Source organism: Allobosea sp. 05T439 (assembly GCF_056396005.1).
Genome location: NZ_JBFTKP010000004.1, coordinates 112,988 through 228,330 on the forward strand (window position 1 = coordinate 112,988; position 115,343 = coordinate 228,330).

A 115,343-nucleotide genomic window follows, 5' to 3' on the forward strand; every position below is an offset into this window, starting at 1 on the left:
CCGGCGCACCCTACCTGCTGCCTTGGCGGCGCCTTACATCGGAACAGTCGTGACATGACAGCCCCTGACTACATTCGTGCGCTCCTGCGCGCTCATCTCGCCGATCCAGCCTCGCAATGGAATCTCGGCACCTTTGGCGCCATCGCCGAGTTCATGCGCGATTCGAACGAACCCGTTCAGCTGACTGATAAGACTCATCTCCTTGCGGCCACGACTGCGCGCGGCGGCATTGGCTTTCGCAATCTGACCGGCGTGACGCCCTTCGCATCGGAATCCGCGACCGGCCAGGGCTGGAGCCACCGCCTCGCGCTCTGCCTGCCCGAGACCGCCTGCGCGATGAGCCGGCGCACGGTTCTGACCGAGCTCGGCCCCGACGGCGACGCGCTGCGCGAGCAGGATCGCGAGGGCCTTCTCTTCGACATGGGCCTCGATACCCTGCAGGTCGACATCTGCATCCGAACCAGCACCCCGGGGCTGATCGCAGCCTTGCGCGCCGCATGCGGCCGCCCGCTTTTCGAGGCCGGCAACACCACCATGGCCGCCATCGTCGCAGCCGGGCCGCATCGCGTCTTCATCACCCGTTTCGGCCGTTGTGAAGTCTACCAGCCAATCCCCCCGGCAGACGGCAAGAGCCCCGAGGGGCCGCATACCCATGTCCTGCCCAAGCTGATGCGCTCCGGCCGGACGCATGCCGCCACCGAGCTCGTACCGGCAGGCCTCGTGCCCTGTGCTCATCTCGTGCCGGCGCATCCGGTCAAGGATGCGATGGGCCGGCCGACACCGTTCTATGCGACGGCCCAGAAGCAGTTCCAGGACCTGCTGATGCGCTATGGCGATGTCGAACTGGTCCGGTTGAAGGAGAGCGTGCTCGCGGCCATTGCCGCAGGAGCCGCCCCCTCCACCGTTCCCGCCCCACAGGATCGGTTTGCGCGTCACGCCGTGCGGGCGACATTGCGCCAACTCGCGGCGTCCGGCGAGCGCCTGCCCGGGCTCTCCGCCTGGATCTCCGCTCATGATGAGCGGCGTGTGGATGATGCTGGGGCGGATGATCCTGGCGCGGACGACGCCGCCGATGCCTATGGCCATGCGAACTGAGGGGCCGAAGCATCCCTCAGCCGGGCGCCCCCTCGGCCCCAATCTCCTGGTCGCTCCGGTGCGGGAGGAGAGTGAGACGGAGCGCGAACTCTAGCTGCCCGCTCATCCCGGTGGCTGGGATGACCGGCACGACGGCAAGCATGTCGAAGGGGCCGGGCGCCTCGCTTCGATGCGCTTCGGACAGGAGCGGAACGTGCTCCCGCCCCCGAGGTCAGCCTCGCGCGCCGGAGAGGATGATGCGCGATCCCTCGCGGTCGACGCGTTCGAGGCGCTGACGGAACCCGCCGGTGCCGGTCTCGAACGAACGGGTCCGCTGCTCCGTCGCCGGCTGCGCCAGATTCCGGCCCAGCATCGTCTGAGCCGGTGAAAGGCCGAGCAGGCCGAGCACGGTGGGGCCGATATCGATGATGCCGCAGGCGCGGTCATCCTTCGTCCCGGACTCAAAGCCGCCACCGCGGACGGCCAGGACGGTGTTGAGTTCGTGCCGGTTGAGCCCGCCATGCATGCCGCCGCCAACCGGCACATCGAACTTGGTCAGGAGCCCGAGCCCGGGATTGCCATAGCTGTCGGGCTCGTCGCCGGAGCGCAGGACATAGATGAGATCGGGCTGGCGCGCGTGATCGAGATCGACCAGCGAGAGCGCAAAACTTCCCTCGACCTCGCCCTCGACCTCGTTGCGGGCCTTCGCGAAGAGCATGCCCAGGAAGTCCTGCTCCCGGAGCCAGGCGGCAATCGCGTCGCGCCGGGCCGCTCCTCCCTCGAGGATGCGGATTTCCCCCATATTGCCGCCCGTCATCGAGAAGCAGGCGCCGGCCAGCGTGCGCTCGGCGGCACGGCGACCGGCATGGCCTTGCCCACGCAGCAACTCGGAGAGAGCGAGCTCGCCCTTGGTCGAGATCTGGCCGTGATCCGAGGCCGCGACGACGGCATAGCGCTCGGCATCGGGCTGCCCCTCGATCCATTCAAGCAGCCTGCCGAAGGCGGCATCGACATGTCTGAGTACCGCAAGCGTCTCGGGCGAGCCGAGAAAGCGGTAATGGAAGGAGGTGTCGGGCTCATTGAACCAGATCAGCGCGACGTCGGGCTTCATCTCGGCCAGCACATGCTCGCGCAGCACCCGTTCCGCGTAATCGATTTCCTCGAAGCGGGGCAGGCTGCGCGGCGGCAGCGCCCCGAAGCGCGCGACGACTTCGTCCACCGCGTCCGGCGTCTGGCTGTGCTCGCGCCCGAGGATCGAGAAGGTCCAGTGGCCGTTGGCCCTGGCACGCGGATTGATCAGATAGGCAGAGCCGGCCGAACCGGTATGGACCACGGCGAGCCGTTTGCCGGCCTTCGCCAGCACATCGCCGAAGCTCTCGGCCTCGACCAGGCCTCCACCGGTCGCAGCCTCCGCCAGTGCGATATCGTCGGCGCGGCTCATGTCGAGCGCGTGCTCGCGGGTCACCTCAGGGAACAGGAAGGCGTTGCCGACGACGCCGTGCACCTTTGGCGGCGCACCCGTTGCGATCGACGTGGTGGCCACGCGCGTCATCGACGGAAAGACGCTGCGCGCCTCGCGGAACCAGGTGCCCTGCCCTGTGAAACGCGCCAGGTTCGGCATCAGCTCGGGCGTGATGAAGTCCGGGCGCAGGCCATCGAAGACGCCGATGACGACGCGGGCGGCTGCAGCCTTGGCGGGTTTGCTCATGCGCTCTTCCTCAGGCCGCTGGTCAGCGCCTGCATCGCAAGCGCCCGTGTTGCAGCCACGCACTCATCGGCGGCGTACCAGAAACGCGGATTGAGCTCGATGTTGAAGAGGACACCGTCCGGGAAGACACAGGCCTCCATGAGCTCCTGCCAGGGAATGTCGCCCCAGCCGACCGGCAGATGCAGGTCGCCGTGTCCGAAGGCAAGCTTCTCGCTCAGGCTGTAGGTCTCGATCGCATCAGCCCGGCCGAAGGAATCGTGCACATGCAGATGCTTGGCGAGAGGGGCAAGCGCCTTGATCTCGCTGAGATAGTCGCCGCCGAAATAGCCTGTGCGCAGGTAGGAATGGCTGAAATCGAGCGTCGCCCAGACATGGGAGTGGCCGATCTCGACGAGTTCCTCGGCGAGCCGCGACGGCATCGAGGCGTGCATCCTGCCGTGGTGGCCACCGAACATGGTCTCGACGCAAAGCAGGAGCTCGAGCTCGCGCGCCACATCCCCGGCCCTCGACAGCCATTCGCGCTGGCGGTCATAGGCAGCCTCGACCACCTCGCCGGGCTGGGCCGGCATGACCCCGGAATGCATGACGTAATGCACGGCGCCGACCTCGGCCGCGATCTCCAGCGAGGCTTTCAGCACCTCGAAATGGCGCGGCAGGCGGGCCGGATCATCGAAGAAATTGATCGCCAGCGGACCATGCGCGGAATAGGCGAGCTTGCGCCCGGCACAGGCTCGCTTGAGCAGATCGAGATGCGGACGGCGGATGCGCCCCCCGATGATCAGGTCCATGTCGAAGATCGGCAATTCCGTGGACTCGACCCCGAGCGTCTCGACCTTGTCGAGGATCGCCGCGAAATCGGAGAGGTCGCTCTTGGGGCGCGGAGCCGTGATGCCGAAACCGCGGACGCCATTGGGATGCATGTTGTCTCTCCAGGATCAGCGCAGGGTCGGATCGAGCCGGTCGCGCAGCCAGTCGCCGACGAGACTCACCGCCAGCGTCGTCAGCACGATGGTGCAGGCTGGCGCGAGCATGATCCAGGGGGCACGGGTCAGATATTCGCGACCATAGCCGACCATATTGCCGAGGCTGGTCATCGGAGGCTGCACGCCGAGCCCTAGGAAGGAGAGCCCGCTCTCGAGCAGGATGACTTCAGGAAAGGTCAGCGTCATCGAGACGATCAGCGTCGAGGCGATATTCGGCAGGATATGGCGCAGGTAGACGCGTGCCGGGCTTGCCCCGATCTGGCGCACAGCCCMGGCATAGCCCTGCGCCCCTGCCGAGATCGCCAGGCCGCGCGAGATGCGGGCATAGCGCTCCCAGCCGTAGAGCCCCATCAGCCCGATGAAGAGCGGCAGCGCATTGCCGAAAAAGGCAAGCACCGACAACGYAAGGATCAGGAAGGGCATCGCCGCCTGGAAATCGGCCAGCATCAGCACGAACTGCTCGACCCAGCCGCGGAAATGCGCGGCGAGAAAGCCCATCACCGTGCCGAACACCGCCGAGATCACGGTCGCCCCGAAGGCGACCAGCAGCGAGATGCGGATCGAAATGATCAGGCGCGAGAGCACGTCGCGGCCGAGTTCGTCCGTGCCGAGCCAGTGCAGCACATGGCCGGGCGGCGAAAGCCGATTGCGCAGATCGTAGGCCGTGAAACGATAGGGCGTGATCCAGTCCGCCGTCAGCGCCACGATCAGGATGAAGCCGATCCAGATCAGCCCGAACCAGACCAGCAGCGGGATGCGGTTCTTCGGTTGCGGGGCAGTCTTGTCGACGGAGGTAGGGGTGGCGCCGGTGGCTGTGATATCGGCCATCTCAATGCCCTCCCGCCTTGGCGCCGCTGCGCAGGCGTGGATCGAGCACACCGTAGAGCAGATCGACGATCAGATTGGCGCTGACCATGGTGATCGCGACCAGCAGGAGGATGCACTGCACGATGGCAAGATCGCGGTTGGCGACCGACACCACCAGCAGCCGCCCGACGCCCGGCCATGAGAACACGCTCTCGACCACCACTGCGCCGGCGATCAGGCTGCCGACCATGAAGCCGACGATGGTGACGGTCGGGACTGCGGCGTTGGGCAGCGCGTGGCCGCGCACTACGGCAGGCCACGGCACGCCCTTGGCGCTGGCCGTGCGGATATAGGACTGGCCGAGCACCTCGAGCATGGCGCTGCGGGTGAAGCGGGCAAGCACTGCGGCGCCGCCAATGCCGAGCGTCAACACCGGCAGGATGGCGTGGCGCCAGCTCTCCTGGCCGCCGGAGGGCAGCCATCCGAGCTGGACCGAGAAGATCAGCACCAGAACCAGGCCGAGCACGAAGCTCGGCACCGTGAAGCCCGCGACCGCCGTGACCATGACGATGCGGTCGATCAGGCTGTCGCGATGCAGGGAGGCATAGATGCCGGCGGGGATGCCGATGCCGAGCTTGAGCGCAAGCGCCGGCAGGGTCAGCGCCAGCGTGGCCGGAATGCGCTCGGCGACGAGTTCGAGAGCCGGCCGGCCGTCGCGCATCGACTGGCCAAGCTCACCCTGCCCAATCGCCGAGAAATAGCGCAGATATTGCAGCCAGATCGGATCATCGAGGCCCCAGGCCTTGCGGAAGGCGGCAATGGCCTCGGGCGGCGCATCCACGCTCATGATGATCAGCGCCGGATCGCCCGAAAGCCTGAGCACGACAAAGGCGAAAGTAACGACGAGGGCAACGGTCAGCGCCGCGCGCCCGAGACGCAGAAAGAAGAAACGCAGCATCAGCTCGCCGCCTTCAGGAAGTTGGCCTGGTCATGCGCGACATGGCAGGCAGCAAGCCGGCCGTCCGGCATCGGCTTCAGCAACGGGCTCTCGACCTTGCAGCGCTCGCGCGCCGCATGGCAGCGTGGGTGGAAGGCGCATCCCGAGGGGCGCGCCGCAGGATTCGGCGGGTCGCCCTGCAGCACGATTCGGGGGCGCGTGCGGCGGCCGGGCACCGGCGCGGCCGAGACCAGGGCCTCGGTATAGGGATGTGCCGGATTGGAGAGCAGCAGATCGGCCTCGCCCTCTTCGACGATCCGGCCGAGATACATCACCGCGACGCGATGGCTGACCTGCCTGACCACTTTGAGATCGTGACTGATGAAGAGCAGACCGAGGCCGAGTTCCTGCTGGATATCGACCAGGAGATTGATCACCTGGGCCTGGATGGAGACGTCGAGCGCCGAGACCGGCTCGTCGCAGACCAGGAGGTCCGGCTTGGTGGCAAGCGYGCGGGCGATGACAGCGCGCTGGCGCTGCCCTCCGGAGAGTTCATGCGGGTAGCGCCGGCCCTGGTCGGCGCGCAGGCCGACCGATTGCAGCAACGCGAAGGCCAGCGCCTCACGCTCCTTCGGCTCGCCGAGCCCATGCACGTCGAAGGGCTCGCGCACCTGTTCGACGATCTGGAGACGCCGGTCGAGCGCGCCCAGCGGGTCCTGGTAGATCATCTGCATGCGCGCGCGCATCTGGCGCCAGGCCAAGGTGTCCGTGGCCGGCATCGGAGCGCCGTTGAACAGAACATCCCCCGCGTCGGGCTTCTCGAGCCCGAGCGCGAGCCGGCCCGTGGTCGATTTGCCGGAGCCGGATTCACCGACGAGGCCAAGCGTCCGGCCACGCTCGACCGTCAGCGAGACGCCGTCGACGGCGCGCACCTCGATAGATCGGCCCAGCAGGCCTTTGCGCATGCCGTAGCAGCGCGCGACATTTCTCGTCTGAAGCAAGGGAGCGCTCATGCGTAGACCGGCTTCCGCGGACGGACAGGTTCCGCTTGAAGCGCCTTGATGCAGGCCGCAAAGCGTCCCGGCGCCTTCCAGGCCAGCGGTGGCACGCCTGCGTCGCAGGCCTCGCCCCGCCGTGGGCAACGTGGCGCGAAGGCGCAGCCGGGTGGCAGGTTCCAAGGCTCGGGCACATTGCCCTCGATCGGGTCGAGCCTGCGGCGCACGCCTTCCAGCGGCGGCAGCGCCGCGATCAAGCCCTGCGTGTAGGGATGCAGCGGCTCGTCGAACAGCGACTGAGCCTCGGCGGTCTCGATGATCCGCCCGGCATACATCACGCAGACCCGGTCGCAGGTCTGCGATATCACGCCGAGATCATGGCTGATCAGCACGAGCGCCATGTCGGTCTCGCGCCGGATCTTGGTCAACAGCTCGAGGATCTGCGCCTGGATGGTGGCATCGAGCGCCGTGGTCGGTTCGTCGGCCACGAGCAGGTCGGGTTTGCCGGCGAGCGCCATGGCGATCATTACGCGCTGGTTCTGGCCACCCGAGAGCTCATGCGGGAACGCGTCGAGGCGGCGCGCCGCGTCTGGAATCCCGACGAGATCGAACAGGCGTTTCGCCTCCGCCCTGATCGCCGCACCCGAGAGGCCGCCATGCAGCGCCAGGGCCTCGCCCACCTGCTTGCCGAGGCGAAGGACCGGGTTGAGCGCGCTCGCCGGATCCTGGAAGATCATGGCAATGCGCCCACCACGCACCGTGTCCAGCACGTCCGGTTCGGCGTCGATCAGTTCCGTGCTGCCCAGCCTGACATTGCCGGAGACGCTCGCCTTCTTCGGCAGCAGGCCGAGGGCTGCCAGCCAGGTCACCGATTTGCCGCAGCCGGACTCGCCGACCAGGCCGACCGCCTCGCCGCGTGCGACCGAGAGATCGATGCCGTGCAACACCTTCACGCCGTCGAAGGCGACCGTCAGTCCATTGATCTCGACCAGCGGGTCAGCGACGCTGCCGAACCTGTCCAACATCGTGCTCACGAGCGGATCCCGCCCCAATTGCGCGCCCTGAAATCCATGACGAAGGCCTGTGCCGCCTTCCACTGGATATCCCGGCGCTTCGCCGTGAAATTCGCTGTCTGGTGCAGCACGGTATAGGCGGGGTCCTCACGCTCGCAGATTTCCAGGATGCGGCGGAACATCGCCTTGCGCCTGGCACGGTCGGTCGAAGTTTCAAGCTCGTCGGACAGCTTGCCCATCTCGTCGTTGCGCCATTCGCCAATCTGCCATTGCTGGCCGGTCGGGCCGTGCTGGGCGGTGATCGAGGCGACAGGATCGTTGAAGGCGGCGCTGTTCGACCAGTCGCGTACCGCCCGCGTCGGCCCCTTTGCCAGAACCTGCGGGAAGTTCTCCTTGCTTTCGATTTCGACGTTCAGGCCGATCTCGCGCCAGCTCTCGATCAGCACCTGCGCCGTTGAAACCTGGCCGGTATAGTAATTGTTGAGCAGCCGGTAAGGAATCGTGTCGCCCTTGTAGCCCGACTGCTTCACCAGTTCGCGGGCGAGTTTGGGATCGAAGGCCGGGACCGCCCAATCGGCGATGAACATGTCGCCGTAGAACTCCCATTGCAGGCCCTTGGGCACGCGGGTGCGCCCGCCCCAGAGCGCATCGACGATGGTCTGGCGGTCGATGGCATGGGTCATGGCCCGACGCACCAGCGGGTTCTCGAGCTGCGGGTGCGTCTTGTCGAAGGTCGTCAGGCGGTGATTGGCGATCAGGCCGCCGAGCACCTCATGACGCGGGTTCTTCTCGATCTCGCTGATCTGGTCAGGCGGGATATCGCAGGCAAAGTCATACTCGCCCGAACGCAGACCGTTGATGCGGGACGCCGTTTCCGGCACCTCGACAAACCGGATCTGCCTAAGCGGCGGCCGGCCGCCCCAGTAGGCGTCATGCGCGACGAGCGTCAGCGACTGGTCCGGCTTGAACTCGGCGATCCCATAGGGCCCTGTGCCGACGGGCTTGCGCGCCCAGTCGAGCCAGCTTCCAGCCTCGGCAAAGGCCTTGCGCGAGACGATGATGCCGACATTGCGCGAGATACGGCCTTCGAGCGTCACGTCGGGTGTCTTGTTGACGAAGCGAACGGTCTGCGGATCGACGATCTCGATTTTCTCGAAGCCCGGGAAGGCTCGCCTCGCCACCGCCACCACCTCGGCGGGCGGCTGCTTGCCGGCGGCGCCGGCAGTCACCGAACCGAATAGCCCGGCCGAGCCCGCCTGCCCCGCTCCGCCCCACATCCGTTCGGAGCCGAAGGAGAAGGCGACGTCCTCGGCAGTCATGGTCTCGCCATTATGAAACGTCACGCCCTGGCGTAGCGTCAGCTCGACGGTGCGGTCGTCGATGCGGCGCCAGGCCGTGGCGAGGCCCGGCCGGAGCGACAGGTCGCCGGCCCAGTCGGTATCGATCAGGCTCTCGGCATAGCTGTAGAAGGTGCGAGTGCCGACATTGGACTGCTCGCGCAGCGTTTCCAACGTGTTGGAATTGGCGATCTTCTGGACCGCGATGGTGATCGAGGGCCGGTTATCGGCCTGCGCGATCGCGAAGCGCGGCAGGATCAGGGCACCAGTCGAGGCCGCGCCGAGGCCAAGCGCATGGCGGCGTGTCAGATGGGTCAAGGAACCCTCCAGAAGTCATCGGAAACAGAAAACGGCGCGCCCTTTCGGGGCGCGCCGCGATAAGACTGCGTTCAGCTCCGGCCGCCCCAGTTCTCGGCGCGGAAATCCATGGCGAAGGCCGGCGAGGCCTTCCAGGCCAGTGCCTTGGGCTTGGCCGTGAAGGTCGCGTTCTGGTGCAGCACCGTATAGGCCGGGTCCTCGCGCTCCGCGATTTCCAGCATGCGGCGGAACGCAGCCTTGCGGCGGGCGCGGTCGGTCGAGGTTTCGAGTTCGACCGAGAGCGTGTTCATCTCGTCATTGCGCCATTCGCCGGCCTGCTGCTGCTGGCCGTTTGGACCGTGCTGGGCGACGATCGAGGAGACGGGATCGTTGAAGGGCGCCGAATTCGACCAGTCGCGTACCGCCCGGGTCGGCGTGCGCTCGAGAATCTGCTGCCAGTTCTCCTTGACCTGGATTTCGACGTTGAGCCCCGCCTCTTTCCACATCTCGACCAGGACCTGCGCCGTGGCAGTCTGGTTGGTGTAGTAGTTGTTGAGCAGCCGATAGGGGATCGGATCGCCCTTGTAGCCGGACTGCTTGACCAGCTCGCGCGCCAGCTTCAGATCGAAGGCCGGCACCGCCCAATCGGCGTGGTACATCTCGCCATAATAGGGCCATTGCAGCCCCTTCGGCACGACGGTACGGCCGGCCCAAAGCGATTCGACGATCGCCTGCCGGTCGATCGAATGTGTCATGGCGCGGCGAACCAGCGGATTTTGCAGCTGCGCATGGTTCTTGTCGAACACCGTCAGGCGGTGATTGAGGATGGTCCCGCCCTGTACCTCGAAGGCGGGATTCTTCTCGATCTGCGAGATCTGGTCCGGCGGGATATCGCAGGCGAACTGGTACTGGCCGGAGAGCAGCCCGTTGATGCGGGACGCCGTCTCCGGCACCTCGACAAAACGGATCGACTTCAGCGGCGGGCGGCCACCCCAGTACTCGTCATGGGCCTCGAGCAACAGCGAGACGTCCGGGCGATACTCGGCGATCCGGTAGGGGCCTGTCGTGACCGGCCTGGTCGCCCAGTCGCTATAGGTCTTCGCCTCTTCGAAGGCGCGACGATTCATGATCTCGCTGCCATAGCGCGAGATGCGGCCCTCCATCGTCACGTCGGGCGTGCCGTTGACGAAGCGCACCGTGTATTTGTCGACGATCTCGATGCCGAGCAGAGCCGGCCAGGAGCGGCGCGCCACCGCCGGCACTTCCGCCGGCAGTTCCTTGTTGGCGCGGCCACCACCCACGACGAAGTCGACCGAGATCGTCTTGCCTTGCGACGGCTGCGTGTCGCCGAACATGCGCTGTTTGCTGAAGGAGAACGCGACGTCCTCCGCCGTCAGCTCATCGCCGTTATGGAACTTCACGCCGCGGCGCAGCTTGAGCTCGACGGTCTTGTCGTCGATGCGCTTCCACTCGGTGGCAAGACCGGGAACCGTCTCGAGATTGCCGAGCCAGTTGCGGCCGATCAGCCCCTCCCAGATCGACGAGAAGAAGACACGCTCACCGACATTGGACTGCTCGCGCAGCACGTCGAGCGTGTTGGAATTGGCGATCTTCTGCACTGCGATGGTGATCGAGGGCCGGTTATCGGCCTGCGCGATCGCAAAGCGCGGCAGAATGAGGGCCGAGCCGCCGAGCGCTATTGCGCCGCGACGCGTGAAGGAACCGACCATTGTTCATCTCCTGAGGGGGTGGCGTTGGGAGCGCGCTCCTCGAGCCCGCGCGGGCCGGAGCGGAAATGGGTCAGGGTCCGGTCGGCATGGATCAGCCGCCAGGACAGCGCCTTCTGGGCATAGTCGCGCACCAGGGCGTCATAGGCCGGGTCCTCGGCCAGATTGACGAACTGGTGCGGATCCTTGGCGAGGTCGAAGAAGAGCGGCGGCAGCGCGGCGAAATGGACGTATTTGTAGTGCTCGTCCTGGATCACGCAGAGGCTGGACTGATCCATGTGGAGGCCCAGCACCTGCTCCGGCTGGGAGTAGTGCACGTCGCGGAAATCGTATTCGTAGTGCAGCTCGCTGCGCCAATCCGCCGGCCGTCCCTCGCTGAGGAACGGCATCACCGAGCGCCCGTCGCAGGCGCGCGGCGCCTCGCCGCCGAGCCAGTCGAGAATGGTCGGCATCACGTCGACACTCTCGGTGAAGGAGGCCTCGATCGCACCGCGACGCTCATCCGCTCCGCGCGGGTCCTTCACCACCAACGGAATGCGGAAGCTCTCGTCGTTGAAGCCGATCTTGCCGAGCAGGTGGTGGTCGCCGAGCTGCTCGCCATGATCGCTGGTGAAGACGATGAACGTGTCGTCCCACTGCCCKGTCTCGTCGAGATAGGCGAAAACCCGGCCGAGGCAGTCGTCGATCTCGGTGATCAGGCCGCAATAGGTCGCCCGCATCTGGCGGATTTCAGCCTCGTCCAAGGTCGCGCCCGAGCCTTCTGCGCCGTGGAAGAAGGAGCCGCGCTTGATCGAGTCGATGTAGAACTTGGTCAGCGGATGCTGAGCCGCCTCGGCTTCCGGTGATTCCGCCCGCACCAACCCGGGCATATCCTCCGGGCGGTACATCGCGTGATAGGGCGCCGGCGCAACGAAGGGCGGATGCGGACGATAATAGCCGAGATGCAGGAAGAACGGCCGGCCGGCGCGCCCCTTCAGATAGGTCAGCGCGCGTTCGGTGAAGAAGGTCGAGTCGGAGAATTCCTTGGGGATGCGCGACGGCTTGTCGGTCGCGCCCGGCACCGAGTCCTCGCCCTCCGGCAGCCAGATATCCTCGCGCTTTTCCGGCAGTTCGAAGCCGTTCTGCGCCACCCAGCCGAAATAGCCGTCCATATTGGGCTCGAAGGCGCCGACCGAACGGAAACCGTCCATCAGGTCGCCGAGCACGAGGAAGCGCGGGTCGTTCTTCGAGGTCGCACGCGGGTCGGGCGTCGTCGTGGTGTAGCCGATCAGCGCAGGATCATAGCCGATGGCGCGCAGCGCCTTGCCGAGATTGAAATGGCGCTGGTCGAGCGGCACCGTGTTCTGCACGGCGCGGTGGTTCATCAGGTAGAGGCCGGTGAGCAGGCTGGCCCGGGCCGGACCGCAAGGCACGCAGGCCGTGACATGGTTGCGGAAGGTCACGCCCTCCGCGCAAAGGCGATCGAGATTCGGCGTCTTCAGGAAGGGATCGCGCCCCTCGGCCCGCATCAGATGCGGTATGAAATCGGCGCGCCATTGGTCGACGACGATCAGGAGAACATTCTGGCGTTTCATTCTCGGCAATCCAGCTGTGAGGCCGCCTGCCTAGGTCGCCTGGATGACGCCGGGATGACTGTTGGATGAAAGCCAGGGCAGCCATCTTGCGAGTGTTCGCCAAGCTGGAATGGTGACCTTGCGTCTCTGCCCAGCGCGCTGCCGGTGCGCCAGCAATGTCGGAGTTGCGCGCTGACGAAGGCGGGATGCCCCGCAGGTCACGTACGTCCAGCGCATGAGGCAAAGCCTTTCGAGCACCTCGCCGTCCAGAGGCGTTTATCCCGGTTCGAGAGCGATCTTTGAAAAGACGTTTCATTGACCGAAGCAACCTGATGCAGAATGATCATAGTATCGACGGTGTCGATCGCGGGATTTGCTGGAGCAGCTTGCACCGCGTCACCAAAGCTAAAAGCACCACGAATGCATTCGTGGGCTCCCGATTGCTGGAGACACGTTCATGACTGAATCAACATCGAAGAGAATTCCACTTTATATTCATAAAACTGCGTCTGATCGGGCGCATCGATGTTGAACGCTCCTGCGTGCCGGGCCTGAACGGCACCGCGCCCCGCTCCTCCTGATCCCGCGTGGGTAACGCCGCTCAGCTCGGCCGGGGCGGAGCCATGCCGAACACCGTCGACGCCTCGGATTTGGGTCAGACAGTGTTCTGGCCCGCTCGGAACGTCCCACCACCCCTCTTTTCGGCTCGGCCGCTGGCCGGCTCGGTCGGCGAACGCACGGCTTGATCGACAGCCGTTGCGAGATCGCTGCGTCCAAACCCGCCCGCATGGCTTGAAGGATTCCCCATGAGCATCGTCACGCGCTTGCCAACAGCTTCGCCCACGATTCGCGACGAAGCAGCAGCATTCCGTGCCGCTTTCCGCCACCTCGCCGGCGGGGTCAGTGTCATCACGACCGGCGCAGGCGAGGATCGGACCGGCCTCACGGCGACCTCGGTCGCCTCGCTCTCGGCCGAGCCTCCGACCGTCATGTTCGGACTCAACCGCACATCGTCGAGCTATCCGACCCTGCAGCGGTATCGCACCTTCGGCATCAACTTCCTGAATGCGGCGCAGAAGCAGATCGCGGATCGCTTCGCCGGACGGAACGGCGAGAAGGGCGTCGAGCGCTTCCGGCACGCCGAATGGACCACCGCCGCAACCGGCGCCCCACTCCTGGTGGGCACGCTCGCCTCCCTCGACTGCGAAGTCGAGGAACTGATCGAGCGCCATTCCCACAGCATCGTCATCGGCCGCGTGCGGGCCGTCAGATTCGGCGCCGACGAAGCGGCCCTCGTCTACTGGCGGGGCGACTACGAGCGCCTCGGCTGGATGGCGGACGAGGCCGCGGCGGCGCTCGGCCTGCKGGCGCTCTGATTCCACCCGCCCCAAACCCGCACGCAGACCTGCATTCACGAAGGCCGCTCCAATGACCTATCGCCTCAGCCTGCTCGAAAAGAGCCCCGTCTTCGACGACGAGACCGGCAGCATCGCCCTCGCCCGCTCGGTCGCACTTGCTCAGAATGCGGAGCGCTGGGGCTATCACCGTTTCTGGCTCGCCGAGCATCATGGCATGGCGGGCGTCGCCAGTTCCTCTCCGGAAGTGCTGGCGGCCTATATCCTGGCCAGCACCTCGCGCATTCGGGTCGGGTCGGGCGGCGTCCTTCTCCAGCATTACAGCCCCTACAAGGTGGCGGAGAACTTCCACGTCCTCGCCTCACTCGCACCGGGCCGGGTCGATCTCGGCATCGGCAAGGCGCCGGGCGGACTGCCACTGGCCACGCGCGCGCTGCAATGGGGACATGATCCCGCCGTCCGGCGCGAGTTCGGCACGCAGTTGCGCCAACTCGGCGCCTATCTCGATCACGGAACGGACGCTGGCCAGGCCCTCGACCGGCCCCTTGTAGCGCCAATCCCGCCCGAGGTGCCGCAGCGCTTCCTGCTCGGCGGCAGCCCGGAAAGCGCGCGACTTGCCGCCGAACAGGGCTGGCAGTTCGTCTTTGCCGGTCAGCTCAATGGCGATCACGCAGCGATCGAGGCAAGCATCGAGGCCTTCGCCAATGCAGGAGGCCCTGGCACGCCGCTCCTCGCGGTGACCGCGCTGGCCGCCGAGAGCAACGTGGAAGCCGAACGGATCGCGGACGGGCTGCAGATCGTGCGTCTCTACCTCAACGATGGTCAGGCTCTCAATGTCGGCAGCGAAGCGCAGGCCGCGGAATACGCCCGGCAAGCGGGCGTGACCTCCTACCGCACGGAGTTGCGCCGCCCGAGCATCGTCGCCGGCACGCCGGGCCGGGTCCGGCGCGAGCTCGATGCGCTGCACCGGCGCTTCGGCATCGCTGAATTCATCCTCGATACGCCGGCAGCCGCCCGGCAGCAGCGGCTCGCGTCGATCGCGCTGCTCGCCGACGAAGTCCTGACGGCCGCGGCCTGACCACTTTCTCCACCGGAGCACGTTCCATGAGCAAGAAACCCATCACTTTCGGCATCATGCTGCAGGGCCCGGGCAGCCATATGAACTCCTGGCGCCATCCCAGCAGCCCTGCCGATGCCAGCGTCAATTTCGACTTCTTCGTCCGCACCGCGCGCAAGGCGGAGAGTGCCGGCATCGCCTTCGCCTTTGTCGCCGACGGGCTCTACATCAACGACAAGTCGATCCCGCATTTCCTGAACMGCTTCGAGCCGCTGACGATCCTGTCGGCGCTGGCTGCTTCGACCAGCAAGCTCGGCCTCGTCGGCACCGTCTCGACCTCCTACAGCGATCCCTTCACCATCGCGCGCCAGTTCGCCTCGCTTGATCTGATCTCGGGCGGGCGCGCCGGCTGGAATGCGGTGACCTCGCCGCTCGAAGGCTCGGGCCGCAACTATAGCCGGCCGCATCCGGAGCATGCCCTCCGCTATGAGATCGCCACCGAATATCTCGATGTCATCAAGGGCCTTTGGGATTCCTGGGACGACGATGCCTTCCCGCGGGACCGCGAGAACGGCGTCTTCTTCGACAAGGCCAAGCTCCACACGCTGGGGCACAAGGGCCGCTTCTTCCAGGTCGAGGGGCCGCTGAACATTTCCCGCTCCGCGCAAGGGCAGCCGGTCGTCTTCCAGGCAGGCGCCTCCGACGCTGGGATCGGGCTTGCCGGCAAGCACGCGGATGCCGTCTTCAGCAACAATGTCGCACTCGAGGAGGCCCAGGGCTTCTATCGCAGCATCAAGAACAGCGCCATCGCCCATGGCCGCAGCGCGAGCGACATCAAGGTCTTCCCGGGCATCGGCCCGATCGTGGGAGCGACCGAGCGGGAAGCCGAGGAGAAATACCGCGCCATCCGCGACCTCGTCTCGATCGACGAGGCCCTGCTCTATCTTGGCCGCTTCTTCGACCATCACGATTTCAGCACCTACCCGCTCGATCAGCCATTCCCCGAGCTGGGCGAGATCGGCAAGAACAGCTTCCGCTCGACCACGGACCGCATCAAGCGCAATGCGGCCCTGAAGGGCCTGAGCCTGCGCGAGGTCGCTCTCGAAGCCACCACACCGCGGACCGATTTCATCGGCACCGCCGGGGCCGTCGCCGAACGGATCATCGACCGCGTCGAACAGCAGGCGGCAGATGGCTTCATCCTGGGCTTTCCCGTGATTGCCGAGGGTTTCGACGACTTCGCCCGACTCGTCATCCCGGTGCTCGAAGAGCGCGGCGTCTATGACCGCAGCCTGCCCGGCACCACGCTACGCGACCATCTCGGTCTGCCGCGCCGGGAAAGCCGCCAAGTTGGCGAACCTGCGCCACAGCAGGCCGCGCTGGCGCGCTCGGCCGGCTGAGCCGGGGCAAGGACATGACCTTTCACACACCCGGCATCGGCCAGCAAGAGCGCGAAGACGCGGCCCGAGGCGTCGCAGCCTTCGCCGACGCGTTCATCGCATTGCGCCGCGATCTTCATCGCCACCCCGAGCTCGCCTTCGCGGAAAAGCGGACCAGCGCACTCGTCGCGGAGCACCTCGCCGGATGGGGCTACGAGGTCACGACAGGGCTCGCCGGCACCGGCATCGTGGCGACGCTCCGGCGCGGCAACGGCGAGCGTCGACTGGGCATCCGTGCCGATATGGATGCTCTGCCGATCCAGGAAGCAACGGGCCTGGCCCATGCCAGCATCCATGCCGGCGCGATGCATGCCTGCGGCCATGACGGGCATACGGCGATCCTGCTTGCGGCAGCGCGCTATCTCGCAGAAAGCGGGCGCTTCTCAGGCACACTGACCCTGATCTTCCAGCCCGCCGAGGAGATCGGCGCCGGCGCCCGCAAGCTCATCGAGGAGGGGCTGTTCGAGCGTTTCCCCTGCGACGCCGTCTTCGGCCTGCACAATTGGCCGGGCGTTCCGGCCGGACAATTCGGCTTCATTGCCGGTCCGGCGATGGCCTCGGTCGATCAGGCCCATATCACTGTGCTCGGCAAGGGGGGACACGGAGCCGCTCCCCATGAGACGGTCGACCCGGTCGTTGCCGCCGCCGCGGTGATCACGACGCTGCAGAGCGTGGTCTCCCGCAACATCGACCCGCTGGAGGCCGCCGTCGTCACAGTCGGCTCGATCCATGGCGGCACCGCCTCGAATGTCATCCCCGACAGCGTCGAGCTCAGGCTGACGATCCGCTCCTTCAGCAGCACGGTCCGCGAGCAGTTGCAGCAGCGCATTCCGGCGCTGGTGCGTGCCCAGGCCGAGAGTTTTGGTGCAAGGGCCGAGGTCCGCTACCGGCTCGGCTTCCCCGCGCTGGTCAACCACGATGCGGAAACCGCCTTCGCACGCGAGGTTGCGGTGGCGGCCTTCGGCGAAGAACGGATCGAACGGAATTTCAGGCCACGCACTGCCAGCGAGGATTTCGCCTTCATCTCGGAGGCTCGCCCCGGCAGCTACCTCTTCGTCGGCAACGGCGACAGCGCACCCCTGCACAGCCCTCACTACGACTTCAACGACGCCACCCTGGCGCCCGCGGCGACCTACTGGGTCGCGCTGGCGCAGGCCTACCTCTCCTGAACCCGCCGGAAAGGCAGCCCATCATGGCCGACAGCTTCATTTACACCACGCCGCTCGACGCGCGCTCGCAGCCCCTGATCGAAGCGCTGACCTGGGAATACGCGACCCGTTATGGCAGCATTTTCGGAGAGCCGCCTGGTGCCGAGATGAGCCGCTATCCGGCCGAGCTGTTTGCGCCGCCGGATGGCAATTTCGTCCTGCTCGTTCGCGATGGGCGCACGATCGGCGGCGGGGCCTTCATGCGCCACGACCGGCACACGGCCGAGCTGAAGCGGATCTGGACCCACGCCGATTTCCGTCGCCAGGGCTTGGCCCGCAAGGTGGTCGAGGAACTTGAAGCGCAGGCCCAGCGCCAGGGCTACAGCAGGATCTACCTGACGACCGGCTTCCGGCAGCCCGAAGCCAAGGAACTCTACCTGCAGACCGGCTATCGCCCACTCTTCGACATCACGGTCGATCCCGAGGTCCATCTTAAGCTCCCCTTTGAAAAGGAGCTCGGCCCGCTCGCCGGGCATCTGCCGCATGCGTCGGCCAGCGAACGGCCGGGTGCCGCCAGCGCGGCCTGAGCGCCTCCAATCCGACAGAGCGCGGGTCAGACCGCCCCCAGACTCCCGACGAGACCTGACATGACCCTGACCACTGATTTTCGCGCGCTTGATGCGCCGCCGCCGCAACCCGCGCGAAAGAGCGACAACGCGCATTATCGTATCGTGCCGGCGAAATACCCGGCGCGGACCGTCGGAACCGTCTTCTCGGTGATCGTGATCTTCGCGATCCTGAACTCGGTCCTCTCGAACCCACGTTGGGGCTGGGACGTTTTCGCCGAATGGTTCTTTGCCGAGCCGGTCCTGGCCGGCCTCGGACGCACCCTGCTGCTGACCTTGCTCGGCGCCACTTTTGGCTTCCTGCTCGGCACGGCGCTGGCGCTGGCGCGGGTCTCCGGTTCGCCCCTGCTGGGCTCGCTCTCCTGGGGTTATGTCTGGCTCTTCCGCTCGATCCCGCTCATCGTGCTGCTGCTGGTGCTGAACAATCTGGGCTATCTCTACGAGACGATCACGCTCGGCGTACCGTTCACCGAGATTTCCTTCTTCAGCTACCAGACCACCCAGTTGCTTACGCCATTCGCGGCAGCGGTGCTCGGGCTGGCGCTCAACCAGGCGGCCTTCTGCTCCGAGATCATTCGCGGCGGAATTCTCTCCGTCGATCAGGGTCAGTTGGAAGCCGCAGCCGCACTCGGCCTGCCGCGCTCACGCCAGGCCTCGCGCATCATCCTGCCGCAGGCGATGCGCACCATCCTGCCGACCGGCTTCAACGAGATCATCGGTTTGGCCAAGGGCACCTCGATGGTCTACATCCTGGCGCTGCCGGAGCTGTTCTACACGATCCAGATCATCTATCGCCGCAATCTGGAGGTGATCCCGCTGCTGATGGTCGCGACCGTCTGGTATCTGGTTATCCTCAGCGTCCTGTCCTTCATCCAGCATCATATCGAGCGCTATTACTCGAAGGGCGCGCTGCGCAATCCGCCGCCCTCCCTGATCGGCAATGCCCTTGCAAAACTGCGTCGCTCGGCAAGCCCGGCCGTGGCGCAGGTGCCGGTCGCGACATCGGCCCCGCTCCTTCTGCGAGAAGCGGGCACGCCGGTGAGTTGGGCCTCATTCGCCCGCAGCGGCGGCGAGGTTCGCATCCAGGCCGTCAGCAAGAGTTTTGGCCCGCTCAAGGTGCTGGACGATGTCAGCCTGACCATCCCGCGCGGCAGCGTCACCGTCATCCTCGGCCAGTCCGGCTCGGGCAAGTCGACCCTCCTGCGTGCGATCAACCATCTCGAGCGCGTCGATGATGGCTTCATCTCGATCGACGGCGAGCTGATCGGTTACCGCCAGGATGGCGACACGCTCTATGAGCTCAAGGAAAAGGATATCCTGAAGCGCCGCGTCGATGTCGGCATGGTGTTCCAGAATTTCAACCTCTTCCCGCATCTGACCGCGCTCGAGAACGTCATCGAGGCACCGATCACGGTGCGGAACATCGGCCGTGACGAGGCTGTCGCCCAGGCGCGCGAACTGCTGGCCCGCGTCGGCCTCTCCGAGAAGGCCGAAGCCTATCCGCGCCAGCTTTCCGGCGGTCAGCAGCAGCGCGTGGCTATTGCCCGCGCCCTCGCACTTCGGCCGAAGGTCCTGCTCTTCGACGAGCCGACCTCGGCGCTCGATCCAGAACTGGTCGGCGAGGTGCTCGACGTCATCAAGGAACTCGCCAGCTCCGGCACCACGCTGATCGTGGTCACGCATGAGATCGGCTTCGCCCGGGAGGTCGCCGACCGGGTCGTCTTCATGGAGCAGGGCCGCATTCTCGAAACCGGCTCGCCCGAGAAGGTTTTTGGGGCTCCCGACCACCCGCGGACCCGCGAGTTCCTCGCCAAGGTTCTCTAGCGCCTGGCCAGAACCGGCGAGCGCAGCGGGACCTGCGCTTCCCCCGATGATCCGAGCCTGTCCCGATCCCTCGCATGGAGTTTTCAGCATGGCCGCAAGGACCAGATCCCTTTCGCTCGGCTTCGGCGCGCTCGCCGCAGCAGCCGCCTTCCTCACCGTCCCTGCCATAGCCCAGCAGGTCTTCGATCTCAGCCCGGAACAACCCGGCCGCCCCCGTGCGGAGAGGAACGAGGAGGCACTCAAGCTGGTCGCCAAGGACGCCAAATTCGCCAGGGATGGCGTCTTCACCGTCGCCATCGCCTCGCAGCGCCTTCCCTTCGGCGCCTATGGCACCGACACAAGGACGCTGGTCGGCTCCGAGCCCGACATCGCCMAGCTCGTCGCCGACAGTCTTGGCCGGAAGCTCGAGATCGTCAGCGTCGCCTGGGCCGACTGGCCGCTTGGTGTCGCCTCCGGCAAATACGACGCCGCAATCAGCAATGTGACCGTCACCGAACAGCGCAAGGAGAAGTTCGACTTCTCCACCTATCGCAAGGACCTGCTCGGCTTCTACGTCAAAGCCAGCAACCCGATCACCATCACGGAGCCCAAGGATGTTGCCGGACTCAAGGTCATCGTCGGTTCCGGCACCAACCAGGAGCAAATCCTGCTGCGCTGGAACGAGCAGAACCTCAAACAAGGCCTGAAACCGGTCGAGGTGCAGTATTACGACGACGACGTCGTGCTCTATCTCGCACTCGAGACAGGCCGGGCCGACGTCTATCTCGGCCCCAACGCCCTGCTCAGCTTCAAGGCCGCCCGCGAAGGCAAGACCAGACTCGCGGGCAATTTCAGCGGCGGCTGGCCGCTGCTGGCCGAGATCGCGGTGACGACCCGCAAGGGGAACGGGCTGGCGGAAGCGATCACCCATGCCCTCAACACCCAGATCGCAAACGGCAATTACGGCAAGGCGCTGACCCGCTGGAATCTCGGCCCAGAGGCGGTCGAGAAATCCACCACCAACCCGCCCGGCCTGCCCAAGAGCTGAGGCCCTTGCGCCGCCGCGCGACAGCGGCGGCGCTCACGTCCTTTAGCGAAGCGGCCAATTCTGGAACTGGAAGGACGATCATGATCGGGCGACGAGCCATTCTCTCGCTGCTGCTTGGGGCGGCGACCACCTACTGGAATTCTGCCCCCGCCCTCGCGCAGCCCTTCGATCTCGGCCCGGAGCAGCCGGGCAGGCTTCGCGCCGAACGGAACCCCGAGGCAATCAAGGCCATCCCCAAGGGCTTTGTCTTCGTCGAGCCGGGCTCGCTCACCGTCGCGATAAGCCCGAGCGGCCCGCCGCTCGCCACCTATGCGACCGACGCCAGGACCGTCGTCGGTGCCGATCCAGACTTTGCCCAGCTCATCGCCGACAGCCTCGGCCTGAAGCTCAATCTTCTGCCGATCGCCTGGGCCGACTGGCCGCTCGGCCTGGCCTCGGGCAAATACGATGCGGTGATCTCGAATGTCGGCGTCACCGAGCAGCGCAAGGAGAAATTCGACTTCTCCACCTATCGGCAAGGCCTGCACGGCTTCTATGTGAAGGCCGAGAGCCCGGTGACGTCCATTAGGGAACCCAAGGACGCGGCAGGCCTGCGCATCATCGTCGGCGCCGGCACTAACCAGGAGCGCATCCTGCTCGCATGGAGCAAGTTGAATGTCGCAGCCGGGCTCAAGCCACTCGACCTGCACTATTACGACGACGAGCCGACCAAACTGATCGCACTGCTCGCCGGCCGCGCCGACGTCATCGTCCAGCCGCATGCTCAACTGGTCTTCATCGCCGCACGCGACCGCAACATCCGGCGAGCCGGCACTCTCAGCGCCGGCTGGCCTCTCAAATCGGATGTCGCGATTACGACGCGCAAAGGCAGCGGTCTCGTCGACGCGCTGACTGCCGCCACCAATGGCCTGATCGCCACCGACAAGTACCGCCAGGCGCTCGCGCGCTGGGGACTTGAGGAAGAGGCTCTGGAGCGCTCCGAGACCAATCCGCCAGGCTTGCCCAAGTCCTGAAGCCGACGCCCCCAATGCCTTGTGAGTTCATCATGCCCGCCACTCCGCTCACGATTAGCCGGATCGGCTTCCTGACGCCCGGCAATTACCGCGACGACGCTCCACTGGTTGGATTGGAGGACACCCTCCAGCTCTTCGAATTCGGCGAACGGCTCGGCTTCGACAGCGCCTGGGTGCGCCAACGCCATCTCGAACCCGGCGTCTCCTCGGCCAGTGTCTTTCTGGCCGCTGCAAGCCAGCGGACTCGACGCATCGAGATCGGCTCCGCCGTGATCCAGATCGGTTACGAGAACCCGTTCCGGCTGGCCGAGGACCTGTCGCTTGTCGACGTACTCGCACATGGGCGCCTCAATGTCGGCCTCAGCGCCGGGCCACCGTCGTATGCCGAGCTGTTGGGTCAGCGCTTCCTCGACGGAGACCGGACAGATTCAGACTATTCGCATCAGCGTGTCGCCCGCCTCGCAGCCAATCTCGACGGCGCCTATCTCGGCGACGACGAGACTTTCATCACATCGGCGGCAGGGCGGTTGCGGCCGCGTATCCAACCGCACGCACCGGGGCTGCGTGAACGGCTTTGGTATGGCGGAGGATCGCTGCGTTCAGCCCGTTGGGCCGGGGAGAACGGCTTCAACCTTCTCGTCGGCAACATCAATATCGGCGAGGAGACCGACAATTTCTTCGAGGCCCAACTGCGTCAGCTCGCTCTCTATCGCAGCAGCTGGCAGGCCCAGCATCAGCCACGCATTGCCGTTGGCCGTGTTATCGTCCCGCTCGACGGGGCCGATGCAAAGACCCGCAGTCGCTATCGCGATTACGCCGCCAGCCGGCATGAGCGCACCCTGAAACCGCAGGGCGAACGCCGAACCCAGTTCGCTCCGGATCTCATCGGCACATCGGAGCAGATCCTGATCGCATTGTTGCAAGACCCAGTGCTGCGCGCGGTCGACGAGTTGCGTCTTGAGTTGCCCTATAATTTCGAAGCGGAGGATTATGAGCAGATCATCGACGACTTCATTCGCCTGATCGCGCCGAACCTTGGTTGGCTCAGAGGGCGGGCAGGCAAGCCGGACCTCGCCAGGCTGCCGGCCTGATGACAGCCGCTGACTGCCTCAGGCTCCACTACCAGCGCACGAATCGCGGAAAAGCGAGGGCTCCGACGACAGCCATCAGGCCCATCGCCAGCGGATACCAGCTTGCGATGAAGGGGATCGTATCCTCAGGGCAATGCACGCTGTAGGCGATGGTCGCCAAGGCCGCGGATGCAACTCCGGCGGCAGCGCCAGTGAGGCGCAAATCGACCGGCGCGCCGCGCCGGGCGACCGCGATCATGGCAGCGAACGGGATCAGCCCGTAGAGCACAACGGAGATCAGGCAGGCCTGCCAGCTCCTGCCAAAGGTCAAATTGGCCCATTCTCCGGCAGGCGCCCGAGCCAGAACGACGAGAGCCCACAGCATCACGGCGGTGATCGGGAGCAGGATGAAGGACAGATGTCCTCGCGGACTGAGACCGGGCCGCAGGCTGCGCTGGAAAACCGCCACGGCGATCCCGGCCACACTCGCTCCGAGCAGGACCTTGCCCAGCACCGGCGCGCTGGCCCAGGCCCCCGCCAGGTCCCGGCGCGCGCCGAGCGTCAGGAGCACGGCAAGCGTCGCCCCGATCATGGCGAGGAACGCAGCAAGCCAGGTGATACGGCGCAGCCACCCGGTATCAACCGGCTGGCTGCTCGTGGCCATGAGGGAAATCAGCTCGTCTGTCTGCATGTCGGATCGGTCATTGTACTGTGATGGACGGGATTTCGCAGCAAACAGGCGAAAGGTTACAGCGTCGGGTGCGCTCACGCTGCCGCAGCACGCGCATCGCGGTCACGGTGCCCTGCGCATGGTCAGGAGGCGCGCCATGGCCCGCAGGCCGCGATGGATTGCGACCTTCGCTGCCGTCTCGGTCATGCCGGCAGCGCTTGCGGCTTCAGCKACCGAACAGCCCTGGACCTTGACCTGGTCGATCAGCGTTCGCGTCCGTTCAGGCAAGGATTGCAGGGCTCGCGTCAAGTCCAACCGGGCATCGGAGGCAGGCGTGTCTGGCGCCGCCAATTGATAGGCCTCGTCATCGATCGGCAGGTTGGACGCGTGCCGCCCGGAGCGGCGCAAATGATCAACGAGTTTATAGCGCGCGATCGCATGGGCCCAGGCGGTTACGGGGCTCGCCGGATCATAGCTGTGCCGGGAGAGATGCAGGGCGAGCAAGGTCTCCTGCAAGACATCCTCCGTCTCGCTCGGCTCGCTGCGCCCCGCTMGCGCCAGATGGTGACGCAAATAGCCGCGCAGGCGCACGCTGATCGCCTCGAGGAACGTGCGATAGGCCGACGCATCGCCGGCAAGTGCGGAGAGAAAGACGGGACGCAGCTGCGTTTCAAGATCGGCGAGAGACACGGGAAGCGGCGATTCTCCGGGGCCGTGCAGGCGGGTGTCCAATCCGTCGCATGATGATGCAGGGCTCACAAGCCCGTGACTGGCAGATGCTGACCTCGCCCCGCCCCGATACGCTCGCATACGCGCAGAGCGCGGCCTTCCGGGCCTTTCGCGGGAAAGCGACGAACATGGCGACAGAAGCGCGCTTCGGCCTGGCGATCATAGCGCTCGCAATGGCGCTGACCACGACGCTGACATCCGCCGCCATCGCACAGGAACACGCCAGGACGGAAGCGCGCCTCACGCCTTGCCCGGCCGAGGGAGGCTGCCCGGTCGAGGGCGGATTCTATCGCATCCTGCTGCCTGCGCAGGCCGCGATCGGGCATCTGCGCGGCGCGATCATGTACTTTCACGGCTGGCAAGGCTCGGCCGAGGAGATCATGGCCGATCAGGGTCTCGTCGCGGTTGCGCAACGCCTCGGCGTTGCGCTGATCGCCCCTGACGGGATGGGGCGGACCTGGTCCTATCCCGGTTCTCCCGGACACCATCGCGACGAATTCGCCTTCATCGGCCATGTTCTCGACGACGTCGCGCAACGCTTCCCCGTCGATCMCCGCAGGATTCTGGCCAGCGGTTTCTCGCAAGGCGCGTCCATGGTCTGGAATCTGGCCTGCCGAATGCCATCGCGCTTTGCCGCCTTTGCGCCAATCGCCGGTGCGTTCTGGGAGCCATTTCCGCAGGACTGCGTCGCCCCCCGGCCCAATCTGATCCATGTCCATGGCACGAGCGACACAACCGTGCCGATGGCGGGGCGCCCACTCCGGTCCGGGTACAGGCAGGGTGATCTCTTCAGGAGCCTCGCCGTCCTGGCACCCGGCTGCACCTCATCCTGGGCGGATGAGGTCCGGAAGGCGCCGCAGCCGGAGGCCCTGACCTGTCGGCTGGGAACAGACTGTCCCGGGCCTGCGCGGCTGGAACTGTGCCTCCATGGCGGCGGTCATATGGCCGACCCGGCCTGGGTCGAGCGGGCCTGGCAACTTGCGATGCCTCCCAAGATGCCGACAGCCGCGGCGGGCGCCAGGCTCACTTTTCCGTGAGGCCGTAACCAGCAGCTCGCCTCGCGCGATCTCTCCTGCCGATACCGAGGGAGACACCATGCGCCAGGATACAAGCCTAACCGAGATGACGCCGAAAGCGGCAGAAGCAGCATGCGTCCGAGGCGCCGATCTGATGGCGCAGCAGCTGGCTGCCGCCGGCGCGACACATGCCTTTGGCATTCCCGGCGGCGAGGTCCTGGCGCTGGTCGATGCGCTTGAACGTGCCGGCATCCGCTTCCTCCTCGCCAAGCACGAGAATGCGGCGGGTTTCATGGCCGAAGGGCTGTGGCATGCGACAGGCGGCTTGCCGGTTCTGGTCGCGACACTCGGGCCCGGCGTCGCCAATGCGGTCAATGTCGTTGCCAATGCCCGGCAGGATCGCGTCCCTCTGATCTTCATCACCGGCTGCGTCGATCAGGCCCTGGCTGAAAGCTACACGCATCAGATCTTCGACCATCAGGCAGTGCTGCGGCCGCTGGTGAAGGCAAGTTTTCGCGCCGCGCAGGGCACCGAGGATCTGGTGGTGCAGAAGGCTCTCGCCATTGCCGGGAGTGGCCGGCCCGGCCCGGTCCATATCGATCTGCCGATCGCGGTCGCCGAGGCGAAGACTGTCCAGCGCGCGGTCCAGATCGTGAAGCCTCCCGACAACAGCGCCCCCACCGATCTCAGTTTCGCACGCGAGATGATCGCGACTGCGAAGCGGCCGCTGGTCATTGCCGGGCTCGACCTGGTGAATGAGGGCTCCGCCGCCGCACTCGACCTATTCCTCACCCGGACCGGTGCCCCGCTGCTCACCACCTACAAGGCCAAGGGCCTGGTGCCGGAAAGCGATCCGCGCGTGATCGGCGGAGTCGGATTGTCGCCGAGGGCCGATGCGCTGGTACGGCCGCTGCTGGACGAGGCCGACCTCGTCGTGCTCGCCGGCTACGACCCGATCGAGATGCGCCAGGGCTGGCGCAATCCCTGGCCGACGGGCAAACGCGTAATCGACATCGTCGCCGAGGATGTCCACCACGGCATGCATAGCGCGACGCTGCTTCTCGAAGGTCATGTCGGCACCATCCTGTCGCGGCTCGGCGAAGAAGCAATGCTGGACGGCACCTGGCCGGACGGGCGCCCCGCCGCCATTCGCGCGGCGCTCAGCGAGGCCTTCGCTCCGCCATCGGACTGGGGTCCCCATGCCGTCATCGACATCCTGCGCGAGGTCGCGCCGGTGAAAACCATCGTCACGGCCGATTCCGGAGCGCACCGGATTCTGCTCAGCCAGATGTGGAGGAGCGACGGGCCGCGCCGCCTGCTGCAGTCGACCGGGCTCTGCACGATGGGTTGCGCACTCCCACTGGCGACTGGCGCGGCGCTCGGCACGGGGCAGCCCACACTCTGCTTCGTCGGCGATGCCGGCCTCGAAATGGTCCTGGGCGAGCTCGCGACCCTGCGCGATCTGGCGCTGCCGGTTGTCCTCGTCGTATTTGTCGATGAGAGCCTTGGCCTGATCGCACTGAAGCAGCGCCAGCTTGGCCTAGCCCGCGCAGCAGTCGATTTTGGCGGCACCGATTTCGCGGCGATTGCCGGCGCGATGGGCGGCCACGGCAGCACGATCTCAAACCCGGACAGCCTCAGGCGCGAGGCACGCGCCGCATTCCAACGCAGTGGTTTMACGGTGCTCGCCTGCAGGATCGATGCAGGCAGCTACGAAGGAGCCTTCTGATGCGCACGCTTCAACAGAAGGCAGGCAAGCGCCCGCGCGATGAACGGCTCGACTTCTTCCGCGGCCTGACGATGCTGATCATCTTCGTCGCGCATTGGCCGCAGAACAGCTGGAACGCCTTCATCCCTGCTCGCTTCGGCTTCTCGTCAGGCGCCGAACTCTTCGTCTTTTGTTCCGGCATTGCCAGCGCACTCGCCTTCGGCAGCGTCTTTGTTCGCCGCGGCCTGTGGCTTGGAACCGCGCGCATCATGCTGCGCATCTGGCAGGTCTATTGGGCGCAACTCGGACTCGTTCTGGCGCTGATCGCGCTCGCCGCGCTGCTCGATCACAGTTTCGGCCTTGGCATGCTCGCGTCCCAGTTCGCGCCGCTCCTGAGCTCCCCGGACACCGCACTGCTCGGCCTCGCGACGCTGACCTGGCAGCCGGATTATCTCGATATCCTGCCGATGTATCTGGTGATCCTGGCCCTGGTTCCGGTGGCCATGGCGCTGCACCGGATCAATGCTGGGTTGCCCTTCCTGATGGTGGCGCTGCTCTATGGGCTTGCCTGGGCTGTCGACCTCAATCTCCCCGGAAATCCCTGGAACGGCGCCGGCTGGTTCCTGAACCCCTTCGCCTGGCAGCTCATCTTCTTCATCGGGTTCTTCATCGGTATGAAATGGTTGCCGGTACCGCGGCTTGGCGAGCACAGGCTGATGCTTGCTGCCGGCGTCTTCCTGCTCCTTTCCGTACCGTTCTCCTTCTGGGGTTTCCTGGAGCACTGGCCGGCGGCGCAGGCGCTACGCGACCTGATCCTGCCCGCCAGCGAGAAGAGCAATCTGCACATCCTGCGCGTGCTGCATTTCCTGGCATTGGCCTATCTCGTTCTCAGCCTGGTCGAGCCCTGGCGCCGGAATCTGGATCAGGGCGTTGGCCACTTGCTCATCTTGATCGGACGGCAATCGCTCGCCGCATTTCTTGCCAGCGTCGTGCTGGCACGGCTCGCCACCACCGCAGCCGATATGCTGGGCCGGACCGAGTTGAGCATGGCGCTGCTCAATCTCGTCGGCTTTGCAGCGATCCTCGGCGTCGCGGTCGTGGTCGGCTGGTTCAAGAGCGCACCCTGGGCTGGTCATGCCGCGCCAGCGAAGGCTGAACCGCAACGCATGGATGAGACGGAAGCGCCCAAGCACGGCCTGTCAACACGGGTCCGTGAAGCGAGTTGATCGCCGCTTGATCGGCCGCCAGCGAACTCCCCGAGAGACGCCCCTTCAAGGGCTCGAACGGAGTAGCCTCATGTATCACGATCTCTCAGGCGAGCGCGTCACTGTCGCGAACGACGCTGCACGCCTCGCCTGGAACGACACGCTCGAAGCCGTGCTGGCCCATGCTGCCGCGACACCTGAGCATCTCGCCCGCGTGCTGGCAGCGGATCCGGATTTCGCACTGGTTCATGCGGCCAAAGGCCTGATGCTTCTTTCGCTTGCCAGGTCAGAATTGCTCGGAGCGGCGCGCGACTGCCTCGTCAAGGCCAAGGCGGCCATCGCGTTGCGTCCCGTCACACAGCGTGAGCGCATGCTGGTCGAGGCATTGGCGTTCTGGCTGGCCGATGCACCGCGACTGGCCGCCGGGCGCCTGGAAGCGATTCTGGAGGCCCACCCCCTCGACGTGCTGGCGCTAAAACTCTCTCACGGCCTGCGCTTCATGCTCGGTGATCAGGACGAGATGCTGGCCTGCCTGCGCCGCACCGCGCCGGCTTTCGGCGAAAGCCATCCGCTTGCCGGATATGTCCATGGCTGCCACGCTTTCGCGCTCGAAGAACAGGGTTTCTATGCCGAGGCCGAGCGAGCGGGCCGCCGCGCCGTCGTCCTTGCGCCACGCGATGCCTGGGGCCGCCACGCCGTCGCGCATGTGCTGGAAATGACCGGCCGCGCCGACGAGGGGATCACCTGGCTCGGGAATGCCCGGAACTGGTCCCATGCCAATAACCTGCGCTTCCACATCGTCTGGCACCTCGCCCTGTTCCGGCTCGAGCACGGAGAGACCGCGGAGGTGCTGCGCCTCTATGACAACGATATCCGGGGCGAGCCCACCGACGATTATCGCGACATAGCCAATGGCGCCTCGCTGCTTGCCCGGCTCGAATATGCCGGCGTCGATGTCGGGACGCGCTGGGAGGAACTGGCCGCACTCGCCGAGGGCCGGATCGATGATGGCCGCCTGGTCTTTGCCGACCTGCACTATGCTCTCTCATTGCTCGGCGCCGGGCATTCAAGCGGCGCGGAGGCGATCGCCCGCACGCTCGTTGGGGATAGCCGGGCGCATCGCAGCAGCGAGCGCAGGCAGGCGGCCCATCATGGTGCGCTCGCGGCCTTCGGCCTGCTCGCCTTCCATGAAGGCGACTACAGCGAGGCGGCGAGGCTGCTGGGCGCCGCGCGCGACGGACTGGTCGCGATCGGTGGCAGCCACGCTCAACGCGACCTCTTCGAGCAGGCCTATATCGAAAGCCTGATCCGCTCGGGCAACCATGAGCGCGCGGCCCCGCTTCTTAGCGAACGCATCACGAAACGCGGCGGCTCCAACCTCTTCGCCGCGCGCCGGCTGGCGTTGCTGCGCAACCGGCCGGCCGCACACACCGCCGCGTTGGCCGTCGCGGCGACCCCGCTCGCGCTCGCCCACTAAACGCCACCACAGGAATAACAGCCATGATCACCACCACCCTGCCCTGGACCACCCCCCTTCTATCAGCACGCACCATCGCGAACCTGGCCCTTGGCGGCTTTGCCGGGCTTGGCTTCTGGGAACTGTTCTCGGCCGTCCCGACCGCGTGGTTCGCGGAATTCCCCCTGGAGCCGCCCGAGTTGGTGAAGTCGCTGTTTTCCCACCAGCTCGGCCTGACGCTTTCGACGCCGGTCGCGAAGCTGCTGCATTTCCTCACAGGCTTCCTGTTCTACCCGCTCGGCTATTACGCGCTGACGCGTTTCGTGAAGAGTTTCGGCATGCCCGCCGATGGTTGGATCTGGGGGGTGATCACCTACTTCATCGCGCTCGGCTTCTTCGCGCCCCTGGCCGGTCAGGCCTTCCTTCTCACCGACGTGCCGCGCCTCTCCCTCATGAGCCTGATTGGCCACGCGATCTATGGCTACCTTGCGGCCTTCGTCTTCGAGCAACTCGAAGCGTCTTCTGCGCCGGTTCGTCCCCGCTGAGGATCCGACCGGGCTCTTGTCGATGACCGGGCACATAGCGCGGTTTCAACGCCCTGTGCCCGGCTCTCCCTCACCTGGATTCGCAGCAAGCTCGACGGCCAGTCGCGCCGCGACTGCCGGCACATCGGGGCTGGCATCGGCCAAAAGCACGGGTGGCGCGACGGAGGCTGCGAAGCTTTCGGCAATGGCTGGCGAGAGCGTGATCGCACGGCCGGCCAGGGCCACCGGCTTGAGGCCGACACGCCCACGCAGTGCCAGAGCGAGGCGGGCGAGTTCCCGTCCTGCCCCCACAAAAATCCGTCTCGCTTCGGGATCCCCGGCCTCATCGGCAGCGCTTACGGCACGGGCCAAAAGCCCCAGGCTGCCGCGGTCGCCGCCATAGATATAGACGCGGGCCGCATCCCAGGAGCTGCCGCCAACAGCTGCGGAGAGCGCCCGGCCAATCACTGTGCTCCAGCCGGAACCCGGCGCTTCATCTTCTCGCCGCAGGACGAACCGCAACGCCTCGGTCGCGATCCAGGTCGCCGCCCCGCCATCGTCGACCAGCACGCCATAGCCGCCGGCTCGGATGATCTCGCCGCCTGCCGCGAGGTGGTAGCCGATGGAGCCGGTACCGGCATAGACGACGATGCCCTCGCCGGGCGCAAAGCGGGCGCGATAACCGAGCCACATGTCGTCCACGACGAGCACGGATGTCTCGGCGCATTGGAAGGCACCCGCGAGCATCCGTGCAAAGAGGGCCGTCGTCGGCGAAGCCGATCCAATGCCCGTGACGCCGGCCACGATGGCGCTGGGCCGGCTATGGCCTGCGAGTTCCGACGCGAGCCCCGCAAAGATGCCTCGCACGCGCTCATGGTCCGCCTCGCTGAAGACATGGCCCGTCATCGGTGCCACGTCGCCTCGTGCCATGACCTCGCCAGCTGCGGAGACGAGACACCAGCGCGACGCCGTCCCGCCCGTCTCGATGCCCAGGCCCAGCGGGTGCTCAAGCCCGGGCATGCGCGACGAAACGGCGGGTGATCTCGCGGGGATTGGTGATGGCCGTGCCAACGACCACGGCGTGCGCACCGGCTGCGAAGGCCGCATCAAGCTGCTCCGGCCGCTCGAAACGCCCCTCCGCCACGATCGGCGTCGATATGGCGCCAGCGAGGGCAGCGATCAGCGCGATATCCGGCCCCGCCGCCTTCAACGCAGCGGTCTCATCGGTGTAGCCGGACAAGGTCGTGGCAATGTAGTCGGCGCCAAGCCTGGCCGCACGGACACCGTCCTCGAACGTCGCGCAATCCGCGAAGACGGGCTTGCCCAGTTCACCGCGGATGCGCGCGATCAGAACCCCGAGTGGTTCGCCATCGCGGGGCCTGGCGGTTGCATCGAGCGCAATGATGTCGGCGCCCGCGGCAGCAATCAGCGCAGCCGCGGCGAAATCGGGCGTGATATAGACCGGAAAGTGATCGTCCCAGCGTTTGAGGATGCCGATGATCGGCAGCGTGCTGACCGCGCGGATCGCAGCGATATCGGCAGGCCCATTGGCACGCAGGGCGAGCGCCCCGCCATGCTCCGCCGCCTGGGCCATCGCCGCCATGAACACCGGCCCATGCAACGGGTTGTCCGCCCGCGCCTGGCAGGACACGGCGAGGCTGCCCGGCGGTATCAGGTTCTGATTGTCTAGAAGTGTCACTTTACCGCCCCTGCGGTCATGCCCCGGATGAACTGGCGCGACATCACGATGTAGATGATGGTCAGTGGCAGGGCTGCGATGGTGAGGCCGGCAAAGAGCATGCCCCAGTCGGTGGTATATTCGCCCATGAACACCGAAAGGCCCTGAGGCAGGGTCTTGCGCACATCGGTCTGGATGAAGACGAGCGGGAAGAAGAAATCATTCCAGGTCGGCACGGCATTCTGAATCGCGGAAATGACCATCGGTGGCACGGATAGCGGCAGCATGATGGACAGCATGATCCGGGGCTCGGACGCCCCGTCGATGCGCGCGGCCTCCTCGAGTTCCGTCGGCAACGTCCGCAAGAACCCGGTCATGATGAAGATCGTCGAGGGCAGGCCCATCGCCGTATAGATCAGGATGAGGCCGAAACGGGTGTCGAGCAGGCCGAAATCGCGCATCTGGAGAAAGAGTGGGATCACCGCGAGTTTCAAGGGCAGCATCAGGCCGGCCAGGAAGAACATGAAGATGGCCGAATTGCCCGGGAACTCGTAACGCGCGAGCGCATAGGCCCCCATCGTGCCGAGCAGCAGGATAAGCGCGATGGACGAGCCGGTGATGATCACCGAGTTGATGAAGTAGCCCGGCAGGCTTGTCTCGCCCCAGATCCGGGTGAAGTTCGCGACATAGGTGAAATCAGGAACGGAAAACGGTGCGTCGAAGATCTCCCCGGTCGTCTTGAAGGCCGAGAAGACCATGATGACGATCGGGTAGAGCATCAGAACGGAGTTGCCGACGAGCAGCGCGGCGGCGATCAGGCTGCCGGGGCTGCTGCGCGGAAACAATGGGTCCGGGCTTTGGGCCTTTGCCGTCACAGCGCGATCTCCCGGCGGCGCAGATACTGCGTAATGAGCGTCGCGACGACCGCGATGAACATGAACATCAAGACGGCAAGCGCATTGCCGTGCCCGAAATCCTGAAGGCCTGCGCTCTGGTTGCCGAAGGCAGTGCGGTAGAAATAGAGCCCCAGCACGTCCGTCGACCCGTAGGGCGAGCCGTCCAGCCCCGCCATGATGTAGGGCAGCTCGAACCAGTTGAAGGCGCCGATGAAGAGCAGCGTCAATGTGATGGTCGTGGAGGGCGCCACCAGTGGCCAGACGACACGGGTCAGCATCTGCCAGCTGCTGCAGCCGTCGAGCTTGGCCGCTTCCAGGATTTCGCGGGGGATGCGCTGCATTCCGGCCAGATAGACCAGGGCGGGAAACCCGACCCAGTGCCAGGCATTGGCCATGACCAGCGCGGGCAGCGCCGTCGTCTCCTGACCGAGCCAGGGCTGGCGCAGCGCGCCGAGGCCGATCATGTCGAGAAGCTGATTGATGAGGCCGAAATTGGGGTCGAGGAAGAGCTTCCACAGGAACCCGACCAGGACGGTGGACAGGATCACCGGCATGAAAATCGCGATCCGGTGAAAGCGAAAGCCGAACGGCTCCCGATAGATGAACCAGGCAAGCAGAAATCCGGCGGTGTTCTGCACCACGAAAAGCGCGAAGAAGACGAAGAGATTGTGCCGGAAGGCGCGCCAGGTCAGCGCCGCGAAATGATCACCGAACAGGACATCGCTGAAATTCTGCAGGCCGACGAATTCTCCCTGGGCCATCCCCTCCCAGCGATAGAAGGCAGAGCTGAGCGCCACCAGCAGCGGCCAGACGACGAAGGTCAGCATCATCGCCATCGGCGGCACGATGAGAAATGCGATCCAGGCCGCGCGCTTGCGCCTTTCGCGGCGTCGGTAATCCGTCTTCATGAGACCTGGCCTGTTGAAGCAGCACTCAGGGGGAGAGCCCGGCGCGCGCCTGTCCAAGCGCATGGTCGGGTTCTGCCGGCCATGCGCATCATGGGAGCTTCAGCCCCGGAGCTTACTTCTTGAAGGGTGCGTAATAGGTCCCGATGCCCTTCGTGACCTCGGCACCGACCTCGGCCGGAGTCGCCTTGCCCGCCAGCATCTTCTGCACGCCGGACTGCAGCAGCACCGAGCCCGTCGGCTCCTGATAGCGGAAATTGACCAGCATGATGTAGGACATGGCCCGCTCGTTGAGCGCCGCGACCTCCTTCAACAACGGATTCTCGAACTTCACGCCCTTGATTGGCGAGATGTTCTGCAGATCGTTCGAGAAGGCCGTGCCGAACTCAGGCGTACCGAGGAAGCGCAGGAACTTGAGCGCTGCGTCCTTCTTCTTCGACGCGGCGTTGATCGCGTAGCCGCCATCGTAATAGAGCGCGACAAGCCGCTCATCCCCGGCCTTGGCAACCGGCGAGGCGAACATCCCCAGTTTCAGCTTCGGGTTCTGGCGCAGGAAGTTGGCGAGCTCGAAGGAGCCACCGGCAAACATGGCTGCGCGCCCGGCCGCGAAGAACTGCTGCGACGCGGCATAATCCACGCCCGAGAAATTCGGGGCGAAGTACTCCTTCAGCTCGTTCAGCTTGGCGAGAGCGCCAACGAAGCGCGGATCGGTGAAGTCGGCCTTGCCGGCGAGCACGTCCTGCTCGAACTGCTTGCCGATCTGGGAGGAGAGCAAGGCGCCGACGATGGTCTCGTTCTGCCAGGAGGTGGCGGTGCCGTTACCGAAGGGGGTGATGCCCTTCTCCTTCAGCGTCTTCGAAACGGCGACGAGCTCGTCCCATGTCGCAGGCGGCGTGACGCCGGCCTTCTCGAACAGATCCTTGTTGTAGATGATCAGCATCGTCTGCGAGGCGAAGGGCACCGCATAGAGCTTGCCATCGGACCGCATGGTCTCTGCCGCCACCGCCGACGCGGGGAAATTGTCGAATTCCGGCACCATCGTCTTGTCGAGCGGCACGAGATAGTCCGGCTTGCCGACGCCAAGCGTGCCGTAGGCGCGCACCTGCACGATGTCCGGCCCGGTGCCGCCAGCAAGTGCGGTCGACAGGACTGTGGGATAGTTCGCGGCCTCGAAAGCCTCGAACTTCACATTGATGTCCGGATGTTTCTTGCGGAACGCCTCGATGAATTTGGCGTAGGCTGCCTTATCTTCCTGGCGCCAGCTCCAGAGGGTGAGATCTTCCGCCTGCACCGGAGCCGCAAGGACTGTCGCGGCGGCGAAAGCCGTCAGGGCGAGCTTGCCAAGCGCGCGTCTCAAGATGGATCTGGTCAGAATCCCGGCCAACATGTTTGCTCTCCCTCGTTGAACGTAACGTTTGTTATTGTTGGATGAATTCGACGGCCGGCAAGTTCGGCGTCACGACGAGCGCGGTCGCGTCATCGTGGATCTTGACGCGGTTGAACCGTTCCGTGCGAGGATCTCCGTTCTCGAGCCGGCGCAGTTCGGCAACGAGTGCAGTCGCACCGTCGCGCACCACAGCCTGCATGAGACCAGCCTCGTCGTAGCGTTTCAAGACATCGACAAGGCGCATGAACCCGTCGGAAGCGAGCAGGACCGTCGCCGTCGGGGACACGGTCGCGGAGAAGGAACGCAAGCCCGCTTGCCACGGAAGCCCGGGATGAACAGCCCAATAGCCATCCGGCTGGTTCAGGAAACGGCGATTCTCGTGAATCTGCGCCAGAGCAGGCGCCGAAATCGGCTCGCCGTCACGCCGCAGGCCGGTTCCGGCCGCTGCGATTGTCCGGGCCTCGAACGGGCCCGCCGAAGCGTCCGTCCAGCGCTCCATATGTTCGCCATCGAGAATAATGATCGACACGTCGCCGATCACCACCCCCTCGATACGACAGGATTCCCCCATGGCTGAAAGGCGCACGAGGCCGAGGACGGCCGAAGGCCCCTCTCCTCCGATACGCTCAGGCTGACCGTCACCCAGCACGGCGTAATCCCGAGCGGCAGCCACCTCGAGAGTTGCCGCGATCTCGGAAAGCGGGGCTTCATCGCGCGCCGTGGAACGCAGGATCTCATCGACCCGCTGCGCGAGCCACGCCCCTTCCGATTGCTGCTCCGTTCTGGAAGCGCCTGAGAAGAAGGCGGACCCGTCGATGATCCATGCATGCGAGCCGGAAGATCCCGCCATGTCCTCGTTGAAGGGCGCACTGCCCTTGACGCTGACCTGCGACAGGATGCGCCAGCCGGCCGATTCCTTCGGAACAGCAGAGACAGCGGGACGTTCTGCGGACCCTGAAAGAGACCCTTCGCCTTCCACTGTTCCGCGTGCTCCCGCTTCGCGCGCTCAGCGCGATCAACACCCTCTGGTACGATACCAATATAGAACCAGTTAACGCTGTTCAAGCCGGAAAATGCTCGCCCCTGCGCCGCCGGGCGAAGGGTTACGACGCGTGTCTGAGGGGTCAGCCCTCCTGCCGCTCGGCCACCCGCTCCAGCCCGAACTCGCGTCCGGGAATCGAGGCGAGCAGCGCTTGGGTATAGGGGTGTTGCGGATTGCCGAAGACAGAGCCGATCGGCCCGGCCTCCACCACCTCCCCGCTCTTCATGACAGCGACAAGATCGCAGACCTGAGCCGCCACGCGCAGATCATGGGTGATGAAGACGATCGACAGGCCAAGACGCTGGCGCAGTTCCGCCAACAGCTTCAGCACCTGCGCCTGGACCGATACGTCGAGCGCGGAGACAGGCTCGTCCGCCACCAGCACATCCGGCTCCAGAGCCAATGCGCGGGCAAGTCCGATCCGCTGGCGCTGGCCGCCCGAGAACTCATGCGGGTAGCGTTCGGTCGCGGCGGGATCGAGACCGACCAGCCCAAAGAGTTCCTTGGCGCGCGCCAATGCCTGCGCACGCGGCATGCCGTGAACGACGAGGCCTTGCGCAACCGCCTCGCCCGCCTTGCGGCGCGGGTTGAGCGAGGCGAATGGATCCTGGAACACCATCTGGATATGGCGCGTCTCCGCCCGCATCTGCTCGCGGGTCAGACAGGCGAGGTCGCGGCCGTTCAGGCGGATCTCGCCGCTCTCGGGATCGATCAGGCGCACGAGGCAGCGCGCCAATGTCGACTTGCCGGAACCGGACTCGCCGACGATGCCGAGCGTGCCGCCCTTCGGCAGCACCAGCGAAACATCCTTGACCGCGTGGGTGATGCGCTGGCCGCGACCGAAGAAGCCACCGGTGCGATACGTCTTCGAGACGTGCTCTATGGTCAGGATCGGATCGCTCGACAGCGGACGCGGAGGCGGAGCCTTCAGTGGCGGCACTGCGGCGATCAGCTGCTTCGTGTACGCGTGCCGGGGATTGTCCAGCACCGCACTGGCCGTGCCCTCTTCGACGACGCGGCCCTGGCTCATCACCGCGACACGGTCGGCGATTTCGGCAACGACACCGAAATCATGGGTGATGAACAGAACGGCCGTGCCCTTGCGCCGCTGCAGGTCGCGAATGAGTTCGAGGATCTGCGCCTGGGTGGTGACGTCGAGCGCAGTCGTCGGCTCGTCGGCGATCAGCACCCTGGGATCGAGTGCGAGCGCCATGGCGATCATGGCGCGCTGGCGCTGACCGCCCGAGAGTTCATGCGGATAAGCCTTGAGCGTCGAAGCCGGATCGGGAATCCGCACTTCATCGAGCAGGGCGAGGACCCGCGTCCTGATCTCGCCAGCCGGCAGATCGGTATGGATCTCGAACATCTCGCCGATCTGGTCGCCAATGCTGCGCAAGGGATTCAGCGCGGTCATCGGCTCCTGGAAGATCATCGCGATACCGGCGCCGCGCACCTTGCGCATCTCGGCCTCGCTCACATCGGCAAGGTTGCGGCCCTCGAAGAGGATGCGCCCGCCGTCGATCGCGACCCCGCCCGGCAGCAGCCGCATGATGGCATTGGCCGTCATCGACTTGCCGGAGCCGGATTCGCCGACCACGCAGAGGATCTCATTGGCCGCCAGGGAGAGCGACACATTCGCCATGGCGTGCGACCGGTCGGCGCCGGCCGGCAGCTTCACGCTGACATCGTCGAGAACAAGAATCGGGGTCATCGGCTCTTCAGCCTCGGATTGAGAGCGTCATTGAGCCCCTGCCCGACCAGCGAGACGGCGAGCACGGTGACGAGAATGGCAATGCCGGGAATGGCCGAGACATACCACTGCACGCGCAGCACATCGCGCCCTGCGCCGATCAGGTTGCCCCAGGAGGCAACATTCGGATCGGAGAGCTTCAGGAAGGCGAGCGCGCTCTCGAGCAGGATCGCGACCGCCATCACGACGCTGGCATAGACGATCACCGGCGGTAATGCGTTCGGCAGGATCTCGCCAAAGATCAGCTTGATGTCCTTCAGTCCCAGTGTGCGTCCCGCCTGCACGAACTCGCGGTTGCGCAGCGAAAGGAACTCGGCGCGCGTCAGTCGCGCCGAAGCCGGCCATGAGACGATGCCGATGGCGACCGTCACCGTGGTGATGGTCGAGCCGAACACCGCGACGAGCACGAGCAGCAACAGGAAGTTCGGCAATGTCTGGAAGGCCTCGGTCACGCGCATCAGTACGGTGTCGACCCAGCTGCCGTAATAGCCGGCGAAGGCGCCGATCGTGATGCCGATCATGACCGAGATGAAGGTCGCGACCAGACCGATCAGCAGCGAAATGCGTGCGCCATGGAAGATCTGCGCGGCGATGTCGCGGCCGGAATTGTCGGTCCCGAGCAGGAAGCGCGGGTTGCTGAAAGGCCAGATCAGCGGCCGCCCGGCAAGCGCCAGCGGATCGCGCGGATAGAGCCAGTCGGCCGTCCCCGCCATGGCCAGAACGAGGATGAGCAGCAGCAGGCCGATGACGGCCGAGGGACTGCGGAAATAGAGCTTTGCGAACTCCATGGCTCAGGCTCCCGCCGTGATGCGCGGATCGAGCCGGGCATAGAGCAGGTCGACGATGAAATTGACCGCGATCACCAGCAGCGCCGAGACGAAGATGATGCCGAGCAAGGTGTTGAGATCGCGCTGCACGACCGATTCATAGGCCAGCCGCCCCAGCCCCGGCAGCGAGAACACGCTCTCGACCACCACAGAACCGCCCAGCATCGTGCCAGCCTGCAGGCCGATCAGCGTCACCATCGGCAGCAGCGCATTACGTAGGACGTGCCGCACCACCACCCGCGTCTCATCCATGCCCTTGGCCCGCGCCGTGCGGACGAAGTCGAGATTGAGCACCTCGAGCATCGAGCCGCGCATGATGCGCAGATAGATCGCCATGTAGAACAGGCCAAGCGTCAGGGTCGGCAGGATGAGGTGCTTGGCGATGTCGAGCGTCCGGGCCAACCCCGTAAGGCTGACTGTGATATCCTCGAAACCACCGGCTGGCAGCCATTGCAGGTAGATCGAGAACACGACGATCGCCATCAGCCCGAACCAGAAGGTCGGCATGGCGTAGAAGATCAGCCCCAGTGTCGAGATCAGGGTATCGGGCCATCTGTTGACGCCGCGCGCCGCGATCACACCGAAGATCAGCCCGAAGAAAAAGGCAAAGGACAGCGAGGCGCTCATCAGCAGGATCGTCGCCGGCAGCCGCTCCGCAATCACGGTCACGACCGGCTTGCCGTAGATCGCCGAGAAGCCAAGATCGAGCCTGACCAGTCGCCAGAGATAATTGCCGAGCTGGGCCCAGACCGAGAGATCGAGCCCGTAGAACTCGCGCAGATGGCGGGCGGTGGCGGCATCGCCACCGCCCATTTGCGCCATCATCGCATCGACCGTATCGCCCGGCGCGAATTGCAGCAGCAGAAACACCCCGATCAGGATCAGGATCAGGGTCGGGATCGAGGCGGCAAGACGCCGCCCCGCAAGAGCTAATACGCGCATGGGAACTGGCCGGTTTCGACTGCGGAGGCTGGTGGACGTGTCACTCCGCCAACCAAAGATCGTGCCAGGAACTCGAGCCCCAGCGCGGCGTGTTGGAGTGGTTGCGGGCCTTGGCGTTGATCACCGTCAGGAAGATCTGCTCGATCGGCGTCCAGATCGGCAGCTCTGTGTTGGCGCGCCGTACGAAGTCGCCATAGAGCGCCTTGCGCTTCGTCGGATCCACCTCGGTCGCCGCGTCGTCGATGATCTTGTCGATCGTCGGATCGGTCCAGTCCCATTGATTGGTCCATGGCGCACCCTTGGGCTGCCCAGAGCGATACCACACCGTCGTCGAGACCGCAGGATCATTGCGGTACTGATGCCAGCCCGTAGCCAAGTCGAAGGCGTGATCGTCATAGACCTGCTTCAGGTAGCCGCCACCATCGTTGCGCACGATCTCGACCTTGATGCCGACATTGGCGAGCGACTGCTGGATGAAGGTGGCAAAGAGCGTGATGTCCTCGCCCCATGGAGCCGGCAGCAGGCGCACCGAGAAGCGCGTTCCGCCAGCGCCGGCCTTGAACCCGGCTTCGTCGAGCAGCTTCGCGGCGAGTGCCTTGTCGAAGGGATATTGCGGGCCGTTATCGGCCGGATAGAAATCGGTCGAGACGGAGGGGACCGGACCTGTGCMGAGCTTGGCGAAATCGCCGAGGAAATTCTCGATGAAGAACGGGATGTCGAGCGCATGCGCGATCGCGCGCCTGACCCGGATATCCGCGAGTTCCTTGCGGCGGAAATTGAACTCGATCGTGTTCGTGCGGGCGTTGCCCTCGTTACCCTTGGTCGAAACGATGAAGCGCGGATCCTTGCCGAGACGGGCGGAATCCGAGATCGTCAGGCCCGAGAACGGGCTGTAGTGGATCTGTCCGGCTTCCATCTGGGCGGCGGCGGCAGCGCGATCGGTGACCACGCGCCAGACGATCCGGTCGAGATAGGGGGCGTTGGCGCGCCAGTAGTTCGGGTTGCGGTCGGCAATGATGTGCTGGCCCCGCTCGTACTGCGCGAACTTGAACGGCCCCGTGCCCACCGGTGCCAGATTGACCGGGTTCTGGCGGATGTCGCCTTTGCCTTCGTAGAGATGGCGCGGCGAGATGTAGCCGAGATCGGGCAGTGCGCGCAGCAACAGGTTGAGCGGCATCGGGCGCTCGTAGCGGAACACTGCCGTCAGCGGGTCGGGCGTATCGACGGCGGTGAGGAAGAGCTGCAGCGTGGTGCCGTAGTTGAGGATCTTCTTCCACATCTCCATCGCGGTGAACTGCACGTCGGCGGAGGTGAAGGGCTTGCCGTCATGCCAGGTCACGCCCGGCCGCAGCTTGAACGTGATCGTCTTGCCGTCGGGTGCAGCCTCCCAGCTCTCGGCGAGCACGCCGACCGGCTGGCCGCTGGCATMGAGATCCACCAACTGCTCCTGGATCTTGCCGCCGATGATGTAGACGCCGGTCGAGGCCTGCAGGCTCGGGTTCAGCTGGCGCTGCTCGGCACCGTAATGGACGGTGAAGACTCCGCCCTTGCGCGGTGTTTCCTGGGCGAAGGAGCGCATCGGGAACAGCACATTCGAAGCGATGGCGGCGCTTGTCAGCAGCGCGGCGCGGCGGGTCATGTCCATGGAGACCTCCTGGGTCCGGTGTTCGATAAGGGCAGAGCCGGAATTCACGATGATCCGGCCATCAGGCTGTTCTCAAAGGGGAGCCAAGGCTCGCGTCACGGTACGAAGCTGACGATCACGCCATTGGCGGAGTCGGCCGGTACGCTGACGGCACCACCATGGCGCACCGCGAGCGGGCCGAGCGCCTTGGCAGCGCCTTCGAGATCGGCACTCGCCAGAACGATCGCGGTTGCGCCGGCGGGAGCCGCACCGATCCGCACCGCATCAGGATAGCGCCCCGCAAAACCGGCCGCATCATAGAACAGGAAATCGGCGCGCTTGCCGCCCGACGGCACCAGCCAGCCGTCATCCTGCGGACGCGCAGGCTCGTCGATCAAACGGCTGAGATGCCCGGCGGCCGCCTTCGGATCTGCAGCGAGGACCTCGACCCGAACGATGCGGCTCGCGCCGTTCGCATGTTTCTGGAGCTCAGGAATCCAGACCGTCTCGCGCGTCAGATGCTGGCAGGCAAAGATGCGCAGTCCGCCGGGACTCTCGTTCAGAGGCCAGCGGAAGACATTGAACTTCGCTTCGCCCGTCCCGCCATTCGGCAGATCCACCGGGCGGCCGAAATGCACGGGACCCAGGGCTTCGAGGCCACGGGTCTTGAGTTCAGCTGCGCCTGCAGCGGCATCATCCGTGGTGAAGGCAGCGCGCTCCAGCCCTTCCCGGTTCTTCAGATAGTCGCGGGTCGGCTTGTTCTGATCCGTCTCGGTCAGCACGCCGAGCAGCTCGAGATAGTCGTCTCCGAACATGATCGTGTAGTTGCCGGTTCCCAGGATCGGCGAATGGGTGCCGCGCGGGGAGACCGTGAAACCGAGGCGCTCCCATTGCCGGGCAGAAGCATCGAGATCGCGGACGGTCACGACGACATGATCGAGACCGAGAATGTGCTTGAGCGACATGACGCCCCCTTTGACCAAGAACCCAACGGAAGCAGAGTTCATCCGAACCAACAGAGGGGCGCAACCACTTCGAGGTGACGTTTCCAGCAGCCCCCGCTGCGCGGCACACATAGCGTCCGGAGAATAGTATTTTCAACAACCCGAGCGAGAAAGCCTAAATTTGGTAGATTTCATTCGTCTATGGCGAGAAAAATAGAAAACTGTTCTCCGCCGGGCAAATCGCCGGAACCAACCTACTTGCGAGCGGGCGGTCATGGCGGCAAGTATGCGCAAGCTCCTGCCAAACGGGTTTTGACCAGCCCGCCTTGCGAAAGATCGCCGCCGATGACTGCTCCGCCCTCCGTCGCCTGGCCTCCCTCTCTCTGGGCCGCCACCGCCCAGCCTGGGCCTGTGCTCAGCGCGCTCCAAGGGGATGTCCAGACCGATGTCGTGGTGATTGGTGCCGGCTTTACCGGCCTCTCGACCGCGATCCATCTCCGCGAGAGCGGCGTCGACGTCACGATCGTGGAGGCAGCCGAGCCCGGCTGGGGCGCCTCGGGGCGCAACAATGGCCAGGTCATCCCGACGCTTGCCGGCCACGATCCCTCCGCGATGGTGAAACGCCATGGCGAAGCCGGCGAACGCTTCAACGCGGTGCTGCGCGACAGCGCTCAGTATCTGTTCGACCTCGTGCGGAAATACGATATCCCGGCAGAGGCTGAACAAGCTGGCTGGATCCAGCCCGTCCATTCGCCTGGTCGCTTCAAGCTCGCCGAAAAGCGCGTGCGCGAATGGTCGGCAATCGGGGCACCGGTCGAACTGCTCGATCGCGCCGCTGCGGCGGAGATGCTCGGGTCGGATGCCTGGTTCGGCGGCTTCTGGAATCGCACGGGCGGTCATATCAATCCGCTCGCGCTGACACGCGGACTGGCCGAGGTCGCGCTGAAGCTTGGCACAACCATCTATGCACGGTCTCCCGCCACCTCGATGAGCCATGCCAATGGCCGCTGGACGGTGAAGACCGCGCGCGGCTCGGTCACCGCTCGCGCGCTCGTGCTGGCGACCAATGCGTATACCGGCGAGTTCGAGCGCGATCTCGCCCCCGAGATCGCCAGCGAGGTCATCCCTGTTCTGTCCTGGCAGATGGCGACAAAGCCGGTCAGCGACAATATCGCCAAGACCGTCATCCCGGGCCGCCAGGCGATGTCGGACACGCATCGCGAACTCTATTTCGCCCGCTGGGACGCCCGCAACCGCCTTGTCACCGGAGGAGCGGCCGTGCTGCCGGGCGATGGCGGGGTCAATCTGCGGCCGCAGATCGCGGCACGGCTGAAAACACTCTGGCCGCAGCTCGGCGATGTCGAGTTCGACTATGTCTGGTCGGGCTATGTCGGGATGACCCCCGACAATCTGCTCCAGCCGCAGGTGCCGGGCTATCCGCGCATCCACCGTCTCGGGCCGGACGGCTTTGCCTGGGTCGGCTGCAATGGCCGGGCCGTTGCGCTGTCCATCTCGCTTGGTCGCGAGCTTGCCAGGGCGACGCAAGGCACGGCGATCGAGACGCTCGGCCTGCCCTTGTCCGAGCCAAAACCCCAGCCGTTCCGCGCGGTCGTGCGCCGGATCGCGCCGCTGGCGCTACCGCTCTATCGGCGGCTGGACGCGGCAGAGATCTAAGCACTCCTCGCACGAGGCTGGTGCGTGCGGCAGCACCCGCACCGATCGATCCGGAGCGCCGGCGCCATTTCGAACATCATCGCCCGGACGATGGCTCCGGGCGATCCTTGCTGAGCCAAAACGGCTCGTGGCCGATGCCCGCTCAATGAGCCGCCATGTCGAGCGGCGGTTCGATATCGTCGGTAATCGGGTTCTGGAACGGGTTCTCGGCGCGGAACGCAGCGAAATCAGCCTTGGCCGCCTTGAGCAGCGCCGGCTGGGACAGGACATCGACCGCGACGCCGGCCATGGCCTTGGCCGCAAGCGAGAGCCCCTTATGCGCCGCCGGCGCGAGGCCCTGGGCGACCAGCTGCCAGGAATGTCCGGGCGTGCCCACGGCATAGCAGGCGACGCGGCATTGCACGGTTGGAACGACCCAGCTCACAGTTCCAACATCGGTGGACCCCACGGAGAGGGCGGCGACATAGTCCAGCGGATAGATGTCGTCGCTGAGCGATTCCCCCTCCCGCACCGACAGACCGAAGCGGCCATAGGAGGCGCGGATATCCTCCTTCGAGAAGGTCTTCTGGAACTCTGCGGCGAAGGCGCGGTCAGCGGCATCGAAACCCGGCCCGCCGAGCCGGATGAGATTGGCGTGCATCGCCTCCTCGAGCGGACGGTTGCCCACGAGGTTGGCATCGCCCGACAATTGCTGCGCAACGACGGAAGTCTCCGTCATCAGAGCGGCGCCATCGGCGATCGCCTTGACCCGCCGCACCAGGTCCCACATCTCGCTGAGCGTCCGGGCGCGGATCAAATGACGCACGGTCGCCTGCGCCTGCACGACATTCGGCGCGATGCCGCCGGCATCGATGATCGCGTAATGGACACGCGCATCGCTCGGCATGTGCTCGCGCATGTAGTTGACGCCGATATTCATCAATTCGACCGCATCGAGCGCACTGCGACCGAGATGCGGCGAGGCAGCTGCATGGGATGCACGGCCCCGGAAGGTAAACTCGACCTCGACACAGGCAAGTGAGATCGCCTTGCTGACGCCGGTGAATGAGGAGGGGTGCCAGCAGATGGCGACATCGACATCGTCAAACAGCCCGGAGCGCACCATGAAGCCCTTGGACGAGCCGCCCTCCTCGGCTGGGCAACCATAATAGCGCACGCGCCCCTTGATGCCCTTCGCAGCCAGCCAGTCCTTGACGGCAGTCGCGGCAAGCAAAGAGGCCGAACCGAGCATGTTGTGGCCGCAGCCATGGCCATTTCCCCCCAACATGATCGGGCGTTGCTCGGCGACGCCGGCCTCCTGGCTCAGTCCGGGCAGCGCGTCATATTCGCCTAGGATCGCAATGACCGGACCGTCCTCGCCCGACTCGCCGATCAGTGCCGTCGGAATACCGGCGACGCCCTTCTCGACACGGAAGCCCTCCTTCCCGAGCATCGCGGCGTGTTCGGCGGCCGAACGCTCCTCCTGATAATTCAGTTCGGGCACGGCCCAGACGCGGTCGCTAAGCTCGAAGAAAGCCGGACTCTTGGCATCCGCCAACCGCCAGATCTCGGCGGTGTTCTGCTGATCGGTCATATCCTGCTCCTGGCTCTTTCCTGCCCATGCCGTCGCGCGGCCGATCGTCCGGATCGGTGTCGGCGCGAACCTGCGTCTCGCTGTTGCGACCAAACGCCCAGCGCGACAAGCCGGCAAGAAGCATGAGCACGATCGGGTCATGCAGCCAGCGCAGGATCCCGCACGGGCAGGAACGCGCCCGGGCCGCCGGGCGTCAGAAGAGGACGACGTTGCCCGTCTGGACGGCCGATCCTTATGCGGCGTGGCGCGTGGAGCCCTCGACGACAACATAGGGCTCGCCGCTAGACAGGCCTTCGACGCGCGCCCTGACGCCATAGACCTCGTCCAGCAGCGACGGCGTCACGATCTCGCGCGGCGCGCCGATCGCGACCAGGCGCGTCTTGGCCAGGACAAGGACCCTGTCGGCGACGCGCAACGCCTGATTAAGATCGTGGATCGAGATCAGGACGCACATGCCGCGGTCCCGCGCCAGTCGACGCACGAGCGACAGCACTTCGAACTGGCGATGCAGGTCGAGCGCGCTCGTCGGCTCGTCGAGCAGGAGGATGTCCGGTTCGCGCGCCAGCGTCTGGGCGATCGAAACCAACTGGCGCTGACCGCCGCTGAGTTCCCCAAGCCCCCTGAAGGCGAGATCCTCGATCTCGAGATCGCGCAGCACGCAATCGATCCGCTTGAGCTCGTCATCGCTGACCGACCATGTCCCGCCCTGCTTGAAGGCGAGCAGGATCGATTCGTAAACCGTGAGCACTGCGTTCACCGCCGTATCCTGCGGCAGGTAGCAGGACAACGGCGCGCGGCGCCCGGGCACGGAGCTCTCGCCGGAAATGCTGACCTCGCCCGCCCCTGGCACAAGGCCGGCAATCCGTCGGAAGAGGCTCGACTTGCCGGCCGCGTTCGGGCCGATCACGGCAACGACCTCCCCGCCGCTGAGCAGCGGTGTGGTCACTTCGCTCAGAACGACCTTGCGGCCGTAACGGACGCCGACCTCGCGAAGCTGCAGGCCGACTACCATGACCGCTTCCGATTGGTCAGGATCAAGCTGAAGAAGAACGGCACGCCGATGAGCGCCGTTACGATGCTGATCGGGAAGATGAGGCCCGGTATCAGCGACTTGCTGACGACCGAGGAGGCCGAGAGGATGGCGGCACCGGCGAGCGCAGATGCCGGCAGGAAGAAGCGCTGATCCTCGCCGATCACCATGCGCGCGATATGCGGGCCGACGAGGCCGATGAAGCCGATCGTGCCGACGAAGGACACGGGCACAGCCGCCAGCAGGCTGACCAGCAGCATGATCTCCAGCCGCAGCCGCCTGACATCGATGCCGAAGCTTGCCGCCTTCTCGTCACCGAGACGCAGCGTGGTAAGGGCCCAGGCGCGGCGCATGAAGAAGGGCACGCACAGGACAACCACGGCACTGGTGATCGCAAGCTTGTTCCAGCTTGCCTTCGTCAGGCTCCCCATCATCCAGAAGACCACAGCGCCGAGCGCCTGCTCCGAGGCGAAGAACTGCAGCAATGCGAGGAGGGCATTGAAGGTGAAGACCAGGGCGATGCCGAGCAAGATCACCGTCTCGGTCGTCACGCCGCGGGACTGGCTGAGCACATGGATCAGCATGGCCGCCCCCATCGCCGCGATGAAGGCGTTCAACGGCACGATATAATCGACGGCGAACGGCAGGATGGCGACGCCGAACACGAGCGCGAGCGCCGCGCCAAAACTGGCTGCAGCCGATATCCCAAGGGTAAACGGGCTGGCGAGCGGGTTATTCAGGATCGTCTGCATCTGGGCGCCCGCCATGGCCAGCGAGGCGCCCGTCACAACCGCCATCAACGCCACCGGCAGGCGGATGTCCCAGATCACGACGCGCACGGCAACCGGGACGCTGTCCGGCATCACGAGCGCACGCACGACATCGGACGCCGCATAGCGGGCCGGGCCGATCATCAGGTCGGCAATGAAGCTCAGCAGCAGCAGCAGAAAGAGCCCGGCGAGGATCATGCGCCGGCGCGCGTTCAGGGCGCGATAGCTCGCCCGCCCCCCGCCCTCGCGCACCGCCTCGGCAGCGGCGCCAGATATTCCGATCTCGCTCATCCCTTGGCCTCGACGGTCACCCAGTAGCCGGGCTGGTAAGGCAAGGGCAGAAAGCGCTCATGCAGGGCCTTCAGTGTGGCGTCAGCATCGACATCCCTGAACAGGTCGGGATGCAGCCATTTCGCGATCTCCTGGATCGCGACGAACTGGTAGGGGCTGTTGTAGAACTGGTGCCAGATGCCATGGACGCGGCCATTCCTGACGGCGGCCGTCTGCGCGAAGGCGGGGCGGCGCGACAGCGCAGCGAGCTTGCGGCGCGCCTCGATCAGGTCGACGCCGGGGCCAAGGCCGACCCAGGCCCCACCCGGGACATAGGCCTCCCAATTGCCGCCGGTGACGATGACGACATCAGGATTGGCGGCGACGACGGCCTCGGCATTGACCGTACCGAAGGTCCCGGGGATCAGGTCGCCCGCAAAATTCTTGCCCCCGGCGATCTCGACCATCTTGCCGAAATTCTCGTTGCCGAACGACATGCAGCAATCGTCGGAATAGCCCCCGGCGCGCTCGATCATCACGACCGGCCGCTTCAATGCCGTAGCCTTGGCAAGACGGTCCGTCACCAGCGAGATCTGCTCGGCCCGGAACGTGATGAAGTCCTCCGCAAGCGCCTCCTTGCCGAAGAGCTTGCCGATCAGCCGCATGGACGGTTCGGTGTTCTGGAAGGGCTTCTCGCGGAAATCGACATAGACGACGGGAATGCCGACGGAGGCGAGTTTCTCGACCAGCTTGGCCTCGTCGCTGGCGATCTTCGCCTCGACATTCAGGAAGAGAACGTCCGGCTTCAGCGCTATCGCCTGCTCGACGTCGAATGCGCCCTCCTTCATGCCACCGAAATTCGGCAGTTTGGCAATCGCGGGATAGCGGGCGAGATAGGCCTTGTAGCTGTCGGGGTCGGCTTTCGGCAGATCGTCCCGCCAGCCGACGACACGCTTGAACGGATCGTCCCTGTCGAGCGCGGCGACGAAGTACATCTGCCGCCCTTCGCCCAGGATCACGCGTTCGACTGGCGCGTTGACCTCGACCGCCCGGCCGAGAACATCCGTGACCCTGACCTTCTCCGCGAAAGCAGGCAACGTCGACGCGATGAGGCCAATGGTCAGAGTGGCTACTTGAATAACCCTGTGAAGCAATGCCATCACGCCACCACCTAAACCTCGTCTGAGCTGGGCGGCTCGTATGAAATGACACAAGGTCGGTCAAGGCATATCTTTTAGAATACATCCAATCTACTTGATTAAACGAATTCTAAAGTGAAGAACAGACCGCTCATTCACAAAACTTCTCGGCGCGAACCGAAGGAAAGACTTGTGAGACGCAGCGCAGCGTGGTGAAAGGTGCCGGAAACGGACCAAGACAAGGCGAATGATCGATGTCGACCACGATCGCAAATCGCAGCCTGAAGGATGAAATCCGGGACTATTGGTCCATCAGGTCAGAGACATTCGATACGACGCCAGGCCACGAGATCTTTTCCCTGGAAGAACGGCGCGCATGGCTCGCGCTTCTGTCGCGGCACCTTGGCACCGATCAGGGGCGCCGGGCGCTCGACCTGGCCTGCGGCACGGGGGTGATCTCGCTGCTGCTGTCGGAACTCGGCTTTTCGGTGACCGGCCTCGATCTCTCCGAGGCCATGCTGGCGCGTGCCCGCGCCAAGGTCTCGGGCAAGGGACCGATCAAGCTCTTCCTCGGCGATGCCGAGAATACGCTGGAGCCCTCGGATAGTTACGACGCAGTAGTCACCCGGCATCTTGTCTGGACCCTGCCCGACCCGCCGGCCGCCTTCGCCGAATGGCACAGGGTACTCAAGCCGGGCGGACGCGTCGCGATCATCGACGCGGACACCATCAACACCCCACCGGACAGGCGGTTGATCAAGTGGCTCGCACGACTTGTCAAACGCCTGAGCAGGAATGTGCCGCCTCCCCCACCTTATGCGGACACCCATGCAAGCATCCTGTCGCGCGTCTATTTTTCTGATGGGTGCCGCCCCGATGCCGTCGCCGAGTTGCTGAGGCAGGCAGGGTTCGAGGACGTCGTCGTCGACCGCGACCTTGGCCCGATCCACCGCGCCCAGGGTCGCTTCATGCCGCTCTTCCAGCGTCTCGAGCGCGCAGCGCAAAACCGCTTCCTGATCTCCGCACGCAAGCCGTCCTAAGGTGATTACCGCCTCCCCCGCACAGACGGACCTGGCAGGCGAAGGCGGCGGCATGCCCTGCGCCGCGTCCTGAGACGCGCCGCATTCGCCCCGACCCGGGCGAGCCAGCATCGTCCGAGCCCGCAACCTCAACATGAATGGCGGCTCGCCGCTCCGCGCCGCAGTCCGGCGAAAGGCTGGAACAGCGCCGCCTTGCGCAGTCGCTTGCCTCTCCGATCTGGCCGACGCCCGGTTGTGCGCAGCCTCGTCGTCGAACTCCCTTCCCTGGCATTCCTGGTCCTGTCGGCCTGACCGGGCTCGGCAAGGAAGCTTGACCTGCACCGGATCGAGCGCTGGGCGGGTCGGACTGCCTGCAGCTTCAACGGACGCACACAAGCCAATCAGGCAGGACCGCCGTTGATCCGGCACTCCAGGGCCATAGCGCCTCGTCCGAGCGCATTCCACCCTCAATCCTTAACGCTTGTTGACTCTTCGGTCAGGCGCGATATTGTTCCTGTTATTGCAACTCAAGTTCCATTTTATGGAACTTTTCTGGACTCACCCGGATGTCCATTCTGTCGGCGGCCGTCGATGTGCTCCGTTGCTTCTCCAGCACGCGTCACGATGTGACGGTGACGGATCTCGTTTCCTTGCTTGGAATGCCGAAGAGCAATGCGTCGCGACTGCTGCGGGCGATGCGCGACGAGGGGCTGCTGGAAACGGTCGGCGACAGCAAGCGCTACCGCCCCTCCCTGCTGCTCAATCAGGTCGGCCATATCTACCGCTTCGCCGCCTCGCTGATCGACCGGGCCGATTCCGTGATCGGGCGCATCTCGGACGAGGTCGGACATACCGGCTATATCAGCGTGCGGCGCGGCACCGACATCGTCGGCGTCACGGCCCATCCCGGACGGCACGCCCTGCGCGTCGTCACGTCGATTGGCGATCGAATTGCCGCCTTCGCGTCCAGCACCGGCCGCGCCCTGCTCGCCCGCCTTCCCGACGACGAGGTCCGCCGCCTCTATGCCGGCGGTTTCGAACCGCCGTCCGATACAGCCCCGCAGGGCCTCGACGAACTCCTGGCGCGGCTCGCCGTCACACKACGCGAGGGCTACGCCGAATCCCATGACGAGGCGGTCAGGGGCGTGCGCGCCATCTCGGTTTCGGTCGGCGATCCGAGCACCGGCGACGAAGTCGCGCTCTGCATTTCCTTCCCGGCAGCKACCGTCACGCCGGAGGAGCGCCTCGCCATTATCCGTTCTCTGGGAGAAGGCGCCGCCGAGATCGCGGCGCTGACCCGGGACCCGCTTTTCTTTCCCCTACATCCCTCAATCGCGGAGACAGCTCCATGAGCAATCGTTGGCGCATCGGCTTCGATATCGGCGGCACCTTCACCGATTTCATCCTTTATGACGGCCAGGAGCGCTCGGTCCTGCTGCACAAGCGCCTGACCACGCCGCATGATCCGTCCGAGGCTGCCCTGATCGGCCTTGGCGAACTGACCGAGATGGCCGGCATCACGCTGGCCGATATCGGCGACATCGTGCATGGCACAACGCTGGTGACCAACGCGGTGATCGAGCGCAAGGGCTCCAAGCTCGGCCTGATCACCACGCGCGGCTTCCGCGACATCCTCGAAATGGGCACCGAGCAGCGCTATGACATCTACGATCTGTTCCTGACCTTCCCGGAGCCGCTGGTCTCGCGCGAGCTTCGTCTCGAAGTCGCGGAGCGTATCGACCGCGACGGCAAGATCGTGACGGCGCTCGATGCAACCGCGGTGCGTGCAGCCGCCAGCGAGCTGGCCGCTGCCGGCTGCGAAGCGATCGCGATCTGCTTCCTGAACAGCTACCGCAACTCCGCCCATGAGCAGGAAGCCGGCCGGATCGTCCGGGACGCCTGCCCCGAACTCACGGTCTCCCTGTCGAGCGAGGTCGTCGCCGAAATCTGGGAGTATCAGCGCTTCGTCACCACCGCGGCGAACGCCTATGTCCAGCCACTGATGCGGCGCTATCTGGAACGGCTGGAGCGCGAACTCGCAGCCCGCTCGTTCACCGGCTCGCTGCGGTTGATGCATTCGGCTGGCGGCCTGGTCTCCCCCGAGACCGCTCGCACCTTCCCGATCCGCCTGCTCGAAAGCGGCCCTGCCGGCGGCGGCCTTGCGACAGCCTTGTTCGGCGAGCTCGCCGGCCACAAGGACGTCATCTCCTTCGACATGGGTGGCACCACCGCCAAGGCCTGCATGATCGAGGACGGCCGCGCTGAGATCGCACCGATGCTCGAAGCCGGTCGCGTCAACCGCTTCGCCAAGGGCTCCGGCCTGCCGATCAAGGCTCCCGTCATCGACATGATCGAGATCGGCGCCGGAGGCGGCTCGATCGCCGCCATCGACGAGGTCGGCCTGCTCAAGGTAGGCCCGCACTCGGCAGGCTCCGACCCCGGCCCGGCCTGCTACGGCATGGGCGGCACCAAGCCGACCGTCACCGACGCCAATCTGGTGCTCGGCTATTATGATCCGGGCTTCTTCCTCGGAGGACGCATGGCGCTCGATCTCGCGGCCGCGCGCAAGGCTGTTGCCTCGGTGGCGGAGCCGCTCGGCCTCTCCGTGGAAGAAGCAGCCTGGGGCATCCACAAGGTCGTCGTCGAAAGCATGGGCGCCGCGGCGCGTGTCCATCTCGTCGAGAAGGGCAAGGATCCGCGTCACTACGCCATGGTCGGCTTCGGTGGGGCGGGCCCGGCGCACGCCGTCGATGTCGCCCGCGTGCTCGGCGTCCGGCAGGTCATCATTCCGCCGGCCTCCGGCGCGGCTTCGGCGCTCGGCTTTCTCGCCGCGCCGCTCTCCTTCGACATGGTGCAGTCGCTGCCGGTCGAGTTCTCGGAGGGCTTTGACGCCCAGGCCGTCAACACCGTGCTCAGCGAGCTGGAGGCGCAGGGCCGCAAGCACCTGCTCGAGGCCGGCGTGAAGCCAGCCGACATCACGGTCGAGCGCTCGGCCGATATGCGCCTCGTCGGCCAGATGCACGATATCGCGGTGACGTTGCCGGCCGGCACGATCGATACATCGAGCCTGGACGCCATCCGCGCTGCCTTCGCCACCACCTATTCGGCGCGCTACACCTCGGTCTACGAGGGCGCCCGTCTCGAGGCGATCAACTTCCGCGTCCGCTGCGCCGGTCCGGTGCCGAGCCTCTCGCTCTCCGGCGCGGCCGGCGGCGGCGATGCCGGCACCAAGGTGAAGGGCACTCGCCAGGCCTGGTTCGAGAGCGGCTGGAGCGAGGCGACCGTCTATGATCGCTACGCGCTGCGGCCGGGCGACTCCATCAAGGGTCCCGCGATCATCGAGGAGCGCGAAGCGACGACCATCGTTCCTCCCGGGGATACGGTTGCGATCGACCAGGTACTTAACCTGCTGGTCAGCGTCGGGCGGGCCAGCGCCGCCGAGACCACGATCAGCGCCGACATGCCGCTGGCTGAGGCCGCGCGCCGGATCGAGGCCGACCCGATCTCGCTGGAGATCATGTGGAGCCGCCTCGTCAACGTCGTCGAGGAGATGTGGCTGACCGTCTGCCGCACGGCCTTCTCGCTGGTGATCTCCGAAGCGCAGGATTTTGCCTGCGAGCTGCTCGACCCCGAGGGCGAGACGCTGGCTCATTCGCCACGCGCCATGCCGGTGTTCAACCTGACCCTGCCGCGCGCCGTCAAGGCGCTGCTCGAGCGCTATCCGGCCGACACCCTGAAGCCCGGCGACGTTCTGATCACCAATGATCCCTGGCTCTGCGCCGGCCATCTCTTCGACATTGCCGTGGTCACGCCGGTGTTCCTGGGCGACCGCGTCGTCGGACTGATGGGCACTGTCGGCCATGTCTCCGATATCGGCGGCACCAAGGACAGCCTCAGGGCCCGCGAGATCTACGAGGAAGGTTTCCAGATCCCGCCGATGAAGCTCTACGAGGCTGGCCGGATCAACGAGACACTCGTCCGCCTGCTGGGCGAGAACGTCCGCAATTCCGAGCAGGTTCTCGGCGATCTGCACTCGTTCGTCGCGGCCAATGCGATCGGCGCCGAGCGCCTGCAGTCCTTCCTGAGCGATTACGGCATGCAGGATCTGCGCGCCCTCGCCTCGGTGGTGCAGGACCGTTCCGAGAAGGCCATGCGCGAGGCCATCGCCGCGTTGCCGGACGGGACCTATCACGGCACCGTCTCGAACAACCCGCTCGGCACGCCGATGACCTATCCGCTGGCGCTGACGGTCAAGGGCGACACGATCCATCTCGACTTTGACGGCGCCCCACCGCAGCTGCCGCAGGGCGGGCTCAACTGCACCCTGAACTACACAATGGCGCATGCGACCTACCCGCTGAAATGCATGCTGACGCCGAATGTCCGCGGCAATGCCGGCTGCTATCGCGCCTTCTCGATCGACGCGCCGAAGGGCTCGATCCTGAACTGCGACAAGCCGCTCGCGGTCAACCTGCGGACGCGCACCGGCTGGTACATCGCGCCGAACATCTTCCGCGCCCTGTCACAGGCCGCTCCGAACCAGGTCCAGGCCTTCACCGGACTACCGGTGGCGGCGAGCGTCTATGGCCGGGACCAGGCGGGTGATACMTATTCCGACATGCTTTTCGTCGGCGGCGGCCAGGGCGGCTCGGCCCATGGCGACGGCAAGTCCGGCCTTCTCTATCCGACCTCGGCCGCCAACACCTCGATCGAGACCTTCGAGGCGCGCGTGCCGGTGCTGGTCGTGGAGAAGACCTATCTCACCGACTCCGGCGGTGCCGGCGAGCATCGCGGCGGCCTCGGCCAGCGCGTCCGCCTGCGCAAGCTCTCCGATGACGGTCTCCCGACGCTGGTCTCGCTCTATCCGGAAGGCGTCAACAACCCGATCCCGGGCCTGTTCGGCGGCAAGGCCGGCGGCGGAGCATCAGGGCGGGTCATCGATGAGCAGGGCCATGTCCTGAAGGATGTCGGGACGGGCGACCTCGTCCAGGTCAAGCATCCCCATGAGATCGTGGAACTCGTGCTCGCCGGCGGCGCCGGCTACGGCGCGGCGGCGGAGCGCTCCCGCGACGCCATCGCCCGCGACATCGCACTCGGCCTCGTCTCACCGGAGGCCGCCAAGCGCGACTACGGGGTCCAGACCGGCCATGCGACGCACGACGTCGGCGAGGCCAAGGCCGGCATCCTTGTTGCCTGACGACTGACATCAACAAGCACATCTGCCCCTCCAGGGGCCAATAACGGGGACTGAGGCATGAAGGACCAACCGAAAGGAGTGCCTCAGCGGCACCCGAGCCTGTTCGAGCCCGGGACGCTGGTGCTGATCGCCATTCTTTGCGTCTTTGGCGCGATCATTGGCATGCAGCTTCTGGTCTCCCTGGGCATCACGGCAAACACATCGCTAATCGGGGCGCTCGCCGCCATGGCGCTTGCGCGCGTGCCGATAGCGATGTTCACGCGCTACCGCTCGATCCATGTTCAGAATCTGGCTCAGAGCGCGATCTCGTCCGCGACATTCGGGGCTGCCAACAGCCTGCTGCTGCCGATCGGCATTCCCTTCCTGCTTGGTCGCTCCGATCTGGTGCTGCCGATGCTGGCAGGCGCCTTCGCGGCGATGCTGCTCGACGCCTACCTGCTCTACCGGATGTTCGATTCCCGGGTGTTTCCGGCGACCGGTGCCTGGCCCCCGGGCGTTGCCGCCGCCGAAGCGATCAAGGCCGGCGACGAGGGCGGACGCAAGGCGGTGCTGATGGGGGTCGGCTTCGTCACCGGCATCCTGGCCTCCTTCGTCAAGGTGCCGCTCGCGGCCATCGGCTTTGTCGGCTCGACGGCGGTCTCCGGCATTCCGATGTCCGCCTTCGGCGTCGCCTTCATCGGCAATATCTGGGCGCTCTCGATGTTCGGCGTCGGCCTGCTGCTGCGCGGCTATTCCAGCCAGCTCTTCGGCGGCCCGCTCTTCGCCGAGATCATCCCGAAGGGCGATCTGATGGCGGCCTATATCCCGCACGGCTTCATGATCGGCGCAGGGCTGATTGCCCTGTTTCAGGTCGCGCAGCTCCTGTTCAGGCGCAGCGAAGCCCAGAAGCTGGCCGAGGCGGCCTCCGGCGTTTCCGATGCGGAAGTCAGGCGCGCGCTCGGTCTCGGCACCATTGCCTATCTCGTGATCGCGGTCTTCATCGCGCTGGTCGGCGGCCTGATGAGCGATATGTCGATCGGGATGTTGATCCTGTTCGTGCTCTATGCCGCCTTCGCGGCCTATGTGCATGAGCTCATCGTCGGCCTCGCCGCGATGCACTCTGGCTGGTTCCCGGCCTTCGCCGTCGCACTGATCACGCTGATCATCGGCATGCTGATCGGCTTCCCGATGCCGGCGCTTGCGTTGCTCGTTGGCTTCTCCGCCGCGACGGGGCCTGCCTTCGCCGACATGGGCTATGATCTGAAGGCCGGGTACATCCTGCGCGGCAACGGCGCCGATCCCGCCTTCGAGCGCGACGGCCGTCGGCAGCAGCTCTTTGCTGCGATGTTCGCCTTCGTCATCGCCGGTGCGGTGGTGCTGGTCTCCTACCAGTCCTATTTCGACCAGAACCTCGTCGCCCCCGTGAACAAGGTCTATGCCGCGACGATCAAGGCCGGCGTGGCGCCAGGCGTCGCCTGGCAGCTCTTCCTCTGGGCGATCCCGGGCGCGATCCTGCAGTTCATCGGCGGCCCGAAGCGCCAGATCGGCGTGCTCTTCGCCACCGGCCTGCTCATCAGCTTCCCGATGGCGGGGTGGGCCGTCCTGGCCGGCATCGTCTGCCGGCTTGTCTGGGAGAAGCTGCGCGGCAGCACAGGCGAAGGGGACATGGAGGTCTTCGCCGCCGGCATCATCGCCGGAGACGCGATCTTCAGCTTCTTCGACTCGGTGATCAAGAACTTCAGGCGCTAAAGCAACGGCCCGAAAACTGCTTTGCGGTTTTCGGGACGGCCGATGCGAACACAGAGCTGGATCATCGGACCGGAAACGAGATCCGATCGATGATCTCAGCGCCCGTGCCGGAAACGGCACGGGCGTCCCATTCGACAGAGGACGGCCTCGCATGCGCAAACTCGGAACCCTGACCATCGGCCAGGCGCCGCGCTCCGACATCACGCCCATTCTCGACGCGGTGATCGGCTCCGACCTGCCGCGCCGCCATGCGGGTGTGCTGGACGGGCGGAGCAAGGCCGAGATCGAGCGCGACTTCGGCCCTCGCGCCGGAGCTGCCGTGCTGATCACCAAGCTGCTGGACGGCAGCTCAGTCATCATCGACAGGAGCCGCACCGAAGCTGCGGCGCAGGCCAAGATCGCCATGCTGGAAGCCGAGGGCTGCAGCACGATCCTGATGCTCTGCACCGGCCATTTCGAGACCCTGGCGGCAGACAGGGCGCAACTGATCGAACCTGATCGGATCCTGCCGCCAACGGTCGCCGCCCTCACCCCGGGCGCGCAACTCGGCATCATCGTGCCGCTCGCCGAACAGATCGCAAGCGAGGCCGGGAAATGGGCCGGGCTTGATCGCAAACCGCTCTATGCTGCGGCCTCGCCCTATGGCGGGCCTGGTTCCAACCTGTCCGAGGCGGCCCGCGACCTCGCCAGGCGCGGTGCTAAGGTTCTGCTGATGGACTGCATGGGTTTCGTCGAGGCTCATCGCCGCGAGGCCGCGGAAGCCGCGAAGCTGCCTGTGATCCTCTCCAACAGCCTGATCGGCAAGCTCGTTTCCGAGATCGTCTGAGCACGCCCGTCACGCTCGGCCCCAATCTCGGGCAGATCGCCATGCAATGGAGTTCCGGGAGGACGCAGGGACTGGCCTGACATCGGCCACACCCGCCCTTGCGCCGGTGCTTCTGAACGGCAAACGGAAGACGGCGTCTGGCGCCTCGCCTTGAGCCGCTCCTCCGACCGGTCAGGGCTCGTTCGATTATTTCAGATTGCCGAAGTGGTTCTTCTGCGTGACGCCGGCCCGGATCCGATGCTCTTCGATCGCCCGCTCGTGGCCATCGGAGCCCCGCACCCGGTCTTGTCGGTGCCTGATTTCGCCCGCTGGCAGCACCCGAGGGATCTGGTAAGTTCCGAGACCGGATCTGTCGCGGAAGTCAAAATTCAGGCTGATCACATCAGCCTTCCCTTAGTTACCGGTCATGGAGCAACTCCTCGCTCTCGCAGCGCTCGTCGAGGAGGCTGCCCACGAAGGTAGCCCCGTCGCTGCAATGATCGGTGATCGCAAGGTTCACGACATGCCCGTCCTCGCAGAGCAGCCTGATCTCATAGGAGAGCAGCAAGGGTGCGACCTGACGTAGATCGAGGTCGAAATGCCCGCGGCATCTGCCGTTCGCGTTCCGGGATGTTTCGAAACTGTAAGATACAGGCTGGCGCGTACCATCGCGCCAGATGATCTGGCCCTTGCCCTGAAGCCAGGTGACCTGGCGTTCGCTTTGCACGACGAGCTTCCAGCCTTGACCGGCGCCAACCCGGCACCGCGGCCCGCTCTCGGTTCAGGTTGAACGGAAGCGGCGATGCAGTGAGCGCTCTTCCAGGGCACCAGGCAAGCAAAATCCGCGCGTCATCTCAGCACAGAGGCACGCCCAGGAACGCCTCTCGGAAAGGGTACAACCTAACAGAGAGGCACGTGCCACCGTCCCACACTCTGTGCAGCCCGCAGCAATGCCCCTCCCCCCTTTCGAGAAGGGCAGCACGCGACGTCACGGCAAGTCCATTCTGGGATCGAGCGCGTCGCGCAAACCGTCTCCAACGAAGTTGAAGCTCGTAACGGCGAGCGTGATCGCCGCCCCGGGCAGGATCGCAAGCCATGGCGCGCTGGTGAGATAGCTTTGGGCGTTCTCCAGCATATTGCCCCAGCTTGGAGTCGGCGGTTGGATGCCGTAGCCGAGGAAGCTGATATAGCTCTCGGCCAGGATCGCATGGGCGACGTTCAACGTCGCGGCAACGACGATCGGTGCGATCGCGTTCGGCAGCAGCTGACGAAACATGATGCGGCCGTTGCTGGCGCCCATCGCGACCGCTGCAACCACATAATCGCGGGTGCGGAGCGATTTTATCTGAGCCTCGACGACCCGCGCCACCTCCATCCACGAGGTCATAGCGATCAGCATGACGATCGAGGGCACCGACGGCAAGATCAGGGCCGAAACAGCAAGCAGCAGGAAGATCGAGGGGAAGCACAGCATCGCGTCGACGAAGCGCATCAGGGCAGCCCCGACCGCACCTTCGTAGAATCCGGCGATCATGCCGATGCAGATGCCGATCGCCATGCTGATCAGCATGGCGGAAAAGCCCACTGCGAGTGAAATCCGCCCGGCCATTAGCAGGCGGGCCAGGATATCGCGCCCGAGAGGATCGGTGCCGAGTACATGCGGGCCCGAGAAGGGTGGCGCGAAGCGCTGCCGGATGTCGATGAACGTGTCGCTATAGGGCAGCAGCATCGGCCCGAAGATGCAGGCGAGCGTCATCGCCACGATTGCCACCGCTCCGAAAACCGCCAGCCGGTGCCGGCGGAAACGGCGAAAGCCGGGGCTGTTCCAGACGAATGGCGAAGCTGCGATCCGGACTTCGGTGACGCCGGTGAGATCAGTGCTCATCAGCCATTCCTCGCAATCCGCGGATCGGCGAGACCATAGAGCAGGTCTGCGATCAGACTGCCGAGCAACACCAGGACGGCGGTGAACATCAGGATGCCCATCACGGTCGGATAGTCGCGATAGCTGATCGAGTCGAGGAAGAGCCTCCCCATGCCCGGCCAGGTGAAGACGGTCTCGGTCACCAGTGCGCCCGAAAGCAATGTCGGCACATGCAGGCCGGTGATGGTGATCATTGGCAGCAGCGCATTGCGAAGGGCGTGCCGCAGCAGGACCTGGCGCTCCGGCACGCCCTTGGCCCGGGCAGTGCGGATATAGTCCTGATTGACGACCTCAAGCATCGAGGAGCGCATGTAGCGGCTCCAGACCGCCGTCGAGACCAGCGCGAGCACGATGCAGGGCCCGATCAGATGATGGATCCGGTTGAGCACCGAACCATCGCCGATGGTGTAGCGGTTGCCGGCAGGTAGCCAGCCGAGCCCGACCGAGAAGACATAGATGATGACAAGGCCGAACCAAAAGGTCGGGATCGAGAGCGCGATCATGGCGCCGATCGTCGCGAGTGAATCGAACAACGAGTAGCGTCGGATCGCGCCAAGCATACCGACCCAGGCGCCGAGCAGCATGGCGAGCAGCGTCGAGCTCAGCATCAGTTCCATCGTCGGCCCGATATGGGAGGCGATGATCTGCAGCACCGGCTGATGGTCGCGATAGGACAGCCCCCAGTCGCCGCGCAGCATGCGCCAGAGCCATTCCGCATATTGCAGCGGCAGCGGGCGGTTGAGGCCGAGCTGTTCAGCGATGCGGTCGAGATCGGCCTGGGTCATGTCGCCGCCGGCGGCGAACTGCGAGAGCGGCCCGCCCGGAGCCAGGTGCAGGATCGCAAAGCCGATCATCGAGACGATGAGCAGCAGCACGAGCGCCTGCAGCAGCCGTCGCACGAGAAAGGTGCTCATGGCGCCGTGTTCCGGGAGGGTCCGTTCATGGTCTCAGCGCGCCCAGTACCAACTGCCCATGTTCCAGGTATTCTGGCGGGCATTGATATTGGGCTCGTAGCCGATGAGCCCTTCCTTGTAGCCCTCGACCGGAACATATTGGTAGATCGGCAGGATCGGCAGTTCCTCGCGGACGATTTCCTGCAATTTCCAGTAGACGGCCTTGCGCTTGGCCTGATCGAAGGTTTCCTGGCCCTCCTTCAGCAGCTTGTCGACTTCGGCATTCTGCCACTGCATCTGGTTGGCGCCGCTGCCGTTCTTGGCGGGTATAGCATCAGAGGCGAAGCGCGAGGCCGGATCGGGATCGATCACGGTGCGGAAGGCAGTGCCGACCAGCAGCKACTGGAACTTCGAGCGCGTATAGAACTMGCCCCAGATCACCGCGGCCGGCATGTTGTTGATCTTCATGGAAACGCCGACCTGCTGCCAGTCCTGCATCATCAGTTGCTGGCACTGCTCGCGTAGCGAGGCGCCGGTCGTCGTTGAGACCGCGAACTCAAGTGGCACGCCGTTCTTCATGCGAACGCCGCTGCCGCTGCGTTTCCAGCCAGCGTCGTCGAGCAACTTGTTAGCCTTGGCGAGGTCGTAGCTCTGCTGCGGCAGGTTGGGATTGTAGGCCCAGGATTCCTGAGGCGCGAAGGACTCCGTCGGCTTGTGCAGGCCATAGAAGATGACGTCGATGATCGCCTGCTTGTTGATCGAGGCGTAGAGCGCCTGGCGCACCGCCTTCTCGGACAAGGCCGGATGCTCGAGATTGGGCATCAGGATTTCGAGCGAGGCGTTCGGGATCTTCACGATCTTGCGGCCCGGCAGCTTCACGGCCTCGGCATAGAAATTCGCCGGGATGCCAGTGCCGATAATGAGGTCGACCTGTCCCGTGCGGAACTGTGCATAGAGAGCCGTCTGGTCCGGCACATATTTGAGGACAGCCTTCTCCAGATAGGGGCCCTTGCCGTGATAACGCTCATTGGCGACGAGCGTGATGTTGTCGCCCGGCGTGCGCTGCCCCCATTTGAAGGGCCCGGTACCGACCGGCGCGCCGTTGAAGGGTGCGGTATTCGGGTCGCTGGCTTTCTCAAGCAGATGCTTGGGCACGATGAAGGTGTTGGAGAGCAGCGCGAGATAGGGCGCGTAGGCCTTCTCCATGCGCCAGGAGATCTCATGCGGTCCCTTGACCACGATGTCCTTGACCAGCGCATGGCCGACCCGGGTGCGGCTCTTGAAGCCCGGCGCATTGATCAGCTCCAGCGTGTATTTCACGTCCTCGGCCGTGAAGGGCGTCCCGTCATGCCAGGTGATGCCCTCGCGCAGTTTGACTTTCCAGGCCAGGCCACCTTCCGAGATGCCCCCATTGGCCTCGCTCGGCACCTCGGTTGCGAGATCGGGCATCAGGTTGCCCTGAGGGTCGGCGAGCCACATCGTATTGAAGACCTGCATCCAGACGGTCTCGTCGACCTCGATGCCAGGCATGAGCGGGTTGAATGCTGTCGGCTCCTGCGACAGGCCAACGACGACCTGGCCGGTCGGTTTAGCGGGCGGTGGCGGAGCAGGCTTGGTCTGGGCGCCGGCTCCAACCCCCGAGGCGGCCAGCAGGCCGCCCGCTCCGAGCGCGAGAAACTGGCGGCGATGCAATGCCGGCATCGGGAAAGCCGAACGGGTCGTTCCGTCGGAGTGCTTTATCATCCGGTAACCCCTCTTTTGCTTGTTTTGCGGAAGTCCCGGGCGCCCCGGGCAATTCAGGCGGAAACGATCGCGCATCCACGCCGCCCGCTTCATCCGTCGGGTCGTTCGCGGGCGCGGCCGGTCCTTCAACCGCGTGCCTAGGTTAGGCCTGCACCCACCCGCCTCGTATGCCGATCACGGCGCCCGGCCGGGCATAATCTGCCGATTCAACCACCGCCTTTGGCATAGGGTTCTGCACCGGATCGGGTCTTATCGAGCCGATCAAATCGGATCGGCCGTGCGGATGGATTGGTCGTTGCCCGCGCGGAGCGGTCCCGCAGCGCAAGGAAAGCCAGCCTATGTCTCCTCCGGTCACCCGCGTCCGTAGCGACGAGTTTCTGCCGAAATCTGCCGATGTGGTGGTCATTGGCGGTGGCATCGCCGGCACGAGCGCGGCCTATGAGCTGGCAAAGAAGGGGCATTCGGTCGCACTGGTTGAGAAGGGGCACCTCGCCGGCGAACAGTCGAGCCGGAACTGGGGCTGGTGCCGCCAGCAGAATCGCGACCTGCGCGAATTGCCGCTGGCCCAGCGTGCCGTCGAGATGTGGAACGGGTTGAACGAAGAGCTCGGAGCCGAGACGGGCTTCCGCCGCACCGGGCTGCTCTATGTGACGACCAAACAATCCGATCTCGATCTATGGTCGAACTGGGCCGACCGCGCCCGCGAGTATCAGATGCATAGCCGGATGCTGACGGCTGCCGAGGCCAAGGCCATGTCTCCGGGCAGCACGGAGAACTGGATCGGCGGAGTGCATTCGCCGACCGACGGGCGGGCCGAGCCCGCGCTGGCGACCCCGGCCATCGCCGAAGGGGCGCGCAAGCGGGGGGCGACCATTCATCAGAGCTGCGCCGCACGCGGACTCGAGACCGAGGGCGGGAAGGTTTCGGCGGTCGTCACCGAAAAGGGCACGATCCGGACCAGCGCGGTGCTCTGCGCCGGCGGGGCCTGGAGCTCGATGTTCTGCCGCCACCACGGCCTCAAGCTGCCGCAGGCGGGCGTGCGCTCCACCTCCTTTTTCACGGAGGCCGCACCGCAGGTAATCGAGGGCGGGCTGTCCATGCCCGATCTCACCTTCCGCCGCCGGCTCGATGGCGGCTATACCGTCGGCATCAGCGGACGCGGCCTGCTCGAACTCACTCCGCAGGGCATGCTCTACGCCCAACAGTTCTGGCGGACCTTCAAGAAGCGGCGCTGGGGCCTGACCATCCGGGCTGGCCGGTCCTTCTTCGCCGGGCCGGAGGCGATCTCCCGCTGGAGCAACGATGGCATCTCGCCCTTCGAGCGGATCCGCACCTTCGATCCGCCGGCACAGGAGGAGCTGATCAGCTTTGCCCTGACACGGCTTGGGCAACTCTATCCGCAGCTCGCCAATGTGAAGATCGCGCAAAAATATGGCGGGCTGGTCGATTTCACCCCGGATTGGATTCCGGTCATCTCCGGCGTCGCGACCCTGCCCGGCTTCTATATCTCGACGGGCTATAGCGGTCACGGCTTCGGCATCGGCCCGGCCGCCGGGCGCCTTGCCGCCGACATCGTCGCCAACGACACCCCCATCGTCGATCCACACCCCTATCGCTACAGCCGCATGATCGACGGGACCGATCTCGGCGAGCCCGGCATGATGTGACGCGCCCTTCAATGTCTTGAAGGCAAGCCACCGCATCGGGGTTGGGTCTTGCCATAGCTGCATCCGCCAATCGGCATCGAGACCGCGCTGCGGCATTGAGTCCGGCGCCGATGCAAAGATGATCCAATGCCGCCGGCAGCGCGGTCGCTAACGTCGCGACGAAACCCTGCCGGAGCTCCCCGCCTATGTCACCGACGCTTGAACGCATCGCCAGCAATGCGCGCCTGCCGGCCCAGGCCGATATCGTCGTGATCGGCGCCGGAATCGTCGGCAGCGCAGCAGCCTATTTCCTGGCGAAGCGTGGGCACAGCGTCGCACTCGTCGAGAAGGGCGTCGTCGGCGGCGAACAGTCGAGCCGGAACTGGGGCTGGTGCCGGCAGCAGAACCGTGACGCCCGCGAACTGCCCCTCGCCATGCGCGCCATGGAGCTCTGGGACGGGCTCAGCCGCGACATCGGCAGCGATATCGGCTTCAGGCGAAGCGGCCTGATCTATGCCAGCAATGACGCCAGCCAGATCGCGCAATGGGACAAATGGCGCGGAACCGCACAGCAATTCGGCATCGATACGCGCATGCTCTCCGGCAGCGAAGCAGCCGCCATGACGGCAGGCACCGGCCACTCCTGGCTCGGCGGGGTCCATTCGGTCAGCGACGGCAAGGCTGAGCCTGCCCGCGCCGCACCTGTCCTCGCAGAAGGCGCCCGTTCGCAGGGTGCGAGCATCCATCAGGATTGTGCTGCGCGCGGCCTCGACATCACGAATAGCGCGGTCTCCGGCGTGATCACCGAGAAGGGCCTGATCCGAACGCGCTCCGTCATCCTGTCCGGCGGTGCCTGGGCATCAGCCTTCTGCCGGCGCCATGGCATCCGGTTTCCGCAGGCGAGCATCCGCTCGACCATTCTGCGGACGGAAGTCGCGCCCAGATTACTCGATGCGCTCTACACCCCCGACTGCGCCCTGACGCGTCGGCTCGACGGCAGCTACACGATCGCGATCAGCGGCAAGGGCACACTTGAAGTCACGCCGCAGGGACTGCGCTATGCGCGCGAGTTCCTGCCGATGTTCATCAAGCGGCTGAAAGCGGTCGAGTTCGGCTTCGGCACCTCCTTCTTCAAGGGGCCGGAGGCGCTCGGAGGCTGGGCTTTCGACAGGGAGACTCCCTTCGAACGCATCCGCGTGCTCGATCCCGTGCCGAGCCGCAAGTCCGTTGCGCTGACGCTGGCAAGGGCACGGGCGCTCTACCCCGCACTTCAAGACGTCGCCGTCCGGGAGAGCTGGGGCAGCTATATCGATTCAACGCCGGATGCCGTGCCGGTGATCTCGCCCGTCGCGGATCTGCAGGGCTTCGTGCTGGCGGCCGGTTTCAGCGGGCATGGCTTCGGTCTCGGGCCCGCGGCCGGCCATCTGGCGGCCGATCTCGCCGTGGGGGACAAACCGATCGTCGACCCGCGTCCCTTCCGGCATTCGCGCCTGATCGATGGCTCGCGGGGCGAGATCGGCGAGTTCTGAACGTCGCCCGTCAGTGTCGGACAGCCCTTCATTCGGCCTTTCGCAGCCGGCGGCAATTCATGCTGAACCGGGGCAGATGATCGGCAGAATCTTTGCTCGGCGGGACGCAATTCCAAGTCCGCGCCTGCACACCGGCCCTAGTCTTGGATGCAACGCGGCAGATCGTGCTGGCGCGGCAACTTCTGATGGCGAGAGACGCGATKAGCACCCTGCGGCCGAAATTCGTGACCTTCGATTGCTATGGCACGCTGATCAATTTCGAAATGGGCCCGGCGGCGCGGCGCGTCTATGGCGCACGCCTGTCCCCCGAGGTCATGGACGGTTTCTGCGAGAGCTTCAGGGGGTTTCGCCTGGACGAGGTCCTTGGCGCCTGGAAACCCTTCATCGAAGTGGTCCATAACTCGGTGGAGCGCAGTTGCAGGGTCTGGAAGATCACGTTCGACCCGGCCGACGCCCAGGCCATCTACGACGAGATTCCGAGCTGGAACCCGCACCCGGATGTGCCGGCAGGCCTCGCCAAGGTCGCCAGGGAGATCCCCCTCGTCATCCTCTCGAATTCGATGAAGGAACTGATTCCGCACTCCGTCGTCAAACTCGGCGCGCCCTTCCATGCGGCCTATACCGCGGAGGAGGCGCAGGCCTACAAGCCGCGCCTGCAGGCCTTCGAATACATGTTCGACATGCTGGGCTGCGGACCTGAAGACGTCGTGCATTGCTCGTCCAGTCTGCGCTACGACCTGATGAGCGCCTACGACCTGAAGATCGGTCAGCGGGTCTTCGTCAATCGCGGTCACGAGCCCGGCATTCCCGCTTACGGCTACCGCGAAATCAAGGACATCGGCGGCCTGCCAGGCCTGCTCGGGCTCTGACGCCGATGCGCGATTTCGACCCTGACGCCATCGCCTTCGCCACGGGCCATTTCATCGCCGGCAGCAACATCGATGGCCCCGGTGAAAGGATCAGCGTCACCCGACCATCCGACGCCAGAACCTATGCCGACCTGCCGGTCGCATCGGCGGAGCTCATTGATCGGGCTGTCGAGGACGCAACGCATACGGTCAAGCGCAGTGGCTGGGCGACGCAGCCCCCGCGCGACCGGGCGCGTGCCATGCGGCGCTGGGCCGAGCTGATCGAGGCGAAGAGCGAGGAACTCGGCCGGCTGGAGGCGCTGGGCTCGACACGCCCGATCGCCCAGGCCGTGACCGGCGACGTCGCCAGCACGGCCGAAGGCATCCGCTTCTTCGCCGAATGGGCGGACAAGCTCGGCGGCGACGTCGCCGCGACGCGGGCCGACCATTTCGGCATGATCGTCTCCGAGCCCTATGGTGTGGTGGGGGCGATCACGCCCTGGAACTTCCCGCTCAGCATGGCCAGCTGGAAGGTTGGCCCGGCGCTCGCCGCCGGCAACGCGATCGTCCTGAAACCGTCCGAACTGACGCCGTTCTCGACCGTGAGGCTGGCTGAGCTCGCCGTCGAGGCCGGAATTCCGCCCGGTATCTTCAATGTCGTACAGGGCACGGGCGCAGTGACGGGCGACGCACTCAGCCGTCATCCCGGCATTGCCAAACTCTCCTTCACCGGCTCCACCCGTACGGGCATCGCGGTGATGAAGGCCGCGGCCGAAACCGGCATTAAGCCGGTAACGCTGGAGCTCGGCGGCAAAAGCCCGCAGCTCGTCTTCGCTGACGCCGATCTCGACAAGGCAGCGGATTGCATAGCCAGCTCGCTCCTCGCCAATGCCGGCCAGGCCTGCGTGGCGGGTTCGCGGCTGATCGTTCAGCGGCAGGCCACTGATACCCTGGTCTCAGCTCTGCTGGCGCGCCTCTCGCGCATCGCGCCAGGTCCGACCTGGAAATCGTCGACGGGCTTTGCACCGATCATCTCGGAGATCCAGGCCCGGCGCATCGATGCGATCCTGGCCCGTAGCCGTGCCCAGGGCGCCGAGGTGCTGTTGGGAGGAGGAAGGATCGAGGGGCACGGCGGAGCCTTCTATCAGCCGACCTTGCTCGCAGGCGTCGATACGGACACCGCGGCGGTGCGTGAGGAGATCTTCGGCCCGGTGCTGACGATCCAGAGCTTCGACACCGAGGAGGAAGGCTTCGCCCTCGCCGACCACCCCGAGTATGGGCTCGCGGCCGGCGTCTACACCTCCGATCTCGGCCGCGGCCTACGGGCCGTACGCCAGATCAAGGCGGGCACGGTCTGGATCAACCGCTATAACCGCACGCTCGACTTCATCCTGCCGACCGGCGGGTACAAGAGCTCCGGCATCGGCAAGGATCTCGGCCGGCAAGCCGTCGAGGCCAATCTGCGGCACAAGACCGTGCTGATCGACATCGGTGCGTGAAGGCTTACGGCCACTCGCGCGCAGCCGGGCGCGATCGGGATGGAGCCGATCGATCGCCTCGATTCCGGTCCGCGCTGACGACGGCTTTCCCCCTGCTTCAGCGATGCTGAAGCAGGCAGGCTGAATCCACGAGCCTCATCGTCATTCCCGACAAGCCGCGAAGCGGAGGCCCGGGTGTTCGATGGGGCTCCTCTCGTTGACGCCTCCTCAGTGACGCCAGTCCTGGTAGCGGTAATAGGCGCCGACGAAGGGGAGGAACCAGGGCGGACCGAAATGGCCTGGCACTGCCGGCCAGGCGAGCCCCGCCAGTGGATTCGCATTCACGTCCCCGCCCATGACGCGGGCTATGATCTGGCCCATATGCACCGACATCTGGGTGCCATGGCCGCTGTAGCCCAGCGCATAGAACACGCCGTCACGCTCGCCGGCGCGCGGCAACCGGTCAGAGGTCATGTCGACCAGACCACCCCAGCAATAGTCGATGCGGACGCCGGAAAGCTGCGGAAAGAGTTCAAGCATCCGCGCCTGCAAGATCGCACCGCTCTTGGCATCGGATTTCGGGCTCGACAGTGCGAAGCGGGCGCGGCCGCCGAAGATCAGGCGATTATCCGGCGTGAGGCGGAAATAGTTGCCGATATTCTTCGTCGTCGTCGCGGTGCGCCGCATCGGAAGGATCGATGCAGCAAGTTCGGCCGAAAGCGGCGCGGTGGCGATGATGAAGCTGCCCACCGGCACGATGCGCCGCCTGAGCCAGGCGAACGGCCCCTGCCGGGAGGCCCCGGTCGCAAGCAGCACCTGCCCGGCTTCGATCTCGCCGCGGCTCGTCACGACCCTGTGCGCACGCGCCTTGAGGCGGTGAAGCTCCGTCACCGCAGCATTCTCATAGATGCTAGCGCCACGCCGCGCAGCGGCATCGGCCAGCCCGACACCGAAACGGCCCATATGCATGTGGGCACTGCGCGGGAAGACCAGTCCGCCATGGAATCCGTCGGAACCGATTTCCCGGCGGATATCTTCCGGMCGGACCACGGTGAGATCAGGCTCGACGGTGCGCGACAGCAACTCCGCGCTCTTCTGCAACTTGGCGAAGTGCTCGGGCTTGGCCGCGAGCTTGATCTTGCCGGTGCGGATAAAATCGCAATCGATCGCCTCGCTTGCGACCAGCCTCTCCACCTGATCGACCGCATCATCGAAAGCCCGGTAGAGCGCTACCGCACGGTCCTGGCCCAGGCTGGCTGCGAGACAGCCGAGATCATGGGCGAGCCCGTTATTGCAGTGCCCGCCATTGCGGCCGGACGCCTCGCCGATCACACGGCCMGCCTCCAGAACCGCAACGCTTGCGCCGGATTTTGCCAGGGCCAGGGCCGCCGAGAGCCCGGTGAAGCCAGCGCCGACGATGGCGACATCGACCGTGCCTGCGAGCGGACCTGTGGCGCCTGCGCCGAAACGCGGCGCCGTCGCAAGCCAATAGGGTTCGAGTTTCATCAGCGATCGATCCGCGGGTCAGCGCCGGCTGTCAGGGCCGGAAAGGCGTTGCGATCCGGTCTGCGCAAGCTGTTGCCCAGACGCGGTCCGATTTGGAAGCCCGAGCATGCGACATTCTAAGCCCATGTATTGTATGAATTTTACTATTCTCGAAAGCCAGCGGCGCACCTATACTTGGGCTTCATTCCAGATGAGGCTCGCAGGGGTGGATTACAAAACGGCCAAGCGCCCACTTGACTATGCGATCGATATCCGCGCGATGACCGAGGCCGATCTCGGCCAGGCACACCAACTCTCGATCGCCGTCGCCTGGCCGCATCGCCCTGAAGACTGGCGGCTGGTATTCGAGGTCGGATATGGCCTCATCGCCTGCGACCGGATCGGTCGTGCGCTCGGGACAGCGATGTGGTGGCCTTTTGGCGAACATTTCGCCACGATCGGCATGGTGATCACCTCGCCCCGCCTCCAGGCGCGAGGTGCGGGCCGGCGGCTGATGGACACGATCTTCGAACAATCCGGGCAGCGCGATCTGCGCCTGAATTCGACGCGGGAAGGCTACCGGCTCTACCGCTCGCTCGGCTTCGAGCCCATCGGCCGCGTCTTTCAGCATCAGGGCCGCGTCGAGGACGCAGGCCCCGCCACCGATTCCACGATCTCGGTAAGGCCGGTGGTTGTGGATGATCTTGACGCCATCGCCCGTCTCGATGCGATGGCCTATGGCGCGGATCGGACGCGGGTGATCAAGGCCCTGATGCCGCAATCGATCGGGACGATCCACGAACGCAACGGAGAGGCCGTCGGCTTCGCGTTTTGCCGCCGCTTCGGGCGGGGCCATGTCGTCGGGCCGATCGTGGCGGAGGACGATATGGCGGCGATTGCTCTGACCCGGCCCCATGTCCAGGCACATGAGGGCGAGTTCCTCCGGGTCGACACTGCGATGGAGCAGGGCTTGTTCGGCGGTTTCCTCGAATCCTGCGGCATGATGATCCACGACACCGTGACGACGATGATCCGCGGCAACAATCATGCGGCGCGCGGCACGATGCGCACCTTCGGGCTGATCAACCAGGCCCTGGGTTGACGGTTAGATCATCGGACCGGATATCGTATCCTGTCCGGTGATCTAACCTTCTGTGTTTGCATCGGCTTTTCCGAAAACCGCAATCTACTTTTCGGGCCGATGCCTTAAACGTCGAACAGCACAGGCAGCGGATAGCCCGATTTCTGGATCGGCGTCTTGATGACGATGTAGCTGAAGTATTTCGAGATGCCGAGATTGCGATCGAGCAGCGTCTCGATCAGCGACTGGTAATGCGTCAGCCCGCGCGTGACGAACTTGACCAGATAGTCATAGCCGCCGCTGACCATATGGCATTCCACCACCTCGTCGACGCGACGCAAGCCAGTCTCGAAGCGGATGAAATATTCCTTCGTATGGTCCGCCAGCGTGATCTCGGTAAAGACCGTGATCGTCTCACCAAGTTTCTGCAGATTKATCGTGGCTCCATATCCGGAAATGAAGCCGGCTTGTTCGAGCCGCTTCACCCGCAGCAGACAGGGGCTCGGAGACAAGCCGACCGCATCGGCCAGCGTGACATTCGTCACGCGGCCGTTGTTCTGGAGCTCAATCAGAATCTTCATGTCGATGCGATCGAGCCGCACGCCCGGTGTCACCACGAAAGCCTCACCCCAGCCCTCCCCGCGCAAACCCGAACGGCGAGCCACCACTCCGGTGGCGTGAAACTAAACACGTCGCTCTATCCGAGCAAAGCGAGGATCATGCCGGCTCAACCAGTTTCAACTCGGCTGTGACCTCAGGGAGCGCCAGCATGTCGTCCAGCGTCTGGCGCAGGCGCGCGACAATCAGATCGATTTCCGTCTCGCTGCAGCACAGAGGCGGAGCGAGCCCGATGATATCATCGGCGAAGGCGCGGAAGATCACGCCATTGGCATAGCCACGCGCAAAGAGATGGTCGGACAGCTTCGCCGCGCGCGAGAACTTCGCCTTGGTGACCTTGTCGGCAACGATCTCGACACCGGCGAGCAGGCCGCGCGCCCGGACTTCTCCGACCAGGGGATGGTCGGCAAGCGTAGCGAGGCGCTTCTCGAAATAGGCGCCGACGCGCTGGCCGTTGGCGAGGATGCCACCCTCGTCATAGAGGCGCAGCACCTCAAGCGCGACGGCGGCGCTGACGGGATGGCCCGAATAGGTATAGCCATGCCCGATCGGGCCGCCGGCGGCTGCGTTGTCGGCGATGGCGCGATAGACCTTCTCGCCGATCGCGAGCGCTCCGAGCGGGGCGTAACCCGAGGTCAGGCCCTTGGCCATGCTCATCATGTCCGGCACGACGCCCTCCGCCTCGCAGGCGAACATCGGGCCGGTTCGTCCAAAGCCGGTGATGACCTCGTCGGCGACGAAGAGGATGTCGAGTTCGGCCGCAGCATCGCGCATCGCCTTCAGCCAGCCCTTCGGGGGAACGACGACACCGCCCGAACCCTGCACCGGCTCGCAGAAGAAGGCGGCAACGGTGTCAGCACCGAGTTCCTCGACCTTGGCCCGCAGCGTCGCGACGCTGGCTGCGATGACGGCGCCGTCGTCGGAGCCCGCCGGGTTACGATAGGGATAGGGCGAGGCGATGTAGTGCTGCCCCTCCGCCGGCAGGTCGAAATTGGCGTGGAACGCCGGCAGCGCCGTCACGCCGGCCCCCGTCGAGCTCGAGCCGTGATAGCCTCGCTCCAGCGAGATGATCTGCTTCTTCGCCGGTCGTCCGGTGACGTTGTAGTAGTAGCGGATCAGACGCAGCGCGCTGTCGACGGCATCGGAACCGCCGAGAGAGAAATAGATGTGGTTGAGATCGCCGGGAGTGATCTCGGCCAGCTTGGCGGCCAGCCGGATCGCAGGTTCGCTGCCGAAGCCGAAATAGCCGGTCGCATAGGGCAGCTCGCGCATCTGCGCGGCAGCCGCCTCGACGATGCTGTMATGGCCATAGCCGACATTGACGCACCAGAGCCCCGCAAAGCCATCGATCAGTTCGTGACCATCGGCGTCCGTGATGAAGGCTCCGCGTGCCGACTTCAGGATGGTGACGCCGCGCTTCTCATGCCCCGCCCAGTTGGCGACAGGGTGGACCCAATGCATGCGGTCGAGTGCTTCGAGCGAGTTGACGGTCATGGAGACAGGCCTTGCTGGGGGATCTCTGGATCGAGAGGCGGATGACGGATCAGGCAGCGCCGGCCTGCGTATAGGCAGCAGGTTCGGACCTCAGTCGCGTAGCATGCGCCTGCTCGCGCAGGTAGCGGCCCGGCGTGACCCCGCATATGCTCTTGAAATGACGCGACAGGTGGCTCTGGTMGAAGAAGCCCGCCTCGGAGGCCGCCAGTGCCAAGGGCACGCCGTCGCGCAGCAATGACTTGGCGTAACGGATACGCCGGTGGCAGATGAAGCGATGCGGCGTGAGCCCGACCTGATGGCGAAACACCGTCACGAAACGGCAGACGCTCAGTCCGGCGAGAACCGCAATATCCTCAAGATAGACCGCGTCGGTGAAGTGCCGCTCGATATGGGCGAGAGCACGTTGGATACCGGGGCTGATGCGGCCCGAAAGCGCTGCACCGACATTGGAAACTGGCTCATGCATGGACTGGCTCTTCCCTGCTGACGGCCTGGCCGCCTTGCCAGAAGCCTAGGACCGGGCCGCCATGATGTCGGCTTCAGCGGAGGGGCCGACATGGTATCCCCTGCGCATTTCCGAGGCAGCGACAGCACATCATGCTTTCGGTGCTCTGAGCGGCGCCGCCGCTCAGGCTTGCTTCAGCCCGCCCATATGGAAACTCTTGGTCTCCAGATATTCCTCGATGCCGGTTGCGCCGCCTTCGCGCCCAATTCCGGACTGCTTGATGCCACCGAAGGGCGCAACCTCCATCGAGACGGAGCCGATATTGAGCCCGACCATACCGAATTCGAGCCGCTCGCCGACGCGCCAGGCGCGATGCAGGTTCTCGGAGTAGAAATAGGCCGCCAGGCCATAGGGCGTGCCATTGGCGATCTCGATCGCCTCATCCTCATGCCTGAACCGGAACAGCGGCGCGACCGGGCCGAATGTCTCCTCGTTGGCAAGGCGCATCCGTGTATTCGCCCCGGTCAGCACGGTCGGCGCAATGAAGCGGGCAGGATCGAGGCCAGCCTCCCCACCGACCACCCGCTTTGCGCCGAGCGCCAAGGCATCCTCGACATGTGCCCGGACCTTTTCGACGGCCGCGGCATTGATCAGCGGACCGATACTGACGCCATCCCTGCGACCATTGCCGATCTGCATTGCCGATACCGCTCTCGCAAGACGTTCCGCAAAGGCGTCGTGAACGCCGTCCTGCACCAGGATGCGATTGGCGCAGACGCAGGTCTGGCCGGCATTGCGGAACTTGCTGGCGATGGCCCCTGCAACGGCCATGTCGAGATCGGCATCGTCGAAGACGATGAATGGGGCATTGCCGCCAAGCTCGAGGCTGAGCCGCTTCAGCGTGTCGGAGGACTGGCGCATCAGCAGCGCACCGACCCGCGTCGAGCCCGTGAAGGAGAGCTTCCGCACGGCGGCACTGCCGGTCAGCGTCTCGCCGATCGCATTGGGCAGGCCGGTGACGATGTTGATCACGCCCTTGGGGATACCGGCCCGCGCCGCCAGCATACCGAGCGCCAAGGCCGAATAGGGTGTCAGCTCCGATGGCTTGACCACGACGGTACAGCCCGCCGCCAGTGCCGGCGCACATTTGCGGGTGATCATCGCATTTGGAAAATTCCACGGCGTGATCGCGGCAGAGACGCCGACCGGCTCCTTAAGCACAAGGATGCGCCGGTCGGTGGTCGGAGCCGGCACGATGCCGCCATAGATGCGTCGCGCCTCCTCGGCGAACCATTTGATGAAGCCAGCGCCATAGCGCACCTCGCCCTCAGCTTCCGCCAGCGGCTTGCCCTGTTCTGCGGTCATGATCAGGGCGAGGTCACCGGCATGCGACAGCAGGAGATCATGCCAGCGCTCCAGCAGGGCAGCACGCTCGGCTGCGGGGCGCGCGCGCCACGCCGGGAAGGCAGCTTCCGCGGCAGCGATGGCCGCCTGCGTCTCCGCTTCGCCGCAGGCCGGGATCGTCCCGAGCTCGGAGCCGTCGGCGGGATCGCTCACTGCCAGCACCGCGCCCGACGCCGCCCCGACCCACTCGCCACCGATCAGCGCGCGCTGGACGAACAGGCCTGGATCCTTCAGCTGTTCCACGAGCATGGACTGACCTCTCCTCAATAACCGCGCTTGCGGTCCACCAGCCCGAGCAGCGGTTCGCCGGCGCAATGACGTCTCAGATTGTCGAGCACGACGTCGACCGCCGTCTCCGGCTGGGTCATGCTGGCGATATGTGGGGTGATCAGCACGCGCGGGTCGCTCCACAGCACATGGCCGACGGGCAGCGGTTCGGGCGCGGTAACATCCAGGACCGCTGCCGAGAGCTGGCCGCTGGCAAGCGCGGCGAGCAGAGCATCCTGGTCGAGATGGCCGCCACGTCCGGAACTCACCAGCCGCGCCCCGCGCGGCAGTTTTGCGAAGAGCTCGGCATTCAGCACGCCACGCGTCTCGTCGGTCAGGGGCAGCAGGCAGACCAGGATATCGGTGCGGCTGAGGAAATCGGTCATCCCGTCCGGGCCGGCATAACAGGTGACGCCCTCGATCTCGCGGCGCGAGCGGCTCCACCCCGCGACCTGGAAGCCGAAACCTGCGAGCTTGCGACACGCGGCCTCCCCTAGCATGCCGAGCCCCAGGACGCCGACGCGGCGGGTCGAGGCCGGCCACACCCTGATCGGACGCCAGAGCTGGTCGCGCTGCTGGGCGATATACGGCACGAGGTCGCGATGCAGCGCCAGCACGGACATCGTGACATACTCGACCATGCCGTCGACGATGCCGGGTTCGACCATGCGCACGACCGGAAGCTCCGGCGGCAGCTTCGAAAAATCGAACTGGTCGACACCGGCCCCGACCGAGATCAGCAGTTCCAGATTAGGAAACTGCGCCATGATGTCGTCGGGTGGCATCCAGGCAGCGAGATAGCGGATGTCTGCGGGATCGCCGACATCCGGCCAGATGCGGAATGCCAGATCCGGCGCCTTTGCCGCCAGAAGTCTGGCCCATTCGGCACCGCGCGCGGGATCGGATTTGTAAAGCAGCGCCATTGTGTCCGCCTGCTCCGACAGTCAGCCGAGTGCCTGGTTGGCCAAGGCGTAGAGGCGCATCGGCCCCGGTTGGTCTGGCATCTCGCCAAGCACCATCGACGTGACCAGCCCCGCAGGCTTCAGCCCACATTCCGTCAGCCAATCCCCTAGCCCTGAATCCGCCTGGATATCGACACGCAGGAACTGACCGCGCTGTTCATGCAGCCAATGCGCAATCAGGGTTTGAGCATCGTCGCGCTTCATGGCGACGACAGGTCCGATCACCAGGCCGCGACCGAAGCGGCGCAGGATGCTGAAGCCCACGGGCTGGCCGCTGCGCTCCAGCACGATGCACTCGCCGCAGGCGAGCAGCATCTCCAACATCGGTTTGCGCGCCAGCCCGGTGGCCTGCCGGTCGATCCGCTCCAGCATTTCCAGATCCGCTGGGCGACCAAGGCGCAGCGACATGCCAGCTTGCAGGACGGGCGCCGCGATCGCCGGCGCATCGCCCTGATGTTGCTGCACCCCACCGCAGGGAACGAAGCCCAGCTTCGCATAGAGCGGCTCCCCGGCGGCAGTGGCATTGAGCATCAGCGAGCGCCCCTGTGCCTGCTCGAACAGCGCCTGCATCAGCCGTTTGCCGATGCCCCCACCCTGATGGGCKGGCGAAACAATGATCATGCCGAGCGTGGCATGGCTCTCACCATAGGGCCACCACAGTGCCGTCGCGACGATCTCCTCGCCGAGCGTCGCGACGACGCCATGGCCGAGGCCGATCACCATCTTCCAATCCTCGGCGCGATGCGGCCAGTTCACGGCGCGCGACAGCGCATGGCAGGCCAGTGCGTCGGCCGTCGAGATCTCGCGCAGAAGCAGCGTCTCTTGAGGGGCGGTAGCGGACATCATCGGTTCCATGATCAGAGGCATCGGCCGGACAGTCGCGGGCTTAGCCGCGGACCTCCTGCACGACGTAGAATTTGGCGACATGAACGCGGCTTTCCCATGCGCAGGGCGTCTCCCGGACAACGAAGACGCTGTCGCCTTGCTCGACACGTGTGACGCTGCCATCGGCCCCCGTGAGATCGACGCTGCCTGCGACCAGATGCATCAGCTCATTGACGCGATGCGGGCGCGAGATGCGGTGATAGGGCGTCGAATCCCAGGTGCCTGCCCGGAAGCGCGAGGCCTCGTCGGTAAAGGCGTTGAAGCTGCGGCATTGCGGCGTCGGGCCGATGAGCACCTCGACCGGCGGCGCCGCCGAGGGCGAGAGGGCGGCCTCAGCCAGAATTTCCTGCAATCCAGGCGCGGCCGAGGTCGCACCGGTCATGGCGCAGAAGACGAAGCGCGCACCGGGCATCGCTTCGATCCGCAACGCGGCGCCGCACGCGATCACGGCCCCGCGCCCGGGTGTCAACTCCAGGGCGGCCTTACCGGTCTCGGCAAGACGCAGCAGCCCGGCGACGACAACCAGGAATTCGGTGTGAGGAAATGAGACGCTCTCGCAAGTCCCCTCGAACGTGGCGCGGCCCGCGGCCATGGAATCGGGGCCGGTCCACGCAATCTCGCGGCCCGCGGCAAATGGGTCGGCCGCGCTTAGCCTCGTCGTGACGTGGCTGATGGCAGGCTGCGCGCCCTTGGCGCGGTCAAGCACTATGATTGCGGGCGATGTCATCTGTGGAGCCGTCCAGACGTTTCTTGCGACAGTTCCAGAGCTAAGGCCAAAGCCGCCATGGGGATTGGACCATCTTTCCGGGCGCCGGCTTCCGCCCGGTCCCGTATCGGCCGCACGCCCCCAGGGAATGGGAAGGTCGGCTTACACAAGCGCAGCAGCAACCGCCCCACCCCGCGCCTGAACCGGATGGGGACGGCATGATCTGCTGAGCGCCTGTCATTTTTCGAGACAGCGCGGCCAAGCAAAAGGCCGCGGCATTCGCCGCGGCTGTCACGATTTCAAGGAGCCTTGCCGAACGCGAGCGGAGGCCGGATTTCCGGCCTCACGTGCTCAGGCGTGGGCAGGCGCAGCGTCCGGCGTATAGCCGGCCTGGGCGATGATCTCGCGAACCCGGGCAAGATCGGCACCTTCGACCGAGACGAGGCGAGCCTCCGGGTTGGCACTGACCTTGGCGCCGGGGATCGAACTCTCGATGGCGCTCTTGATGGTGCCGGCGCAATGGCCGCAGGTCATATCCTCGACACGAACGGAAACACCGGAAACGGCAGCGGAAGCAATCTCGTGGTCATGAGACTGGTGAGCTTGGCACATGGGAAATCTCTCCTGAAGGAATGAGCGCAAAATCAGTGTCGGCCCTTGCCATATGGCAAGGTCAAGCCCGGATTTTCTCCCCACGACAGGTCCTCGGCCGCTTGACATTCCCACTATGGKAAGCCGCACCGCATTGAGCGTTCGTCCAATCAAGGTGGCGCAGATGACGGTAATCATTCAGTCCGAACGGCGGTCAGCGCGGAGGCCCCTGGTCGCGGTCGGGGACATCACCTCGCCCAGGGCCGACCGCGTCGAGAAGGCCCAGCGCCTGCGCCGTTTCTCGCCGCCAATGGCCGGCGCTGCGGTGGCGCCGCTCGTGCCTCAGCAGGTACCCGCTCGATGACCGCAAACCACACCGTCCACATCGCCAACCTCGCGACCGAAATCACCGTCGCGGCGGATATGACGATCCTGAAAGCGGCCCAGCTTGCCGGGTACGCCTATCCCTATGGCTGCCAGGTCGGGCGCTGCGGCGCCTGCAAGTCGAGGCTTCTCTCGGGCGAAGTCGAGCTGCTTCCCCACACGCCCTTCGCGCTCACCGCGGCAGACACGGAGCGCGGCTTCGTTCTCGCCTGCCGCGCCCAGCCGCGCAGCGATTGCGGCATCGCCTGGCTTGGCAGCGACACGGCCGGACATCCCCTGCGCGAGGTTTCGGGACGGGTCGTCTCGCTGCAACGCCCGACGCCGGATATCTCGATCCTGCGCGTCGAATTGGAGGGAGAGCCGCTCGCCTTCACGGCCGGCCAATATGCCGAACTGCATTTCGCAGGCTGCGCGCCGCGCAATTATTCGATGGCGAACGACCCGGACGAGCCGCTCCTCGAGTTCCACATCAGGCATGTCGCCAATGGTGTGACCAGCGGCCATGTCGCGAGCGGGTTGCAGGCGGGCGATCCCGTCCGGCTGCGTGGCCCGATGGGCACGGCGCATCTGCGCGCAAGGCGGACCGGGCCAATCCTCGCCGTGGCGGGCGGAACCGGGCTCGCCCCGATCCTGTCGATCCTGCACAGCGCTGCGCGTCTGCACCTGAAACAGCCGATTCGGCTCTACAATGCCGCGCGGGCTGAGCATGATCTCTATCAGGAGGCCACGATCGCTGACCTCGCCAACCGGCTCGCCGATTTTACCTATATCCCTGTCCTGAGCGACGGACCGCCGCTCGGTGCTCGCCTTGAAGCGCTTGCCGAACTCGAGGGCGTGACAGCCTATGTCGCCGGCTCGCCCCGCCTGGTTGATGACGCCGTCGCAGCCATGACGCGCCGCGGACTTGACCCGGCTCACGCCTATGCCGACGCCTTCTTCACGGCAGCGGACCAAGCATGCACAAACGGCACGGAGATCGCGGTCCGGGCGTGACGGCAAGACGAGGACAATCGGTGTGCGTGGACCGCCTCAGACGCCAAGCCTCGCTCAGTTCACCTGACGACGGTGCGCCTCATAGAGCGCGAGGCGCCTGCGCCGGCTCGGCGATTCCTCCCGGGCCGCAGCCGCGTGGCTGAAGGTCGGCACAGTCTCGGCAAAATGGCACGCGGCGCTGTGCCCCGCGCCGACGGCACGAAGGCTCGGCACGTCACTGCGKCAGCGCTCCTGCGCGAGGGGGCAGCGCGTATGGAATCGGCAGCCCGCTGGCGGATTGAGCGGGCTCGGGACATCGCCCCCCAGCACATTCCACGCCTCGCGCCGGGTCGGGTCCGGCTCCGGAGCCGCGGACAGCAGGGCCTGCGTGTAGGGATGGCGCGGATTACCGTAGAGGTCCTGCTTGCTCGCCAGTTCGACGACCTGCCCGAGATACATCACCGCCACGCGATCGGCCATGTGCTTCACGACGGCGAGGCCATGGGAGATGAACAGGTAGGCCAGGCCGAATTCCTTCTGAAGGTCCTTCAGCAGGTTTACGACCTGTGCCTGGATCGAAACGTCGAGAGCCGACACCGGCTCGTCGCAGACGATGAGCTTCGGAGACAGGGCCAGGGCCCGGGCAATGCCGATGCGCTGACGCTGGCCACCCGAGAACTCGTGCGGATAGCGCGCCGCATGATAGGGAGCGAGATCGACCCTCCGAAGTAGTTCCAGCACGCGCGCACGCCGCGAGGCCGCCGTGCCCTCGCCATGGACCAGCATGGGCTCGGCAATCAGCTCCTCCACCGTCATGCGCGGATTCAGGCTGGCATAGGGGTCCTGGAAGACGATCTGCATATTGCGACGCATGCTGCGCATGGCCGCTCGGTCGAGATGCGTGATGTCGCGACCTTCGAAGCGCACGCTTCCCGCCGTGGGCTCGATGAKCCGCATGGCAAGACGCGCGGTGGTCGACTTGCCGCAGCCGCTCTCACCGACKATCGCCAGGGTTTCGCCTGGATTGATCTGCAGGCTCACCCCGTCCACGGCACGGACCGCACCGACCTGCTTCTTCCGGATCAGGCCCTTGAAGACGGGGTAGTGCTTGGTCACGTCCTCAAGTTCGAGCAACGGTACCGTCATACGAACTCCTCCAGCGGGGCCTTCCGACAGGCGACGAGATGGGTCGGGCCGATTTCCCCGAGCACCGGCATCTCCGCCCGACAGCCGTCATCCGCAAACGGACAGCGCGGATTGAAGCGGCAGCCTTGCGGCAACCGGAAGGGCGGAGGCACGACGCCGTCAATCGCGATGAGCCGCGCAACGTCCTGGTCCATGCGTGGCATCGAGCCCATCAGGCCGATCGTGTAAGGGTGCTGCGGATCGTGGAACACGTCCTTGACCGAGGCCCGCTCGACCACTTTGCCGGCATACATGACGGCCACTTCGTCGGCGACCTGGGCGACGACACCGAGGTCGTGGGTGATCAGGATCATCGACATGCCCGTCTCCTCCTGCAACTCGCGCAGGAGCCTGAGAATCTGGGCCTGGATGGTGACGTCCAGCGCCGTGGTCGGCTCGTCCGCGATCAGCAGGGCCGGCTTGCAGGTCAGCGCCATGGCGATCATGACCCGCTGGCGCATGCCACCCGACAGCTGATGCGGATACTCGTCGAAGCGTCGCTCGGGCGACGGAATGCGCACCCTGCGCAGCGCCTCGATGGCCTCGTCGCGCAGATCGCGGGCGGAGGCCTTGCGGTGCGCGCGCAAGGACTCGACGACCTGATACCCCACTGTGTGCACCGGGTTGAGGCTGGTCATCGGCTCCTGGAAGATCATGGCGATGCGGTTGCCACGAATGTCGCGCATCTCGCTCGGCGGCAGCTTCAGGAGGTCGCGCCCTTCGAACAGGATTTCGCCGCCGGCATTGCGTCCCGGAGGCGGCACGAGGCCCATGATCGACAGGGACAGCATGCTCTTGCCGCAGCCGCTCTCCCCCACGATACCGAGCGTCTTGCCGCGCTCGAGCGAAAGCGAAATACCGTCGACCGCCCGCACCGTCCCGTTGAGGGTCTGAAAGGCCGTCGTCAGATTGCGCAGCTCGATGATCGGTGTGGCCGTGGCCGGGCTCATGAGCGGGCCCCGGAAGTTCGATGCCCGGCTTCGGGAAAGGTCAGGGGCGAGTAATCCGTCACCGGGCGGCCGGCCCAGTCATTCCTCGGAGCGGCCGCTTCGGTCCGCTTCTGGGCTTCGTGCAGGCGCCTCGCAGCGGCGGGGTAATCGATGGTGAGGACCTCGCCACCGTTCACGACAAGCCGGCCATCGACATAGACGCGATCGACCGCGCGCTCGGCCGCTGCGTAGATCAGGCTGCGAACGGGATCACGCCGCGGCTGCATCATGGGATGGGCGAGATCGACGAGCACGAGGTCCGCCTTGCAGTCAACCGCGAGCCGGCCGATATCGCTGCGCCCCAGCGCACGGGCGCCAGCGACCGTCGCAGCCTCGAACAGGTCGGTCGTGCTGAGCGTGCGCGGGCTCTCCGCCATCAGGCGCGCGACATAGGCCGCGTTGCGCATTTCCTCGAGCATGTTGTGGGGATAAGTGTCCGTCCCCAGGCCGATATTCACGCCGGCGCGCCGATAGCGCCCGAAATCACGCAAGGCGATGCCCCGCCGCATGAAGACGGTCGGACAATGGGCGACCGTCGTGCCGGTCTCGGCCAGGAGATCGAGATCGCGGCGACTGTGCCAGGCGTTGCGCGGGTAGTCGTCGAGGAAAATGGCGTGACCGACGATGCTCGTGGAGCCGAGCACGTCGAGCTTCTCGAGCCACTGGATCGGCGAGACGCCATGCCGGCGCGTGATCTCATGGAACTCGACCGTCGACTGCGCCGCATGGATCTGCCAGCGCAGCCCGCGTCGGCCGGCCTCAGCATAGCTTTCCTTGATCAGCCCCTCGCTGCAGGTGTCGATCTGGGCGGGGCATACCATGCCGAACAGGCGCCCCGAGGGGTGGGCCTCGGCCTTGGCGATAACCTCGAAGGCGTGCGCCATGGCGTCGGCACCGGCCTTCTCGTCCCACTCGTATTCGACGACATAGCCATTGCGCGTATGCCAGCGGGCCGAGCGGAACATCGGAGCGAGGCAGACGCGCATGCCGCTCTGCGCCGCGAGGTCGAGCCAGTCCGGATGCGGCACCGACAGATCCGCAACCGTCGTCACGCCGGAGAGCAGCAGCTCGGAATAGGCGACGCGCACGCAATCCGGCACCGCCTCGGCATCCGGACGCAGGATCGGCATGAACTCGTAAAGCGAGGAATTGTAGAGCGCCGGCGAACCGAGCTCATCCAGGAAGCCCTTGTTGAGGGGTTCGCTCGACGGATGCGAGTGAATATTGACGAGGCCGGGCATGACCATTCGCCCCGGCCCATCCACGGTCTCGTCCGCCGGGCCGTCATAGCGCTCGCCGACGAAAAGGATCTTGCCATCCTCGAAGGCAACATCCGCGCCGTAGAGATAGACGTGACCGGCAGCCTGGGCATCCCAGGCCACGACGACATCCGCATTCCTGATGACCGTGATCGTCATGGCATCATCCGTAGAGAGAACAGAGAAGGCGCCCGGGCCGAAGAACGCGCGCGAGAACCGCGCGGCCGACCGGAGCAGGAGATGCGGCGCGGGTCTCCCCCGCGCCGCATCGAAGCGCTCAGCGCTTCAGCTTGATGTCGAGGCCCTTGTAGAGTCCTGCGCCATAGACACCGTGGGCACGCACGCCCTCGACGCGATCGCCCGAGACAACCCAGAGCGGCTGCGAGACGAGCGGCACCCAGACATTGGCTTCGGTGAGCTGGGTCTGGACGGCGCCAATCGCCTGCTTGCGCCTGTCGGCATCGACGGCCGTTGCCGCAGCCTTCAGCATCTCGTCGGTCTTCGGGTCCTTCCAGTTCATCCGGTTCGGGGTCGGCGCCTGGCGGCTGTTGAAGTAGAGGTTCAAGGCCTCGGTCGCCGTCACATAGGGATAGGCCATCACGAAGGCGTCGAATTCCTGCGTGGCGAGCTTGCCCCAGGCAACCGTCGCATCCCAGAGCTGGATCCTCATGTCGATGCCGACCTTGCGCAGGTCGGCCTGCATGGCCTCGGTGATCCGCGGATTGACGTCGTTGCGGATGCCGTAGACCGTGAAGGTCGCCTTCTTGCCGTCCTTCTCGCGGATGCCGTCGGCACCAGCCTTCCAGCCAGCCGCATCGAGGAGCTTGGCCGCCGCCGCCGGATCATATTTCGGCATCTTGGCGGCTGCGTCCTTGTCGAAGTCGAGGACGCTCGCATTGAGGAGTGCCGGCAGGGTCTGGCCCTTGCCGAAGAAGATCGCCTTCGCGATGGCGTCCTTGTTGACGGCCATGTTGACCGCCTCGCGGATCACGCCCTCGCTGGAGATGGGCTTGTCGACCTTGAAGCCCATGAAGATGTCGTAGATATAGTTGTCCTGCCGCTGCACCTGCATGCCGGGCATACGCTGCATCGTATCGAGCGCGATATACGGCATGTAGTAGGTGACGTCGGCCTGCTTGGCCTGGATCGCCGCCATCAGCGTATTCGACTCAGGAATGATCTTCCAGACGATCTCGTCGATCTGCGGCTTCGGATCCTTGTAGATCGGCGGCCCCCAGGTGTAGTGGGGGTTCTTCTTCATCACGAGTTCCTGCCGCGGGGTCCACTTCACCCAGCAATAGGGTCCCGTCGCGTTGAAGCCCTGCACGCCGAAATTGGCGCCGAGTTTCTCGACCGCGTTCTTGTCGACCACCGAAGCGAAGGACAGGCCGATCTGGAAGAGCAGGTCGCTATAGGGCTCCTTCAGCTCGTAGACGACGGTCGCATCGCCCTCCGCGCGGATGTCCTTGACCTGACCGCCGCGGAACGACACCGGCGACTTGTTGGCCGGATCGGTCCAACGCTTCAGCGAATAGACGACGTCCTCGGCTGTCATCGGACGACCGTCGCAGAACTTCACATCGGTGCGCAGCTTGAACGTGTAGGTCGCGCCGTCCGGAGAGACCGTCCAGGATTCCGCCAGACCGGGCTTGATCGTCTTCATGTCGAAATCGACGCTGACCAGCGTGTCGGCCAGCATGTAGAGCGCTTCGGCCGCAGCCGTCGATGTCGAGCGGATCKGATCGTAATTATCCGCGTCGATGACGCGCAGGATCGACAACGGTGCCTTCTGCTGGGCGCAGACGGGCGCGGCGGTGGCCGCAACAGCGGCGGCGCTGCCGAGAAGCAGTGCGGTAAGCCTATTCATGTGAGGGAACCTCCGGAAATTCTGCGTCTATTTGCGCAGCTTGGGATCGAGAGCATCGCGCAGCGCGTCGCCGAGAACGTTGAAGGCCAGCACGACCACGAAGATGACCAGGCTTGGCAGGACGGAGACATGCGGCGCGAAGAACAGGAAGTTGCGGCCGTCCGCCGCCATCGCGCCGAGCTCCGCCGTTGGCGGCTGCGCGCCAAGGCCGAGGAACGACAGGGCCGCGCCGAGCAGGATGACCTGGCCGAATCGTAGCGTGACGAACACGAAGATCGCCGACAGGCAGTTCGGCAGCAGATATTTGAAGATGATGCGTGCGTCGCTCATGCCGAGCGAGCGCGCGCTCTCGATATAGTCCTGCTGCAGCACGACGATGGCCGAGCCGCGCACGACGCGCGCCATGAGAGGCACGGTCGCGATCGAAAGCGCGATGATCACCGCGGTCAGCCCGGGCCCGAAAATGGCTGCGATGGCCAGTCCGAACAGGATGGCCGGAAAGGACAGAAGCACGTCCATCAGGCGCATGAGCAGGCCCGACACCCGCGTGTAATAGGCCGCAACGAAGCCGACGAGGCCACCGAGCGCACAGCCGAAGACGACGGAAGCGAACCCCATCAGCAATGTGGTGCGCAGGCCGAAGAGCAGCCGCGTGATCATGTCACGCCCCTGCCCGTCCGTTCCCAGCAGGCCCATCTCGCCGGGCGCCTTCAGGGTATTGGCGAGATCGCCGCCATAGGGGTCCGACGGCGCAAGCCAGGGCGCGAAGATCGCCCCCGCGATCACCAGCACCACGAGCACCAGCGAGATGCAGGCGCCGACATCGCTGACGAGCATTCTCAGCACCGACGGGCGGCGGACGATGAAGTCTTCGGTCGCTGGCGTCGGCAGCGATTCCGCCTGCCCCTTCGCGAGCGTCTGCGTGATGGAGCTCATCAGGCGCCCCTCACTCTCKGGTCGAGCACGGCATAAAGCACGTCCACGGCAAGGTTGATCAGGATGAAGCCGAGCGACAGCACGATGATCGTGCCCTGCGCCATCGGCAGATCGCTCGACAGGATCGCGCCAACGGCCAGCCGGCCGATGCCGGGCCAGCTGAAGACGGTTTCGGTAACGACGGCGCCGCCGAGCAGGAACCCGATCTGCAGCCCGATCAGCGTCACGACCGGAACGAGCGCATTGCGCAGGGCATGCCGCATGACCACGGCCCGTTCGGTCAGCCCCTTGGCGCGGGCCGTCCTGACGTGATCCGCTCCCAGCACGTCGAGCACCGAGCTGCGGGTCATGCGCGCGACGGGGCCGACGAAGACGCCGCCCAGCGTGATGGCCGGCAGGATGATCGCGAGAAAGCCGTCCCAGGTCCAGAACGGCCCCATCCGACCGGTGAAAGGCAGCAGCGGATACTTGAAGCCGAGCAGCCAGATCAGCGCCAGGCCGAGGAAGAACACCGGCAGCGAGACGCCTGCGACCGACACCGCCATGATGGCGCGATCAAGGATCGAGCCGCGGAAATAGGCGCCGACCGTGCCCATGGCGATGCCCAGCGGAATGGCCCAGATCAGGGAGGCGACCATCAGCTCGAGCGTCGGCCCGATCGTGTTGCCGAGCTCCTGGACGACCGGCACATTATTGATGATCGACACGCCGAGATCGCCCTGCAGCAACCGCCCGACATAGATCAGGAACTGCTTCCAGAGCGGCTGGTCGAGCCCGAGATCGCGGCGGATGGCCTCGACGATGTCCTGTGTGGCGGTTGGCCCCGCCCGCACCTGCGCCGGATCGGTCGGAACCACCTGCATGAGCAGGAAGCCCAGCAGGAGAACCCCCAACAAGACCGGCAGCGCGAGCAGCAGCCGTTGCAGCGTGTGCCGCAGCATTCCGGCTTCCCCCTACTGCGCTGCGGCTGCGAACTGGCCGAGCCGGTCATAGACCACCTCGCCGCCCAGCAGCGTCAGATCGCAGCGCGCATCCATCTCGACGGTCTCGACCGGAGCCGCGAAGATGTCGTGCGACAAAACCGCGATATCGGCGAGCTGCCCCGGCACGAGACGTCCCATGCGGTCCTCGGCGAACTGGGTATAGGCGCCGATCGCCGTATAGGCATGGACGGCCTCCTCCATCGTCAGGCGCTCCGCCGCACCGATCACCGTGTGGCGCTTGGTCTGGCGCGTGACCATCGTGAAGAGGTTCTTGAATGGGTCCGTGGCACAGACCGGCGCATCCGAACTTGCAGCGGGATGCACACCGGCATCGAACCATTTGCGCATCGGATAGGAGGCATCCGCCCGTTCCTGCCCGAGATTATGCACGTAGAGATCGCCGAACTCGTAGATGAACACCGGCTGCGGCACGGGATCGATTCCGGCAGCTGCCATCCGGGCGAGCTGGCCATCGGTCAGGAAGCCGCAATGCTCGATACGGTGACGACGCCCGAGGACGGGGTGCTCGGCACTGTCCGCCTGCTCGATCCCCGACAGCACCTGCTCGATCGCAGCGTCGCCGATGGCATGAATCGCGAGCTGGTAGCCGAGCCTGTGATAATGCGCGAGATAACCGTGCATGTCCTTGTCGGAATAGATGAAGATGCCGCGATTGTCGGGGTCGCCGACGCGATAGGGCTGGCTCATCGCCGCCGTCAGACCGCCGGCGCTTCCGTCCCCGAACACTTTCATGGCGCCGTAGCGCAGGAGACCGACCTCCCGCCCAAAGCGGTATCTGGCCGCGTGCGCGGCATCGCCGATCCCGTCGGCATTGCCATAGATGCAGACCCAGGTCCGCACCGGCAGGCGGTTGGTGCGGGCCATCTCCTCATAGGCCTCGATCTCCGCCATGCCCGCCAGCATGCCGACGCCGGCATCCATCACACTGGTGAAGCCCTGCGACAGCATGTAATGGCCGGCCTGCTCGATGGCCGTCGTCAGCTCCGCGTGGCTGGGTTTCGGCATCGCCTCGACGATCAGGCGCATGGCGCTTTCAGCCAGAAGGCCGGTGAGCTTGTTGTCGCGCCGCTCGATCAAGCCGCCATCGGGGCTCGGCGTGTTGTGGCCGATGCCGGCCTTGCGCATAGCCTGGCTGTTGACGACGCCGACATGGCMGCAGGTGCGCTTGATATAGACCGGATTGTCGGGCGCCACCTGATCGAGCTCGTCGGCGGTGGGATGGCGGCCCTCGGCCAGTTMATTGTGATCATAGCCGCGCCCGAGCACCCACTCGCCTGGCTTCTTCGTCCTGGCCACCGCCGCAACGCGGCGCAGGACCTCGTCGATGCTGCGTACGCCCTCTTCCGGCCGCAGATTGATTTCGTTCATGCTGACGCCGAGCGGCAGCAGATGCATATGCGCATCGTTGAGGCCGGGAATCGCAACGCGACCGGCCAGATCGATGACACGCGTGCCCGCCCCCCGCAGGCTCGAGATCTCCTCAGCCGAACCTGCCGCGAGGACTGTGCCGTCCCTGACCGCCAAGGCCTCGACGAAACCCTCGGCCAGACCGCAGAAGATGCGGCCGTTCAACAAGACGGTGTCCGCTTGAAACATAACCTTACGCTCACTGCTGCATTGTAATGATTGACACCGCTGCGCGCGCAACTTGCCAGACGCAAGCAAACGCGTAGCGTAACGCAGATTTAGCGCACTAAATCCACGACGTTCAGCTCTGTCAGATAATGGAATATGCTCTAGGCAGCCGTCTCGAGCCGCAGAAACTCTTCCATCCTTGATATTTCCTCGGAGTCATTTTCTTATTGGATTGGGGCTAGCATTGCTCAGAATATTTAACAGCGCAAGGGGCGCTGAGCAGGCAAGCGCTGCAGGCTGTGCGGATCAGGTTGCAGGCATTGCGTGATGGAACGAAGACGGGCGGAGACCGGTCATGAGTTTTGATGTGGGTGGAAGATTGAAGGAAATCAGGGCGTCTGCCGGGCTTTCGCAACGTGAATTGGCAGCTCGCTCGGGCGTGACGCACAGCCTGATCTCGCTGATCGAGCAGAATCGGAACAGTCCCTCGGTCGCGTCCTTACGCAAGATTCTCGACGGCATCCCGATGTCGATGGTGAATTTCTTTGACGAAGAGCGCGTGCCGCGAGGCAAGGTGTTCTTCGAGGCGGACGACCTTCTCGACCTGACATCGCGCCTGCATCAGGTCAGCGGCGGCAGCGGCGAGGGCCGCATGTCGTTCCGACAGGTCGGCGACGCCAAGGCGCATAACCTGCAGATCCTGCATGAATCCTACGAGCCCGGCGCCGATACCGGCGTGACCATGCTGAAGCACGATTCCCATGAAGGCGGGGTGGTCCTGTCGGGAGAGCTCGAGATCACCGTCGGCGAACAGATCAAGATCCTTGGCCCCGGCGATGCGTATCTCTTCGACAGCCGCACCCCCCATCGCTTTCGCAATATCGGCGCGACGCGATGCGAGGTCGTGAGCGCCTGCACGCCGCCCTATCTTTGAGGCCTGGGCGCGATTGGCGGCGCCTCGCCGGAGGAGGACCCAGGATCGTCGATGGTCGTTTTCAAACGCCTCTGCGCGCGAGATCAAAGGACCTCGGCCGCTTTGCTGCCGCCGCGTTGATCAATCGCGCAGGCGAAGGGCGACTTGGCAATCTCGTTACTGCTTGAAGCAGGTCTCGCGGTGCCAATTGAGGAAGTGAGGATGCGGACGCTCAACGGGCCGCGCGGGCGCAAATGCGCGGCCGCTTCGGTTCACGAAGGCGCGGATGCCTTCGACGTCGTTCGCATGTCGCGAGACCAGAATGTCCAGGTCATCGGACAGACTGATMAGCCCGCGATCGAACATCCAATGCGYCGTTCCCGAAAGCGCAAGCCCATTGCTGACGATGTCCGGCCCGTTCGCCTCCACGGGGCGAATATGAGCGGCAGCGACCTCGGCACGACCGCCACCATTGATCAGCCTGAGTCCAGTGATCGCACAGCGCTCACCATAGGCCCGCAACACCGTTCGGCGAAATGCTCGATCGCGCACGATCCGCGAGAGCGCGATCGTCAACCGCTCTCGGGCTTGATCGAAGACAAAGGGAGCCTGCTCTTCCGCAAGCCCGCCGGCGACGTTCGGGTCATCGCTTCGCGGCAGGAGTGGCTCCGCATCGTCGAGGCCGAGGGCGAGAACACGGTTGAAGTCGGCCGATGAGATCGGCCGCACTGCGGCTTGTGCTCGCCCCGATATCCGGCCCTCGTCGTTTAGGACGCCGCGCTCGATGACACCGCTCTCGTCAGCGAAGGGGACCGGATTGGCGAAGTCGAGATAGCTGTTAGGCTCGATCACCGCGATGAACATGTCGTGTGCGGCTGGGTCGGGAATGACCTGCTGAACTTTGGCGATGGCAAAGTATCCGCGCGTATTCGCCACTTTGCGCGGCTCGTAGTAGACGATCCAGTCACTGACGCAGGCTTGAACGCGACCAAGATATTGCCGCGGGAACTGATATCTCTCAGCCGGGCTGTCATCGTAGATCGAATCGTATCGGTGGATGAAGACGCCAAACCCCATGGCCGTTGATAGCGCTGTGTGACGCCCCGACGCTAGTCTCCTGTCGGGAGCGGCGCGCGAAGAGCGGTGTTGCCGTACCCTTCAATGAAGGCATCGGAGGTCAGCGGGCGGACATCCCTTTGGATGGCAACCAGACCTGAACAGCTGAGTTCTTGGATCTTCAAAGAAAGCCACTGAAAAGTGGCTGGGGGACTAGGATTCGAACCTAGACAACCAGAGTCAGAGTCTGGGGTCCTACCGTTAGACGATCCCCCAACGGCGCGAACGCCTTCGTTGGTGAGGCGCGGTCTAAACAACCCGCGCCCGCATGGCAAGCCCATTGTGAGCAATCTTGTGCATGAAGGCGACGGGGCCACCTGTCAGCCTGTACTCAGCGTCCTCCGCACGCTGTCGCGCCAGCCCATGACCAGCTTTTCGCGCTGGCTTTTCGCCATTCCGGGGACAAAGCGCCGTTCAAGCCGCCAGAGATCCGCAAACCGATCCGGCTCCGGCAACAGCCCTGCATCGAGGCCGGCGAGATAGGCGGCTCCCAAAGCCGTCGTCTCCAGCACCTCCGGCCTGTCGACAGGTAATGCGAGAATGTCGGCGAGCCGCTGCATGGTCCAGTCGGACGCGACCATGCCGCCATCGACGCGCAGCACCGCGGCGCCCTGCCCGGCGTCCGGCCAGTCGGCACGCATCGCGTCGAGCAGATCGAGCGTCTGGTAACAGACGCTTTCCAGCGTCGCCCGCGCCAGCTCGCGCGGGCCGCTGTTGCGGGTGAGCCCGAAAATAGCGCCACGCGCCTCGGCGTCCCAATGCGGCGCACCGAGCCCGACGAAAGCCGGCACCAGGTAGACCGCCTGGGTCGGATCGGCCGCTTCGGCAAGCGGCCCGGTCTCGCTTGCCGTCTCGATGATTCCGAGCCCGTCGCGGAGCCATTGCACAGCCGCCCCCGCGACGAAGATCGAACCCTCCAGCGCATAGGTGCGCTCGCCGCCGAGCTGATAGGCGATGGTGCTGAGCAGCCGGTTCTGGGATGCCACCGGCGTCGAACCGGTGTTCAGCAGGGCAAAACAGCCGGTGCCATAGGTCGACTTCACCATACCGGGCGTGAAACAGGCCTGGCCGATCGTCGCCGCCTGCTGGTCGCCGGCCATGCCACGTACGGGGATCGCCGCGCCGAAATGGTCGGGCAGCGTCTCGCCGAACAGGCAGGCGCAATCGCGAACCTCCGGCAGCAACGAGCGGGGAATGTCGAACAGCGCGAGCAGGTCCTCGTCCCAGATTCCGCGCCCGATATCGAACAGCATGGTGCGCGCCGCATTGGTCGCGTCGGTTGCGTGGACGGCTCCGCCTGTCAGGCGCCACAGCAGGAAGCAATCGACCGTGCCGAAGGCGAGTTCGCCGGCTTCCGCCCGCCGGCGCGCGCCCGGCACATTGTCGAGCAGCCAGGCGATCTTGGTCGCCGAGAAATAGGGATCGATTCGCAGGCCCGTCCGGCTCGAAACCAGCGAATCATGGCCTCGCTCGCTGAGCTCGGCGCAACGCGGCGCCGTCCGCCGGTCCTGCCAGACGATGGCGCGGTGGATCGCCTGCCCGGTCCTGCGGTCCCAGATCAGCGTCGTCTCGCGCTGGTTGGTGATGCCGATCGCGGCAATGTCCGCGGCTGAGAGCCCGCCCTTGCTGACGGCCTCGCGGCAGGTCGCCAGAACGCTTTCCCACAGATCCTCGGGCTCATGCTCGACCCAGCCCGAGGCCGGAAAATGCTGTGGGAACTCGCGCTGCGCCGATGCCACAGCCCTGAGCGCACCATCGAACAAAATCGCGCGCGACGAGGTCGTCCCCTGATCGATCGCGAGAATATAGCGTGCTCCGGCCATGGCAGCAGTGGTCCTTCCCAGTGGCGGCCCGTCCGATCCGGGCTTGCCCCGAACTTGGCCGAAGCGTGTCGCCGCAGGCAAGCACTCCACCGACAAATGAACAGCGCACAGGTTCCGCTTGGCATCTTCATCAGGCTCTTGTTACGCTTCACCCGAAGCAAGCGGCCGGAGCGTGCAAACCGCGGCCGACGAGGGGTCAAAACACGGTGACGGTCGAGGACCGCCAGGATCGGGATATCGCGCTCGCGGTATCCCCAGGGGTTGATGGCGCCGATCCGCGCCCGATCGGCTCGTCTCCCCTCGGCCCTGCCCCCGTCACGCAAACCTATTACGCGCCCTCGCGCCATCCGGTCGCGACCTATGCCGCGCTCGATCTCGGCACCAATAATTGCCGGCTGCTGATCGCCCGCCCGGCCCAACATGGCTTTCGCGTCGTCGATGCCTTTTCCCGCATCGTTCGCCTGGGCGAAGGGCTTACAGCGAGCGGGCGGCTTGCCGATGCGGCGATGGACCGGGCGGTCGAAGCCCTGAAGATCTGCAAGAGCAAAATGACCCATCGCGGCGTCAGCCGCGCGCGCCTGGTCACGACCGAGGCCTGCCGGGCCGCCACCAACGGGCTCGACTTCGTCCGCCGGGTCGCTGCGGAAGCCGATCTCGAGCTTGAGATCGTCGACCAGCGGACCGAGGCGTCCCTGGCCGTCACCGGTTGCGCTGCGCTGGCCCATCCCACGGCGGAAGGCGTGATCGTCTTCGATATCGGCGGCGGCTCGACCGAGATCGTCTGGATGGGCGGGCGCTCGCAGGCGCGCGACCCGGCGGGTCGCATCCGCGAATGGGCCTCGCTGCCGATGGGCGTCGTCTCTGTCGCCGAGCGCTATGGCGGCGTCGATGTCGGGCGTGAAAAATTCGAGCGCATGGTCGATGATTGCAGCGCTGCCTTGAAGCCATTCGCGACGCGCGCTGCGGCGGCAAAGGACGCCGCCGGTTTCCATCTGCTTGGCACGTCGGGCACCGTCACCACCGTCGCCGGCATCCATCTCGGCCTGCCGCGCTATGACCGGCGTCTGGTCGACGGGCTGTGGATGGACGAGACGGATATCCTCGCCGTCATCGACCGGCTGGTCGATATGGACTATGCCGCCCGCTCGGCCAATGCCTGCATCGGCCGCKAGCGGGCCGATCTCGTGCTTGCCGGCTGTGCGATCTTCGAGGCGATCAGGCGCGCCTTCCCGAGCCGGAAAGTGCGCATCGCCGACCGCGGCCTGCGCGAGGGCATCCTGCTCCGGATGATGCATGAAGATCGCGCCTGGTGGCGCCGCAGGCAGGCATGACGTAAGTCCACGGGAAGGAAGCCCCGTAGCCATGAGCACCACCAAGAGATGAGCACCACCCAGCAATGAGCACCACCAAAGGCGGCACCGGCGCCCGCGATATGCGGGTCAAGGTGAAGAAGGCCGGCAAGCTCAAGCATTCCTCGCAGCTCTGGCTCGAACGCCAGCTCAACGACCCCTATGTCAAGCGGGCGAAGGAGCGCGGTTTTCGTTCGCGCGCGGCGTTCAAGCTCGAGGAGATGGACGACCGCTACAAGTTCCTGAAGACCGGCCAGAAGCTGATCGACCTCGGCTGCGCGCCAGGCGGCTGGTGCCAGGTCGCGGCGCAGCGCATCGGGCTCGAGCGGGGCAAGGGCGCGATCGTCGGCATCGACCTGCTGCACGTCGATCCGATCCCCGGCGTCGATCTCATCGAGATGGATTTCATGGCCGACGAGGCCCCTGCCCTGCTGACCGAGCGGCTCGGCGGCCGGGCCGATGGCGTGATGTCGGACATGGCGGCCAACACCACCGGCCACAAGAAGACCGACCATCTCAAGATCATCGCGCTGGCCGAGGCCGCGCTGGAATTCGCCTATTCGATTCTGGCTCCCGGCGGCTTCTTCCTGGCAAAGCTGTTCCAGGGCGGCGAAAGCGCCGAGCTGCTCGCCATGCTCAAGCGCGACTTCACCACCGTGCGCAACGTCAAGCCGGCAGCGAGCCGGGCGGATTCCTCGGAACTCTACGTGCTGGCGACCGGCTATCGTCGCAAGGAACAGCCGGCAGCGGACACAGAGGGCTGATCTGCCTTCCGAACGCGCCAGGGGGAGGTCTAGACGGCGCCCCCTGCTTACCCCCTCGCCTGAGCGCTGGAGTTGCCGGCCAGCCCTTCAGTCCAGCGGCTTCTGATCCTCGATTGCCTGGGCCGTTGCCTTGCGCGCGCTGAGCGGTGCGTGACCGGAAACCTCGGCGCCGGCATCGGGGGCAAGCCGCGTCATCCAGAGGGCCGACGAGGCCGAAATCAGCCCGACCAGCACGAAGGCCGGCCAGAAATCATGCGCACCCAGCGCCTTGCCGCCGTTCAGCATGTTCGCCGCCTCCAGTGCGAATGCGCCGATCGTGATCCCGAGGCTGAGCGACAATTGCTGCGCCACGCTGGAGAGGCTGGTCGCGCTCGACATGTCCCGGTTCGAGACATCGGCATAGCTCAGCGCATTGATGCCGGTGAATTGCAGCGAGCGGAAGCACCCACCGATCAGCAGCACGCTGAGCATCAGCCATTGCGGTGTCGTCGGCGTGAACAGCCCGGATGCTGACAGGAAGGCCGATCCGATCAGCGCATTGAAGATCAGGACATGGCGGAAGCCGAACCGCGCCAGGATCGTCTTGGCCAGCGTCTTCATGATCATGGCGCCGGCGGCGGACGCAAACGTGATCAGGCCGGAATGCAGCGCGTCATAGCCAAAGCCGAGCTGAAGCATCAGCGGCAGCAGGAAGGGGATCGCCCCGATGCCGACCCGGAAGATCGAGCCGCCGAGCACGCCGATCCGGTAGGTCGGGATCTTGAAGAGCGAGAGATTCAGGACCGGATAGGCCGTTCGGCGCGCATGCCAGAGATAGGTCATCAGCGAGGCCAGGCCCGCGATCACGAAGCCGATCGAGGCTTCGATCGGCACCAGATGCCGGCCGCCGGTCGCAAGCCCCAGCATCAGCGCCGCGAAGCCGAAGGCCGACAGCATGAAGCCCCGGAGATCGAGCGGCGCAACGTCCTCCTCGCGGACATCCTCGAAGAAGCGGCTCGCCAGAACGATGCCGATCAGCCCGATCGGGATATTGATGAAGAAGATCCAGCGCCAGTCGAAATAGGTGGTGATGAAGCCACCCAGCGGCGGCCCGACCACCGGCCCGACCAGGGCCGGCACGGTCAGATAGGCCAGCGCACTGACGAGCTGCGATTTCTCGACGCTGCGCAGGATCACCAGCCGACCGACGGGCACCATCATGGCACCGCCCATGCCCTGAACGAAGCGCGCGCCGACGAAAGCCCCGAGCGAATTCGAGATCGCACACAGGATCGAGCCAAGCATGAAGACGCCGAGCGCCGTGCGGAAAATCGTGCGGGCGCCGTAGCGATCGGCCATCCAGCCCGAGATCGGGATGAAAACCGCGAGGCTGACGAGATAGGAGGTCAGCGCCAGCTTGAGCGCGATCGGGTCCTCGCCCAGCGATTGCGCGATCACCGGCAGCGAGGTCGCAATCACGGTGGAGTCGGTGTTCTCCATGAACAGCGCGCAGGCGACGATCAGGGGCAGGAGTTTGGCGCGTTGCACGGATAAGGAACCTTGCGGCCCGGAGCCGGGATCGGAGAGTTTTGTTCTTTGCCACGCCGGATGTGGCATGAACACGGCCATTTTGCCTGGATCGCGAAGAGACGCTCTGCGCCTGTCGCATGAGTCGCGTTATCGCAGCGCAGCATAATCCGCCTCAATTTCGGCTGAGGCCACTAGCGGCGATGCCGCACGCATGATATCGGGCCTCGTCAACTCGGTAGCGGGCGCATGTTGTCGCCMACCCTGAAATGCCCCGCATGGGCTTGGAGTTGGCGATGGCAAGCATCAGTGACACCCTCATCCGCGACGGCCTGACCTTCGACGACGTCCTGCTCGAGCCGGGGCCGTCCGAAGTGATGCCGGCCGACGTCAATATCTCGACCAAGCTCACCAAGACGATCTCGCTCAACCTGCCGATCATCGCCTCGGCGATGGACACGGTGACCGAGGCCAGGATGGCGATTGCCATGGCGCAGGCCGGCGGCCTCGGCGTCGTCCACCGCAATCTGGAGGCCGACCAGCAGGCCGCGCAGGTGCGGCTCGTCAAGAAATTCGAATCGGGCATGGTCGCCAACCCGATCACGATCTTCCCGGACGAGACACTGGGCGACGCGCTTGCTCTGATGCGGCACCATTCGATCTCGGGCATCCCCGTGGTCGAGCGCGGCCCGCAGGGACACAAGGGCAAGCTCGTCGGCATCCTGACCAACCGCGATGTCCGCTTCGCCGACCGCCCCGAGCAGCCCGTCGCCGAGATCATGACCAAGGATCGCCTGATCACGGTGCGCGAAGGCGTGACCCAGGAGGAGGCACGCCGCCTGCTCCACCAGTTCCGCATCGAGAAGCTGCTGGTCGTCGATGATCATTTCCGCTGCATCGGCCTGATCACCGTCAAGGACATGGAGAAGCAGGTCGCCCACCCGCATGCCGCCAAGGACGCGCAGGGTCGTCTCCTGGTTGCAGCGGCGACTACGACCGGCGATCTCGGCTTCGAGCGCTCCKAGCTGCTGATCGACGCCGGTGTCGACATCATCGTCGTCGACACCGCCCATGGCCATTCCGCCAAGGTGCTGGAAGCGGTCACCCGGGTGAAGAAACTCTCCAATACCGTTCAGATCATTGCCGGCAACGTTGCCACCGCGTCCGGTGCGCAGGCTCTCATCGATGCCGGCGCCGACGCGATCAAGGTCGGCATCGGGCCGGGCTCGATCTGCACCACCCGCATCGTCGCGGGCGTCGGCGTGCCGCAGCTCACCGCGGTGATGGACGCAGCCTCGGCGGCGAGCAAGGCGGGCATTCCGGTCATCGCCGATGGCGGCATCAAATATTCCGGCGACCTCGCCAAGGCGCTGGCCGCCGGCGCCTCCTGCGCCATGGTCGGCTCGCTGCTTGCCGGCACAGACGAAACGCCGGGCGAAACCTTCCTCTACCAGGGGCGCTCCTACAAATCCTATCGCGGCATGGGCTCGGTCGGCGCGATGGCGCGCGGCTCGGCCGACCGCTACTTCCAGCAGGACATCAAGGATGCCCTGAAGCTGGTGCCGGAAGGCATCGAGGGTCAGGTCGCCTATAAGGGGCCGGTCTCCGGCGTGCTGCACCAGCTCGCGGGCGGCTTGCGGGCTGCGATGGGCTATGTCGGCGGGCGCGATCTTGCCGACTACCAGTCCAAGGCCCGGTTTATCCGCATCACCAGTGCCGGCCTGCGCGAGAGCCATGTCCACGATGTCACCATCGTGCGCGAAAGCCCGAACTACCCGACGCGATCCTGAGGCCCAGGCCTCGCCGATACCATCGTGACGCCGATTGGCCCTCATACCGCGAAATTGCCCCAAGAGCATGCTGCGAAAAAGTGGCAACGGTTTTCGCACTGAGCATGCTCTAAACTATGAGAATCGATCACGTTTTCTGCGTTTGGACGATTTCGTCCAAACGCAGCGTGATCTGCCGGCAACCTCCCGGGGTGAGGGTTTTCCTTTGCATGAACAGCGAGAGGCGAGCCGCCCATGACGATCCAATTGGTCTACCCCGCCCTGGCTCAGATCCTGTGGACCTTCGTCGTGCTCGGCATCCTGTTCCAGCGCCGTCGTGTCGCCTTCCGGAACAAGGAGGTCGGGATGGCCGATATCGCGGTCTCGACCGAGCGCTATCCGGAGCGTGCCCGCCTCGCCGCTGCGAACTATGCCAATCAGTTCGAGACGCCGGTCATTTTCTTCGCGCTGATCATGCTCGCCATGGAGGTCGGCGCGACCGGCACGGTGATTGTTGCCCTTGCCTGGGCCTTCGTGCTGACGCGCATCGTGCACACCTTGATCCATACCGGGTCCAACCGGGTCCCAGTGCGCGCGGCTGTGTTTGCTCTGGGCGTCGCCTGCCTGTTCTGCATGACGGTCGGCATTGTCGTTACGGTACTTTGACATGCTCGTGCGGCGTGCAATGTTCGCAGACGCACGTCCGCAAGATATACTCTGTCACATCCTCGCTACATCGTGAGACAAACGCTGTTTCGCGCTTGCGCCCAAAACCACCTGCCGGCATGCTAAATGCTTGCGGCTAGGACGGTTTAGGGACGACCGTTCCAAATGGTACAGAGTCTGTCCCGCTCTGGCGCAAGGTTTCGCATGGCTGTCTTGTCTTTMGGGCGCGTTGTTGTCGTGGCCGCCGTCGGCGCGGTCGCAGCTGGCGCGGGTCTCCATTATTCCGGCCGATCAGTCCCTCCTCCGCTCGATCGCATTCCCTACGGAAAGATCATCCCGCCCTATGCCCAGCCGGCCCAGCAGGCCGCGGCCCCATCATCACGCGCTTCGGGACAACAACGCCCACCCGTGACGATCGTCACGGCCAAGGCTGAACGCCGGCCGATGCCGGTCAGGCTCGACGCGATCGGCACCGTGCAGGCACTCTCGAGCGTTGCGGTGCGCTCGCGCGTCGATACGCAGATCATAGAGGTCGGCTTCCCCGATGGCGGCTATGTGAAGAAGGGCGACATGCTCTTCCGCCTCGACTCCCGCCTCGCGGAAGCGCTGCTGAAACAGGCCGAAGCGGGTGTTGCCCGCGACAAGGCCTCGCTCGCCTCCGCCGAAGCCGATCTGCGCCGGGCGGAAGAACTCGCCAAGCGCGATTTCGCCACCGACCAGCGTCTCGACACCGCCCGCACCCAGGTCGCGACGCTCAAGGCCAGCGTCCGTGGCGGTGAGGCAGCGGTCGACGCCCTCAAGGTCCAGCTGACCTATTACACCATCACCGCCCCGGTTTCGGGCCGGATTGGCGTAGCCGGCCTCAAGGAAGGCAATATCGCCAAGACCGGCGACAATTCGACCACGCTGGTGACGATCAACCAGATCGATCCGATCTATGTCAGCTTCGCCCTGCCGCAGCGCCAGCTGTCCAGCATCCGCGAAGCGATGAATGCCGGCACGGCCGTGGCGGTTGCCACGCAGCAGGGTGCGAGCCGCGGCGTCGAGGGCAAGATCGCGGTCATCGACAATCTCGTCGATGCGACGACCGGCACGATCCAGATGCGCGCGATCTTCAACAATCCTGACGAGACCCTGTGGCCCGGCGCCCTCTGCCAGGTCCGCCTGACCCTGCGTGTCGAGCCCGATGCGCTGACCGTGCCCCGCGAAGCCGTCCAGAACGGCCAGAACGGCACCTTCGTCTTCGTGATCGAGGACGGCGTCGCCCGCGCCCGCCCGGTCACCGTCGACCGCACCATCGATGACCGCGTCGTACTTGCGTCGGGCCTGAAGGGCGACGAGACGGTCGTCATCGACGGCCAGCTCCTGCTGACCGATGGCGCCCGCGCGGTCGAGCGCAACCGGGGCGGCCAGAGGCCGCCGCCCAACCAGACCTCGCAGCGCGGGAGTGCTGGCTGATGAACCTCCCGGAGGCCTGCATCCGTCGTCCGGTGATGACGACACTCCTGATGGCAACCTTTCTGATCTTCGGGTTGTTCGCCTTCAAACAGCTTCCGGTCGCGGCATTGCCGCGGGTCGATTTCCCGACGATCAATGTCAGCGCCMGCCTGCCGGGCGCGAGCCCCGAATCGATGGCCTCCTCGGTCGCCGCACCGCTGGAGCGCGAATTCGCCTCGATCTCGGGCATCACCTCGATGTCCTCGGTCTCGCAGCTCGGCGCGACCTCGATCACGCTGCAATTCGACCTCAACCGCAATATCGACGGCGCAGCGCTCGACGTGCAGGCCGCGCTGAGTGCCACCGCTCGTCGGCTGCCGCCGGAGCTGCCCTCGCCACCCAGCTTCAGGAAGGTCAATCCGGCCGACCAGCCGGTGCTGTTCATGGTGCTGACCTCGGCGACGAAACCGCTCTACGAAGTCCATGAATTCGGCGAGAACATCCTGCAGCAGCAGATCTCGCAATTGCCTGGCGTCGCGCAGGTCAACATCTTCGGCGCGCAGAAATACGCCGTGCGCGTACAGGTCAATCCCGACGCCGTCTCGGCTCGCGGCCTGGCACTGAGCGATGTCCGCAATGCGATCGCCGCCGCCAACTCCAATTCCCCGGTCGGCACGCTCAATGGCGAGAACCAGCGCCTGACGCTCGGCGCCACGGGCCAGATGGAGCGCGCCGCCGAGTACGGCAACCTCATCATCTCGCAGAAGAACGGCGTGCCGATCCGCCTCGAGGACGTGGCACAGGTCTACGACTCCGTCGAGAACAACCAGACCGGCAGCTGGTTCAACGGGCAGCGCTCGATCATGCTGGCGGTCTATCGTCAGTCCGACGCCAACACCGTCGAGGTCGTCGACAGCATCAAGTCCAGGCTCGAGGCCTATCGCGAGCAACTTCCAGCCGCGATGGAACTCAATGTCCTGAACGACCGCTCGATCCCGATCCGGGAGGCGGTGGAGGATGTCGAGGTCTCGCTGATGATCGCGATCGCGCTCGTGATCATGGTGATATTCCTGTTCCTGAAGAGCCTGGCCGCGACGCTGATTCCGACGCTCGCCCTGCCGATTTCGCTGGTCGGTACCTTCGCGATCATGCACGCGCTCGGCTATTCGCTCGACAACATCTCGCTGCTCGCACTGACGCTCGCGGTCGGCTTCGTCGTCGATGACGCCATCGTCATGCTGGAAAACATCATCCGGCATATCGAGATGGGCAAGAAACCGTTCCAGGCGGCCCTCGACGGCTCGCGCGAGATCGGCTTCACCATTCTCTCGATCACCATTTCGCTCGTTGCCGTCTTCATTCCCGTCTTCTTCATGGGCGGGGTCGTCGGCAAGGTTTTCACGGAGTTTGCCGGCACGATCGCGGCCGCGATCATCGTCTCGGGCTTCGTCTCCCTGACCCTCACCCCGATGCTCTGCGCCCGTTTCCTCAAGGCGCATGATCACCACAAGAAGCCGAACCTGATCGAGCGCGTCTTCGAGGCCGGCTTCCAGGGGATGCTGGGCGCCTACCGCTGGACCCTGGATTGCGTGCTGAAGGCGCGCATCCTGATGCTGATCTTCACGCTGGCGACGGTCTATATCTCGGCGCAGATGTATATCGACATCCCGAAGGGCTTCTTCCCGACCGAGGATACCGGCCTCCTGCGCGCATCGACCGAAGGCCCGCCCGACACGTCATTCGAGGCGATGGCGGCGCGCCAGATCCGCATCGCCGAAATCGTCAAGGCCGATCCGGCAGTCGATTATCTGACGTCGAATATCGGCGGCTTCAACGCCACCAATAACGGCTTCATGTTCATCGCGCTCAAGCCCAAGGATCAGCGCGAGAAGGCCGAGGTGGTGATCTCGCGGTTGAGGCGCGCGACCGGCGACGTGCCGGGTATCACTGCGGTGTTCCAGCAGGTGCAGAACATCAACCTCAACGCCGGCCGGTCGTCACGCGCGCAGTACCTCTATTCGCTGCAAGGACCGGACCTGAATGCGCTCTTCGCCTATGCTCCGCTGATGCAGCAGCGGCTCGCGCGGCTTCCGCAGCTGCGCGATGCCAATATCGATCTGCAGTTGCGCAACCCGCAGCTCTCGATCGACATCGACCGCGAACGCGCCGCGAGCCTGGGCATTTCCAGTGACCAGATCCGGCAGGCACTGGGCAACGCTTTCGGCTCGCGCCAGATCGCGACGATATTCACCCCCTCGACCGATTATCAGGTCATCATGGAGGCCAATCGCGCCTATCAGCAGGATCCCGCTGTGCTCTCGCGGTTGCTGCTCAAGGCTGCGAACGGCCTGAACGTGCCGTTGGAAACGGTGGCGACGATCAAGCCCAGCGTCGGCCCGCTCGCGGTGAACCGCATTTCGCAGCAGCCGGCGGTGACAATCTCGTTCAACACGGCGCCGGGCATCTCGCTTGGCGACGCCGTCAACGCCATCCGCGCGGCCGAGCGCGACGTCAATCTGCCGGCCTCGATCGTGACGAGCTTCGCCGGTTCCGCCCAGCTGTTCCAGGATGCGCTGAAGGGGCAAGGCCTGCTGATCTTCGCCGCAATCCTGGTGATCTACATCATCCTCGGCATTCTCTACGAGAGCTTCATCCACCCGATCACCATCCTCTCCGGCCTCCCCTCTGCCGGCCTCGGAGCGTTGCTCGCCCTGCAGTATTTCAACATGGACCTGTCGGTGATCGCGATCATCGGCATCCTGATGCTGGTCGGCATCGTCAAGAAGAACGCGATCATGATGGTCGATTTCGCGATCGAGCGTCGTAAACAGGGGGACGACGCGTTGACCGCCATCCGCGAGGCGGCGCTTGTCCGCTTCCGTCCGATCATGATGACGAGCTTTGCCGCGATCTTCGGCGTGCTTCCCATCGCACTCGGCGCGGGCGCCGGCGCCGAGCTCCGGCAGCCGCTCGGCATCGCCGTGGTCGGCGGATTGATCGTCTCGCAACTGCTGACGCTCTACATCACGCCGGTGATCTATTTCTACCTCGACAAGGTCGACACCTGGCTCTCCGGCCGCAGTCGCGGCGAGCGCGAGAGCGTGCCCAGCTCCGCTGTGCCCGTAGCCATCCCGCAGGCGGTGCGCGGCCCGGACCTCTGAGGGCGGTCAAAGCCTCCCTCTCAATCGTTCCTGCGCCACGAACTTCGCATCTCCTGCAGTTCGTGGCGTATTTCTGCAGAATGCATCAAAGGCAACCTTGTGCCTTAAAGCGGAGAGAACGGCGGCTTGCATAACGCTGGGTGAGTGATCCCTGCGATAAGCAAAGTCGTCGATGTTCCGCATAAGAAATGCCGTGCCGCTGTCGGGCCATACTCCGCCCGGAATCCATCCGTCTCCTTCCCGAAGGGCCGCTCTGACGCGGTATGCAGCCATGGTGCTGCTCGGATTGGTTCTCGGAGCGAGCGGCACGGCGCTGACCGTCACCCTCGTTCGGGCTGGTGATGACGCCGGCGTTCGTGCCTTCCATCTTCAGGAAGCAGCGAGACGTGCGCCCAGTGCCGCGGCCTTGACCTATGCTCCGGTCAGTTCAGGCTGGAGGCTGCCGCTCTTCGGCTCATACCCGGATGGCCGGATCGAACATCCCCCCGTCCTGCGCGAACGCGGCAAGCCGCGCGATGGAGCGACCGTAAGCACTCTCCGTGCAACGGCCCGTTACGATACCGGATCAGGCGCCTCCCGCACCATTTGCGTACGGATGTGCGACGGCTATCACATGCCGCTTGGCCATTTGCGATCGCAAGCTGACTGGCCGGCGCATGAGGCCCTTTGCACGGCGATGAATCCCGGCATCCCGGTCAAGGTCTTCCGCGTTCCTGCCGGCGCCGCGGATATCGACGGCGCCGTGGCCTCCGACGGCAGGACCTATGGCTCCCTGCCCGTTGCCTATGGTCACGAGACATCGTCTGACCCGGGCTGCAGGCCCACCGTCCCGTCTGCCGGTGATCGCCGTGTCTCTCTTCTGCGGGATTTCACCCTGCGCCCAGGCGACTCGGTGGTGCTTGATGGCAAGGTGACAACCTTTGAGGGCTCTTCCACCTGGCCTTACAACCCGAGGAATTTCCGCGATTTTCGGTCGTCGAACGAACTCAACGCCAATCAACGCCGGATGATCGACGACACGGTCGGCGTTTCCAGCCGTGAAGGCCAGATGCTGGCCCTGCGTCGCGACATGACGGTGCGGGAGGCGAAGATCGGTGATGCCACCACGATCGAGCTGCGCGGCCGTTTCGAGAGCGGCTCAGGTGAAACCGCAACCGCCTCGAACATGCAGCGCATCGTCATTTCGCCGGCAAGCTGAACCCCTCTCCAGGCATTTTGGCCGGGCACGCTGCGTTAAGCATCGCGCCCGTTTTGCATGCGCGAACGCCGACGGGCCGTTGATGATTAACGAAAAGTAAACTACACCCCAAGGGCGGCGGACGAAGAACAAGCGCKAGTGGAGTAGACGCGATGTTTCGTGTCCGTGAGATCCCCGACCGGGAAGACCCACCATTAGGCAGCCCTGTCCCCGTCGTTGCGCTGGAGCGTAATGCTCACGGCAAGAAACGAACGGGCCGCTTCGCGGCGATGACTGCGCTTGGCCTTGTGCTCGGAGCGGGTGGCGCGATCGGCACGATCTCGCTCGTCCAGGCTGGCGACGATGCCGGCGTCCGCGACTTTCAGCTCCAGGAAGCGGCGAACCGCCGTGCTATGCGCGCCCCGCAAGCCGGCGCCTATCATGCCCCCATCGCCTATGCGCCCGCGCGTGGCATCTGGAACCTGCCCCTGACGCGCAGCGTACCGAACGGGCGCATCGCGCACCCGCCCGTGGTCTTGAACCCTTTCAGGACGGTCGAACCTCCGCGTCAGGCGGCCCGGCGCCCCACGACGCAGCACAGCGTTGCACGCCTCGATACCGTCTCCGGCAGTGGACATGGCGCGCGCACCATCTGCGTGCGGCTCTGCGACGGCTTTCATGCGCCGATCGGCAATCTGAATGCCCAGTCTGACCTAACGGCACACGACGCCCTCTGCCGGGCGATGAACCCCGGCGTCCCGGTCAAGGTCTTCCGCGTTCCCGCCGGTGCCAGCACGATCGACGGCGCCGTTTCGGCAGATGGCAAGACCTATGGCTCGCTCCCCGTTGCCTATGGCCATGAGAAATCCTCTGATCCAGCCTGCCGGCCGGCGATTGTCGCCAGCGGCGAGCGCCGCGTCTCGCTGTTGCGCGATATCACGCTTCGTCCCGGCGACAGCGTCGTTCTGGACGGCAAGGTCACGACCTTCACGGGCTCGTCGCAGTGGCCCTATAGCCGGCGCGATTTCGTCGATTTCAGATCGGCGCGGGAACTCAGTGCCGGCGATCGGCGCGGCATCGACGAGCGGGTCGGCATTTCACGCGTCGAAGCGCAGATGCAGGCGCTGCGCCGCAAGCTGCGCACGCGCGAAGCCTCGCTTCGTGACGAGACCGTGATGAGCGATGCAATCGAATTGCGCGGCTCGATCGATCCGCCAACGCGCGGGCCGGTCCGCGTGATCGCCGGGCCGGCGTTCCGGCTTTTGCCTTAGTTCCAACAGGCCTGCCGGCCGACTTTCGGCGGCCCGATGTCAGTCTTGGGCGCTGGTTCGAAGGCGCATCTTCTTTGAATTAATCTAAAGAGGATGCAATTTAGAAAACCTATAAGCAATTGATCTATAACGCTTTTCAATTGACCGCCCTAGCGTCAGGCAATACCGCTCCAGCACCACGAACGTGCAGAGGGCATCTACGCCCGAAGGAGCGAACCATGATCGACAAAACTCGCCTGTCCCTCATCGCCCTGGCGTCCTGCCTGCTCGCTACCCCGGTCCTGGCCCAGAGCGTCAATCTCTACACGACGCGCGAGCCGGCCCTGCTCAATCCCGTCGTCGAGGCCTTCACCAAGGACACCGGCATCAAGGTCAACACGGTGTTCCTGAAGGACGGGCTCGAGGAGCGCATCAAGGCCGAGGGCGCAAACAGCCCGGCCGATGTCATGATCATGGTCGACGCCGCGCAGATGATCTCGGCCGCCAATGCCGGCGTCACCCAGCCGATCAAGTCTGCGGCCGTCGACAAGATCGTCCCGGCGCAGCTGCGCGATCCGCAGGATAACTGGGTCACCCTGACCAAGCGCGCCCGCATCGTCGTCGTCTCGAAGGATCGCGTGCCGCAGGATGCGATCACCTATGAGGACCTCGCCGACCCGAAGTGGAAGGGCAAGTTCTGCATCCGCGGCGGTCAGCACCCCTACAACAACGCTCTCTTTGCCGCCTATCTCGCGCGCAACGGCGCCGACAAGACCGAGACGTGGCTCAAGGCACTCAAGGCCAACACCGCGCGCAAGCCGGGCGGCGGCGACCGTGAAGTCGCGCGCGACATCCAGTCCGGGCTCTGCGATATCGCAGTGATCAACACCTACTATATCGGCCTGATGAGCATTGCCGCGAACGAGCAGAAGGGCTGGTTCGAGGCGATCAAGCCGCTGAAGACCACCTTCGCCAATGGCGGCACCCATGTGAACATCTCGGGCGCCGCCATCGCCAAACACGCCCCCAATCGTGAAAACGCGGTCAAGCTGATCGAGTACATGCTTGGCGACAAGGCGCAGACCATCTATGCCGACGGCAATTTCGAGTTCCCGGTCAACCCGGACGTCAAGGAAAGCGCCGCTGTGAAGCTGCTGGGCAAGGTCAATGTCGATACCACCCCGCTGACCGAGATCGGCAAGAACCGCAAGGCGGCCGCTGACCTCGTCGACAAGGTCGGCTTCGACAATTGAGCCTGTCTCCCACGGCTGGAGAAATGCGACGGTCGCCACGCCTGTGGCGGCCGTCGAGCCGTTTTGTCTGGGCTTCGGTTGCGGGTGCCGGGCTTGTCGCGCTGCCAGTTCTCGCGCTCGGCCTGACCGCGCTTTCGCCGGCAGCATCGTCGATCTGGCCGCATCTTGTCGCCAATGTCATTCCCGATGCGCTGGCGAACACCGCCATGCTTCTTGCCGGCGTCGGCCTGCTCTGCAGTCTCATCGGCGTCGGCACGGCCTGGCTCGTCACCCAATATGAGTTTCCCGGCCGTCGCGCCTTCGAATGGCTGCTCGTGCTGCCATTGGCGATCCCGACTTATCTGACGGCCTATATCTATGTTGAGTTCCTGGGCTTCCAGGGACCGCTGCAGACGGCCTTGCGTGCGGTGACGGGCTATCGCAGCCTGCGCGACTACTGGTTTCCCGACCCGCGCAATCTGGCGGGCGCGATCTTCGTCATGGGGATCGTGCTCTACCCTTACGTCTATCTCAGCGTCCGGGCGCTGTTCGGCCTGCAGAGCGCGACGATCGTCGAGTCGGCGCGGACGCTCGGAGCCGCGCACGGCACCTTGTTCTGGCGGATTGGCTTGCCCATGGCGCGCCCGGCGCTCGTCGCAGGGTTGACCCTGGCACTGCTCGAAACACTCAACGATATCGGCGCGACCGAATATCTCGGGGTCCGCTCCCTGACCCTGTCGATCTACACGACCTGGCTCAATCGCGGCTCTCTGGCGGGCGCAGCCCAGATCTCCTGCGTGATGCTTCTCCTCGTGGTCGCCCTGATCGCAACCGAGGCGAGACTGCGCGGCGCGCGCCGCTTCACGCTCTCGGTGCGCCAGCCCCGCGCCGTCGGCCGCCGGCTCCTGTCCGGGCGCATTGCGCTCGCAGCCAGCGCCGCCTGCGCCCTGCCCCTGCTGCTTGGCGCGCTTCTGCCGATGGGCTTTCTCCTCCAGGAGGTCCTGACGCGCGGCCTGCTGCATCAGTTCGACATGGCCCTGCTGCGCAATCTCCTGAATGCCCTGCTGCTGTCGGCTGGCGCCGCGCTGATCGTGGTGACGCTTGGCCTTTGCATCGTGGCTGCAGGCCGGCTCGGCCGCGAAACCTGGCTGCCGGCGCTCGCGCGCATCGCCTCGCTTGGCTATGCGCTGCCCGGCACGGTGCTCGCGCTTGGACTGCTCGTCCCGCTTGCCGCCTTCGACAATCTCGTCGCCGACACCGTCTCCGCATTGTTCGGCGTCAGTCCTGGTCTCATCCTGATCGGCTCGGGTGCCGCTCTCGTGATTGCCTATGTCGTACGCTTCCTGTCGATCGCGATCTCCGGCATCCAGAGCGGTCTCGCCCGGATCTCGCCGAGGATCGACGATGCCGCGCGCGCCCTCGGCTCAAGCTCGGGCGAGGTGTTGCGGCAGGTGCATTGGCCGCTCGCTCGCCCTGCCATCGCTGCGGCCGCCTTGCTCGTATTCGTCGACTGTCTGAAGGAGCTGCCCGCGACGCTGCTGCTGCGACCGCTGAACGTCGACACGCTCGCAACCATCGTCTACGGACATGCCTCACGCGGCATGTTCGAAGACGGAGCGCTGGCCGCGTTGCTGATCGTGATCGCCGGCCTCTATCCCGCCATCATTCTGGCACGAGCCGGTGGCACGAAGGGGTGACACCGTAAGGCGTTGCGGCTCTCTTTGCCGATCCACAGCTTGTATGCCGGAAATAGGCTCCTCAACTCGACAAGCCGCCCGGCATCGTCATAAACAATTTTAGCTTGACCTCCGGTTCGATTCCGGTTGCAGCCCGGCCGAAGGCCCATGACACGACGCGTTTCCATTCTCGCCTATTCGCTCGCCATCGGCCTGGTGCTGCTTGGCCTGCAATCCTGGGGCGTTGCCGTTGGGCTGGTCGAGCGACATGTCGTTGCCCGCATCGAGGATCGCACCGGCCTCAAGGTGACCAGCCTCGAGCATGCGAGCATCGTCCTTCTGCCTTTGCCGCGGGTCGAGCTCTCGCAAGTCAGCTTCAAGCAACATGACGGCCTGCTCTCCGGCAAGGCGTCGCAGCTCAAGGCCCGCGCCCGCCTGCTGCCGCTTCTGGCAGGGCGCCTCTCCTTCGACCGGATCGATCTGATCTCTCCCCAAATCGATGCCACAGTTTCAGGCAGGGACGATGAGCTCTCGGAATGGCTCGCGCCGCCCCTTGCCTATCTCACCAGCCTCACGAACCAGAGCCGGATCGTGATCATTTCGGGTTCGGTCTTTGCGCGGGCCGAAGGCGCGATCCGCACCATCCTGCGCGATGTCAATCTGATCATCGAGGACCGCGACCCCGAGGAGCCGATCATCGCCTCGGGCTCCGTGACCTGGCGCGGCGTCGCGACCAATCTCAGTGTTGTCTGGCCGGTCGCCGGGGAAAGCGCCAGGCTCTCCTTGTCCGCGACCTCCGAACGGATGAACCTGCGCCTTGACGGCATACGATCCGGCCTGCGCGAGCCGGTCTTCAATGGGCAATTGAGCCTCTCGACGCCGTCGCTCCCGGAACTGTTCGACTGGTTCGGTGAAACGCCCCGCCTCGCGCCTGCCATCGGACAGCTCAGCATCGCCGCTGAAGCCCAGATCAAGGCCAACGAGATCTCGCTCAGCAACGCAAGCGCCATCTTCGACGGGGACCGCCTCGACGGCGCGATCATGCTCGGCGAAGCCGGCCAACGCTGGTCCCTCTCCGGAACACTCGCCGGCGCGACGCTCGATCTTGGCCGCATGACCAATCGGCTCGGCCTGCCCAAACCCGGCACCGGGCTCGCCAACCCGACGCCGCTCGAATTCGAGGCCTGGACGGCGCATGACATCGACCTGCGCGTCTCGGTGGATGCCGCCCGCCTCGGCGGCGCCCGTCTCAGTGATGTCGCGACCCAGTTGCTCGTCAAGAAGGGCCGCTTCGAGGCCGGGCTGCTTCGCGCGACTGCCTATGGCGGCAGCGTCAAGGGCCGCCTGCTTGCGAGTGCGACCCCGAACACCATCGACGTGAAGCTGCAAGGCAATCTCGACCGGATCAATCTCGGGCAAAGCGCAACCGACCTGCCCGAACTGCCGAGACTGAGCGGGCAAGGCAATCTGCAGTTCGCGCTGGATGGCACGGGCACCACGGCCGAGGCCGTTCTCGCCTCCTTGAACGGAAAGGCGAGCCTCAGTCTGCGTCAAGGCGAGCTTGGCGGCTTTGCTTTCATCGACCTGCTGCGTCGTGCCGAGCGCAATCCTGTGGCGGCCCTGCGGGAATGGCGGCAGGGCAAGACGCCATTCGACAGCGCGAGCGCTACGGCGAATGTCGCCGATGGCATCGCGACAATCACTGATGCCCAGATGACGGGCCCGACCTATCGTCTCACGCTCGCAGGCCAGGCATTCCTGCAGCAAGGCTGGATCGAGATGGCCGGCCAGCTGGCCCAGCAGAGCGGCTCCCTGACGGTGCCCCTCGTCCTGCAGGGCCCGCTCGAAGGTCCATCGCTGGCGCTCAACTCGGAAGCCACCTTGCGTCCTGCCGGCAGCACCCTGCCAAATCTCCTGACGCGCTGACGGTCGCCCGGCTTAGTCAGCCACCACCCGCGCAGATTTGAGCCGCGGCCTGCCCCCGCAGCCTCGCAATTGACCTGTCCACGGACCGGGTGTTTCCTCATCGCAGTCAGCGCGGAAACCACGCCATGCGTGCACCAACGGGATCGATCGTCGGGCTCTGTTCCGCCTCAGCCACCATGTTTGCAATGGGGATGGCGTTCCTCGGCTACTGGGGTGTGCATGAGCCGGTGCCATGGCGGCGGCTCGACATCGTCATCGTCACCCTGGCCTTTGCCGGCTTTGCCTCACTGGGCTCGGTCACCTGGATCGCAACCACACCCGTATCAGCAGATAGTGACGAGAAGGTCGTACCCGCCCGGCGGGCCTTCGCCCTGGGCGTGTTTGCGATCTGGCTGTCTGTTCTTGTCGCGGTCCTGGCGGCATGACGTCGAGAATGTTCGACATCATGCCTCGGTTGTTCCACAGCCCAAGCTTCAGGTCATTTCAAACCTGAAACAAGCCGGCTTCAGCCTTCCTGAGCAGGCTCGTCCGCAGGCGCAGGGCCTTCGTCCTCGGCCTCGTCGTCCCCTGCATCACCGATGCATTCGACCGAGACGACCTTCTCACCGGCTGCGGTGTTGAACACCGTGACACCCTGGGTCGAGCGGCCGGCAATGCGGATGCGGTTGTCCGGTCCCTTGTCGACCGGCACGCGGATCACCTGCCCGCCATCGGTCACGAGCATGATCTGGTCCGTATCGACCGCCGGGAAGGAGGCGATCAGCTTGCCGTTGCGCTCGTTCACCACCATGGCGACGATGCCCTTGCCCCCGCGTCCGGTGACCCGGTACTCGAAGGACGAGGTGCGCTTGCCGTAGCCCTTCTCGGACACCGTCAGGATGAACTGCTCCGCAGCACCCATCTCGGCATATTTCTCCTGGCCGAGTTCGATATCGCTGGCGGCCTCCTCGCCCTCGCTCGCCTGGACCGGCTCGGAGGTGTCGTCGCCTTCGCCATTCAGGGCCTTGCGGGCAGCAGCAGCGCGCTTGAGATAGGCGGCGCGCTCATCCGGCGTCGCATCGAGATGATGCAGGATGGCAAGCGAGATCACCTCGTCGCCATCGGCGAGGTTGATGCCGCGCACGCCGGTCGAGTCGCGCCCCTTGAAAACGCGCACTTCGGGCACGGCGAAGCGGATGCACTGGCCGGCCGCCGTGGTCAGCAGCACGTCGTCATGCTCCGAGCAGATCTGGACGTCGACGATGGAGTCTCCCTCGTCGAGCTTCATCGCGATCTTGCCGTTGCGATTGACCTGCACGAAGTCCGAGAGCTTGTTGCGGCGGACATTGCCCGTCCGGGTCGCGAACATCACGTCGAGCCGCTCCCAGCTCTCCTCATCCTCCGGCAACGGCATCACCGTGGTGATGCGCTCATCCTTCTCCAGCGGCAGCATGTTGTTGAGGAACTTGCCGCGTGCATTCGGCGCCGCCAGCGGCAACCGCCAGACCTTCTCCTTGTAGGCCTGGCCGCGCGAGGAGAAGAAGATGATCGGCGTATGGGTGTCGGCAACGAAGAGCCGGGTGACGAAATCCTCGTCCCTGGTCGACATGCCCGAACGGCCCTTGCCGCCACGCTTCTGCGCCCGATAGGTCGAGAGCGGCACGCGCTTGATGTAACCGGCATGGGACACGGTCACCACCATGTCCTCGCGCGCGATCAGGTCCTCGTCGTCGAGATCCGAACCCCAGTCCTGGATCACCGTGCGACGCGGCGTGGCGAAGGCAGCCTTCACCTCGGTGAGCTCGGTCTTGATGATCGACTGGATACGGGCGCGTGAGCGCAGGATCTCGAGATAATCCGCGATCTCGGTTGCGAGCTTGGCGAGTTCTTCGCCGATCTCGTCGCGGCCGAGGGCGGTCAGGCGAGCAAGGCGCAATTCGAGGATCGCCTTGGCCTGCGCATCGGACAGGCGATAGGTGCCGTCCGGGTTGAGCGGATGACGCGGATCGTCGACCAGTGCGATCAGCGGCGCGATATCCTCGGCCGGCCAGTTGCGATCCATCAGCGAGGCGTGCGCAGCCGCCGGGGTCGGCGCGGTGCGGATCAGGCGGATGACCTCGTCGATATTGGCGACGGCGGTGGCAAGGCCGCAGAGCACATGGGCGCGTTCGCGCGCCTTGTTGAGCAGGTAGCGTGTGCGCCGGGAGACGACCTCCTCGCGGAACTCGATAAAGGCCGAGATGAAGTCCTTGAGGTTCAACACCTCCGGCCGACCGCCATTGAGCGCGACCATGTTGGCGCCGAACGAAGTCTGCAACGGCGTATAACGGTAGAGCTGGTTCAGCACGACATCGGCCATGGCGTCGCGCTTGACCTCGATGACGACACGCACGCCCTCGCGGCTGGATTCGTCACGCAGATCGGAAATGCCTTCGATCCGCTTCTCGCGAACCAGATCGGCGATCTTCTCGACCATCGAAGCCTTGTTCACCTGGTAGGGAACCTCGGTGACGATGATCGCCTCGCGCTCCTTGCGCAGCTCCTCGATATGCGTCTTGGACCGCATCACGATCGAGCCACGACCGGTGTGATAGGCGGAGTGGATACCGCTCTTGCCCATGATCGAGGCGCCGGTCGGGAAGTCCGGACCAGGTACGATCTCGATCAGGTCGTCGATCGAGAGCTCGGGATCGTCGATAAGCGCGATACAGGCATCGATCACCTCGCCGAGATTATGCGGCGGAATATTGGTCGCCATGCCGACCGCGATGCCGCCCGCGCCGTTGACGAGCAGGTTCGGATAACGCGCCGGCAGAACCCGCGGCTCATGCTCCTTGCCGTCATAGTTCGGCTGGAAATCGACGGTGTCGAGGTCGAGATCCTCGAGCAGCGGCATCGCCGCCTTGTCGAGCCTGGCCTCGGTATAACGATCGGCCGCCGCGGAATCGCCATCCATCGAGCCGAAATTGCCCTGACCGTCGATCAAGGGCAGGCGCAGCGAGAAATCCTGCGCCATGCGGACCAGCGCGTCATAGACCGCCATGTTGCCGTGCGGATGGTACTTACCCATCGTATCGCCGACGATGCGGGCGCATTTGGTATAGGGCCGGTCCGGCAGGTTCTTGTTCTCGTGCATCGAGAACAGGATGCGCCGGTGCACCGGCTTCAGGCCGTCGCGGACGTCGGGAAGAGCGCGGCTGACGATCACGCTCATGGCGTAATCGAGATAGCTCTTCTTCATCTCGTCAGTGATGGCGATCGGCTTGATGTCGCCGCCGAAATGCGCGTCTTCCGGCTGGCCGCCGCGCGTGCCGTTGTCGTCTTCGCTCAAGGGATGAGGTCCCGTTTTCTACGATTTTTCAAGCTTCTGGCTATCCGATTCCGCCCCGCGAAGCCAGCAAAAGACGAATCTCTCCAGAGAAATTAAAACCGTTCCTTGTCAACGCGTTACGAGTCGTTTTTGACTCACTTTCCGAGCCCTCCCACATTGCCGCCATGTTTGACCGGCGCGAGCGCGTGACGGAGCCGGAAAACCGCTCGGCAAATTTCGCTCCTACGCCTAGTGACGCGGGCTCGGCAGCATGCCTAAGCTCCACGATGTTCCTGGAATATCTCACCTCCGCCCTCGTCACACTGCTGGTCACCCTCGATCCGCCGGGTCTCGCACCGATCTTCCTGTCCCTGACGCGCGGCATGTCGGCCGACGAGCGCAGGCAGGTCGCGGTGCGCGCCTGCATCATCGCCTTCGGCATCATGGCCTTCTTCGGACTTGCGGGCGATATCGTGCTGAAGGCGCTCGGCGTCTCGCTGCCGGCCTTCCGCATCGCAGGCGGGCTGCTGCTGTTCTGGATCTCGTTCGAGATGGTGTTCGAGCGCCGCAACGAGCGCAAGCAGGCGACGGCCGAGACCGCAATCACTCTCGACCACATCCGCAACGTTGCCGCCTTCCCGCTCGCCATCCCCCTGATGGCAGGCCCCGGCTCGCTGACCGCGATGATGCTGCTCGCCGGACGCGCCAATGGCGATCTCGCCATGCTCGGCTCGCTGGCGGTCATCTGCGGGCTGGTGATCGCCTCATGCCTCGTGACCTTCCTCATGGCGACGCCGATTGCGCGCCTCCTTGGTGTCACCGGCAATGTCGTTCTGACCCGTCTGCTCGGCGTGATCCTTGCCGCGCTCGCCGTGCAATTCGTCATCGATGGCGTGCGGGCCGTGGTCGGAGGCGGCTAGGACGTGGCCGCCCCCCTTGAAAGGGGCATCACAGTCATGGCCAGGCTTGCCCGTTCATCGGCGCATGTGCCGCTCATCATCGTTCAAAGGCCCATGCCCTGTGCAGGACCGAGCATGAGACGCCGACGCGCCTCACTTCTCCAGGAAGGCCCGGATCGCCCCTTCGGCCTGCTTCATCGAGATGACGCCGTCGAGATGCCCACGCGAGCCCTGGATGGTGATGTGGGAGATGTCGACGCCGCCCTGCTTCATGCCATCGACCGTGCTGGCGATGGTATCCGCAGTGAAGACCAGATCCTTCGGCTGCGTGATCAGCAGCACCGGCGCCTTGATCTTCGACGCGCCATTGGCGAGCGAGGTTCCGCCAGCGGCAAAAAGCTGGTTGGCCTTCACGAGATAGAGGAAATGGTTCGCGTCTGACAGCTTGGCGCGCGCCTCACCGGCATTGTCGAGAATGCTCTGGACCTGGAACCTGTTTCCGAGCGCTTTGGCGGGGTCCTCACCTTCCTTGGCGGGCCTGCGCCCGAAGGTGCCATTGGTCCAGTCACGGTGGTTCGCCTGCAGCGTCACCACTGCCAGCGCCTTGGCGAGGCCGGCATTGGGCGGGGTGCCACCGTAATAGTCGCCCTTGTTCCAGTTGGGATCGACCAGGATCGGCGCCGCCCAGACATCGAGCCAGGCGATGAGCTGCGCATCGGCTTCGGCCGCGCCGATGACCGGCATCGCCTTGGCGACCATCTCCGGATGGCTTGCTGCCCATTCCCAGGTCTGGAGCGCGCCCATGGATGGGCCGGCGACCAGCGCCAGCTTCCTGATACCCAGGCTCTCGACCAGTGCCTTCTGGACATTGACGAAGTCGCCGACCGTGACGATCGGGAAATCGAGCGCGTAGGGCTTCCCGGTATCGGGATTGAGCGAAGCCGGGCCGGTGGTCGTCGTCTTCGGATCGCCGGTGTTGAGGTTCACCAGCGTATCGGAGGACAGGACGAAGTACTTATTGGTGTCGATCGCCTTGCCGGGACCGACAATCGCATCCCAGTAGCCTGGCGCGGCATCCCTTGCGTCGTACTTGCCGGCGGCATGCGAATTGCCCGAGAAGAAATGGCAGATCAGGATCGCATTCGACTTGTCGGCATTGAGCGTGCCGTAGCTCTCCCAGCCGACCTTGACGTTCTTGAGTGTGCGCCCGCCTTGCGTCGTGAAGCTCGGCAGCTCGAACACCTTCTTCTCGACCATCAGGTCCTGTGCCGCTGCCATTCCCGCCACCACCATGCAAGCAGCGCCAAGGGCGCCTGCGATCCAGTTCTTCATGCCGCTTCCCTTCCCAAGGACAGCCGTCACGCGGCCTTGGGAAGCATCAGAGCGGATTTCGGGCAGAAGCGGAAGCGGGAAGCCGAGCGCTCAGACCGTTTCGAGCAGCCCCTTGATCAGGGCTCGACGCGGTGCGATCGAGGAGATCAGGGCGTATTCCTCGAGCGTATGGGCGCCATTGCCGTCGATGCCGAGACCATCCAGCGTCGGCACGCCGAGCGCCGCCGTGAAATTGCCGTCGGAACCACCACCGGTCATCGGGCAGTCCTGAAGATCGAAGCCGACCTTCGCTGCAACGCCACGCGCTGTCTCGAACAACTGCGCGACCGTGCTCGACTTCTCATAGGGCGGCCGATTCATGCCGCCCGTCACCGTGATCTTCACATCGGG

General features: G+C 65.2%; 96 protein-coding genes and 1 tRNA gene (2 of these 97 running past the window's edge). 43 read left to right on the forward strand and 54 right to left on the reverse strand.

Translation table 11 applies throughout. From position 1 onward, the window contains the following. A protein-coding gene (locus AC1DIO_RS06120; RefSeq protein ID WP_441505888.1) for an ABC transporter ATP-binding protein crosses the window boundary here: on the forward strand, window positions 1–53 show its end. The gene continues 733 nt to the left of window position 1, outside the view; the window shows 53 of its 786 coding nt (coding positions 734–786); the start codon falls outside the window, past its left edge; it ends in the stop codon at window positions 51–53. A gap of 1 nt (window position 54) precedes the next feature. Next, window positions 55–1,095, forward strand: coding sequence for a DUF6925 family protein (locus AC1DIO_RS06125; protein ID WP_476853245.1), 1,041 nt, complete (start codon window positions 55–57; stop codon window positions 1,093–1,095). A gap of 211 nt (window positions 1,096–1,306) precedes the next feature. On the opposite strand, the gene AC1DIO_RS06130 is transcribed toward AC1DIO_RS06125, so the two are convergent. The 9 genes from AC1DIO_RS06130 to pehA all read right to left on the reverse strand — a co-directional run bounded on the left by AC1DIO_RS06130 (window position 1,307) and on the right by pehA (window position 12,452). Next, on the reverse strand, window positions 1,307–2,782 hold the full coding sequence (locus AC1DIO_RS06130; RefSeq protein WP_441505890.1) for an alkaline phosphatase family protein: 1,476 nt from the start codon (window positions 2,780–2,782) through the stop codon (window positions 1,307–1,309). Next, a complete protein-coding gene (locus tag AC1DIO_RS06135; protein ID WP_441505891.1) occupies window positions 2,779–3,702 on the reverse strand; it encodes a sugar phosphate isomerase/epimerase family protein in 924 nt (307 codons plus the stop codon). The genes AC1DIO_RS06130 and AC1DIO_RS06135 overlap by 4 nt, the downstream gene beginning before the upstream one ends. Before the next feature lie 15 nt (window positions 3,703–3,717). Continuing rightward, window positions 3,718–4,599, reverse strand: coding sequence for an ABC transporter permease (locus AC1DIO_RS06140; RefSeq protein ID WP_476853279.1), 882 nt, complete (start codon window positions 4,597–4,599; stop codon window positions 3,718–3,720). Beyond that, window positions 4,595–5,530: an ABC transporter permease gene (locus AC1DIO_RS06145; RefSeq protein ID WP_441505894.1), complete on the reverse strand. Its 936-nt coding sequence runs from the start codon at window positions 5,528–5,530 to the stop codon at window positions 4,595–4,597. Before AC1DIO_RS06145 ends, AC1DIO_RS06140 begins: the two co-directional genes overlap by 5 nt. Beyond that, window positions 5,530–6,522: an ABC transporter ATP-binding protein gene (locus tag AC1DIO_RS06150; protein WP_476853246.1), complete on the reverse strand. Its 993-nt coding sequence runs from the start codon at window positions 6,520–6,522 to the stop codon at window positions 5,530–5,532. Before AC1DIO_RS06150 ends, AC1DIO_RS06145 begins: the two co-directional genes overlap by 1 nt. Next, on the reverse strand, window positions 6,519–7,529 hold the full coding sequence (locus AC1DIO_RS06155; protein WP_441506008.1) for an ABC transporter ATP-binding protein: 1,011 nt from the start codon (window positions 7,527–7,529) through the stop codon (window positions 6,519–6,521). The genes AC1DIO_RS06150 and AC1DIO_RS06155 overlap by 4 nt, the downstream gene beginning before the upstream one ends. A 5-nt stretch (window positions 7,530–7,534) precedes the next feature. After that, window positions 7,535–9,172, reverse strand: coding sequence for an ABC transporter substrate-binding protein (locus AC1DIO_RS06160; protein ID WP_441505896.1), 1,638 nt, complete (start codon window positions 9,170–9,172; stop codon window positions 7,535–7,537). A 71-nt stretch (window positions 9,173–9,243) separates the two neighbouring features. Continuing rightward, window positions 9,244–10,881 carry an ABC transporter substrate-binding protein gene (locus AC1DIO_RS06165; protein WP_441505897.1) on the reverse strand — a complete coding sequence of 546 codons (1,638 nt, stop codon included), beginning with the start codon at window positions 10,879–10,881 and terminating at the stop codon, window positions 9,244–9,246. Then, window positions 10,848–12,452, reverse strand: a complete 1,605-nt coding sequence (gene pehA, locus AC1DIO_RS06170; RefSeq protein ID WP_476776327.1) for a phosphoric/sulfuric ester hydrolase PehA — start codon at window positions 12,450–12,452, stop codon at window positions 10,848–10,850. The genes AC1DIO_RS06165 and pehA overlap by 34 nt, the downstream gene beginning before the upstream one ends. 785 nt (window positions 12,453–13,237) lie before the next feature. Between pehA and AC1DIO_RS06175 the strand changes: the two genes are divergently transcribed. The 9 genes from AC1DIO_RS06175 (at window position 13,238) to AC1DIO_RS06215 (ending at window position 23,011) form a co-directional block, all read left to right on the forward strand. Next, window positions 13,238–13,807 carry a flavin reductase family protein gene (locus AC1DIO_RS06175; RefSeq protein ID WP_476853247.1) on the forward strand — a complete coding sequence of 190 codons (570 nt, stop codon included), beginning with the start codon at window positions 13,238–13,240 and terminating at the stop codon, window positions 13,805–13,807. Between the two features lie 52 nt (window positions 13,808–13,859). After that, on the forward strand, window positions 13,860–14,864 hold the full coding sequence (locus tag AC1DIO_RS06180) for an LLM class flavin-dependent oxidoreductase (protein ID WP_441505898.1): 1,005 nt from the start codon (window positions 13,860–13,862) through the stop codon (window positions 14,862–14,864). Between the two features lie 26 nt (window positions 14,865–14,890). Then, the gene (locus AC1DIO_RS06185) at window positions 14,891–16,243 is read left to right on the forward strand and encodes an LLM class flavin-dependent oxidoreductase (RefSeq protein ID WP_476853248.1); all 1,353 of its coding nucleotides are present in this window, start codon (window positions 14,891–14,893) and stop codon (window positions 16,241–16,243) included. 14 nt (window positions 16,244–16,257) lie between these two features. Continuing rightward, window positions 16,258–17,451 carry a M20 aminoacylase family protein gene (locus tag AC1DIO_RS06190; protein WP_441489800.1) on the forward strand — a complete coding sequence of 398 codons (1,194 nt, stop codon included), beginning with the start codon at window positions 16,258–16,260 and terminating at the stop codon, window positions 17,449–17,451. Window positions 17,452–17,474: 23 nt separating this feature from the next. Continuing rightward, window positions 17,475–18,017, forward strand: coding sequence for a GNAT family N-acetyltransferase (locus tag AC1DIO_RS06195; protein WP_441505900.1), 543 nt, complete (start codon window positions 17,475–17,477; stop codon window positions 18,015–18,017). A 60-nt stretch (window positions 18,018–18,077) separates the two neighbouring features. Continuing rightward, on the forward strand, window positions 18,078–19,880 hold the full coding sequence (locus AC1DIO_RS06200; protein WP_441489798.1) for an amino acid ABC transporter permease/ATP-binding protein: 1,803 nt from the start codon (window positions 18,078–18,080) through the stop codon (window positions 19,878–19,880). 88 nt (window positions 19,881–19,968) lie between these two features. After that, window positions 19,969–20,907: an ABC transporter substrate-binding protein gene (locus tag AC1DIO_RS06205; RefSeq protein WP_476853249.1), complete on the forward strand. Its 939-nt coding sequence runs from the start codon at window positions 19,969–19,971 to the stop codon at window positions 20,905–20,907. A gap of 80 nt (window positions 20,908–20,987) precedes the next feature. Further along, window positions 20,988–21,920 carry an ABC transporter substrate-binding protein gene (locus tag AC1DIO_RS06210; RefSeq protein ID WP_441489796.1) on the forward strand — a complete coding sequence of 311 codons (933 nt, stop codon included), beginning with the start codon at window positions 20,988–20,990 and terminating at the stop codon, window positions 21,918–21,920. A gap of 32 nt (window positions 21,921–21,952) precedes the next feature. Next, window positions 21,953–23,011, forward strand: a complete 1,059-nt coding sequence (locus tag AC1DIO_RS06215) for an LLM class flavin-dependent oxidoreductase (RefSeq protein ID WP_441489795.1) — start codon at window positions 21,953–21,955, stop codon at window positions 23,009–23,011. Window positions 23,012–23,039: 28 nt separating this feature from the next. Here AC1DIO_RS06215 and AC1DIO_RS06220 read toward each other — a convergent pair whose 3' ends face one another. Both AC1DIO_RS06220 and AC1DIO_RS06225 read right to left on the reverse strand, forming a co-directional pair. Continuing rightward, entirely contained in the window at window positions 23,040–23,654 is a 615-nt protein-coding gene (locus tag AC1DIO_RS06220; protein ID WP_441489794.1) for a DUF1109 domain-containing protein, read from the reverse strand. Window positions 23,655–23,783: 129 nt separating this feature from the next. Then, complete coding sequence (locus AC1DIO_RS06225; protein ID WP_476853250.1) at window positions 23,784–24,350, reverse strand: sigma-70 family RNA polymerase sigma factor; 567 nt, start codon at window positions 24,348–24,350, stop codon at window positions 23,784–23,786. Window positions 24,351–24,517: 167 nt separating this feature from the next. Here AC1DIO_RS06225 and AC1DIO_RS06230 point away from each other — a divergent pair, with 167 nt between their 5' ends. The 5 genes from AC1DIO_RS06230 to AC1DIO_RS06250 all read left to right on the forward strand — a co-directional run bounded on the left by AC1DIO_RS06230 (window position 24,518) and on the right by AC1DIO_RS06250 (window position 30,319). Beyond that, on the forward strand, window positions 24,518–25,426 hold the full coding sequence (locus AC1DIO_RS06230) for a CE1 family esterase (protein WP_476853251.1): 909 nt from the start codon (window positions 24,518–24,520) through the stop codon (window positions 25,424–25,426). Between the two features lie 58 nt (window positions 25,427–25,484). After that, the gene (locus tag AC1DIO_RS06235) at window positions 25,485–27,134 is read left to right on the forward strand and encodes a thiamine pyrophosphate-binding protein (protein ID WP_476853252.1); all 1,650 of its coding nucleotides are present in this window, start codon (window positions 25,485–25,487) and stop codon (window positions 27,132–27,134) included. Beyond that, complete coding sequence (locus tag AC1DIO_RS06240; protein WP_441489790.1) at window positions 27,134–28,339, forward strand: OpgC family protein; 1,206 nt, start codon at window positions 27,134–27,136, stop codon at window positions 28,337–28,339. Before AC1DIO_RS06235 ends, AC1DIO_RS06240 begins: the two co-directional genes overlap by 1 nt. 70 nt (window positions 28,340–28,409) lie before the next feature. Further along, the gene (locus tag AC1DIO_RS06245; protein WP_441505904.1) at window positions 28,410–29,795 is read left to right on the forward strand and encodes a tetratricopeptide repeat protein; all 1,386 of its coding nucleotides are present in this window, start codon (window positions 28,410–28,412) and stop codon (window positions 29,793–29,795) included. Window positions 29,796–29,818: 23 nt separating this feature from the next. Further along, window positions 29,819–30,319, forward strand: coding sequence for a hypothetical protein (locus AC1DIO_RS06250; RefSeq protein ID WP_441505905.1), 501 nt, complete (start codon window positions 29,819–29,821; stop codon window positions 30,317–30,319). Between the two features lie 45 nt (window positions 30,320–30,364). Here AC1DIO_RS06250 and AC1DIO_RS06255 read toward each other — a convergent pair whose 3' ends face one another. The 11 genes from AC1DIO_RS06255 to AC1DIO_RS06305 form a co-directional block, all read right to left on the reverse strand. After that, window positions 30,365–31,318: an N-acetylglucosamine kinase gene (locus AC1DIO_RS06255; protein WP_476776323.1), complete on the reverse strand. Its 954-nt coding sequence runs from the start codon at window positions 31,316–31,318 to the stop codon at window positions 30,365–30,367. Next, the gene (locus AC1DIO_RS06260; RefSeq protein ID WP_441505907.1) at window positions 31,305–31,997 is read right to left on the reverse strand and encodes an N-acetylmannosamine-6-phosphate 2-epimerase; all 693 of its coding nucleotides are present in this window, start codon (window positions 31,995–31,997) and stop codon (window positions 31,305–31,307) included. The genes AC1DIO_RS06255 and AC1DIO_RS06260 overlap by 14 nt, the downstream gene beginning before the upstream one ends. Further along, window positions 31,994–32,851, reverse strand: a complete 858-nt coding sequence (locus AC1DIO_RS06265) for a carbohydrate ABC transporter permease (protein ID WP_441505908.1) — start codon at window positions 32,849–32,851, stop codon at window positions 31,994–31,996. The genes AC1DIO_RS06260 and AC1DIO_RS06265 overlap by 4 nt, the downstream gene beginning before the upstream one ends. Beyond that, on the reverse strand, window positions 32,848–33,780 hold the full coding sequence (locus AC1DIO_RS06270; RefSeq protein WP_441505909.1) for a carbohydrate ABC transporter permease: 933 nt from the start codon (window positions 33,778–33,780) through the stop codon (window positions 32,848–32,850). Before AC1DIO_RS06270 ends, AC1DIO_RS06265 begins: the two co-directional genes overlap by 4 nt. A gap of 112 nt (window positions 33,781–33,892) precedes the next feature. Then, complete coding sequence (locus AC1DIO_RS06275) at window positions 33,893–35,134, reverse strand: extracellular solute-binding protein (RefSeq protein ID WP_441489783.1); 1,242 nt, start codon at window positions 35,132–35,134, stop codon at window positions 33,893–33,895. Between the two features lie 61 nt (window positions 35,135–35,195). Then, the gene (locus AC1DIO_RS06280) at window positions 35,196–36,143 is read right to left on the reverse strand and encodes a hypothetical protein (RefSeq protein ID WP_441505910.1); all 948 of its coding nucleotides are present in this window, start codon (window positions 36,141–36,143) and stop codon (window positions 35,196–35,198) included. Window positions 36,144–36,288: 145 nt separating this feature from the next. Continuing rightward, window positions 36,289–37,917 (reverse strand): ABC transporter ATP-binding protein, encoded by a 1,629-nt coding sequence (locus AC1DIO_RS06285; protein ID WP_441505911.1) that lies wholly within the window; start codon window positions 37,915–37,917, stop codon window positions 36,289–36,291. Beyond that, the gene (locus AC1DIO_RS06290) at window positions 37,914–38,744 is read right to left on the reverse strand and encodes an ABC transporter permease (RefSeq protein WP_441505912.1); all 831 of its coding nucleotides are present in this window, start codon (window positions 38,742–38,744) and stop codon (window positions 37,914–37,916) included. The genes AC1DIO_RS06285 and AC1DIO_RS06290 overlap by 4 nt, the downstream gene beginning before the upstream one ends. A gap of 3 nt (window positions 38,745–38,747) precedes the next feature. After that, a complete protein-coding gene (locus tag AC1DIO_RS06295; RefSeq protein ID WP_113515850.1) occupies window positions 38,748–39,725 on the reverse strand; it encodes an ABC transporter permease in 978 nt (325 codons plus the stop codon). Between the two features lie 40 nt (window positions 39,726–39,765). Then, a complete protein-coding gene (locus tag AC1DIO_RS06300; RefSeq protein ID WP_476853253.1) occupies window positions 39,766–41,370 on the reverse strand; it encodes an ABC transporter substrate-binding protein in 1,605 nt (534 codons plus the stop codon). Window positions 41,371–41,465: 95 nt separating this feature from the next. Beyond that, window positions 41,466–42,314 carry a VOC family protein gene (locus tag AC1DIO_RS06305; protein ID WP_441505914.1) on the reverse strand — a complete coding sequence of 283 codons (849 nt, stop codon included), beginning with the start codon at window positions 42,312–42,314 and terminating at the stop codon, window positions 41,466–41,468. Between the two features lie 324 nt (window positions 42,315–42,638). Here AC1DIO_RS06305 and AC1DIO_RS06310 point away from each other — a divergent pair, with 324 nt between their 5' ends. Further along, the gene (locus AC1DIO_RS06310) at window positions 42,639–43,967 is read left to right on the forward strand and encodes an NAD(P)/FAD-dependent oxidoreductase (RefSeq protein ID WP_441505915.1); all 1,329 of its coding nucleotides are present in this window, start codon (window positions 42,639–42,641) and stop codon (window positions 43,965–43,967) included. 142 nt (window positions 43,968–44,109) lie between these two features. Here AC1DIO_RS06310 and AC1DIO_RS06315 read toward each other — a convergent pair whose 3' ends face one another. The 4 genes from AC1DIO_RS06315 to AC1DIO_RS06330 all read right to left on the reverse strand — a co-directional run bounded on the left by AC1DIO_RS06315 (window position 44,110) and on the right by AC1DIO_RS06330 (window position 48,770). Further along, window positions 44,110–45,540: an amidohydrolase gene (locus tag AC1DIO_RS06315; RefSeq protein WP_441505916.1), complete on the reverse strand. Its 1,431-nt coding sequence runs from the start codon at window positions 45,538–45,540 to the stop codon at window positions 44,110–44,112. Between the two features lie 232 nt (window positions 45,541–45,772). Then, window positions 45,773–46,552, reverse strand: a complete 780-nt coding sequence (locus AC1DIO_RS06320) for an ABC transporter ATP-binding protein (RefSeq protein ID WP_476770952.1) — start codon at window positions 46,550–46,552, stop codon at window positions 45,773–45,775. Then, a complete protein-coding gene (locus AC1DIO_RS06325) occupies window positions 46,546–47,631 on the reverse strand; it encodes a FecCD family ABC transporter permease (RefSeq protein ID WP_113515844.1) in 1,086 nt (361 codons plus the stop codon). Before AC1DIO_RS06325 ends, AC1DIO_RS06320 begins: the two co-directional genes overlap by 7 nt. Next, window positions 47,628–48,770 carry an ABC transporter substrate-binding protein gene (locus AC1DIO_RS06330; protein ID WP_441505918.1) on the reverse strand — a complete coding sequence of 381 codons (1,143 nt, stop codon included), beginning with the start codon at window positions 48,768–48,770 and terminating at the stop codon, window positions 47,628–47,630. The genes AC1DIO_RS06325 and AC1DIO_RS06330 overlap by 4 nt, the downstream gene beginning before the upstream one ends. A gap of 233 nt (window positions 48,771–49,003) precedes the next feature. Here AC1DIO_RS06330 and AC1DIO_RS06335 point away from each other — a divergent pair, with 233 nt between their 5' ends. The 5 genes from AC1DIO_RS06335 (at window position 49,004) to AC1DIO_RS06355 (ending at window position 57,519) form a co-directional block, all read left to right on the forward strand. Further along, entirely contained in the window at window positions 49,004–49,789 is a 786-nt protein-coding gene (locus AC1DIO_RS06335) for a class I SAM-dependent methyltransferase (protein ID WP_441505919.1), read from the forward strand. A gap of 545 nt (window positions 49,790–50,334) precedes the next feature. After that, entirely contained in the window at window positions 50,335–51,120 is a 786-nt protein-coding gene (locus AC1DIO_RS06340) for an IclR family transcriptional regulator (RefSeq protein ID WP_476853254.1), read from the forward strand. Next, on the forward strand, window positions 51,117–54,965 hold the full coding sequence (locus AC1DIO_RS06345; RefSeq protein WP_476823408.1) for a hydantoinase B/oxoprolinase family protein: 3,849 nt from the start codon (window positions 51,117–51,119) through the stop codon (window positions 54,963–54,965). The genes AC1DIO_RS06340 and AC1DIO_RS06345 overlap by 4 nt, the downstream gene beginning before the upstream one ends. A gap of 57 nt (window positions 54,966–55,022) precedes the next feature. Continuing rightward, window positions 55,023–56,693 (forward strand): OPT/YSL family transporter, encoded by a 1,671-nt coding sequence (locus AC1DIO_RS06350; RefSeq protein ID WP_441505922.1) that lies wholly within the window; start codon window positions 55,023–55,025, stop codon window positions 56,691–56,693. Window positions 56,694–56,844: 151 nt separating this feature from the next. Beyond that, entirely contained in the window at window positions 56,845–57,519 is a 675-nt protein-coding gene (locus AC1DIO_RS06355; protein ID WP_441505923.1) for an AroM family protein, read from the forward strand. Between the two features lie 186 nt (window positions 57,520–57,705). On the opposite strand, the gene AC1DIO_RS06360 is transcribed toward AC1DIO_RS06355, so the two are convergent. The 5 genes from AC1DIO_RS06360 to AC1DIO_RS06380 all read right to left on the reverse strand — a co-directional run bounded on the left by AC1DIO_RS06360 (window position 57,706) and on the right by AC1DIO_RS06380 (window position 62,058). After that, window positions 57,706–57,900, reverse strand: a complete 195-nt coding sequence (locus AC1DIO_RS06360; RefSeq protein ID WP_441505924.1) for a hypothetical protein — start codon at window positions 57,898–57,900, stop codon at window positions 57,706–57,708. A 16-nt stretch (window positions 57,901–57,916) separates the two neighbouring features. Beyond that, window positions 57,917–58,225 carry a hypothetical protein gene (locus tag AC1DIO_RS06365; protein ID WP_441505925.1) on the reverse strand — a complete coding sequence of 103 codons (309 nt, stop codon included), beginning with the start codon at window positions 58,223–58,225 and terminating at the stop codon, window positions 57,917–57,919. Between the two features lie 261 nt (window positions 58,226–58,486). Continuing rightward, entirely contained in the window at window positions 58,487–59,383 is an 897-nt protein-coding gene (locus tag AC1DIO_RS06370) for an ABC transporter permease (protein WP_441505926.1), read from the reverse strand. Beyond that, complete coding sequence (locus AC1DIO_RS06375) at window positions 59,383–60,336, reverse strand: ABC transporter permease (protein ID WP_441489765.1); 954 nt, start codon at window positions 60,334–60,336, stop codon at window positions 59,383–59,385. Before AC1DIO_RS06375 ends, AC1DIO_RS06370 begins: the two co-directional genes overlap by 1 nt. Window positions 60,337–60,369: 33 nt before the next feature. Then, complete coding sequence (locus AC1DIO_RS06380) at window positions 60,370–62,058, reverse strand: peptide ABC transporter substrate-binding protein (protein ID WP_476853255.1); 1,689 nt, start codon at window positions 62,056–62,058, stop codon at window positions 60,370–60,372. Between the two features lie 338 nt (window positions 62,059–62,396). Here AC1DIO_RS06380 and AC1DIO_RS06385 point away from each other — a divergent pair, with 338 nt between their 5' ends. From AC1DIO_RS06385 to AC1DIO_RS06400, 4 genes are all read left to right on the forward strand, one after another. Continuing rightward, window positions 62,397–63,725 carry an NAD(P)/FAD-dependent oxidoreductase gene (locus AC1DIO_RS06385; protein ID WP_476853256.1) on the forward strand — a complete coding sequence of 443 codons (1,329 nt, stop codon included), beginning with the start codon at window positions 62,397–62,399 and terminating at the stop codon, window positions 63,723–63,725. 185 nt (window positions 63,726–63,910) lie between these two features. Next, a complete protein-coding gene (locus tag AC1DIO_RS06390; RefSeq protein ID WP_441505928.1) occupies window positions 63,911–65,233 on the forward strand; it encodes an NAD(P)/FAD-dependent oxidoreductase in 1,323 nt (440 codons plus the stop codon). A gap of 200 nt (window positions 65,234–65,433) precedes the next feature. Then, the gene (locus tag AC1DIO_RS06395; RefSeq protein ID WP_441489761.1) at window positions 65,434–66,102 is read left to right on the forward strand and encodes a haloacid dehalogenase type II; all 669 of its coding nucleotides are present in this window, start codon (window positions 65,434–65,436) and stop codon (window positions 66,100–66,102) included. A gap of 5 nt (window positions 66,103–66,107) precedes the next feature. Continuing rightward, window positions 66,108–67,580: an aldehyde dehydrogenase family protein gene (locus AC1DIO_RS06400; RefSeq protein WP_441505929.1), complete on the forward strand. Its 1,473-nt coding sequence runs from the start codon at window positions 66,108–66,110 to the stop codon at window positions 67,578–67,580. Between the two features lie 207 nt (window positions 67,581–67,787). Here the strand turns inward: AC1DIO_RS06400 and AC1DIO_RS06405 are convergent, their stop codons facing one another. After that, complete coding sequence (locus tag AC1DIO_RS06405; RefSeq protein ID WP_476853257.1) at window positions 67,788–69,065, reverse strand: NAD(P)/FAD-dependent oxidoreductase; 1,278 nt, start codon at window positions 69,063–69,065, stop codon at window positions 67,788–67,790. 205 nt (window positions 69,066–69,270) lie between these two features. On the opposite strand from AC1DIO_RS06405, the gene AC1DIO_RS06410 reads away from it, so the two are divergent. Beyond that, window positions 69,271–70,146 carry a GNAT family N-acetyltransferase gene (locus AC1DIO_RS06410; RefSeq protein ID WP_441489759.1) on the forward strand — a complete coding sequence of 292 codons (876 nt, stop codon included), beginning with the start codon at window positions 69,271–69,273 and terminating at the stop codon, window positions 70,144–70,146. Between the two features lie 104 nt (window positions 70,147–70,250). Here AC1DIO_RS06410 and AC1DIO_RS06415 read toward each other — a convergent pair whose 3' ends face one another. From AC1DIO_RS06415 to AC1DIO_RS06450, 8 genes are all read right to left on the reverse strand, one after another. After that, complete coding sequence (locus AC1DIO_RS06415) at window positions 70,251–70,727, reverse strand: Lrp/AsnC family transcriptional regulator (protein WP_200878107.1); 477 nt, start codon at window positions 70,725–70,727, stop codon at window positions 70,251–70,253. Between the two features lie 115 nt (window positions 70,728–70,842). Continuing rightward, window positions 70,843–72,237, reverse strand: coding sequence for an aminotransferase class III-fold pyridoxal phosphate-dependent enzyme (locus AC1DIO_RS06420; RefSeq protein ID WP_476853258.1), 1,395 nt, complete (start codon window positions 72,235–72,237; stop codon window positions 70,843–70,845). A 49-nt stretch (window positions 72,238–72,286) separates the two neighbouring features. Further along, the gene (locus tag AC1DIO_RS06425; protein ID WP_476853259.1) at window positions 72,287–72,703 is read right to left on the reverse strand and encodes a helix-turn-helix domain-containing protein; all 417 of its coding nucleotides are present in this window, start codon (window positions 72,701–72,703) and stop codon (window positions 72,287–72,289) included. Window positions 72,704–72,865: 162 nt separating this feature from the next. After that, the gene (locus AC1DIO_RS06430; RefSeq protein ID WP_441506010.1) at window positions 72,866–74,329 is read right to left on the reverse strand and encodes an NAD-dependent succinate-semialdehyde dehydrogenase; all 1,464 of its coding nucleotides are present in this window, start codon (window positions 74,327–74,329) and stop codon (window positions 72,866–72,868) included. A gap of 20 nt (window positions 74,330–74,349) precedes the next feature. Beyond that, window positions 74,350–75,276: a 2-hydroxyacid dehydrogenase gene (locus AC1DIO_RS06435; protein WP_441505932.1), complete on the reverse strand. Its 927-nt coding sequence runs from the start codon at window positions 75,274–75,276 to the stop codon at window positions 74,350–74,352. 21 nt (window positions 75,277–75,297) lie between these two features. Then, window positions 75,298–76,158 carry a GNAT family N-acetyltransferase gene (locus AC1DIO_RS06440; protein ID WP_441505933.1) on the reverse strand — a complete coding sequence of 287 codons (861 nt, stop codon included), beginning with the start codon at window positions 76,156–76,158 and terminating at the stop codon, window positions 75,298–75,300. Window positions 76,159–76,201: 43 nt separating this feature from the next. Further along, the gene (locus AC1DIO_RS06445; protein WP_441505934.1) at window positions 76,202–76,927 is read right to left on the reverse strand and encodes a cupin domain-containing protein; all 726 of its coding nucleotides are present in this window, start codon (window positions 76,925–76,927) and stop codon (window positions 76,202–76,204) included. Between the two features lie 330 nt (window positions 76,928–77,257). Beyond that, window positions 77,258–77,518 (reverse strand): heavy-metal-associated domain-containing protein, encoded by a 261-nt coding sequence (locus AC1DIO_RS06450; protein ID WP_476776237.1) that lies wholly within the window; start codon window positions 77,516–77,518, stop codon window positions 77,258–77,260. 163 nt (window positions 77,519–77,681) lie between these two features. Here AC1DIO_RS06450 and AC1DIO_RS06455 point away from each other — a divergent pair, with 163 nt between their 5' ends. Together AC1DIO_RS06455 and AC1DIO_RS06460 are read left to right on the forward strand one after the other, a co-directional pair. Continuing rightward, window positions 77,682–77,861: a hypothetical protein gene (locus AC1DIO_RS06455; RefSeq protein ID WP_476776238.1), complete on the forward strand. Its 180-nt coding sequence runs from the start codon at window positions 77,682–77,684 to the stop codon at window positions 77,859–77,861. Continuing rightward, window positions 77,858–78,874, forward strand: coding sequence for a 2Fe-2S iron-sulfur cluster-binding protein (locus tag AC1DIO_RS06460; RefSeq protein WP_441505939.1), 1,017 nt, complete (start codon window positions 77,858–77,860; stop codon window positions 78,872–78,874). The genes AC1DIO_RS06455 and AC1DIO_RS06460 overlap by 4 nt, the downstream gene beginning before the upstream one ends. Window positions 78,875–78,928: 54 nt before the next feature. Here the strand turns inward: AC1DIO_RS06460 and AC1DIO_RS06465 are convergent, their stop codons facing one another. The 7 genes from AC1DIO_RS06465 to AC1DIO_RS06495 all read right to left on the reverse strand — a co-directional run bounded on the left by AC1DIO_RS06465 (window position 78,929) and on the right by AC1DIO_RS06495 (window position 87,665). Then, complete coding sequence (locus tag AC1DIO_RS06465) at window positions 78,929–79,999, reverse strand: ABC transporter ATP-binding protein (protein ID WP_476853260.1); 1,071 nt, start codon at window positions 79,997–79,999, stop codon at window positions 78,929–78,931. Next, complete coding sequence (locus AC1DIO_RS06470; RefSeq protein ID WP_441489749.1) at window positions 79,996–80,988, reverse strand: ABC transporter ATP-binding protein; 993 nt, start codon at window positions 80,986–80,988, stop codon at window positions 79,996–79,998. The genes AC1DIO_RS06465 and AC1DIO_RS06470 overlap by 4 nt, the downstream gene beginning before the upstream one ends. Further along, window positions 80,985–82,445 (reverse strand): amidohydrolase family protein, encoded by a 1,461-nt coding sequence (locus AC1DIO_RS06475; RefSeq protein WP_476853261.1) that lies wholly within the window; start codon window positions 82,443–82,445, stop codon window positions 80,985–80,987. The genes AC1DIO_RS06470 and AC1DIO_RS06475 overlap by 4 nt, the downstream gene beginning before the upstream one ends. Before the next feature lie 118 nt (window positions 82,446–82,563). Further along, a complete protein-coding gene (locus tag AC1DIO_RS06480; protein ID WP_476853262.1) occupies window positions 82,564–84,153 on the reverse strand; it encodes an ABC transporter substrate-binding protein in 1,590 nt (529 codons plus the stop codon). Between the two features lie 27 nt (window positions 84,154–84,180). Continuing rightward, window positions 84,181–85,089: an ABC transporter permease gene (locus AC1DIO_RS06485; RefSeq protein ID WP_441489746.1), complete on the reverse strand. Its 909-nt coding sequence runs from the start codon at window positions 85,087–85,089 to the stop codon at window positions 84,181–84,183. Next, window positions 85,089–86,030: an ABC transporter permease gene (locus tag AC1DIO_RS06490; RefSeq protein ID WP_476853263.1), complete on the reverse strand. Its 942-nt coding sequence runs from the start codon at window positions 86,028–86,030 to the stop codon at window positions 85,089–85,091. The genes AC1DIO_RS06485 and AC1DIO_RS06490 overlap by 1 nt, the downstream gene beginning before the upstream one ends. Window positions 86,031–86,042: 12 nt before the next feature. Next, the gene (locus tag AC1DIO_RS06495) at window positions 86,043–87,665 is read right to left on the reverse strand and encodes an amidohydrolase (protein ID WP_476853264.1); all 1,623 of its coding nucleotides are present in this window, start codon (window positions 87,663–87,665) and stop codon (window positions 86,043–86,045) included. 358 nt (window positions 87,666–88,023) lie between these two features. On the opposite strand from AC1DIO_RS06495, the gene AC1DIO_RS06500 reads away from it, so the two are divergent. Further along, window positions 88,024–88,602: a cupin domain-containing protein gene (locus AC1DIO_RS06500; RefSeq protein WP_441505941.1), complete on the forward strand. Its 579-nt coding sequence runs from the start codon at window positions 88,024–88,026 to the stop codon at window positions 88,600–88,602. Window positions 88,603–88,758: 156 nt separating this feature from the next. On the opposite strand, the gene AC1DIO_RS06505 is transcribed toward AC1DIO_RS06500, so the two are convergent. The 3 genes from AC1DIO_RS06505 to glpK all read right to left on the reverse strand — a co-directional run bounded on the left by AC1DIO_RS06505 (window position 88,759) and on the right by glpK (window position 91,520). Beyond that, on the reverse strand, window positions 88,759–89,658 hold the full coding sequence (locus tag AC1DIO_RS06505; RefSeq protein ID WP_476853265.1) for an HNH endonuclease: 900 nt from the start codon (window positions 89,656–89,658) through the stop codon (window positions 88,759–88,761). A gap of 181 nt (window positions 89,659–89,839) precedes the next feature. Further along, window positions 89,840–89,913, reverse strand: a tRNA-Gln gene (locus AC1DIO_RS06510). 104 nt (window positions 89,914–90,017) lie between these two features. Continuing rightward, a complete protein-coding gene (gene glpK / locus AC1DIO_RS06515; protein ID WP_441505943.1) occupies window positions 90,018–91,520 on the reverse strand; it encodes a glycerol kinase GlpK in 1,503 nt (500 codons plus the stop codon). 206 nt (window positions 91,521–91,726) lie between these two features. Between glpK and AC1DIO_RS06520 the strand changes: the two genes are divergently transcribed. Continuing rightward, window positions 91,727–92,851 carry a Ppx/GppA phosphatase family protein gene (locus AC1DIO_RS06520; RefSeq protein ID WP_476853266.1) on the forward strand — a complete coding sequence of 375 codons (1,125 nt, stop codon included), beginning with the start codon at window positions 91,727–91,729 and terminating at the stop codon, window positions 92,849–92,851. Window positions 92,852–92,916: 65 nt separating this feature from the next. Then, window positions 92,917–93,633, forward strand: a complete 717-nt coding sequence (locus tag AC1DIO_RS06525) for an RlmE family RNA methyltransferase (RefSeq protein ID WP_113515802.1) — start codon at window positions 92,917–92,919, stop codon at window positions 93,631–93,633. 87 nt (window positions 93,634–93,720) lie between these two features. Here AC1DIO_RS06525 and AC1DIO_RS06530 read toward each other — a convergent pair whose 3' ends face one another. Continuing rightward, entirely contained in the window at window positions 93,721–95,160 is a 1,440-nt protein-coding gene (locus AC1DIO_RS06530) for an MFS transporter (RefSeq protein ID WP_441505945.1), read from the reverse strand. A 275-nt stretch (window positions 95,161–95,435) separates the two neighbouring features. Here AC1DIO_RS06530 and guaB point away from each other — a divergent pair, with 275 nt between their 5' ends. From guaB to AC1DIO_RS06580, 10 genes are all read left to right on the forward strand, one after another. Beyond that, the gene (guaB, locus tag AC1DIO_RS06535) at window positions 95,436–96,929 is read left to right on the forward strand and encodes an IMP dehydrogenase (RefSeq protein WP_476853267.1); all 1,494 of its coding nucleotides are present in this window, start codon (window positions 95,436–95,438) and stop codon (window positions 96,927–96,929) included. Window positions 96,930–97,163: 234 nt separating this feature from the next. Beyond that, window positions 97,164–97,574, forward strand: a complete 411-nt coding sequence (locus AC1DIO_RS06540) for an MAPEG family protein (RefSeq protein ID WP_441505946.1) — start codon at window positions 97,164–97,166, stop codon at window positions 97,572–97,574. Window positions 97,575–97,778: 204 nt separating this feature from the next. Further along, entirely contained in the window at window positions 97,779–99,032 is a 1,254-nt protein-coding gene (locus tag AC1DIO_RS06545) for an efflux RND transporter periplasmic adaptor subunit (RefSeq protein ID WP_476853268.1), read from the forward strand. Continuing rightward, entirely contained in the window at window positions 99,032–102,172 is a 3,141-nt protein-coding gene (locus AC1DIO_RS06550; protein WP_476853269.1) for an efflux RND transporter permease subunit, read from the forward strand. The genes AC1DIO_RS06545 and AC1DIO_RS06550 overlap by 1 nt, the downstream gene beginning before the upstream one ends. A 271-nt stretch (window positions 102,173–102,443) precedes the next feature. Continuing rightward, entirely contained in the window at window positions 102,444–103,370 is a 927-nt protein-coding gene (locus tag AC1DIO_RS06555; RefSeq protein WP_441505948.1) for a DUF2865 domain-containing protein, read from the forward strand. A 152-nt stretch (window positions 103,371–103,522) separates the two neighbouring features. Then, window positions 103,523–104,620, forward strand: coding sequence for a DUF2865 domain-containing protein (locus AC1DIO_RS06560; protein ID WP_441505949.1), 1,098 nt, complete (start codon window positions 103,523–103,525; stop codon window positions 104,618–104,620). A gap of 218 nt (window positions 104,621–104,838) precedes the next feature. Next, a complete protein-coding gene (locus AC1DIO_RS06565; RefSeq protein WP_441505950.1) occupies window positions 104,839–105,852 on the forward strand; it encodes an extracellular solute-binding protein in 1,014 nt (337 codons plus the stop codon). A gap of 23 nt (window positions 105,853–105,875) precedes the next feature. Further along, on the forward strand, window positions 105,876–107,528 hold the full coding sequence (locus AC1DIO_RS06570) for an ABC transporter permease (protein ID WP_441505951.1): 1,653 nt from the start codon (window positions 105,876–105,878) through the stop codon (window positions 107,526–107,528). 147 nt (window positions 107,529–107,675) lie between these two features. Further along, on the forward strand, window positions 107,676–109,433 hold the full coding sequence (locus AC1DIO_RS06575; protein ID WP_441505952.1) for an AsmA family protein: 1,758 nt from the start codon (window positions 107,676–107,678) through the stop codon (window positions 109,431–109,433). 125 nt (window positions 109,434–109,558) lie between these two features. Continuing rightward, the gene (locus tag AC1DIO_RS06580; RefSeq protein ID WP_441505953.1) at window positions 109,559–109,858 is read left to right on the forward strand and encodes a hypothetical protein; all 300 of its coding nucleotides are present in this window, start codon (window positions 109,559–109,561) and stop codon (window positions 109,856–109,858) included. An 80-nt stretch (window positions 109,859–109,938) separates the two neighbouring features. Here AC1DIO_RS06580 and gyrA read toward each other — a convergent pair whose 3' ends face one another. Next, window positions 109,939–112,653: a DNA gyrase subunit A gene (gene gyrA / locus AC1DIO_RS06585; RefSeq protein WP_441506012.1), complete on the reverse strand. Its 2,715-nt coding sequence runs from the start codon at window positions 112,651–112,653 to the stop codon at window positions 109,939–109,941. Between the two features lie 356 nt (window positions 112,654–113,009). Between gyrA and AC1DIO_RS06590 the strand changes: the two genes are divergently transcribed. Continuing rightward, window positions 113,010–113,642, forward strand: a complete 633-nt coding sequence (locus AC1DIO_RS06590) for a MarC family protein (protein ID WP_441505954.1) — start codon at window positions 113,010–113,012, stop codon at window positions 113,640–113,642. A 132-nt stretch (window positions 113,643–113,774) separates the two neighbouring features. On the opposite strand, the gene AC1DIO_RS06595 is transcribed toward AC1DIO_RS06590, so the two are convergent. Both AC1DIO_RS06595 and AC1DIO_RS06600 read right to left on the reverse strand, forming a co-directional pair. Further along, the gene (locus AC1DIO_RS06595; RefSeq protein ID WP_441505955.1) at window positions 113,775–114,953 is read right to left on the reverse strand and encodes an E22 family MetX-like putative esterase; all 1,179 of its coding nucleotides are present in this window, start codon (window positions 114,951–114,953) and stop codon (window positions 113,775–113,777) included. Between the two features lie 90 nt (window positions 114,954–115,043). Continuing rightward, window positions 115,044–115,343: the end of a M20 family metallopeptidase gene (locus tag AC1DIO_RS06600; RefSeq protein ID WP_441505956.1), read on the reverse strand. Its footprint extends 816 nt past the window's final position; only the last 300 of its 1,116 coding nucleotides appear in the window; its start codon lies beyond the right edge, outside the window; its stop codon occupies window positions 115,044–115,046.

Excerpts from the sequence above, each read along its gene's own strand:
- AC1DIO_RS06125 (WP_476853245.1), top strand. The coding sequence starts at position 55 with ATGACAGCCCCTGACTACATTCGTGCGCTCCTGCGCGCTCATCTCGCC.
- AC1DIO_RS06130 (WP_441505890.1), bottom strand. The coding sequence starts at position 2,782 with ATGAGCAAACCCGCCAAGGCTGCAGCCGCCCGCGTCGTCATCGGCGTC.
- AC1DIO_RS06135 (WP_441505891.1), bottom strand. The coding sequence starts at position 3,702 with ATGCATCCCAATGGCGTCCGCGGTTTCGGCATCACGGCTCCGCGCCCC.
- AC1DIO_RS06145 (WP_441505894.1), bottom strand. The coding sequence starts at position 5,530 with ATGCTGCGTTTCTTCTTTCTGCGTCTCGGGCGCGCGGCGCTGACCGTT.
- AC1DIO_RS06155 (WP_441506008.1), bottom strand. The coding sequence starts at position 7,529 with ATGTTGGACAGGTTCGGCAGCGTCGCTGACCCGCTGGTCGAGATCAAT.
- AC1DIO_RS06165 (WP_441505897.1), bottom strand. The coding sequence starts at position 10,881 with ATGGTCGGTTCCTTCACGCGTCGCGGCGCAATAGCGCTCGGCGGCTCG.
- AC1DIO_RS06180 (WP_441505898.1), top strand. The coding sequence starts at position 13,860 with ATGACCTATCGCCTCAGCCTGCTCGAAAAGAGCCCCGTCTTCGACGAC.
- AC1DIO_RS06190 (WP_441489800.1), top strand. The coding sequence starts at position 16,258 with ATGACCTTTCACACACCCGGCATCGGCCAGCAAGAGCGCGAAGACGCG.
- AC1DIO_RS06195 (WP_441505900.1), top strand. The coding sequence starts at position 17,475 with ATGGCCGACAGCTTCATTTACACCACGCCGCTCGACGCGCGCTCGCAG.
- AC1DIO_RS06200 (WP_441489798.1), top strand. The coding sequence starts at position 18,078 with ATGACCCTGACCACTGATTTTCGCGCGCTTGATGCGCCGCCGCCGCAA.
- AC1DIO_RS06210 (WP_441489796.1), top strand. The coding sequence starts at position 20,988 with ATGATCGGGCGACGAGCCATTCTCTCGCTGCTGCTTGGGGCGGCGACC.
- AC1DIO_RS06215 (WP_441489795.1), top strand. The coding sequence starts at position 21,953 with ATGCCCGCCACTCCGCTCACGATTAGCCGGATCGGCTTCCTGACGCCC.
- AC1DIO_RS06220 (WP_441489794.1), bottom strand. The coding sequence starts at position 23,654 with ATGGCCACGAGCAGCCAGCCGGTTGATACCGGGTGGCTGCGCCGTATC.
- AC1DIO_RS06240 (WP_441489790.1), top strand. The coding sequence starts at position 27,134 with ATGCGCACGCTTCAACAGAAGGCAGGCAAGCGCCCGCGCGATGAACGG.
- AC1DIO_RS06245 (WP_441505904.1), top strand. The coding sequence starts at position 28,410 with ATGTATCACGATCTCTCAGGCGAGCGCGTCACTGTCGCGAACGACGCT.
- AC1DIO_RS06250 (WP_441505905.1), top strand. The coding sequence starts at position 29,819 with ATGATCACCACCACCCTGCCCTGGACCACCCCCCTTCTATCAGCACGC.
- AC1DIO_RS06255 (WP_476776323.1), bottom strand. The coding sequence starts at position 31,318 with ATGCCCGGGCTTGAGCACCCGCTGGGCCTGGGCATCGAGACGGGCGGG.
- AC1DIO_RS06270 (WP_441505909.1), bottom strand. The coding sequence starts at position 33,780 with ATGAAGACGGATTACCGACGCCGCGAAAGGCGCAAGCGCGCGGCCTGG.
- AC1DIO_RS06285 (WP_441505911.1), bottom strand. The coding sequence starts at position 37,917 with ATGACCCCGATTCTTGTTCTCGACGATGTCAGCGTGAAGCTGCCGGCC.
- AC1DIO_RS06290 (WP_441505912.1), bottom strand. The coding sequence starts at position 38,744 with ATGGAGTTCGCAAAGCTCTATTTCCGCAGTCCCTCGGCCGTCATCGGC.
- AC1DIO_RS06295 (WP_113515850.1), bottom strand. The coding sequence starts at position 39,725 with ATGCGCGTATTAGCTCTTGCGGGGCGGCGTCTTGCCGCCTCGATCCCG.
- AC1DIO_RS06305 (WP_441505914.1), bottom strand. The coding sequence starts at position 42,314 with ATGTCGCTCAAGCACATTCTCGGTCTCGATCATGTCGTCGTGACCGTC.
- AC1DIO_RS06310 (WP_441505915.1), top strand. The coding sequence starts at position 42,639 with ATGACTGCTCCGCCCTCCGTCGCCTGGCCTCCCTCTCTCTGGGCCGCC.
- AC1DIO_RS06315 (WP_441505916.1), bottom strand. The coding sequence starts at position 45,540 with ATGACCGATCAGCAGAACACCGCCGAGATCTGGCGGTTGGCGGATGCC.
- AC1DIO_RS06320 (WP_476770952.1), bottom strand. The coding sequence starts at position 46,552 with ATGGTAGTCGGCCTGCAGCTTCGCGAGGTCGGCGTCCGTTACGGCCGC.
- AC1DIO_RS06325 (WP_113515844.1), bottom strand. The coding sequence starts at position 47,631 with ATGAGCGAGATCGGAATATCTGGCGCCGCTGCCGAGGCGGTGCGCGAG.
- AC1DIO_RS06330 (WP_441505918.1), bottom strand. The coding sequence starts at position 48,770 with ATGGCATTGCTTCACAGGGTTATTCAAGTAGCCACTCTGACCATTGGC.
- AC1DIO_RS06335 (WP_441505919.1), top strand. The coding sequence starts at position 49,004 with ATGTCGACCACGATCGCAAATCGCAGCCTGAAGGATGAAATCCGGGAC.
- AC1DIO_RS06350 (WP_441505922.1), top strand. The coding sequence starts at position 55,023 with ATGAAGGACCAACCGAAAGGAGTGCCTCAGCGGCACCCGAGCCTGTTC.
- AC1DIO_RS06355 (WP_441505923.1), top strand. The coding sequence starts at position 56,845 with ATGCGCAAACTCGGAACCCTGACCATCGGCCAGGCGCCGCGCTCCGAC.
- AC1DIO_RS06370 (WP_441505926.1), bottom strand. The coding sequence starts at position 59,383 with ATGAGCACTGATCTCACCGGCGTCACCGAAGTCCGGATCGCAGCTTCG.
- AC1DIO_RS06375 (WP_441489765.1), bottom strand. The coding sequence starts at position 60,336 with ATGAGCACCTTTCTCGTGCGACGGCTGCTGCAGGCGCTCGTGCTGCTG.
- AC1DIO_RS06385 (WP_476853256.1), top strand. The coding sequence starts at position 62,397 with ATGTCTCCTCCGGTCACCCGCGTCCGTAGCGACGAGTTTCTGCCGAAA.
- AC1DIO_RS06390 (WP_441505928.1), top strand. The coding sequence starts at position 63,911 with ATGTCACCGACGCTTGAACGCATCGCCAGCAATGCGCGCCTGCCGGCC.
- AC1DIO_RS06400 (WP_441505929.1), top strand. The coding sequence starts at position 66,108 with ATGCGCGATTTCGACCCTGACGCCATCGCCTTCGCCACGGGCCATTTC.
- AC1DIO_RS06435 (WP_441505932.1), bottom strand. The coding sequence starts at position 75,276 with ATGGCGCTGCTTTACAAATCCGATCCCGCGCGCGGTGCCGAATGGGCC.
- AC1DIO_RS06445 (WP_441505934.1), bottom strand. The coding sequence starts at position 76,927 with ATGACATCGCCCGCAATCATAGTGCTTGACCGCGCCAAGGGCGCGCAG.
- AC1DIO_RS06450 (WP_476776237.1), bottom strand. The coding sequence starts at position 77,518 with ATGTGCCAAGCTCACCAGTCTCATGACCACGAGATTGCTTCCGCTGCC.
- AC1DIO_RS06455 (WP_476776238.1), top strand. The coding sequence starts at position 77,682 with ATGACGGTAATCATTCAGTCCGAACGGCGGTCAGCGCGGAGGCCCCTG.
- AC1DIO_RS06460 (WP_441505939.1), top strand. The coding sequence starts at position 77,858 with ATGACCGCAAACCACACCGTCCACATCGCCAACCTCGCGACCGAAATC.
- AC1DIO_RS06470 (WP_441489749.1), bottom strand. The coding sequence starts at position 80,988 with ATGAGCCCGGCCACGGCCACACCGATCATCGAGCTGCGCAATCTGACG.
- AC1DIO_RS06475 (WP_476853261.1), bottom strand. The coding sequence starts at position 82,445 with ATGACGATCACGGTCATCAGGAATGCGGATGTCGTCGTGGCCTGGGAT.
- AC1DIO_RS06485 (WP_441489746.1), bottom strand. The coding sequence starts at position 85,089 with ATGAGCTCCATCACGCAGACGCTCGCGAAGGGGCAGGCGGAATCGCTG.
- AC1DIO_RS06500 (WP_441505941.1), top strand. The coding sequence starts at position 88,024 with ATGAGTTTTGATGTGGGTGGAAGATTGAAGGAAATCAGGGCGTCTGCC.
- glpK (WP_441505943.1), bottom strand. The coding sequence starts at position 91,520 with ATGGCCGGAGCACGCTATATTCTCGCGATCGATCAGGGGACGACCTCG.
- AC1DIO_RS06525 (WP_113515802.1), top strand. The coding sequence starts at position 92,917 with ATGAGCACCACCAAAGGCGGCACCGGCGCCCGCGATATGCGGGTCAAG.
- AC1DIO_RS06540 (WP_441505946.1), top strand. The coding sequence starts at position 97,164 with ATGACGATCCAATTGGTCTACCCCGCCCTGGCTCAGATCCTGTGGACC.
- AC1DIO_RS06555 (WP_441505948.1), top strand. The coding sequence starts at position 102,444 with ATGGTGCTGCTCGGATTGGTTCTCGGAGCGAGCGGCACGGCGCTGACC.
- AC1DIO_RS06560 (WP_441505949.1), top strand. The coding sequence starts at position 103,523 with ATGTTTCGTGTCCGTGAGATCCCCGACCGGGAAGACCCACCATTAGGC.
- AC1DIO_RS06565 (WP_441505950.1), top strand. The coding sequence starts at position 104,839 with ATGATCGACAAAACTCGCCTGTCCCTCATCGCCCTGGCGTCCTGCCTG.
- AC1DIO_RS06570 (WP_441505951.1), top strand. The coding sequence starts at position 105,876 with ATGCGACGGTCGCCACGCCTGTGGCGGCCGTCGAGCCGTTTTGTCTGG.
- AC1DIO_RS06575 (WP_441505952.1), top strand. The coding sequence starts at position 107,676 with ATGACACGACGCGTTTCCATTCTCGCCTATTCGCTCGCCATCGGCCTG.
- AC1DIO_RS06580 (WP_441505953.1), top strand. The coding sequence starts at position 109,559 with ATGCGTGCACCAACGGGATCGATCGTCGGGCTCTGTTCCGCCTCAGCC.
- gyrA (WP_441506012.1), bottom strand. The coding sequence starts at position 112,653 with ATGAAGAAGAGCTATCTCGATTACGCCATGAGCGTGATCGTCAGCCGC.
- AC1DIO_RS06590 (WP_441505954.1), top strand. The coding sequence starts at position 113,010 with ATGTTCCTGGAATATCTCACCTCCGCCCTCGTCACACTGCTGGTCACC.
- AC1DIO_RS06595 (WP_441505955.1), bottom strand. The coding sequence starts at position 114,953 with ATGAAGAACTGGATCGCAGGCGCCCTTGGCGCTGCTTGCATGGTGGTG.